Source organism: Flavobacterium movens, assembly GCF_039581425.1.
Lineage (GTDB): Bacteria > Bacteroidota > Bacteroidia > Flavobacteriales > Flavobacteriaceae > Flavobacterium > Flavobacterium luteolum.
Map to the genome: position 1 here is coordinate 230,686 of NZ_JBCPXY010000006.1, position 115,343 is coordinate 346,028.

61 protein-coding genes (2 of these 61 only partly in view) are annotated in these 115,343 nt (G+C 35.3%); 53 read left to right on the top strand and 8 right to left on the bottom strand.

Going from position 1 to position 115,343, the window contains the following annotated elements; genetic code table 11:
- The 37 genes from AAYQ05_RS13090 to nagB form a co-directional block, all read left to right on the top strand.
- Positions 1-256, top strand: partial view of an alpha-L-rhamnosidase-related protein gene (locus AAYQ05_RS13090; protein WP_343543895.1) — the 3' end only. The gene continues 1,931 nt to the left of window position 1, outside the view; the window shows 256 of its 2,187 coding nt (coding positions 1,932-2,187); its start codon lies beyond the left edge, outside the window; it ends in the stop codon at positions 254-256.
- A 254-nt stretch (positions 257-510) separates the two neighbouring features.
- A complete protein-coding gene (locus tag AAYQ05_RS13095) occupies positions 511-2,190 on the top strand; it encodes a glycoside hydrolase family protein (RefSeq protein ID WP_343543897.1) in 1,680 nt (559 codons plus the stop codon).
- A 163-nt stretch (positions 2,191-2,353) separates the two neighbouring features.
- Positions 2,354-3,475: a glycoside hydrolase family protein gene (locus AAYQ05_RS13100; protein WP_343543899.1), complete on the top strand. Its 1,122-nt coding sequence runs from the start codon at positions 2,354-2,356 to the stop codon at positions 3,473-3,475.
- Between the two features lie 130 nt (positions 3,476-3,605).
- Complete coding sequence (locus tag AAYQ05_RS13105; protein ID WP_343543901.1) at positions 3,606-6,947, top strand: glycoside hydrolase family 2 TIM barrel-domain containing protein; 3,342 nt, start codon at positions 3,606-3,608, stop codon at positions 6,945-6,947.
- A 277-nt stretch (positions 6,948-7,224) separates the two neighbouring features.
- Positions 7,225-10,614, top strand: coding sequence for a glycosyl hydrolase (locus tag AAYQ05_RS13110; protein WP_343543903.1), 3,390 nt, complete (start codon positions 7,225-7,227; stop codon positions 10,612-10,614).
- A gap of 380 nt (positions 10,615-10,994) precedes the next feature.
- A complete protein-coding gene (locus tag AAYQ05_RS13115; RefSeq protein WP_343543905.1) occupies positions 10,995-12,419 on the top strand; it encodes a sialate O-acetylesterase in 1,425 nt (474 codons plus the stop codon).
- Positions 12,420-12,594: 175 nt separating this feature from the next.
- Positions 12,595-14,922, top strand: a complete 2,328-nt coding sequence (locus AAYQ05_RS13120; RefSeq protein ID WP_343543906.1) for a DUF5703 domain-containing protein — start codon at positions 12,595-12,597, stop codon at positions 14,920-14,922.
- 15 nt (positions 14,923-14,937) lie between these two features.
- Complete coding sequence (locus AAYQ05_RS13125; RefSeq protein WP_343543907.1) at positions 14,938-17,397, top strand: pectate lyase family protein; 2,460 nt, start codon at positions 14,938-14,940, stop codon at positions 17,395-17,397.
- A gap of 122 nt (positions 17,398-17,519) precedes the next feature.
- Positions 17,520-19,544, top strand: coding sequence for an aceric acid hydrolase (locus AAYQ05_RS13130; protein WP_343543909.1), 2,025 nt, complete (start codon positions 17,520-17,522; stop codon positions 19,542-19,544).
- 214 nt (positions 19,545-19,758) lie between these two features.
- Complete coding sequence (locus AAYQ05_RS13135) at positions 19,759-20,745, top strand: pectinesterase family protein (RefSeq protein ID WP_343543911.1); 987 nt, start codon at positions 19,759-19,761, stop codon at positions 20,743-20,745.
- A 705-nt stretch (positions 20,746-21,450) separates the two neighbouring features.
- Entirely contained in the window at positions 21,451-24,819 is a 3,369-nt protein-coding gene (locus AAYQ05_RS13140) for a SusC/RagA family TonB-linked outer membrane protein (RefSeq protein WP_343543912.1), read from the top strand.
- A 16-nt stretch (positions 24,820-24,835) separates the two neighbouring features.
- On the top strand, positions 24,836-26,806 hold the full coding sequence (locus AAYQ05_RS13145; protein ID WP_343543914.1) for a RagB/SusD family nutrient uptake outer membrane protein: 1,971 nt from the start codon (positions 24,836-24,838) through the stop codon (positions 26,804-26,806).
- A gap of 103 nt (positions 26,807-26,909) precedes the next feature.
- On the top strand, positions 26,910-28,622 hold the full coding sequence (locus AAYQ05_RS13150) for a polysaccharide lyase (RefSeq protein WP_281632954.1): 1,713 nt from the start codon (positions 26,910-26,912) through the stop codon (positions 28,620-28,622).
- Between the two features lie 186 nt (positions 28,623-28,808).
- Positions 28,809-29,498, top strand: coding sequence for a DUF3826 domain-containing protein (locus tag AAYQ05_RS13155; RefSeq protein ID WP_343543916.1), 690 nt, complete (start codon positions 28,809-28,811; stop codon positions 29,496-29,498).
- A 42-nt stretch (positions 29,499-29,540) separates the two neighbouring features.
- Positions 29,541-31,247 carry a thrombospondin type 3 repeat-containing protein gene (locus tag AAYQ05_RS13160; RefSeq protein WP_343543918.1) on the top strand — a complete coding sequence of 569 codons (1,707 nt, stop codon included), beginning with the start codon at positions 29,541-29,543 and terminating at the stop codon, positions 31,245-31,247.
- Positions 31,248-31,637: 390 nt separating this feature from the next.
- Positions 31,638-34,733, top strand: a complete 3,096-nt coding sequence (locus tag AAYQ05_RS13165) for a DUF6298 domain-containing protein (RefSeq protein ID WP_343543920.1) — start codon at positions 31,638-31,640, stop codon at positions 34,731-34,733.
- A gap of 154 nt (positions 34,734-34,887) precedes the next feature.
- On the top strand, positions 34,888-36,294 hold the full coding sequence (locus tag AAYQ05_RS13170; protein ID WP_343543922.1) for a glycoside hydrolase family 140 protein: 1,407 nt from the start codon (positions 34,888-34,890) through the stop codon (positions 36,292-36,294).
- Between the two features lie 272 nt (positions 36,295-36,566).
- Complete coding sequence (locus AAYQ05_RS13175; RefSeq protein ID WP_343543924.1) at positions 36,567-38,135, top strand: glycoside hydrolase family 28 protein; 1,569 nt, start codon at positions 36,567-36,569, stop codon at positions 38,133-38,135.
- 61 nt (positions 38,136-38,196) lie between these two features.
- On the top strand, positions 38,197-39,114 hold the full coding sequence (locus AAYQ05_RS13180; RefSeq protein ID WP_343543926.1) for a glycoside hydrolase family 43 protein: 918 nt from the start codon (positions 38,197-38,199) through the stop codon (positions 39,112-39,114).
- Between the two features lie 86 nt (positions 39,115-39,200).
- Entirely contained in the window at positions 39,201-41,063 is a 1,863-nt protein-coding gene (locus AAYQ05_RS13185; protein ID WP_343543928.1) for a six-hairpin glycosidase, read from the top strand.
- A 163-nt stretch (positions 41,064-41,226) separates the two neighbouring features.
- On the top strand, positions 41,227-44,031 hold the full coding sequence (locus AAYQ05_RS13190) for a glycoside hydrolase family 78 protein (RefSeq protein ID WP_343543929.1): 2,805 nt from the start codon (positions 41,227-41,229) through the stop codon (positions 44,029-44,031).
- A 190-nt stretch (positions 44,032-44,221) separates the two neighbouring features.
- Complete coding sequence (locus AAYQ05_RS13195) at positions 44,222-45,640, top strand: acetylxylan esterase (protein ID WP_343543931.1); 1,419 nt, start codon at positions 44,222-44,224, stop codon at positions 45,638-45,640.
- Between the two features lie 148 nt (positions 45,641-45,788).
- Positions 45,789-48,239 carry a glycoside hydrolase family 95 protein gene (locus tag AAYQ05_RS13200; protein WP_343543933.1) on the top strand — a complete coding sequence of 817 codons (2,451 nt, stop codon included), beginning with the start codon at positions 45,789-45,791 and terminating at the stop codon, positions 48,237-48,239.
- 103 nt (positions 48,240-48,342) lie between these two features.
- Positions 48,343-49,911 (top strand): MGH1-like glycoside hydrolase domain-containing protein, encoded by a 1,569-nt coding sequence (locus AAYQ05_RS13205; protein ID WP_343543935.1) that lies wholly within the window; start codon positions 48,343-48,345, stop codon positions 49,909-49,911.
- A gap of 72 nt (positions 49,912-49,983) precedes the next feature.
- Positions 49,984-51,072, top strand: a complete 1,089-nt coding sequence (locus AAYQ05_RS13210; protein WP_343543937.1) for a HEAT repeat domain-containing protein — start codon at positions 49,984-49,986, stop codon at positions 51,070-51,072.
- Positions 51,073-51,258: 186 nt separating this feature from the next.
- Positions 51,259-54,009, top strand: a complete 2,751-nt coding sequence (locus AAYQ05_RS13215) for a glycoside hydrolase family 78 protein (RefSeq protein ID WP_343543938.1) — start codon at positions 51,259-51,261, stop codon at positions 54,007-54,009.
- Between the two features lie 143 nt (positions 54,010-54,152).
- Positions 54,153-55,298, top strand: coding sequence for a sialidase family protein (locus AAYQ05_RS13220; protein ID WP_343543940.1), 1,146 nt, complete (start codon positions 54,153-54,155; stop codon positions 55,296-55,298).
- A gap of 95 nt (positions 55,299-55,393) precedes the next feature.
- Positions 55,394-56,275, top strand: a complete 882-nt coding sequence (locus tag AAYQ05_RS13225) for a sugar phosphate isomerase/epimerase family protein (protein ID WP_343543942.1) — start codon at positions 55,394-55,396, stop codon at positions 56,273-56,275.
- A gap of 152 nt (positions 56,276-56,427) precedes the next feature.
- A complete protein-coding gene (locus tag AAYQ05_RS13230) occupies positions 56,428-59,157 on the top strand; it encodes an alpha-d-galacturonidase (protein WP_343543944.1) in 2,730 nt (909 codons plus the stop codon).
- 248 nt (positions 59,158-59,405) lie between these two features.
- Positions 59,406-62,933, top strand: a complete 3,528-nt coding sequence (locus AAYQ05_RS13235) for a malectin domain-containing carbohydrate-binding protein (RefSeq protein ID WP_343543946.1) — start codon at positions 59,406-59,408, stop codon at positions 62,931-62,933.
- A gap of 150 nt (positions 62,934-63,083) precedes the next feature.
- Positions 63,084-65,504, top strand: a complete 2,421-nt coding sequence (locus tag AAYQ05_RS13240; RefSeq protein WP_343543947.1) for a glycoside hydrolase family 2 TIM barrel-domain containing protein — start codon at positions 63,084-63,086, stop codon at positions 65,502-65,504.
- 272 nt (positions 65,505-65,776) lie between these two features.
- Entirely contained in the window at positions 65,777-66,334 is a 558-nt protein-coding gene (locus AAYQ05_RS13245; protein ID WP_343543949.1) for a YdeI/OmpD-associated family protein, read from the top strand.
- Between the two features lie 49 nt (positions 66,335-66,383).
- A complete protein-coding gene (locus AAYQ05_RS13250) occupies positions 66,384-67,040 on the top strand; it encodes a Pr6Pr family membrane protein (RefSeq protein ID WP_343543951.1) in 657 nt (218 codons plus the stop codon).
- A gap of 251 nt (positions 67,041-67,291) precedes the next feature.
- Positions 67,292-67,654, top strand: a complete 363-nt coding sequence (locus AAYQ05_RS13255) for a BlaI/MecI/CopY family transcriptional regulator (protein WP_202004990.1) — start codon at positions 67,292-67,294, stop codon at positions 67,652-67,654.
- Positions 67,651-69,663: a M56 family metallopeptidase gene (locus AAYQ05_RS13260; protein ID WP_343543955.1), complete on the top strand. Its 2,013-nt coding sequence runs from the start codon at positions 67,651-67,653 to the stop codon at positions 69,661-69,663. Before AAYQ05_RS13255 ends, AAYQ05_RS13260 begins: the two co-directional genes overlap by 4 nt.
- A gap of 294 nt (positions 69,664-69,957) precedes the next feature.
- Positions 69,958-72,051, top strand: a complete 2,094-nt coding sequence (locus AAYQ05_RS13265; RefSeq protein WP_343543957.1) for an alpha-L-fucosidase — start codon at positions 69,958-69,960, stop codon at positions 72,049-72,051.
- Positions 72,052-72,424: 373 nt separating this feature from the next.
- Positions 72,425-74,338 carry a glucosamine-6-phosphate deaminase gene (gene nagB, locus AAYQ05_RS13270; RefSeq protein ID WP_343543959.1) on the top strand — a complete coding sequence of 638 codons (1,914 nt, stop codon included), beginning with the start codon at positions 72,425-72,427 and terminating at the stop codon, positions 74,336-74,338.
- A 212-nt stretch (positions 74,339-74,550) separates the two neighbouring features.
- On the opposite strand, the gene AAYQ05_RS13275 is transcribed toward nagB, so the two are convergent.
- On the bottom strand, positions 74,551-75,264 hold the full coding sequence (locus AAYQ05_RS13275) for a LytR/AlgR family response regulator transcription factor (protein ID WP_343543960.1): 714 nt from the start codon (positions 75,262-75,264) through the stop codon (positions 74,551-74,553).
- A 71-nt stretch (positions 75,265-75,335) separates the two neighbouring features.
- Positions 75,336-76,394, bottom strand: a complete 1,059-nt coding sequence (locus tag AAYQ05_RS13280) for a sensor histidine kinase (protein WP_343543962.1) — start codon at positions 76,392-76,394, stop codon at positions 75,336-75,338.
- 130 nt (positions 76,395-76,524) lie between these two features.
- Between AAYQ05_RS13280 and AAYQ05_RS13285 the strand changes: the two genes are divergently transcribed.
- The 15 genes from AAYQ05_RS13285 to AAYQ05_RS13355 all read left to right on the top strand — a co-directional run bounded on the left by AAYQ05_RS13285 (position 76,525) and on the right by AAYQ05_RS13355 (position 103,586).
- On the top strand, positions 76,525-78,762 hold the full coding sequence (locus tag AAYQ05_RS13285; RefSeq protein WP_343543964.1) for a GH92 family glycosyl hydrolase: 2,238 nt from the start codon (positions 76,525-76,527) through the stop codon (positions 78,760-78,762).
- Positions 78,763-78,784: 22 nt separating this feature from the next.
- Complete coding sequence (locus tag AAYQ05_RS13290; RefSeq protein ID WP_343543965.1) at positions 78,785-80,662, top strand: sodium:solute symporter family protein; 1,878 nt, start codon at positions 78,785-78,787, stop codon at positions 80,660-80,662.
- 280 nt (positions 80,663-80,942) lie between these two features.
- Complete coding sequence (locus AAYQ05_RS13295) at positions 80,943-81,908, top strand: glycoside hydrolase family 130 protein (protein ID WP_343543967.1); 966 nt, start codon at positions 80,943-80,945, stop codon at positions 81,906-81,908.
- A gap of 7 nt (positions 81,909-81,915) precedes the next feature.
- Positions 81,916-82,983, top strand: coding sequence for a carbohydrate-binding family 9-like protein (locus AAYQ05_RS13300; protein WP_343543968.1), 1,068 nt, complete (start codon positions 81,916-81,918; stop codon positions 82,981-82,983).
- Complete coding sequence (locus AAYQ05_RS13305) at positions 82,958-84,076, top strand: putative glycoside hydrolase (protein WP_343543969.1); 1,119 nt, start codon at positions 82,958-82,960, stop codon at positions 84,074-84,076. The genes AAYQ05_RS13300 and AAYQ05_RS13305 overlap by 26 nt, the downstream gene beginning before the upstream one ends.
- Before the next feature lie 90 nt (positions 84,077-84,166).
- The gene (locus AAYQ05_RS13310; protein ID WP_343543970.1) at positions 84,167-85,189 is read left to right on the top strand and encodes an isoaspartyl peptidase/L-asparaginase family protein; all 1,023 of its coding nucleotides are present in this window, start codon (positions 84,167-84,169) and stop codon (positions 85,187-85,189) included.
- A 368-nt stretch (positions 85,190-85,557) separates the two neighbouring features.
- Positions 85,558-87,870, top strand: coding sequence for a beta-N-acetylhexosaminidase (locus AAYQ05_RS13315; protein ID WP_343543971.1), 2,313 nt, complete (start codon positions 85,558-85,560; stop codon positions 87,868-87,870).
- Between the two features lie 164 nt (positions 87,871-88,034).
- A complete protein-coding gene (locus AAYQ05_RS13320; protein ID WP_343543972.1) occupies positions 88,035-89,888 on the top strand; it encodes a glycoside hydrolase family 35 protein in 1,854 nt (617 codons plus the stop codon).
- Positions 89,889-89,924: 36 nt separating this feature from the next.
- Positions 89,925-91,409, top strand: coding sequence for an alpha-L-fucosidase (locus tag AAYQ05_RS13325; protein ID WP_343543973.1), 1,485 nt, complete (start codon positions 89,925-89,927; stop codon positions 91,407-91,409).
- A gap of 11 nt (positions 91,410-91,420) precedes the next feature.
- Positions 91,421-93,661 (top strand): GH92 family glycosyl hydrolase, encoded by a 2,241-nt coding sequence (locus AAYQ05_RS13330; protein WP_343543974.1) that lies wholly within the window; start codon positions 91,421-91,423, stop codon positions 93,659-93,661.
- 15 nt (positions 93,662-93,676) lie between these two features.
- The gene (locus tag AAYQ05_RS13335; RefSeq protein ID WP_343543975.1) at positions 93,677-96,337 is read left to right on the top strand and encodes a glycoside hydrolase family 3 protein; all 2,661 of its coding nucleotides are present in this window, start codon (positions 93,677-93,679) and stop codon (positions 96,335-96,337) included.
- 262 nt (positions 96,338-96,599) lie between these two features.
- Positions 96,600-99,686 carry a SusC/RagA family TonB-linked outer membrane protein gene (locus tag AAYQ05_RS13340; protein WP_343543976.1) on the top strand — a complete coding sequence of 1,029 codons (3,087 nt, stop codon included), beginning with the start codon at positions 96,600-96,602 and terminating at the stop codon, positions 99,684-99,686.
- Positions 99,687-99,702: 16 nt separating this feature from the next.
- Positions 99,703-101,292, top strand: a complete 1,590-nt coding sequence (locus AAYQ05_RS13345; protein ID WP_343543977.1) for a SusD/RagB family nutrient-binding outer membrane lipoprotein — start codon at positions 99,703-99,705, stop codon at positions 101,290-101,292.
- Positions 101,293-101,436: 144 nt separating this feature from the next.
- Positions 101,437-102,483, top strand: coding sequence for a sialidase family protein (locus tag AAYQ05_RS13350; protein WP_343543978.1), 1,047 nt, complete (start codon positions 101,437-101,439; stop codon positions 102,481-102,483).
- Positions 102,484-102,635: 152 nt separating this feature from the next.
- Positions 102,636-103,586 carry a M20/M25/M40 family metallo-hydrolase gene (locus AAYQ05_RS13355; RefSeq protein WP_343543979.1) on the top strand — a complete coding sequence of 317 codons (951 nt, stop codon included), beginning with the start codon at positions 102,636-102,638 and terminating at the stop codon, positions 103,584-103,586.
- A 278-nt stretch (positions 103,587-103,864) separates the two neighbouring features.
- Here AAYQ05_RS13355 and AAYQ05_RS13360 read toward each other — a convergent pair whose 3' ends face one another.
- The 6 genes from AAYQ05_RS13360 to AAYQ05_RS13385 all read right to left on the bottom strand — a co-directional run bounded on the left by AAYQ05_RS13360 (position 103,865) and on the right by AAYQ05_RS13385 (position 113,605).
- Positions 103,865-105,196: a DUF4374 domain-containing protein gene (locus AAYQ05_RS13360; RefSeq protein ID WP_343543980.1), complete on the bottom strand. Its 1,332-nt coding sequence runs from the start codon at positions 105,194-105,196 to the stop codon at positions 103,865-103,867.
- A gap of 37 nt (positions 105,197-105,233) precedes the next feature.
- Complete coding sequence (locus tag AAYQ05_RS13365; protein WP_343543981.1) at positions 105,234-107,633, bottom strand: TonB-dependent receptor; 2,400 nt, start codon at positions 107,631-107,633, stop codon at positions 105,234-105,236.
- Between the two features lie 454 nt (positions 107,634-108,087).
- On the bottom strand, positions 108,088-109,080 hold the full coding sequence (locus AAYQ05_RS13370; protein ID WP_343543982.1) for an FAD:protein FMN transferase: 993 nt from the start codon (positions 109,078-109,080) through the stop codon (positions 108,088-108,090).
- 120 nt (positions 109,081-109,200) lie between these two features.
- Positions 109,201-111,384 (bottom strand): PepSY domain-containing protein, encoded by a 2,184-nt coding sequence (locus AAYQ05_RS13375; protein ID WP_343543983.1) that lies wholly within the window; start codon positions 111,382-111,384, stop codon positions 109,201-109,203.
- Positions 111,385-111,515: 131 nt separating this feature from the next.
- The gene (locus AAYQ05_RS13380) at positions 111,516-111,998 is read right to left on the bottom strand and encodes a DUF2271 domain-containing protein (protein WP_343543984.1); all 483 of its coding nucleotides are present in this window, start codon (positions 111,996-111,998) and stop codon (positions 111,516-111,518) included.
- Between the two features lie 116 nt (positions 111,999-112,114).
- The gene (locus AAYQ05_RS13385) at positions 112,115-113,605 is read right to left on the bottom strand and encodes an ankyrin repeat domain-containing protein (RefSeq protein ID WP_343543985.1); all 1,491 of its coding nucleotides are present in this window, start codon (positions 113,603-113,605) and stop codon (positions 112,115-112,117) included.
- An 827-nt stretch (positions 113,606-114,432) separates the two neighbouring features.
- Between AAYQ05_RS13385 and AAYQ05_RS13390 the strand changes: the two genes are divergently transcribed.
- Positions 114,433-115,343: the 5' portion of a ribonucleotide-diphosphate reductase subunit beta gene (locus AAYQ05_RS13390; RefSeq protein WP_281632907.1), read on the top strand. The gene runs 64 nt beyond the window's last position; the window shows 911 of its 975 coding nt (coding positions 1-911); its start codon is at positions 114,433-114,435; the stop codon falls past the right edge of the window.

The following is a 115,343-nucleotide window of genomic DNA, read 5'->3' on the forward strand; positions in this document are numbered from 1 at the left end:
ATATGAAATTAAACCAAATTTAGGGGGGGTAAAATGGATGGAAGGAAAAGTGCCAACACCAAACGGAGAAGTTGACGTGTATTGCAGTACCAAAGAAATTAAAGTAAAAGCAGGCGAAGGAGAGGGAAAATTGATTTTTGAAAGTGCCAGCAAACCCAAAACAAACTCTGGAACGATTACAGAATTAGCAAAAAACAAATATCAATTGATTGTAAAACCGAATATGGAGTATAAAGTGAGTTATAAGGCTTTGTGAGTTATGAGTGATTAGTAATTAGTCGTTAAGTTTTAAGCGTTTAGTTTGTCATTCCGACCGAAGGGAGGAATCACACACGTAACCACAAAGATTGTCACGTTCCGTTCAGTTTGTCATTTCGACGTAAGGAGAAATCTTCGCAAGTAGCTCCGCACCGAATGTCGCCAATCTTTGTAGAGTTTCTCGCGAAGATTTCTCGTTCCTCGAAATGACAAGATTGAAGAAATTCAGAGTTAATAAAAAATAAAAAACCAATGTTTTCAAAAAACACAAAATACAACTTCAAATTAAAAACAGCATTCTTAATGCTATTAACCGTCTGCATCCAAGCCACAGCACAAAACACCGCATGGAAACCAGCATCATTTGAAATTGTAAAATCCAATTACAAAACGTTCAAAACCACGCAATACGCTCATGTATTTTCAGGAAGCAAACATAATATTGTTCGTTTAGCTCCAGAATTGCAAGGTTTAACAGGAATTGAACTTCCTCTAGATCAATATAAAAACGGAAATAATACTCCATTGCAATTAAAGTTTAAAGAGCCTGTAACGGTTTTAATTGGTGTTTTTCAGGATAAAAATGCAGAATATCTACAAGGAAATCAAATTGGAAATAATAATGAGATTCTTGAAAATGGAGTTACAATTACAGGTTTACCACCAGTAAGTGTGTATGCAATTCCGTACGGGAAAGGAACTCACACTATTTTGCCAAATCAAAAAGGATTATTTGCTGTTTTGGGAGTTTTGAGAAGCGACCAGCAGTTGAATGCGAGAAATGCTAAATTACCAGACGGAAAACTTTGGAATCCAACTTTTATTGTAGAAGGATTTTCAGATGAAAAACCGCTCTTCGAAATTATCGGCGGAGAAAATAAACCCGTTATAGATGAGGGAATGTCTGGAACAGAAGGCATTCAAGGAGGTTTTGAAGGCGGACGTGTGGTGAAAGTCGGAGATACGTATCATATGTTTCCAACCGAAAGAGCAGGTGAAAAAGGCGTTGATTACTATTACGATCGTGTAAAAACCAAAATCGGACATTGGACAAGTAAAGATGCCATTCACTGGAAAAGAGAATCTACAATTTACCAAGCAAGTGGTGTTTATGCCGTTACAGAAGACGATAATCCAATGAATGACCGTCGTGCAGCTATTTGGTCGTATATGCCTGTTTTTAATGAAAAAGCAAACAAATGGTACGGCTATTATTTGGCGTATACCGTTAGTAAAGAAATAGAACCAAATCATTCATTCGGAAGAATTTGGCGTTGTGAATCAACGGTTGATGGAATCAACGGAATTGGCGGACCTTACAAAGATATGGGAATCATCATGGAGCCCGGACTAGATTCTCAACCTTGGGAAGGGCGTCAGGGTGTGGCTTCCTTTTTCCCGTATAAAGTAGGCGATAAATACTTCGGATTTTACAGCGGTGCATATCCATTCAATTCATGGGCAGATTATCCGAAAAAATCAGGAAAGGGATGGTTTGTTGCATTAGCCGAATCTAAAAGTTTAGAAGGCCCTTGGTTGAGAATGAATAAAGGTTTGGAACCAATTAAGACCATGCATCCGTTATTCGTCGAAAACCCAATTGTAAGCCAATTACCAAACGGTCTGTACATCGCGATTTTCGACGGAGGCCCAGACGGTTGGGGACATCATTTGCCAAATATGATTGCGTATTCATTATCTGCAGACGGAATCAATTGGGCAGAAGCACATTATTTACCAATCGAAACCAAAGTCGATAAATGGTGGGATATTATGAGAACTCCACTTTGTTTAATTCCAGAAGGAAACGATGTGTACACAATCGTGTATAATGCCATCGACCTAAAAAGAAGATTTCATCCAACAGGAATGGTAAAAGTCAAACTGAATAAAGACGTTATGGAGTCTAAATTAAAAGAATTGAAGAAATAGAAGAGAGTGGGGAAGAAGAAAGATGCAAGATGCAAGATTTTAGAATATAGAGAATAGAAACTTTGCGACTCTGTGACCTTGTGAGATTGAATCGTTTGAAAACAAAAAAACTTAGTCCCGATAGCTATCGGGATAGCGCCTTAGTGGCAAAAAAAATATAAAAATGAAAATTAAATATCTAATCGTAGCCGTTTCAGCACTTGCTATAACCAGCTGTGCAACTAAATACAAGAAAAGAGAAATTACCGATAGCGTAATGCAGGAGATTTACGAGGAAATCAAAACGCCTTATAAATACGGTTTAGTGATGGTTCCTACCGACAACTCATACAAAATGGATTGTCCGAGTGTATTTAGAAAAGATGGCAAATGGTATATGACGTATTTAATTTACGACGGAAGAGGTTATGAAACCTGGTTAGCTGAAAGCGAAAATCTTTTAGATTGGAAACATCTAGGAAAAGTAATGTCATTTTCAGAAAATGAAAAACACTGGGATGTCAACCAAAAAGCAGGTTATATTTCGTTGCAAGATCCAACTTGGGGCGGAAGCTACGAATGGGAAAAATACGATGACAAATACTGGATGAGTTATTTTGGCGGAGACAGTAAAGGTTACGAAGCGGGTGTTTTATCAATCGGAATGGCATTTACCAAAGAAGCGCCGACAAAACCACACGAATTTCAGAGATTAGAAAATCCGGTTTTAACGCCAAAAGACAAAGATGCCAAATGGTGGGATAATAGTACGATGTACAAAAACAGCGTGATTCGTGATAAAGACAAAGTTACAGGACACAATTTCATCATGTATTACAATGCCCGTGGCGATAGTATCAATCCTGCAAAAGGTGCTGAGCGTATTGCTATGGCGGTTTCAAACGATATGAAAACATGGAAACGTTATGGCGATAAACCATTAATAAACCATCATAAAGGAATTTCCGGAGATGCTTATATTCAGCGTATTAATGATACTTGGGTAATGTTCTATTTCGGTGCTTTCTGGACAGGTTGGAATCAAGGTGCATTTAACCGTTTTGCCGTTTCAAATGATTTAGTAAACTGGACCGACTGGAAAGGAGATGATTTAGTAAAATCTTCTGAGCCTTACGATGATTTGTTTGCGCATAAGTCATTTGTTGTAAAACATGACGGCGTTGTCTATCATTTTTACTGTGCCGTTAACAAAGCAGAACAAAGAGGAATTGCCATTGCAACGTCTAAAGATTTAGGAAAAAGCAAATTGACTTTTGTGGCACCACCAGAGAAAAAGAAGAAATAATTATGAGTTATGAGTTATGAAATACCATAATACTTCCAACTGAAACGACTCCGTTAGGAGGCTCTCGTCGGTATAAAAAAATAGCGCATAGAAAATTTTGTCCCAGAGGGACAATTGAATCAAAATAATAATGAACAATAATATAAAACCAATGTTTACATCAAAATCAAAATACAATAATCCATTTTCCAGATTACGATTTTTGACGTATACATTTTACATTTTACTATTCACAACTTACACGCAGGCACAATCCGTAACAGGAGAACCAGCGGGAGTTCCAGAATTGCATAAAAAATACGAATTTGCTCCTTGGGAAGATCCAACAATTACAAGCATCAACAGACAGCCCTCAAGAGCAACTGCTTATTCGTATGCAAGTGTCGAAGACGCTTTAAAAGGCGACAGAACCAAAAGCCGAATCCAAATGCTAAACGGCGATTGGAATTTTAAATATGCTGTAAATCTAAAAGAAGCCTCAAAAGATTTTTATAAAAATACCGTTTCAGGTTGGGATAAAATCGAAGTGCCTTCAAACTGGGAAATGAAAGGATACGATAATCCAATTTACAAAAGTGCGGTTTATCCTTTTAGACCTATAAATCCGCCTTACATTCCTAAAGATTATAACGGAGTTGGTTCTTACCAGAGAAGTTTTACGGTTCCGGAAAACTGGAAAGATATGACCGTGACTTTGCATTTTGGAGCCGTAAGTTCAGGTTTTGAAGTTTGGCTAAACGGAGAATTTTTAGGTTATGGCGAAGACAGTTTTCTGCCATCAGAATTTGATATTACACCTTATTTGAAAGCAGGAGAAAATGTAGTTTCCGTTCGTGTAATCCGTTGGACAGATGGTTCTTATTTAGAAGATCAGGATCATTGGCGCATGAGCGGAATCCAACGTGAAGTTTTCATTATGGCCGAGCCAAAACTGCGTATTCAGGATTTCTTTGTTCAGACTAAATTAGACAAACAATATACAGATGCGATTTTTAAACTGCGTCCGAAAGTAGAGAATTTAACTGGAGCAAAAATCAAAGATTATACGATGAATGTTCAATTGTATGATGGCAATAATACGGCCATCTTCAAAGAACCGCTTCAAAGACCTGTGATCGATTTGATTAACGAAAGTTATCCTCGTTTGGATAATGTACGTTTCGGATTCTTCCAAGAAACCATCAAAAACCCAAAAAAATGGAGTTCAGAAGAGCCGAATTTGTATACGATGGTCATTTCTATAAAAGATAAAAACGGAAATGTTACCGAAGCCAAAAGCTGTAAAGTGGGTTTCCGTTCGATTGAATTCTCGAAAGAAAACGGAAAAATGCTCATCAACGGAAAAGAAACCTACGTTTATGGCGTAAACCGTCACGATCATCATCCAACAAGAGGAAAAGCCGTTACTAGAGAGGATATCAAACAAGATATTACAACGATTAAAAAGTTCAATTTCAACTTTATACGTACAAGTCATTATCCAAACGATCCTTATTTCTACGAATTATGCGATCAGTACGGAATTATGGTAATGGATGAAGCCAATCAGGAAACACACGGAATTGGCGGGAAATTAAGCAACGATCCGCTTTGGACAAATGCTTATATGGAAAGAATGATCAGAATGGTTGAAAGAGATAAAAATCATCCATCAGTTGTAATGTGGAGTTTAGGTAATGAAGGCGGAAAAGGTCCAAATCATGCTGCAATGTCGGGTTGGGTTCACGATTTCGACATTACACGTCCAGTTCATTATGAACCAGCGCAAGGAAATGCCAAATTAGACGGATATATAGATCTGCTGGATCCAGGATATCCAAAAACAATTGATCATGCTTATCGATTCGAAAATCCGCAGGATGATTCGTATGTTGATATGGTCAGCCGTTTTTATCCGGGAGTTTTCACACCGAAATTTTTAGTAGATCAAAAGAAAGATACTCGTCCGATTATTTTTGTGGAATATTCTCATGCAATGGGAAATTCAGTTGGAAATTTAAAAGAATTATGGGATGAATTCCGTTCACTTCCAAGAGTAATTGGAGGTTGTATTTGGGAATTTAAAGATCAAGGAATCTTGAAATTTGATTCGAGATCAGGCCAGCATTATTTTGCTCATGGAGGAGATTTTGGCGAAAAATACCATGATGGAAACTTCAATACAAAAGGAATTGTAGATTCTAACGGAAAACCAAAAGGATCTATTTTTGAAAACAAATGGGTGTATCAGCCAGCGATTTCAACTTTAAACGGAAATCAATTAGAAATTAAAAATCGTCAGGCAGTTAAATCTTTAGAAGGATATATTCCGGTTTTAAAAGTGTTGGAAAACGGAAACGTAATTAAAACTCAGGTTTTGAAACCGTTTAAAGTAGAAGCAGGACAATCAACAACTTTAGATATCAGTTCTTATCTTCCAAAAATGAAAGCTGATGCTGAATATATTTTAAATATAGAATTCCAGCTTTCAAAAGATGAATTATGGGCTTCAAAAGGTTACGCTGTCGCGGAAGATCAATTTCTGCTGAAAAAGAAAGAGGCTGTTTCGCTAGAATCTAAAAAAGAAACGCTGAACGTTTCTGAATCAGATTCAGATTTTAAAATCAAAGGAAAAACATTTGATATTACGATTGGAAAGACAAATGGCGCTTTGAGTTCGTATATTTTTAACGGAGAAGAACAAGTTTTTGCACCGCTATTACCAAACTTCGTAAGACCGCTTACAGATAACGATAAACGCGGATGGAAATCGCAAAAGTTGTTGAAACAATGGTACAAAGCAAAACCAAAATTGGTTAATATTAAAATTGACAAATCAGCTTCAGAAATCAAAATTACAAGCGATTATGAAGTCATAAAAGACAGTGCGAACGTAAAAGTAATTTACAATATTTTACCAAACGGATTAATAAAAGTCGATTACAGTTTAAAAGCTTCAAACAAACTGCCGAACATTCCAAAAATCGGAATGCAGATGGGAGTTCAGAGAAAATTCGATCAGATTTCATGGTACGGAAAAGGGGAACTGGAAAATTACAGCGACAGAAGTTTCGGTTCGTTTGTTGGAAAATATTCGCTTCCAATAAATGATTTTATCGAACATTATCCAAAACCGCAAGAAAACGGAAACCGATGTGATGTAAGGTGGATGGCATTAAGCACTCCGCAGAAAAACAACGGATTTTTAGTAGTTAACGATACCAAAGTTTTAAGTATGAGCGCATGGCCGTATACACAGGAAAACTTAAGTTCATCTGGTCATACATACGATTTGAAAGATCCAGGATTCTTAACTCTAAACATTGATTTAATTCAAATGGGAGTAGGAGGAAACGACAGTTGGACGATTGTAGCACAGCCATTGGAACAATACCAGATTAAATCTGGAAATTACGAGTATAGTTTTTATTTGACGCCTTTCAGCGGTTCAAAAAATCAATTGGAAAGTAGTTTGAAGAAGTTTAAATATTAGGAATTGATAATTGATAATTGATAATTGATAATTTTAAAATTAAGAACTAAAAGTTTAAGGTACAGTTTGTCATTTCGAGGGACGAGAAATCTTCGTAAGAAACTCTACAAAGGTGATCCACCATACGGAGCTACTCACGAAGATTTCTCCTTACGTCGAAATGACAAAAAAGACGAAAAAAAAGTAAAAAAATCTGCCAAATCAGCCAAATCTGCGAGAGTAAATTTTTCCCGCATATTTGACAGATAAAACAGATTGTCAAAAAAAATAAAGAATAATGTTTCAAAAAAAACTCGTCTTTTTTATTCTTCTTTTAGCGAGCATCGTCTCTGCACAAGAAGTCCATAAAAAAGAAACCTCTTTTCAGCCAACATTGGAATCCTCTAGACCTTGGGTTTATTGGTATTGGATGAAATCTGCGTATTCTAAAGCAGGAATTACAGCCGATTTAGAAGCTATGAAACAAGCTGGGATTGCAGGTGCTTATTTAATGACCATAAAAGGGCCAGCCAATCCGCCATTGATAGATCCGCCGGTTTTACAGTTGACGCCTGAATTTTGGGATATGATTCATTGGGCATTCAAAGAAGCAGATCGTTTAGGGTTAAAACTAGCTTTTCACGGAGCTGACGGATTTGCCGTTGCAGGCGGGCCATGGATTACGCCAGAAATGTCGATGCAAAAAGTAGTCTGGTCAACAACTGAAATTTTAGGTGGAAAAAAAGTGGCGCTGAAATTGCCAATCCCAACACATTACAAAGACTATTATAAAGACATTGCCACTTTTGCGATTCCGATTAAAGAATACCAAATTACTTCGCAGATGCAACTGCCAAAAGTAACAACATCAAACAATACTGATGCTTCGTTTTTGGCTGATCCTAAAAAAGATGAAAATTTCAAGTTTGCTGATGCAGGATGGATTCAATACGAATTTGCCCAGCCTTTTACCTGCAAATCTATTGTAATTGAAACCAAAGGAAGAGATTTTCAGGCACAACGTCTTATTGTAGAAGTGAGCGATGATGGAGTCAATTTTAGATTCCACGAAAGAATGATTGCACCGCGTCACGGCTGGCAGGATATGGATTTTCCAAATACACATACTATTACGCCAGTTACAGCAAAATATTTCCGATTTGTGTATGATCCAAAAGGAACAGAACCTGGCGCAGAAGATTTGGATTTTGCGAAATGGAAACAGAATCTGAAAGTGAGTAAAATAACCCTTTCGAATCAATCACTGATTAATAATTACGAAGGGAAATCAGGCGCAATCTGGCGTTTGACTCCACAAACTACTGAAAAAGAAATTCCAAATTCTGATGCATTCAAAAAATCAGAGATTATCAATATTTCCAATTTTGTTGATGTCGATGGAAACCTGAATTGGAAAGCGCCAAAAGGGAAGTGGAAAATCATCCGTATGGGACATACTTCTACAGGACATGAAAATGCAACTGGCGGAGCAGGAAAAGGACTGGAAGTTGATAAATTTAATCCAGAATTAATTCGTTTTCAGTTGGATCATTGGTTCGGAGAAGCCGTTCGCTCTGCTGGTCCTGAACTGGCTTCAAAAGTTCTGGAAATCCTCCATTTTGACAGCTGGGAATGTGGAAGTCAAAATTGGTCTTCGGTTTTTCAAGCTGAATTTAAAAGGAGACGTGGTTATGATCTTGTAGAATATCTGCCAGTTATGGCTGGAATTCCAGTAGAAAATGCCGATTTCTCAGAGAAAGTTTTATACGATATTAGAAAAACAATTGCCGATTTAGTTGCCGATAATTTCTACGGCACGATCGCTCAGATTGCTAAAGAATATAATGTTAAGCTGAGTGCAGAAAATGTAGCGCCAGTTGTAACTAGCGATGCATTGCTTCATTATAAATATGTCGATTATCCAAGTGGAGAATTTTGGCTGAAAAGCCCAACACACGACAAACCTTTTGATATGGTTGATGCCATTTCGGGCGGACATATTTACGGAAAAGATATTATTCAGGCTGAATCTTTTACGGCATTGAGAATGGATTGGGACGAACATCCTGGGAATCTAAAAACAACAGCAGACCGTAATTACGCTTTAGGAATCAACCGTTTATTCTATCATGTTTTTGTGCATAATCCGTGGACGGACAGAAAACCCGGAATGACTTTGGATGATATCGGGACTTTTTTTCAGAGAGACCAAACTTGGTGGAAACCTGGAAAAGCTTGGTTTGATTATTGCCAAAGAGTCCAGTTTCAATTACAAAAAGGTAAACCAGTAATTGATTTAGCCGTTTTTATTGGAGAAGATTTTCCTTCCCGTTCTTTTGTTCCAGATCGTTTAGTGCCGTTTATTCCGAATGTGTTTGGTGCAGCAAGACTCGAAAGCGAGAAAATTCGTTTAGAAAATGAAGGTCAGCCAACGGCAAAAATGCCAAAAGAAGTGACCTATTCTAAAAATATAACTGATTTATCACAATGGATCAATCCGCTAAATGGTTATCAATATGATTCTTTCAATGCTGATGTTTTAATTAATAGAGCGAAGGTAGTAAACGGAAAAATTTCGTTTGAGGGCGGAATTGAATATGGGGCTTTATTCTTTCCAGGAAGTCATAAAATGGCACCAAATAAGATGCTTTCTTTGGCTTCTGCTGAAAAAATCCTGCAAGTGCTAAAAGAAGGAGCAACGATTTTTGTAGATGAAAAACCGAATCTTCAGCCAGGAATTAATTCAGAAACTGATCAAAAGAAATGGCAGAATGTAATTGATGAAATCTGGAATAATGCCAATTCTTCTTCATGGAAAATCGGAAAAGGAACGGTTATTAAATTGCCGTATTTAGGAAATGATTTTGCTTCCATCGGAATTACACAAGACGTTTATTTTTCAAATTTAAACCGAGCTGATTCAGAAACATTGGCTTGGACGCATCGTAAATCGGATACTGAGGATATTTATTTTATTTCCAATCAAAAAGGAGAAAAAAGAACATTTGATGCTTCTTTCAGAATAGCTGGAAAAGTTCCCAAATGGTATAATCCTGTAACAGATCAAACCTCGGCTTTAGCCAATTGGAAGATAGAAAACGGAAGAACAATTGTTTCGATAGCTTTAGATGCCAACGAATCTGGTTTTGTGATTTTTAAAGGAGAAACGAAAGAAGTTTTAGCTCAAGGAAAATCTTCTGAATTTGAAAAAGTTCAGACTTTCGATGAAAACTGGGAATTGCAATTTGATCCTGAATTTAAAGGCCCAAAAGAAGTGGTTAAAACGAACAAACTTTTTGATTGGAGTACTTCTGAAAATGATCAAATTAAGTATTATTCAGGAACCGTAGTTTATAAAAAAGAGTTTGTCTGGAAAGGAAAAAGCACAGATAAAATCTGGCTGGATTTAGGCGAAATTGCCAATATTGCTGAAATCAAGATTAATGGAAAAGATTGCGGAACGCTTTGGACTTTCCCTTTCAAAACAGACATTTCAAGAGCTTTGCAAAAAGGAAAAAATACAATAGAAATAAAAGTTACAAATACTTGGGCAAATAGATTAATTGGTGATCAAAAATTGCCAAAAGGAGAAAGATTAACCTGGACAACAGCGCCATTTCGTTTGGAAGGCGAACCATTGTTAAAAGCGGGGTTATTTGGGCCGGTTATAATTTTACAGGAGAAATAAATGTTAGCCACAGATTAAAATGATTAAAAAAGGATTATTTAATCTGTGATAAAAGAAGAGTTAGATGAATTGCCTCCAGCTTTAGCTGGAGGTTTAGAAGAAAATAAGAATTGGGCTTTAGCCAAACTAATTATTTGGCTAAAGCCCTAAAAATGCAAATATTTTATAACCTCCAGCTAAAGCTGGTGGCAATTGAAAAAGCAAGTGACAGATTATAATGATTAACATAGATTAGATATTAGCGAGAATCCGTGAGATAATGAACAGACAAAACAATTCACGAATTATTTTTAGAATAAGAATTGTGGAAAATTCGTGAATTCGTGGCGAAAAAAAAATCTTTCTAATCCTTTTAATCTGTGGCAAAAAATAAACAAAAAATGAAAAAATCAATTATTGCATTATTAACGATTTTAGCAAGTTATCAAATCAATGCCAAAATCAAATTGCCAGCATTGTTCTCTGATAACATGATGTTACAGCAAAAATCCAATGCGCCAATTTGGGGCTGGGCAGAAAAGAACGCCAACATAGTAATCAAAACTTCGTGGGATTCTAAAACCTATAAAGTAAAAGCAGACAATTCTGGAAAATGGAAAACAGAATTAAAAACGGTTTCTTTTGGTGGGCCATACACGATTGAAGTATCGGAAGGAAACGAAAAAGTAACCATCAAAAATGTTTTGTTGGGAGAAGTCTGGCTTTGTTCAGGGCAATCGAATATGGAGATGCCATTGAAAGGATTTCAAGGACAACCCGTTAAAAACGGAAATGAAATCATAGTAAGATCAACCAATAAAAACATTCGTTTAATCACAATTCCAAGAGCAACAGTTTTGGAACCTTTACAAGATTTTGAAGGAAAATGGGAAGAAGCTTCTCCTAAATCGACGTCTAATTTTAGTGCGACGGCTTGGTATTTTGGGTCGCTTTTGCAGGAAGTTTTAAATGTTCCTGTGGGATTAATTCATGTTTCTTACGGAGGTTCGAGCATGGAAGCTTGGATGAATCAGGAAATGCTGAAAGATTTTGCAAGCGCTAAAATTCCGACTACAAAAGAAGAATTGGCAAAAGATCCAAATCGTGTTCCGACGACTTTGTTTAACGGCATGCTTTCGCCTGTAATTGGTTACGGAATTAAGGGCTGTATTTGGTACCAAGGAGAATCGAATTACGAAAGAGCTTCTGAGTATACTGCTTTAATGAAAAAAATGGTTTCAAGTTGGAGAACATTGTGGAATCAGGGAGAATTTCCTTTTTATTTCGCTCAAATTGCGCCGTTTAATTATGCTTCTTTTCATCCAAAAGATTATTTGGAAAAATACAATTCAGCTTACGTCAGAGAAGCGCAGTTTAAGGCTTCGAAGGAAATTCCGAATGCAGCAATGGCGGTTTTGATGGATGTCGGAGAAGAAAACAATATTCACCCAATGGACAAAGAAAAAGGGGGAAACCGTTTGGCTTTTCAGGCTTTGGCAAGAACGTACGGAATTGAAGGATTCGAATTCGAAAGTCCGAAATACAAATCGATGGAGATAAAAGACGGTGCTGTAACGGTCTCTTTTGATGATGTTGCAAATGGAATTACATCTTATGACAAAGAGGTTTTTGGTTTTGAAATAGCAGGAGCAGACAAAGTTTTTTATCCAGCGAAAACTGTGGTAAGAAGAAAATCTGTGGTTCTGACTTCTGATAAAGTAAAGAATCCTGTTGCAGTAAGATATTTATGGAAGGATTTCGCTAAAGCGGAATTGTTTAGCGCAGGAGGCTTGCCAGTTTCTTCGTTTAGAACAGACGAATGGTAATTTATAATGGTTAATTGTTAATTATGAATTGTAAATGATTAATGATGAGTTTAACGACTAGTTTGTCATTTCGACGAAGGAGAAATCTTCGCAAGTAGCTCCGCAATCTTTGTCGATCATGCAACGAAGATTTCTCCTTCGTCGAAATGACAAAAAAACTTTAAAAAGAGTAAAATTGAAATACATTAAATACATACTTCTCTTCACAACGCTTTGTCTTAAAGCGCAAATCCCTGCGCTTGATAATTATAATCAGGTTTGGACAACGCAGAGCCAGAATTCGTCAGAATCGATGCCTTTGGGTGGCGGTGATATTGGTATGAATGTCTGGGTAGAGAAAGGTGATTTGTATTTCTATTTTTCCCGAAGCGGAACTTTTGACGAACATAATACTTTATTGAAATTAGGACGTGTAAAAGTGACTTTAACGCCGAATCCATTCGCAGGAAAAGAAGGGTTTCTTCAGGAATTGAAATTGAAAGACGGTTATGTTTTTGTTGGGCAGAATGATACAAAAATCAAACTTTGGGTAGATGTTTTTACACCGATTATTCATGTCGATTTAGAAAGTAAAAATGCTTTGCAAATGACAGCTTCGTATGAAAGCTGGCGTTATCAAAACCGTTATCCGAAAGGAAAAGAAAATAATGCCAATTCTTATAAATGGGCGCCTCAGGGAGAACTTATTACGTATAAAGATTCTATTTCGTTTGAAAATAACGGAATCAAATTTTACCACAGAAACAGAGAAAATACTGTTTTTGATGTAGCGGTAAAACAGCAGAAAATGGAATCGGTAAAAGACCAAATGCTGAATCCGATTGCGAATCTGACTTTTGGTGGATTCATGAAAGGCGATAACTTAAAATCAGACGGAACATATCTTGGAAAATATCAAGATACCGATTTTAAAGGTTTTAAATTAACAAGTATAAAACCATCCCAAAAACATTCGTTAGAAATTTATTTAAATACCAATCAATCTGATTTTTATACTTGGGATAATGGATTGAAAAGTTTGATTTCGGCAAACAAAAACACAGCAAAACAAGCAGAAAAAAACACTCAAAAATGGTGGAATACTTTCTGGAACCGCAGTTTTATTTTTACTCAAAAAAATCAATCGACTGCGAAAGATTCGGTGTATCAAATTGGGCAGAATTATCAGTTGTTCCGATACATGCTCGGATGTAATGCGTACGGAAAATATCCGACCAAATTCAATGGCGGACTTTTTACAGTTGATCCTGTTTACACCAATAAAGATCTGAATTTTACGCCCGATTTTAGAAATTGGGGAGGAGGAACTATGACAGCTCAAAACCAGCGATTGGTTTATTTTCCGATGATAAAAAGTGGTGATTTTGATATGATGAAATCACAATTGGATTATTATTTGAGTTTGCAGAAAAATGCCGAATTAAGGAGCAAAGTTTACTGGAATCACAATGGAGCATCATTTACAGAGCAATTAGAAAACTTTGGACTTCCAAATCCAGCTGAATACGAATGGAAACGTCCCGCAGATTACGATCCGGGAATGGAATATAATGCGTGGCTGGAATATGAATGGGATACCGTTTTAGAATTCTGCCAAATGATGTTGCAGCCAAAGGAATATGCAGGAGAAGACATTCAAAAATACAATCAATTTATTATAAGCTGTCTTCGTTTTTTCGATGAACATTATCAATATTTAGCAAAGCAGAGAGGTAGAAAAGCTTTGGACGGAAACGGGAAATTAATTCTTTTTCCGGGTTCTGGTGCAGAAACGTATAAAATGGCGAATAATGCCAACAGTACAATTTCGGCATTGCAAATAATTACAGAAAGTCTTTTAAACCTTTCGGGAAGTCAATTGTCTAAAGAAGACGTTGAATATTTAAAAGCATTTCAAACTAGAATTCCGCCTTTGAATTTTGGGCAGATTGAAAATCATAAAGTTTTGCTTCCTGCCAAAACATGGGAAAGGGTTAATAATTCGGAAGTGCCACAATTATATCCTGTTTATCCTTGGGGAATTTATGGTATTGGAAAACCTGATTTGGAAACAGCGTTGAATACTTGGAAATACGATCCTGATGCTTTAAAATTTAGAAGTCATATAGGTTGGAAACAAGATAATATTTTTTCGGCTCGTTTGGGATTAACTGAAGAAGCGATGAAATACAATACACTTAAAATGGCGAATTCAGAAAGACGTTTTCCAGCTTTTTGGGGACCTGGTTTTGATTGGGTTCCAGATCATAATTGGGGCGGGTCAGGAATGATTGGCATGCAGGAAATGCTTTTGCAGGAAGCAGACGGAAAAATCTATCTTTTTCCAGCGTGGCCAAAAGATTGGAACGTTCATTTTAAATTACACGCCAAACAAAATACCACAATTGAAGCCGAACTCATGAATGGAGAATTGAAGGTTTTAAAAGTAATTCCAGAAGAAAGAAAAAAAGACATTATAAATCTGTTAGGAAAATCTGAAGCAGAGAAAACGAAATTAAACTAACTATTGCTAATTAAAATGATAAAGAAATTAATAAGTGCTGCAGTTTTGTCCATGCTTTTGACCACAAACGGACAAGCACAATCAGTTCAAAATACTGATAAACAAATTGTAAAAGTTGACTTTGATTTTTTTCAAAGAAGACTAGAAGAAGTTCACGATCCGAGTTATGATTCGTGGGTGATTAATGAAGGAAAAGAAGCTGAAAAATCATTTAATAATGTGTCATTTAAGCTAAAAGGAAACTTTACTTCAAAGTGGTATAAAGTTGGAATGAATGCTCCATTTTATAACAAATTAGGAAGTGACGGATTGGTTACGAATGAAAATCTAGAATTGAAAATTAGCGGATTGAAATCGGGAAAACATACGCTTTTGACTTTTCATAATGCTTTTGATGTGATTACAGGAAAAACTTTTTCTCCAATCAAAATCTATGTAAACGGAAAACTTCAAGAAACAGTAAATGCAAGTCAGAGAGCCAATGCTAAAATTGATGCTTCAATGGCGTATATTACTTTTAATGCAGAGAAAGGAAAAGATGTAATTGTTCGTTTTGAAATTGATCCAACTTCAAACCCTGATATTGTAAAACAGATTGTAATTAACGGTTTTGAGATTGATACGCCAAATTTAATGAATCAGGCTAGAACTCCTGAACCAAAAAATAGAGACGAACATGTTGAAGTGGGCAAAACTTTAACTCTAAAATGGGACGCTGTAAAAAATGTGGCATCGCATAAAATATATTTCGGTGAAGACAAAAATGCAGTAGAAAACGCAACAGAATCTTCAAAAGAATTTAAAGGAAAACTGACTGAGAAATCATATACGGTTTCTGATTTATATTCGGGAACAACTTATTATTGGAGAGTCGATGAAGTGGATAATAATGGCGAAGTTACATTAGGAAATGTATGGTCGTTTAAACCTGCTCAATTGGCTTTTCCAGGTGCAGAAGGTTACGGACGTTACGCTGTTGGAGGTCGTGGCGGAAAAGTAATTGAAGTGACTAATTTAAATGACGATGGCCCAGGAAGTTTACGCGATGCAATCAATCAGGAAATTGGTCCAAGAACGATTGTTTTTACTGTTTCGGGAAATATCAAACTGGCTTCTAGATTAGTAGCAAATCAACCTTATATCACTATTGCGGGACAAACGGCTCCGGGAGAAGGAATCACGATCAGCAGAGCGCCAATTGGGTTGACAGGAAATGATGGTGTAATTCGATTCTTAAAAGTGAGAATCGGAGGCGGAACTACTTTTGACGGAATGGGATTAACAGGTGCTGATTATAGTATTATTGATCACTGTTCGATCAGCTGGACAATTGATGAATCGTTTAGCTCACGTGGAGCGCATCATATTACTTTACAAAGAACTTTAATTTCTGAAGCGTTAAACATTGCGGGACATGATAAATATCCTGCAGGAAAAATGCATGGTTTTGCAGCAACAATTGGTGGAGATATTGGTAGTTTTCATCACAATTTATTGGCGCACAACCAAGGTCGTAACTGGAGTATCGGAGGCGGTTTAAACGGTGATGGTTATTACACTGGAAGACTGGATATTACAAACAATGTAGTTTACAATTGGGGAGGAAGAACAACTGACGGTGGTGCAAACGAAGTAAATTTTGTAAACAATTTTTATAAACCGGGCGCTTCAACTACCATATTTGTAGCGCTAAATGCGCAACACGAAGGTGTCGGAAAAGGAATGCAGCGTTACTATTTTAACGGAAATATTATGCCAGGCTACTTTGATGAGAAATCTCAGGATAAAGGCAGAAAATCTACTATAAGCCATAATGAGAAAGTAGATTATGAAACTTTTGTAGACAAACCATTTTTTCCTTCTTACGTAGAAACGCAATCAGCTAAAGCGGCGTATAAAAATGTACTTTCAGATGTTGGTGCCAATCAGCCGTTTTTTGATAAACACGATAATAGAATTGTAGACGAAACTTTAAAAGGAACTTTCACTTACAAAGGCAGTAAAAGCGGTTTAGGCGGTATGATTGATAACGAACAAGATGCAGGAGGATGGCCAAATTTTGCTTCAGAAACTCGTCCGACAGATTGGGATACAGATCATGATGGATTGCCAAATTGGTGGGAAAAAGCTTTTGGTTTAAACGAAAATTCAAAAGCAGGAGATTTCTCAGATGCAAATCAAGATACAGACAAAGACGGATTTACGCAGTTGGATAATTATTTAGACTGGTTGGCTCAACCTCATTATTTTGTGAATTCGGGAGAGAAAAAGACTTTAAGTGCTCCAGATTATTTTAAAGGCTATGAAAACAAACCAGTTTATACTTTTTCTGATCTTAAAAATGGAAAAGTAGTTTTAAAAGGAAAAGAAATTCAATTTACAGCTGTTGAAAAAGGATTTGCTTCTTTCGTGCTAACAGTAAAAGATGCAGAGGGAGATTCAATGAGCAGAACCATTAATTTCTTTGCAAAATAAATTATTAAACCATATAAGTGATATAAGATATTATAAGTTTAACTTAAATCTGTACTGCGAAAGTTTAAAAAGGTTAGTTTAAATGAACTTATATTGCTTATATGGTTCAAAATTATAAAAGAATGAAAAAAATATTAAATGTTTCCCTAGGATTGTTTTTTGTTAGCACCGTAATCTTTGCACAGAATAAAGGTTTGGTTGCGAATTCAGAAAGTCCTTATTCTAAATTGCAAAGCGTTGGCCTGCAAGACGTAAAATGGACAAACGGATTCTGGAAAGAACAATTTGATGTAGAAACCAAAAATACACTGCCGTATATGTGGGATTTGTATCATAACGATGAGATTTCGCATGCTTATAAAAACTTCGAGATTGCAGCTGGTTTAAGCAAAGGAACTTTTAAAGGGCCTTCGTTTCATGATGGTGATTTCTATAAAATTTTTGAAGGAATGGCAGCAACGTATGCCGTTACAAAAGATAAAAAACTCGATGCTGAAATGGATAAAGCGATTGCGCTTTTCGCGAAAGTACAGCGTAAAGACGGTTATATTCATACGCCAGTTTTAATCGATGAACGCTGGGGAACTTTAGGACCAGAAGAAGTGAAAAAACAATTGGGTTTTGAAAAATACAATATGGGACATTTGATGACTGCAGCCTGTATTCATTATCGTGCTACAGGAAAAACAAATTTCCTCAATATAGCAAAAGGTGTTGCCGATTTCTTGTATGATTTCTACAAAAAAGCTTCACCAGAATTGGCTCGAAATGCGATTTGCCCGTCTCATTATATGGGAATTGTCGAAATGTATAGAACGACTAAAAATCCGAAATATCTGGAATTAGCCAATAATCTAATCGATATTCGCGGAACAACAAATGATGGAACAGATGACAATCAGGACAGAGTGCCGTTTAGACAGCAGACTACCGCAATGGGTCACGCTGTAAGAGCAAATTATCTTTATGCGGGAGTAGCCGATTTGTATGCCGAAACGGGAGAAAAGAAGTTGTTAGACAATTTAGAATCCATTTGGGATGATGTAACGTATCGTAAAATGTACATTACGGGCGGTTGTGGTTCCTTATACGATGGAGTTTCGCCAGACGGAACTTCTTATGATCCAACAGTGGTTCAGAAAATTCATCAGGCTTACGGAAGACCTTTTCAATTGCCAAATGCAACGGCTCATACCGAAACCTGTGCTAATATTGGAAATGTGTTATGGAACTGGAGAATGCTTCAAATTACAGGAGATGCTAAATATGCTGACATCGTTGAATTAGCATTATACAATAGTGTGCTTTCGGGAATGGATTTAGAAGGAGAAAAGTTTCTTTATAATAATCCGCTGAATGTTTCTAATGATTTACCGTTTCACCAAAGATGGGGAAATGAACGAGAAGGTTATATCGCATTATCCAACTGTTGTGCACCAAACGTAACAAGAACAATTGCCGAAGTTGGAAATTACGCTTACAATATTTCGAAAGAAGGTTTGTATGTCAATTTATACGGAAGTAATCAGTTGAAAACAAAATCTTTGAATGGTGAAGAAATCGAGATCGAACAACAGACCAATTATCCTTGGGACGGAAAAATAACGTTGAAAATTGTAAAAGCTCCTAAAGATTTACAGAACTTCTTTTTAAGAATTCCAGGCTGGAGTCAGAATGCTGAAGTTTCTGTTAATAATTCGAAAATTACAGATAAGATCGATGCTGGAACCTATTTGAAATTAAACCAAAAATGGAAAAAAGGGGATGTGATTGAATTGAATCTTCCAATGCCAGTTGAGTTAATGGAAGCGAATCCGTTGGTTGAAGAAGTAAAAAATCAGATAGCTGTAAAAAGAGGGCCATTAGTTTACTGTTTAGAATCAGATCAGCTTCCTTCGAAAATAAGTGTTAATGATGTGGCTTTAAATTTGAAATCGAATTTCGCAACAAACAATTTTACCTTGAATAATAGAAACTTAGTAAGCATTGATGCTGAAGCTATTATAAATTCTAACAACTCGTGGAATAAATCTTTATACAAACCGCTTTCTTCTAAAAATGAGGATACTGTACAGGTAAAATTGATTCCGTATTTTGCGTGGGGAAATAAAGGAAAAGGTGAAATGACAGTTTGGATGTCGCATTAAGTTTTTGACAAGGATGAAACGGATTTACGTTGTAAAGACGCGGATTATAAGCGGATTTTTAAATTTGTCATAGAAGTATAAACGCAAAGTTTGTCATTTCTACGAAGGAGAAATCTTCGCAAGTAGCTCGACAAAGATTGGTGATTAAGATTGCGGGGTTCTAGTGTGATTCCTCGTTCCTCGGAATGACAAAAAACGAAATAAATAAAAAAATATGAAATACATTCTAACCTTATTTTTAATTACAACACTTTCTTTATCAGCTCAAGCGGTCGATAACAAATTAGCATTAACCGTTGCTCAAGATGGTTCTGGTGATTTTAAAACCATTCAGGAAGCGGTAAATAATGTCAAAGACAATTCAGAAATACGAGTTGTAATAACAATAAAGCCAGGAAAGTATGTTGAGAAATTAGAAATTCCTGCTTCAAAACCATTTATCACTTTAAAAGGAATTGATAGAAACAAAACCATAATTTCATTTGATGATTATTCTGGGAAACCGCTTCGCGAACCAGATCCATCGGGTAAAAAAGAATTCGGAACTTCAACTTCTTATTCTTTTTTAATTAAAGGAAATGATTGCAGATTAGAAGACCTTACTGTCGAAAACACAGCTGGAAGAGTAGGGCAGGCAGTGGCGCTTCACATAAAGAGTGATAGAGTTGTTGTGAAAAACTGTAATCTTTTAGGAAATCAGGATACGATTTATCTATCTGAAGGAAATACACGAACCTACTTTGAAAACTGTTTCATCAACGGTACAACCGATTTTATATTCGGAGCTGCAACGGCTTATTTTTATAGATGTACAATTGAAAGTTTAATCAATTCATATATCACAGCAGCTTCAACTCCGCAAGGGCAAGCTTACGGTTTTGTTTTTGCTGATTGTAAGCTTATTGCAAATGACAAATCAGTAGACAAAGTATTTTTAGGAAGACCTTGGAGACCTTACGCACAGACTGTTTTTATCAATACAGATCTTGGTTCGCACATTATTCCAGAAGGGTGGAATGCTTGGATTGATACTCGTTTTCCTGACAAAGATAAAACTGCTTATTATGCAGAATTTGGAAGTAAAGGTTCGAGTGCAAAAAATATTTCTCAGCGAGTATCATGGTCACATCAATTGAAAAAAGAAGATCTTAAAAAATACAATCGAGATTTAGTTTTAAACGGATGGGATCCGAATAAATAACGTTTTAATTTTACCCAAAATAAGTAACCTTAAACAGAACAAAATTTTAATTTAACAAAAACCCGCTGACATCAATGTTTAGTGGGTTTTTTGCTTTTTTGAGGTCAGCAAAAAATGGATAAATTATCCTTTAAGTTTCGTTGGTCAGAATTTACTTTTAAAAAATATTTTTTTTAGTAAAAATTATTCAAACTTTTTTTATGCTATCCTGTAACTATCCTGTTTATTTTTTTGTAGGTTTTTTATCGTAAAATAAATATGCTTTTAGTATTTATCTCTATCGATTTCGTTGAAAAAGCGTTTTTTATAAGCTCTTATTTATCAGGAATCAATGTAATAATTTTGAAGAATAAATACTATATGTCTATTTTTGATATAAATCTTATTGGTTTTTAATTAAAATGAGTTTGTAAATTTTCTTTTAAGCAAACATTTGTCTTAAATATTTAGGTTCGTTTATTTTTTCCGTTCGTTTTTTATTAATATTGTTTTTTTAGTCATATTTTTTTTGACATTCTGCCATTAAAACAGGATAGAGCAGGACGGTTGTAATCTATCATCGTCATATTTTTGGAATATTAAAATAAATGTGTTTTTAACATTTAATAATCTTTATTAAGATTTCTTTAAATAAAGTTTTATTATAATTAAGACATGTTTAAAACATGACTAACTAACATTAATAACCTAACCAAAAAAACATTTATGAAACAAGCACTTATAAAAAGATGTAGTTTTCTTTTGTTTACACTGATGAGTGTATTGAGTTATGCTCAAAGTAATCAAGTTACAGTAACAGGAGCTGTTACCGATAATTTATCTGGTCTTCTTCCTGGAGTAAACGTAACTGAGAAATCTACAAAGAATACAGTTACAACAGATTTTAATGGTAAGTATCAAATTAAAGTAAAACCTGGCGCTACTTTGGTGTTTTCATTTATAGGAATGAAAAAATTAGAAATTGCGATCAATGGGCGTACTGTAGTAGATGCTAAATTAGCTGAAGATTCAAACGAACTTCAAAATATAGTTGTTGTAGGTTACGGTACTCAGAAAAAAGAAAAGCTTACCGGGGCAATTGCAACGATTAATGCTGCAGATGTTCAAGATTTACCAGTTTCTAACTTATCTGATGCTTTGAAAGGATTAGTTCCTGGATTAGCTGTTATAGATGGAGGAGGACGTCCAGGTGATGCTGCTTCTTTACAGATTCGTCAAACTTTCAGCTTTTCTAAAGATGGAGGATTCAATACACCATTAATTGTTATTGATGATATGGTGCAGGTAGATCCTGTATCGGGTTTCCCTACCTTAGATGCTTTTAACCGTTTAGATCCTTCTGAGATAGAAAGTATTACCGTATTAAAAGATGCTTCGGCAGCTATTTATGGTTCTCGTGCTTCTCAAGGTGCAATCGTTGTAAAAACTAAAAGAGGTAAAGCTGGTGTTACTAAGTTTTCATACTATAGCCAGTTTGCAGTAAATGATGCTGTGAGCCATAGTAAAACTATGAGCGCTTATGAGTACGGACTTTGGTCAAATAGATTTCTATCAGTTAAAAATTTAAGCAACAATGGAGTAGGTTATTTTTCTGATGCTGAATTGGAGCAAATGAAAGGCTTAAATTATGATTGGTTAAAAGAGGCTTGGAAACCTGCAACTCAAGATAAACATACTTTGACTGTTACTGGAGGTAATGAAAAAATGACCTATTTTGCTGGTCTTAACTATTTTACTCAAGGAGCAAACTTAGGTAAGCAGGATTATCAAAAATGGAATTTCAGAACTGGTATTAATGCGAAAATTTCTAATTCATTAGATTTTTCTGCAGCAATTGCTACCAATTCTGGAGATATAGAAAAATCATTTACAAAAGCTTCGGCTAATATTAATGATAGCAGTTACGGAAGTATTGCTGGTGGAGGAGAGCAAGCAGATTACGGTTATTTGCTACATATGCCAAAATATATTCCTTGGGAAACTGTAGTGGACGGAAAAGATTACTATATGTCTCCTTTTCCTAAAACTACTAGAAACTTAGGAAGTGCAAATGCAAATACAACAATTGCAGGATGGAACTATTTTGCAACTTTAAACAATGGTTCTAAACAAGTTTCGGATGATTTCTCATACAACGTAAACATGTCTTTGAACTATAAAGTTCCTTTTGTAAAAGGACTATCTCTTAAAGGTACTTTTGCAAGAACAGAAAGCACTGGATATACAGAACAAGTTCAGTTGCCATTTGATTTAGCTAGAATTAAAAATTACGAACTTCAAGATCGTCACTTAGCTAGTGCAGCTGTTCCAACAACTGCTTCTACAGGAAATTATCAAATTGATACTAACGTTCGTAACTCTCGTGTGTACTATAACACTTCTCTTAGCCGAAATAATCAAACTAACTTTTTTGCAAATTATGCTAGAGTATTTGGTAATCATGATGTTAGTGGTATGGTTGGTATGGAGCGTACAGAGGCTGAATACAGAACAACACGTTTAGCATATGAAGGTACAGGAAAAGATTATGCTGGAACTTATCAGACAGCTGGAACAATTTCTCCAAACTCAATTAATACAAAAGGAGAATCAGGAACACTTTCTTATTTAGGTAGATTCAATTATAGCTATAAGTCTAGATATTTGTTAGAATTTCTTTTCCGTAGTGATGCTTCAACAAAATTTGCTCCTGAAAACTACTGGGGATTCTTCCCTTCTGTTCAGGCTGGATGGATTATGTCTAAAGAAGATTGGTTTACTAAAGCATTGCCAGGCATAGATTTTCTTAAGCTTCGTTATTCTATTGGTAAAACTGGTAAAGATAACGTACAGGCTTGGAGATGGATGCAGTACTATGATGTTATAGTTGATAAAGGTTCTGTGTTTGGAACTGGTGCTACTGGTGGATCTTTAGGAGGCGGTGTTACTCCAAAAGTTAATCCAAACAGAAATGTTGGTTGGGATACAACAATCAAAAATAACATTGGACTTGATGTTAATGTATTGAAAAATAGATTACAAATTAATACTGACTTTTATTATGACAGAACAACAGATATGTTAACTAACATGGCAGGTGCTGTTGGTGTGCCAATTTCAGTTGGTGGTGGTTTTGCTGAACAAAATTATGCAGCTGTTGATGCTTGGGGACTTGAGGTAAGTTTGAACTGGAGTGATAAAATCAAAGATGATTTTAGTTATAATGTTGGAGTAAACTTTGGATACTCAGATAATAAAGTAAAAAAATATCCAGACCAAGCTTTACAACATCCATCATTTAATGTAACGCAAACAGGATCTTCTACTTTCTTCCCATATTGGGGATTCAAAACTTGGGGCGGAACATCTACAGGAGACGGAATTTTACGTACAGATGAAGATATTGCAAACTACTGGGCTTATTTATCAGAAAGAGCGGCTGCGGCTGGAACAACACCAAGCTTCAATAAAATTACAACTATGGCTGGAATGGTTAAAGGTATGCTAGCTTACGAAGATGTTGGTGGAGCATTTGATCCTGCAACTGGTAAACAAGCAGGACCTGATGGAAGAATCGATAAAAATTTAGATTATCAGAAATTAGTAAATGCAAATAGAACTTATGGTTTTACTACTAATTTAGGTATGAAATATAAAGGGTTTTATGCTAGAACTCAAATTTCTACATCTTGGGGCGGATTCCGTGAACTTGATGTAGTAAAACAAGGAACTGCAACAGCACACAACATGTGGGCTCACGAAAGCTACTGGACAGATATGTACGGTCCTGATAATGTAAATGGTAAATATCCTAACTTGGCCTTATATGATGATGAGTTGGTTGGTGCTCCTTCAAACTTCTGGCAATTAAATAATTTCCGTTGTTTTGTTCGTAACTTAACTGTAGGTTATGGTTTACCAAAAGACGTTTTAAATAAATTAAATATCAGCAGTTTAGCAATTGGTGTAACTGGAAATAATCTTTGGGATTTCTATAATCCATATCCTAATCATTATCGCAATATGTATGATTCATCGTATGATACTTATCCAACTTTGAGAACTTGGTCTGTTAACTTAAGTGTATCATTCTAATAAAAAATAAGTAATTATGAAACTAAGAATAAACTCAATATTAACTCTTGTAGTATTACTTATAGTTAGTGCTTCATGTAGTGACAATTTTCTTGAGGACAAGAAAAATTTTGGACAAATTGATGATTCATTTTATCAAAGTCAAGATCGTACAAATTGGTATATAAACAATTTATATTACGACTTCTTCTATGCGTATAAATCTCCACAGGCAACTTTTGTTGGTCAATACACAGATGCATACTCTAGATTAACGGAAGAAATAGGAGGGATTACAGACCTTGTAAATCCAACAAAGACTTTAATAAATTCTGATGATGCTACAAATTATTTTGGAACCAAATTAGAAGATAAAATTAAAAATGAGCCTTACAACCGTATTAGAGACTGTAATAGTTTCTTAGAAGATGTTGATGTAAAAGGATCTACTTTAGATAAAACATTCCGTGATCGTGCAAAAGGTCAGGTATATTATTTAAGAGCAATTCAGTATTTTGATTTAATGCGTATGTACGGTGGTGTGCCTCTTGTTACTTCAACACAAGGAGCATCTTCTACAGATGAAGCAATAAAATTACCAAGAGCTTCTGTTACTGAAGTAGTAAAACAAATTGTAGCAGACTTAGATATGGCAGCTTCATTATTGCCTGGTAACTGGCCAGACGCAGGTGCAGATTATGGACGTTTTACAAAAGGAGCAGCTTTAGCACAAAAAGCAAGAGTATTGTTAACATATGCTAGCCCATTGTTTAATAAAAACTGGGATGGTTCTACAGAAAGATGGGAGGCTGCATTGCAAGCTGGTTTAGCTGCAGAAGCTCAATTGACTGCGGATGGTTATGGTTTATATGGAACCAATGCTAAACAATGGAATGATATGTTTACATTGGAAGGATTTAATAAAGAAGCAATTGTAGTTCAATTATTAGGAAACGGAGCAACACTTTCTGTTAGTAATAACAATTCATGGGAAAAAGCGATGCGTTTAGTTAGCCAAGGTGGTACTGGAGCATTTGAAGCACCAAAAGAAATGATTGACTTGTTTCCAATGTCTGATGGAAAAAGACCAACAGCTGCAAATGGGTACGATCCGTTCTTATTCTTTAAAAAACGTGATCCTAGATTTTACAGAACATTTGCTTTCTCTGGAATGAAATGGGGATATGCAGAAAATGCAAATAGTGTAGCTTGGTCTTACCGTTGGTTAGACTCTGCAGATAAAGATAAACCATATTTTAGTGATAACAATCAAGAAAATAGCCCTGCTTACGTAAGAAAAATGTCGAATGTTACGGCATCAAATGCGACTAATTTCCAATATTCTGTAACTAATATTATCGAGTATCGTTATGCGGAGTTATTATTGAATATTGCTGAATGTTATGCTGCAAAAGGCGATATTGGTAATGCAGTGAATTACATTGGAAAAGTTAGAGCTCGTGTAGGAATTCCAGCTGCTGATAACTACGGAATTGGTATTTTAGCTGATAAATATGCTGCGATTGCGGCTTGTTTATATGAGCGTAGAGTAGAATTAGCTTACGAAGGAAAACGTTTCTGGGATGTACAGCGTTGGATGCTTTATAGCGACGAAGCTCTTCCAGGAATTAACGGAGGTACAGTTTCTAAATTAGGTTTGACGCCAATTAATGGTACGCAACGTACAGGTTATTATTTACAGTATAATAAAACAGCTACTAAAACAGATCCGTTGACTAGTGCACGTGCATCAATTAGTGTAGATCCAGATGCTGCGAATTTTAATGCTCAAATAGATGCTTTAGCAACTTTTTATACTACTAATTTCACATTTACAAATTTATTGACTCCTTTGGATAACGTAAATAACGCTGCTGCTCAAATTAAGTTTAATCCAAATTATTACATAATGGGATTACAAACTAGTATTCTAACTCAGAATACTTGGTTACAGCAAACTGTTGGATGGAACGGTGGAACTGCAGGAACATTCAACTACCAAGAATAAATTTTATTATAAGAAACAGAATATTATATAAAGCTTTTCACCTGTATTCGTCAAAAGATACAGGTGATTTGTTTAAAAAGAATTACCACAACTAGAAATTAACATGAAAAATTCCGCATTATTTATCGCATCATCTCTGCTTTTTTTAGGAAGTGCAAAATGTTTTGCTCAATATCCGAAGATTAGTCCAGAAGTTCAGGCTCAGGAAAAAGCTATCAAAGAAGAAGCTCAAAGGCTTTCTGATGAAGCATGGACAAAAGCTTTAGTAGTTATTGAAGAAGAAGCAAAACATGGAAAACCTTATATTCCGTGGGCTGCAAGACCTACTGATTTACCTCAGGCAGAAATTCCTGCCTTTCCAGGTGCTGAAGGTGGTGGAATGTACACTTTTGGAGGTCGTGGCGGAAAAGTTTACACGGTAACAAGTCTAGAAGACCGTGGACCTGGAACTTTACGTGAAGCCTGTGAACAAGGAGGAGCGAGAATAATAGTGTTTAATGTTGCTGGAATTATCAGATTAAAAAGTCCGTTGATTATTCGTGCGCCTTACATTACAATTGCAGGTCAGACTGCTCCTGGTGATGGTGTTTGTATCGCTGGAGAATCAACTTGGATTGATACGCATGACGTAATTATCAGACACGTGCGTTTCCGTCGTGGAGAAACTTTCGTAGGACGTCGTGACGATGCTATTGGAGGAAATCCAGTTGGAAATATTATGATCGATCACGTTTCTGCAACTTGGGGATTAGACGAAAATATGTCAATTTACAGACACATGTACAATCCAGGGCCAGGTTACCCAGATATCAAAGTTGGAACGGTAAATATTACAATCCAAAACAGTTTATTCGGAGAAGCTCTTGATACTTACAATCACGCTTTCGGAAGTACTTTAGGAGGAGAAAACTGTTCTTTCATGAGAAATATGTGGGCAAACAATGCAGGAAGAAACCCTTCTATTGGTTGGAACGGAATTTTCAACTTCGTTAATAACGTAGTTTTCAACTGGTACAACAGATCTACAGATGGTGGAGATTATACTGCTAATTACAATATCATCAACAACTTCTATAAACCAGGACCGGTAACCGATTTAACACAGCCAATCAGCTACAGAATTTTAAAACCAGAATCAGGAAGAAGCAAATTGCCTTACATGGTTTTTGGTAGAGCTTATGTAAACGGAAACGTTGTTAATGGAAACGAAAAAGTGACTAAAGACAACTGGGATGGCGGAATTCAGTTAGAGAATAAAAAAGGGGAATTAATGACGTATGATGAAGCAAAAGAATACTTCTCTAAAATGAAAGTAGATAAAGCTTTCCCGATGCCTTGGTTCAACAAATTCATGACTGCTGAAGAGTCTTATGAATTCGTTCTTAAAAATGTTGGAGCTACTTTGCCAATTAGAGATAAAGTGGATGAAAGAATCGTAAGAACAGTAAAAACAGGAGTTCCTGAGTATGCTAAAGGACTAGAGAAAAAAACTTTCTACCAATTCGAACACAGACGTTTACCTATGGATTCTTATAAAAAAGGAATCATTACGGATGTTTCTCAAGTTGGAGGATATCCGGAATACAAAGGAAAACCTTACGTAGATACAGACAAAGACGGAATGCCAGATGCATGGGAGAAAAAATACGGTTTAAATCCGAATGATCCATCTGATGCACAAGGAGATTTAAATGGAGATGGATACTCTAATATTGAAGATTACATCAACGGTGTAAATCCTGCAATAAAAGTAGACTGGAAAGATTTGGCTAATAACAAAGAAACATTAGTTAGACCTTTATTAGATTTAAAATAAGGAACAATTTTTGAAAACATAAAATTGCTCGCAAAGTCGCTAAGGCGCAAAGATTATAAAAGTGAAGCATAAAAAACTTTGCGCCTTAGCGACTTTGCGAGATTAAAAAGTTAAGCAGATAAAAAAATATTTAACTTTTTTAACCAAGGCAAACTATGTTTTAAATCAGATAAAAAAAGAAAACTTATGGCACTAAATAAAATAAATGCTGGTTTATTATCGCTGGTTTTTGCATTTTCAACTTTAAATGCACAACAGCATTTAGATCCTGAATATGTAAAAGTTACCAACGAAAGAGCTGCAAAAATCGTTACCAAATTAGATTTGAAAAACGAAGCAAAAGAAAAAGCAGTTTCAAATATTATCGCGCAGCAATTCAGAGATTTAACTGAAATTCAAGATGGAAGAGATGCTGAAATCAAAAAAGTAAAAGAAGATACTTCTTTGGCTAAAGAAAAGCAAAACGAGAAAATTGATAAATTGAAAGCAAAGGCAGACGAATCAATTGCAAAACTGCATAAATCTTATATCAAAAAATTAGGCAAAGAATTGTCTGAAGATAAAATCACTGAAGTTAAAGACGGAATGACTTATGGTGTGCTTCCAATTACGGTTGCAGGTTACAACGATATGCTTCCGAATTTGACAGCAGAACAAAAAGACTATATCTACAAAGCTTTAGTTGAAGCTAGAGAACATGCAATGGACGCAGGTTCTTCTAAAGAAAAACATGGCTGGTTTGGTAAATACAAAGGAAGAATCAACAATTATTTATCAAAACAAGGTTACGATTTAAACAAAGAAAGTGCCGACTGGCATAAACGTATCGAAGAAAGAGAGAAGAGTAAAACAAAAGATTCTACTGCAAAAGAATAATCTCTTAAAAACTAACTACTATTAACTAGACCACACAATTCAATGCAAAATATTTTTCCCAACCGTACTTTAAAAAGAACATTTATGGCGTTGTCATTTTGTTCACTTGTGTCATCGGCTTATGCCCAATATCCTGTAATTCCAAAAGACGTTCAAGCTAAGGCAGATGCCCTTTTAGAAGCTGACGAAAAGAGATTAAGCGAAATCTGGAATGCCAACTTGCATATCATAAAAGAAGAAGCAAAACAAGGAAAACCATATTTGCCTTGGGCTTCTTATCCAAAAGATTTTGTTCAAGCAGATATTCCTGCTTTTCCAGGTGCTGAAGGAGGCGGAGCCTATACGCAAGGTGGACGTGGAGGAAAAATATTCGTAGTGACGAGTTTAGAAGATAGTGGAAAAGGAACTTTTCGCGAAGCTTGTGAAGCTGTTGGAGCAAGAACAATTGTTTTTAATGTTTCGGGAATTATCCATTTAAAAAGCAGAATCAGCATGCGTGCACCTTACGTGACAATTGCTGGACAAACTGCTCCTGGCGACGGAATTTGTATTGCAGGAGAAACTTTAGAAATTGACACACACGATGTTATAATTAGACACATGCGTTTTAGACGTGGTGCAACAGAAGTGACAAGAAGAGATGATGCGCTGGGAGGAAATGTAATCGGAAATACTATAATTGACCACTGTTCTGTAAGCTGGGGATTAGATGAAAACATTTCTTTATACAGACATCAATTTGCACCTAACGCAAAGTCGAAATTGGAGAAATTGCCTGCTTGTAATATCACGATTCAGAACACTATTTCAGCAGAAGGTTTAGATACTTATAATCATGCTTTTGGAAGTACAATTGGCGGATTAAATAGTACTTTTATGCGCAACTTATGGGCCGACAACATTTCAAGAAATGCTTCTATCGGAATGTATGGAGACTTTAATTTTGTGAATAACGTAGTATTTAATTGGTGGAATCGTACTCTGGACGGAGGTGATTATCGTTCGATGTTAAATATCATCAATAACTATTTCAAACCAGGTCCAATAACACCTGCAAACGAACCTATTGCACATAGAATTGTAAAACCAGAATCTGGATATATTGAACCTAAACAATACGGAAGAGCTTACGTTTCAGGAAACTTTATTGTTGGTTCTCCTGAAGTTACGGCAGACAACTGGAATGGAGGAGTACAATTGGAAAATCTTCCAGAAGCGGAAACGGCAGCATTTTTAGCAGCAATAAAACAGCCAAAACCTTTTTCTATGCCAAAATTCAATATCATGTCGGCAGAAGAAGCTTATGATTTTGTTTTGACGAATGTTGGAGCAACAATTCCGAAAAGAGATGCAGTTGATGAAAGAGTGATCAAACAAGTTCGTACAGGAAAAATCGAAGTAAAAGACGGTTTAGAAAATTCAATCGGAAAAGAGTATATCAAAAGAAGATTACCGGCTGACTCTTATAAAAAAGGAATTATAACGCATCCTGATCAAGTTGGCGGATATCCAACTTACAAAGGGAAAGCCTATAAAGATTCAGATAATGACGGAATTCCAGATGCTTGGGAAAAGAAATATGGTTTAAATCCAAATGATGCTTCAGACGCTAATAAAGATGCAAATGGAGACGGTTATACCAACATCGAGAAATATTTTAACGGAATCGATCCAAACACTAAAATTGATTGGACGAAAACGGAAAATAATACGGATACTTTAGCGAAATTAAAGTCTTTATTACAATAATGATTTTAATCAGTTAAATATTCTAAACAACAACCTGACAGGTTTTCAAAACTTGTCAGGTTTAATTACACAAAGAATATCCATCTAGTTTGTCATTTCGACGAAGGAGGCTCGAGCGATAGCGAACAGGCGAAGCAAATCTTCGCAAGAAACTCCAAAAAGTATATCAATCTTTGTCGATTTAGCAACGAAGATTTATTTCATCCGTTTGCTATCGCTCGGGTCTCCTTCGTCGAGATGACAAGATTGGAGAAAATAGGATTTTATAAATTTATTGTTCCTTAAAAGGTTAATTTTAAGAATCTAAACTCTGAAATTTAAATTAAGAAAAAAGTGAATTTCCATCAATCAAAAAATATAGTTTCTTCTTTTAAAAACACATTTTCTTTAATGTGTATTACTCTGTTTATTAGCGGAAACATCACAGCCCAAAACAATTTCCCAGACATTGTAAAAACCAAAGAAGGAAAACTTTCTTTTACAACAGATAATCAAGGAAATCAAATCCCAGATTTTTCTTTTGCAGGATATAAAAACTCTGAAGTTGCCATTCCGAATTTGGAAAACAAGATTTTTGTTTCTCAACAAGAAGAAGATGCAACACAGAAAATCCAAAATGCAATTGATTATGTAAGCGCATTAAAACCTGATAAATCAGGATTTCGTGGAGCCGTTTTGTTAGACAAAGGAACTTTCAAAATTAGTGGAACATTATACATTAGAAAATCGGGAGTTGTTTTAAGAGGAAGTGGCAATACCGAAAACGGAACCGTACTTTTAGGAACTGGTTTAGAAAGAGAAGCTTTAATTAGAATTTTAGGTGTAAACGATAAAGTGTATAAAGATTCATTTGAATTTGCAAACGCTTACACGCCACTTGGAACGCAAAAAATTCAATTAAAAAATACATCAAAATTAAAAGTTGGAGACGAAATCGAAATCAGTAAACCTTTAACGGATAACTTCATTAAAGAAGTAAACATGCAAGATTTCGGTGGAGAAACTTCTTGGATTGGATGGAAAAAAGGGGATTGGGCGACAACTTGGAATCGTGTCGTAACCAAAATCAACGGAAACGAAGTGACTGTAAATGCTCCAATCACAATGTCTTTAGATGATGTTTTCGGAACTTCAAAAGTAACTGTTTATTCATGGCAAGGAAGAACTGAAAATAACGGAATTGAAAATATCTTAATAAAATCAAACTACAATCCTTCAAATTTAAAAGACGAAGAACACCGTTGGCAGGCTATTAGCATTGAAAGCGCTAGAAATGCTTGGGTAAAACAAGTTAATTTTAAGCACTTTGCAGGTGGAGTCGTTACGGTTTTAAAAACAAGTCAGCAAATTACAGTTGAAGATTGTATTGCAACAGAACCAATTTCAGAAATTGCTTCATTCAGAAGGCATACTTTTTATACCGAAGGGCAGCAGACTCTATTTCAGCGTTGTTACTCCGAATTTGGATATCATGATTTTGCTGTGGGTGGCTTTGGAACAACTGGACCAAACGCTTTCGTACAATGCGAATCACATTTGCCATTCGAAAACAGTGGCGCAATCGGAAGCTGGGCCACAGGAGTTTTATTTGACATTGCGAATATCGACGGAAAAGCATTAAGCTATAATAACAGAGAACAAGGCGGAAGAGGCGCCGGATGGACAGCAGCCAATTCTGTAATCTGGGAGTCATCGGCATCAAAAGTAGAATGTTACAGTCCGCCAACAGCACAAAACTGGGCTTTTGGAGTTTGGGGACAATTTGGTGGAAATGGACACTGGAAAAATGTAAACGAACATATCAGTCCAAGAAGTTTATTCTATACGCAGTTAGAAGCTAGATTAGGAAAACTTCCAGTTCAGCCATTTATCTATGATTTAGGTTCTGAAGCTTCTTCAAGTCCGAGTGTAGAAGTCGCTGCAGAATTGACTAAAAACTCTGCTACAACGGCAAAAAGTTTACAGGAATTGATTGCAGAAGCTTCAAAAGGAAATCCGATTAATACAGACAGTAAAGGTTTAAAAAATGCAAACGATTTAAAAGTTGCTCCAAATAAAACAGAAAAATCGACTTCAAAAGTAATCACAGAAAATGGCTGGTTAACTTTTGAAGGAAAAGTAATTGCAGGAAAACAAACCAACGTTGATTGGTGGAGAGGAAATTTAACAGATGATTTTGTAAACAAATCATTACCTCACATAACGCGTTTTGTTCCAGGAAGAACAGGAAAAGGATTGACGGATCAAGTGCAGGAAACGGTTGATTATTTGACTAAAAATAATATCGTTGCCTTAGAGCATCATTACGGTTTATGGTACGAAAGAAGAATGGACGATCACGAACGCGTACGCCGATTTGATGACGATGTTTGGCCTCCGTTTTACGAACAGCCTTTCGCAAGAAGCGGACAAGATTTTGCTTGGGATCATCTGAGTAAATACGATTTAACAAAATTTAATGATTGGTATTGGAGCCGTTTAGCGCAGTTTGCAACGCTTGCAGAACCAAATGGACAAATATTAATCAATCAGCAATATTTTCAGCACAATATTTTAGAAGCCGGAGCGCATTGGGCAAGTTCACCTTGGCGTTCTGCTAACAATATCAACAGCACAGGATTTCCTGAGCCACCGCCTTACGCAGGAGACAAACGTATATTTATGGCGGAGCAGTTTTATGACATTACAAATGCTCAAAGAAGAAAATTACACGAAGGTTTCATTAGAAAATCATTCGAAAACTTTCAGGAAAATAGTAACGTAATTCAGTTAACAAGTGCTGAATATACAGGTCCGTTACATTTTATGGAATTCTGGTTAGACCAAGCCCAAAAGTGGAAAGACGAAACGGGCAAAAAAGGTTTAATTGGTTTAAGTGCTACAAAAGATGTTCAAGATGCTATTTTAAATGATGCTAAAAGAAATAAAATTGTAGATGTAATTGATATTCGCTATTGGTATTATAAAGAAGACGGCTCGGCTTATGCACCGCAAGGAGGTGTAAACTTAGCACCAAGACAGCATGCGAGAAAACTAAAAACTGGAAAAGAAACGGATAATCAGGTATATCGCGCTGTTCGTGAATATCGAGAAAAATATCCTGAAAAAGTCATTTTATATTCAACAGACGGTTCTTCAAGATTTGGATGGCCAGCTTTAATGGCGGGAGCCTCATTGCCAAATATTCCGAAAATCGAATTGCCTCAGTTTTATGCCGCTTTAAGCGAAATGAAATTAGTTGAAGGAAATACTTTTTCAGACAATCTCTGGAAGTTGGAAAACAAAGGAAAAAGCTATCTTTTCTATTTGAAAAACGACCAAGATATCACAATTGATTTATCAAATGAAAAAGGAACATTTGAAGTATTTGCAATAAATGCTACAACAGGAAATACAACAAAAAAAGCTAACATTAGCGGAGGAAAACAAGTCATAATTCCACAAGCTGAAATAAAAGAAAAAGTGCTTTTTGTAGTGAAAAAATAGTTAGCCACAGATTTCACAGATTAAAAGGATTAAAATAAAATCTGCCTAATCTGTGAAATCTGTGAGAAAAAATATAAAGACAAAGCTTGGAAAATCCATTAAATCAGTGAAATCTGTGGCAAAAAAATAAAACACAATTCAAAAACAAACCAAAATGAATCTGAAAATTAAATCTTTATACGCTCTTTGTATAAGCTTTATGTTGACAGCGCAAAGCGGATTTTCGCAATCAGCCAAAACAAAAGCATCTCTGCCTCAAATCAAAGTATCTAAAAATCAGCATTATTTTGTTACTGAAAACGAAAAACCATTTTTCTGGCTTGGCGACACAGGGTGGCTAGCATTCGGAAAACTGGACAGAGCAGGAATTGAGAAATATTTTAAAGACAGAAAAGACAAAGGATTCAATGTTGTTCAGGTAATGGTTTTGCACAACATAAATGCAGTTAACGTGTATGGCGATGCAGCTTTGATAAACGAAGACGTTTCCAAGCCCTTGATTACAGCAGGAAATGATTTCAAAGATGCAAAGCAATACGATTATTGGGATCATGTAGATTACACCTTAGACGTGGCTCAGAAAAACGGAATTTATGTAGCGATGGTTCCAGTTTGGGGAACAAACGTTTCAAAAGGAAATAAAGTAAGCAAAGAACAGGCTACTGAATATGCTAAGTTCTTAGCTAATAGATATAAAAACAGAACCAACGTAATTTGGTTAAACGGTGGAGATACTCACGGAAATGAATTCCAAGATATCTGGAACGCCATTGGAAACACTTTAAAAACTAACAATCCAAATCAGTTAGTTACTTTCCACCCATTTGGAAGAACTGATTCTTCAGAGAATTTCCACAATGAAAAATGGTTAGATTTCAATATGTTCCAATCAGGACACAGAAGATACGATCAGGATTCTATAAAAACGAATTTCAAAGAAGACAATTACAAATTTGTGCTAAGAGATTTTCAATTAAAACCAACAAAACCAACACTTGACGGAGAACCATCTTACGAAGGAATTCCACACGGTTTGCACGATACATTACAGCCAAAATGGACCGCAAGCGACGTTCGTCGTTATGGATATTGGTCAGTACTTTCAGGTGGTGCAGGTTATACGTACGGACATAACGCTGTAATGCAAATGTTCAGAAAAGGCGATAAACCAGCTTACGGAAACAAAGAATTATGGACATCAGCCATTAATGCGCCTGGAGCAAAGCAAATGGTTTATATTAAGAAATTAATGGAAGAAGTGCCATTTTTAGAAGGAGTTCCAGATGTTTCTTTAGTTGTAAATCAAGGAGAAAAATACGATTATATTCCAGCGATAAGAGGCGAAAAATATGCTTTACTGTACACTTACAATGGAAGAATAATAGAAGTAAAACTAGGAAAAATTTCAGGTGATAAATTCGAAGCGACTTGGTACAATCCGAGAAATGGCAAGAAAACGAAAATCGGAACATTTGATAATAAAGGAACTCAAAATTTTCAGCCAGAAGGTAAAAAAGAAGATGGTAATGACTGGGTTTTGATTTTGAAATCTACTAAGTGATTAGTGAAAAGTAAAAAGTAATTAGTGAAATGCAATTCGTGAATATGGAATCACGAATTACCCACAATCTTGTCATTTCGACGAAGGAGAAATCTCCGTTAGTAGCTCAGCATAGTTGAGCAACTTTGAAGAGTTTCTTGTGAAGATTTATTTCATCCGTTCGCTATCGCTCGGGTCTCCTTCGTCGAAATGACAAAAAATGAGAGTAAAAATCTGTACTAATCATTTTATCACGATAGCTATTGGGAGTGGCAAAAGAAAAAAACACAACTATGAAAAAAATACTTATAGTACTCTGCTTCATAACTGGATTGAACACCGTTTTCGCTAACGACGGCTGGTTAAACATCCTAAACGAAGGCGGAAACAACAAAGGAATAAAATGTACTCAAGCCATTCAGAATGCCATTGAAAAAGCATCTAAAAACGGTGGAGGAACTATCTTTTTCCCTGCTGGAGAATACTTAACTGGAGCACTAACATTAAGAAGCAACATCACGATTCATTTAGATTCTGGAGCGCTTTTAAAGTTCTCAGAGAACTTCGATGATTTTCTTCCGTATGTAGAAATGCGTTACGAAGGAATTGTTATGAAAAGTTTCCAACCCTTATTTTATGCAAAAGATGTAGAAAATATCACCATCACAGGAAGAGGAGTAATCGACGGACAAGGAAAAGCATGGTGGAATGAAGTGTATAGAATTGAAACGGCAAAAGAACCATTGCCTCCAACCAAATACCAAACCATGTGGGAAGAGCAAAATAAAGGCCTTTACACAGAACCGTATTATAAGAGAACAGTTGATAAAAAGTTTTTCAGACCATCTTTTTTCCAAGCTTACAACTGCAAAAATATTTTAATCGAAGGCGTAACCTTTAAAAATTCACCATTTTGGACAATTAATCCAGAATTCTGTGATAATGTAACCGTTACCGGAATTTCGATTTTTAATCCGCATTCGCCAAATACGGACGGAATCAATCCTTCTTCGTGTACGAATGTTCATATTTCAAACTGTCATATCAGCGTTGGTGATGATTGTATCACGATTAAATCAGGAAGAGATGGCGACGGACGTAAATATGGAAAAGCAACAGAAAATGTAACCATCACAAACTGCACGATGTTAAGCGGTCACGGTGGAGTGGTTATTGGAAGTGAAATGTCGGGTGGAATCAAAAAAATCACAATATCAAACTGTGTTTTTGATGGGACAGATCGCGGAATCCGTATCAAATCAGCACGTGGAAGAGGTGGTGTTGTAGAAGATATTCGCGTCGATAATATCGTAATGAAAAACATCAAAGAAGAAGCAATTGTATTAAGCCTTTTCTACGACAAAGGAACGCAAGTTGAACCTGTAACCGAGAAAACGCCGATTTTCAGAAACATTCACATGAGCAATATTACGGCTTCAAACGTAAACAAAGCCGGACAGATTCTGGGAATTACAGAAATGCCAATTCAAAACATCACTTTCTCTAACATCAATATGGACGGAAAAGAAGGTTTTACCGTAAGTACAGCAACAGATGTTGAATTTCATGATGTGAAAGTAAACGCCACAATTGGTTCTTCTTTCAAAATATCAGATTCAAAAAATATTATTTTAGACAATGTTGGATCTTCAACACCAATAAAAGGAGTTCCGGTTATCAAATTAGATAATGTTTCAAATGCGTTGATCAACAATAATTTTCCATTCAATCCAACCGATATTTTTATCGAAGCCGATGGAAAAGACTCTAAAAATATTTTCTTGAAAAACAATGTTTTAAACAACGTTACAACGAAAATCAAAAAAGGAGCTTCTTTAGATAAAAAAGCAATTACAGAATAAAAACTGGTGAGCCAACTTTGTCAAAGTTTGAAACTTTGACAAAGTTTAAAGACAACGCAACATGAAAAAAATATTCATCATACTAACCCTTTCGCTTTTTGCGATTAGTTATTCGCAGAAAAAGAAAGATTTATATCTTTTTACATCGTTTAGAGAACCCGCAACAGAAGGTTTATATTTGGCATACAGCGAAGACGGTTACAACTGGAAAGGATTAGAAGGATCGTTTTTAAAACCCGAAATTGGAGCCAGTAAAATCATGCGTGACCCCTCAATCACAAAAGGAGCAGACGGAACGTATCACATGGTTTGGACAACCGACTGGAAAGGCGGAAATGGTTTTGGTTATGCAAGTTCAAAAGATTTGATTCATTGGTCAGAACAGCAATACATTCCCGTAATGAAAAATGAGCCAGAAGTCGTAAATGTTTGGGCTCCAGAAATTTTTTATGATGATGTAAAAAGAGAATACATCATTATTTGGGCATCGACAATTCCGTTTAGATATCCAAAAGGAGTGGAAGAAGAGAAAAACAACCACAGAATGTATTATGTAACGACAAAAAATTTCAAAACGTTTTCGGATACAAAACTATATTACGATCCAGGTTTTAGCGTAATAGACTGTGTGATTGTCAAAAAAAGCAAAAAAGATTATGTTTTGGTTTTGAAAGACAATACAAGACCCATGCGAAATATAAAAGTAGCTTTTGGGAAATCGCCTTTAGGGCCGTTTGAAAAACCTTCAAAACCTTTAACCGAATATTTATCTGAAGGTCCGACAGTAGTGAAGGTGGATAAAAACTGGTTGTTGTATTATGACAATTACGGTTCGAAAAATTATAAAGCGTTAAGCACAACAGATTTTGTTCATTTTGAAGATGTATCCTCCAAAATAAGCCTTCCCGAAGGTCATAAACACGGAACGATTACAACAATCTCTGAAGACGTTTTAAAAGGATTAATTGATAGAAAATAAAAGATAATGCCACAGATTTCACAGATCAAGCATATAAAAAATAATCTTTTTTAATCCGTGTAATCTGTGACAAAAAAATAAATAAAATGATTACTTTCCAAAACATAAAAACCAACATCATTACAGCCACAATCCTTTTGGCATGTACCGCTGTAAATGCGCAGAACGATACTGTGCGTTATGTTGGGAAAACACTTTCAAACATCGATTATCATCACGGACAGTTAAGTCCAGCGGTTGGAGTTCACGCTACGCAAATTATGCGTGCAAGCCGCGAACATCCTGAAAAAGCAGATGGTTTTGGATGGACATACAACCACCAGCCAATGATGGCGTATTGGAATAATACATTTTATTTGCATTATTTAAGCGATCCATCGGGAGAACACATTCCGCCAAGCCAAACTTTATTAATGACTTCTAAAAATGGTGTAACGTGGACAAAACCAGAAGTTATTTTTCCAATTTACCGAATTCCTGACGGATGGAAAAAAGAAGGCGTTGAAGGCGTTGCCAAAAATTTGGATGCAATTATGCACCAAAGAATGGGCTTTTATACATCAAAAGACAACCGACTTTTTGCTTTAGCGTATTATGGAATCGCAATGGATGAAAAAGATGATCCAAACGACGGAAAAGGAATTGGACGTGTGATTCGTGAAATCAAGAAAGACGGAAGTTTTGGCGAAATTTATTTCATCAGATATAATAAAACTTGGGACAAATCGAAATCGAAATTCCCATTTTATACCGCATCAAAAGATAAAGGTTTGAAAAAGGCTTGCGAAGAAATCTTATCAGAACCATTGGTTTTACAGCAATGGGTGGAAGAAGCCGATCGTGACGATGAATTGATTCCGTTACAGAAACCTTATAAAGCGTTTAGCTATTATCATTTGCCAAACGGAAACGTAGTGGGGTTATGGAAACACGCTTTAACTTCCATCAGCAGAAATGGCGGAAAATCTTGGGATTATATGCCATTGCGTGCTCCGGGATTTGTAAATAGCAATGCTAAAATCTGGGGACAAAAAACGTCAGACAATCGTTATGCGACGCTTTATAACCCGTCAGAATATCGTTGGCCATTGGCAATTTCTACAAGTGACGATGGATTGAATTACAAAGATTTATTATTGGTTCACGGAGAAGTAAGTCCGATGCGTTACGGCGGAAACTACAAATCAGCAGGTCCTCAATATGTTCGCGGAATTACAGAGAAAAATGGAACTCCGCCAGACGGAAAAATCTGGGTGGGTTATAGCATGAACAAAGAAGATATTTGGGTGGCATCGATTCCAGTTCCGGTTACTTCGGTGGTTACTGAAAATGTAAATGATGTTTTTAATAATCTTCCTGACGGACAAGAACTAAAACTATGGAATACATATGATCTTTCATGGGCATCAACAAAAATCGAAAAGAAAGCTGATGGCAAAAAATGGCTGACTTTAAGAGATCAGGATTATTTTGACTATTCACGTGCTGAAAGAGTTATTCCTTTTGCTTCAAAAATGGAAGCTGTTTTCACAGTAAAACCAGAGCAAAATAATCACGGATTATTGCAGATTGAATTTCAAAATAAACAAGGTTTACCATCGGTAAGATTGATTTTTGATTCGGATGGAGAATTAAAGGTAAAAAATGGTGCGCGTTTGAGTTCGGTTACAAAATACGAAGCAAACAAAGCATATACAATAACAGTTAAATTAGATGCTAAAAACCGTCAATACACTATAAAAGTAAACGATGGAAAAGAATCAACAAAGATATTTTATGCGCCAACAGACGGTTTCGAGCGAATTATGTTCCGCACAGGAGAGCAAAGACATTCGCCAGATCCAGATACAGCGCCAGATACAGACGATTACGACGACCTGCCTCAAACGGGAAAATTAATCCCAGAAGCAGTATTTAATGTCGAATCGTTGATTACTAGAAAGTTGTAAAGAAAAAATAGCCGCAACCCGAGCGATAGCATAAGGGCGAAGCAATTCACAAATTATTTTTATAATCAATACGTCGTTTTTGTGATTAATTAATCGAATTAAACTTTCGGAAAAAATTAGAGAAATAAAACGCAAAGAATAATTAGAGAAAATTCGTGAATTCGTGGCGAAAAAAATACCATATAAAGTGAAGTTTTTTAAAGACATATTATTAGTTGTTACTTTTTTAATCACGTTCATTTCAAATGGACAAATTCTACCTGTACGTTTAACAACGGAAATGGCCGAAAATCCATTAGCAGTAGTTCAGAATCAGCCGAAATTGAGCTGGCAATTGGTTTCAAAAGAATCCGATGCCTCACAAGTTGCTTATTTGATTTTAGTAGCTTCTTCGGAAGAAAAACTAAAAATGGATGATGGGGATGTTTGGAACAGTGGAAGAGTTAATACCGATAAAAACCTGCATATCGTTTATAATGGAAAACCATTAAAAAGCGAAACCAAATATTTCTGGAAAGTTAAAGTTTGGAATCAGGCTGGAAAAGTTTCAAAATGGAGCAAAACAACTACTTTTAGAACAGCTTCATTAGAATCAGATTTAAATCCAATTTGGATTGGAGCCATTACCAAAGCCGACAGCCATTTACCAGAAGGAAGAAACTACCACACAGCCACTTTCAATAGAGAAAAAAAGAACTCGTTTATCAATGCATCCGATTCGCTGGCACGCAGAAGTATCATGCTTCGCAAACCTTTCGAAATAGAAAAAGCAGTCAAAGAAGCAGTTGTTTACATTTCAGGTTTAGGACATTACGAATTGACTATCAATGGGAAAAAAGTAGGAAACAGCCAGTTTGCACCTTTGTGGACAGATTATGATAAAACGGTTAACTACAATGTTTATGAATTAAGTGCAAAAGAATTTCAAAAAGGCGATAACGTAATTGGTGTTTTGTTAGGAAACGGAATGTACAATACGCTTGCTGAAAGATATACCAAATTCTTCGTAAGTTTTGGTCCACCGACTTTATTCTTTAAAATGAAAATCAAGTATAGTGACGGTTCAGAAGAAATCATAAAATCAGATAGATCTTGGAAATACAGTAAAAGTCCGATTACCTATAACAGTATTTTTGGAGGAGAAGATTACAATGCCAATTTAGAACAAAAAGGTTGGGATCGTAAAGGTTTCAAAGATAGAGATTGGAAAAAAGTTGTCATTCAGGAAGCACCAAAAGGAGTTCTTAGACCACAGACTGCTCCGCCGGTTACCATTCAGAAACAATACGAAGTTAAGACTGTAAAAGAGCTGAAACCTAATTTCTATGTTTTTGATATGGGGCAGAATCTTTCGGGATTTCCAACCATCAAAGTAAAAGGAAAAAGAGGGCAATCGATTCGTGTTTGGGTCGCTGAAGGTTTAAATGAAGAAGGCACAATAGCGCAGGGAAGATCTGGAAAGCCATATTATTACGATTACACTTTAAAAGGAGACGGAATAGAAGAATGGACGCCAAAATTCAGTTTCTACGGTTATCAATATGTTCAAATTGAAAATATTAATTATAAAGAAGATAAAAATGCATCGTTTCCAACTTTGCTTGATTTAAAATCGAATTTCATTTACAATTCGGCAGGAGAAGCAGGAAGTTTCGTTTGTTCAAATGAGATTTTCAACAAAACACACGAACTGATAAATAACTCGATAAAAAGTAATTTCCAAAGTGTTTTTACCGATTGTCCGCAACGCGAAAAATTAGGTTGGTTGGAAGAAATTCAGCTGAATGGTCCAGGTTTAATGTTCAATTATAATCTTCAGACTTTCCTTCCTGCAACGATGCAGAATATTTCTGATTCACAAAGAGAAAACGGTTTAATTCCGACAATCGTTCCTGAATATGTAATTTTTGGAGGTGATTTTACCGATTCTCCAGAATGGGGCGTTACAGGCGTAATTTTACCTTGGATGTATTATGAATATTATGGTGATGCTTCATTATTAGAAAAATATTTTCCTGTAATGAAAAACTATGTGGATTATCTGGGAACAAAAGCAACAAACCATATCGTTTCACACGGATTAGGTGATTGGTACGATTACGGAACACACCCAGCTGGATATTCTAAAAATAGTCCGATTGCGCTTTCGGCGACTTCTCATTATTATTACGGAGCTTATTTAGTAGCCAAAGCATCAAAATTATTAGGAAAAACGGAAGATTTTGAGAAATACAATGCATTAGCTTCAGAGATTAAAACAGCTTTCAACAAAGAGTTTTTCAACGAAGAAACTAAACAGTACGGAACCAATAGTCAGTTTAGCAACGCTGTTCCGGTTTTTATGGATATTGTGGAGCCGCAGTATAAAGAAGCTGTAATGCAGAATTTGCTAGCAGATATCAAAGAAAAAGGCGATCGTTTGACAACGGGAGATGTTGGAAATCGTTATTTATTCCAGACTTTGGCGAGAAACGGAGAAAACGAAACCATGTACAGAATGCACAATCATTATGACGCGCCGGGTTATGGTTTTCAGATTAAATTTGGCTTGACCACTTTAACGGAGCAATGGGATCCTAGAAAAGGAAATTCTTGGAATCATTTTATGTTAGGACAAATTGAAGAGTGGTTTTACCAAAGTTTAGCCGGAATTATGTCCGATCCTGAAAAACCAGGATTCAAACATTTCTTTATTCAGCCAGAAGTGGTTGGCGATATGACTTTCGCGAAAGCGGACTATCAATCGGTTTATGGAAAAATTGCTTCTTCTTGGGAAAAGAAAGATGGCAAATTTATTCTGACAGTTCAGATTCCAGTGAATACAACAGCGACAGTAAAATTACCAGTTGCTAAAAATTCAGAAATAAAAATGGATGGTAAAAGGGTTAGAGCAGGTTTTGATGAAAAAGCTCAGAAGCCAGTTTTGGAATTAGGATCTGGAATTTATACAATAGAATGTCAATTGTAATTATGAGTTATGAATTGTAACTAAACTCGAAAAAATAGAAAAAATCAATTGCCTCCAGCTTTAGCTGGAGGTTTAAAATAAAGCAACTCACAAGGCTTTAGCCAAATAATTAAGTTCGGCTAAAGCCAATTAAAAAAATCAATTTGTTTTCCTCCAGCTGAAGCAGGAGGCAAATCAAAAAAATGTAATAATGAAAAAAATAAAATACATCTTCTTACTTTCCATTTTTGCTTTGACATTTGCCAATGCGCAAAGCACTTCTGATACCAATTTTAGAAAACCTGTATCCGAAACACTTAAAAAGATCGAAACTCTTTTTAATGTCACGATCAACGACGACAGAGGTTTATTAAAAGGAAAAGAACTGGATTATGCCGATTGGAGAATTGAACCTGGAAATTTGCCACTTTCGCTAACGAACATTTTAGCGCCGTTTGAATTGATGTATTTCAAACAACCTGATGGAACCTACATTATACGCAAGTATGAAAACCATAAAGTTTCGGTAGATAAAGGAAAAGAACGTTTGTTTTACTTAGAAAGCCTTTACTCGACCAAAGAAGAATGGGAGAAACGCAAAACGGAGTTAAAAGCTTGTATGATTGAATCATTTGGTTTGGATAAGGCGCCCCCTACACCGAAGTCTAAACCACTTTTAACTCCAAAAAGAATTTACAAAGATTACAGTGTCGAGAATATTGCATTAGAAATTTTGCCTGGTGTTTATGCGACAGGATCGATTTACAAACCGTATCCGTTAAATAAAAAAGCAGCTGTTATTTTAACTCCTGACGGGCATTTTGGCGACGGAAGATATAGAAAAGACGAGCAATATCGTTGTGCTATGATGGCAAAAATGGGAGCAATAGTGGTTGGTTACGATTTGTTTGCTTGGGGAGAATCGTTACTACAATTTCCAGAAGAAACGCATAGAAATAGCATTGCATCTACAGTTCAGGTTTTAACTGGAATTCGTTTCTTGGATTACTTAGCAACGGTTAAGAATGCTGATATGACAAGAGTTGGTGTTACAGGTGGTTCCGGCGGAGGATCTCACACGATGTTTTTAGCAGCAATTGATGATAGAGTTAAAGTTTCAGCTCCAGTTGTAATGGTTTCGTCTCACTTCTCAGGCGGTTGTCCTTGTGAAAGCGGACGAGGAATTCACTTGTGTGGAAACGGAACTAATAACGCTGAGATTTCTGCAATGATGGCTCCAAAACCGCAATTGATTGTTTCTGACGGAAAAGACTGGACATTGGCAGTTCCGGAATTAGAATTTCCTTTTATCCAAAGAACTTATGAATTGTATGGAAAGAAAGATTTAGTAGAAAACGCTCATTTTGCAAAAGAAGGTCACGATTTCGGAATCTCGAAACGTATGGCTTTGTATCCGTTTATGGCAAAATATTTAAACTTAGATTTGAATAAAGTAAAGAACGACAAAGGTGAAATCGATGAATCAACTTGTGTAATTGAACCAAAAGAGAAGTTGTTGGTTTTTGGAGATAAAGGAGAAAAACTGCCGAAAAATGCTTTAAAAGACATCAACAAATTATATGAAATGTTCGGAGAAAAAAATCTGAAAGTTTACGAGGTTAAGAAATAGCCACGAATTCACGAATTATTTTTTATAAGCGATATGTATTTTTTGTATCAAATTGTTCGAATTAAGATTTTCGGTAAAAATTAGAGAAATAAAGCGCAAAGAATAATTAGGGAAAATTCGTGAATTCGGGGCGAAAAAAAAATATACTATGAAGTTAAAATTTAAAATAACGGCAATCTGTTTTGGAATTTTTTCCTTGACTGCAACAGCTCAAAACGACCTAAAATTATGGTACGATAAACCAGCTGCAATATGGAATGAAGCTTTACCTTTAGGCAACGGACGTTTGGGGGCAATGGTTTTTGGAGATCCAGCAGTGGAACGTTTGCAGTTGAACGAAGAAACCATTTGGGCAGGTTCTCCAAATAGCAATGCTCATAATAAATCGATAAAAGCACTTCCAATTGTTCGTCAGTTAATTTTTGACGGAAAATTTGATGAAGCGCAGGATTTGGCAACGCAGGAAATTATGTCGCAAACGAATGACGGAATGCCATATCAAACTTTTGGGAGCGTTTATATTTCATTCAACGGACATCAAAAATATACCGATTATTACCGTGATTTAAACATTAGCAATGCTACGGCAAAAGTAAAATACAAAGTAAACGGTATTGAATTTACAAGAGAAATTCTAACCGCGTTTTCAGATCAGGTTATTGTAGTAAAACTTACTGCGAGTCAGCCGGGACAGATTACTTGTAATGTTTTTATGAACAGTCCAATTGATAAAACGGTTGCTTCGACAGAAGGAAATCAGATTATACTTTCGGGAGTTGGAACTAATTTTGAAGGCGTAAAAGGAAAAGTTAAGTTTCAAGGCCGATTAACGGCTAAAAACAAAGGCGGTGAAATCGATGCCAGCAACGGTGTTTTAAGTATCAACAAAGCCAATGAAGTAACTTTATACATTTCGATTGCTACGAACTTTAAAAACTATCAGGATATTTCGGGCGATGAAATTGCGAAAAGTAAAGACTATTTAGCGAAAGCGGAAACAAAAGATTTTGAAACTATAAAGAAAGCGCACGTTGATTATTACCAAAAATTCTTCAACAGAGTTGCTTTAAATTTAGGTTCAAATGATTTGATTAAGAAACCAACAAACGAAAGAATCAGGGATTTTTCGAAACAGTTCGATCCCCAATTAGCTAGTTTGTATTTCCAATTCGGACGTTATCTTTTAATTTCAAGTTCACAGCCAGGCGGACAGCCAGCTAATCTACAAGGAATTTGGAATGATATGGTCACTCCGCCTTGGGATAGTAAATACACGACAAACATCAATGCCGAAATGAATTACTGGCCTGCACAAGTAACTAATTTGCAAGAAATGCACGAACCATTTGTACAAATGGCAAAAGAGTTAAGCGTTACAGGTGCAGAGACAGCCAAAATGATGTATAATGCAAATGGTTGGGTTTTACACCATAATACTGATATTTGGCGTGTAACTGCTCCGGTAGATTCAGCTGCTTCGGGAATGTGGCCGACTGGCGGTGCTTGGGTTTGTCAGGATTTATGGGAAAGATATTTATATACTGGTGATAAAAAGTATTTAGCAGAAATTTATCCAATTATGAAAGGTGCTGCGGATTTCTTTTTAGATTTTATGGTTATCGATCCAAATACAAAATATTTAGTAGTTGTCCCGTCAAGTTCGCCTGAAAACACACACGCAGGCGGAACAGGAAAAGCAACAATTGCGTCAGGAACTACAATGGATAATCAGTTGGTTTTTGATTTGTTTACTCATGTAATTGAAGCTTCAGTTTTAGTTTCTCCAGATGCTGCTTATGTGAAAAAAGTAAGTGATGCTTTGGCAAAAATGCCTCCAATGAAAGTGGGTAAACACAGTCAGTTGCAGGAATGGCAGGACGATTGGGATAATCCAAAAGACAATCACAGACACGTTTCGCATTTGTATGGATTGTATCCAAGTAATCAGATTTCACCAATTAAAACACCGGAATTGTTTGAAGCGGCTAAACAATCTTTGATTTATAGAACAGATGAATCTACAGGCTGGTCAATGGGTTGGAAAGTGAATTTATGGGCGAGATTATTAGACGGAAATCATGCTTATAAATTGATTCAAGATCAATTGCATTTGGTAACAGCAGATCAGAGAAAAGGCGGAGGAACTTATCCGAATATGTTAGATGCACATCAGCCTTTTCAAATTGACGGAAATTTTGGATGTACAGCCGGTTTCGCCGAAATGTTAATGCAGAGTCAGGAAGATGTGATTCATTTACTGCCTGCTTTACCAACTGTATGGAAAGATGGAAGTATAAAAGGGTTAGTGGCAAGAGGTGGATTTGTAATCGATATGACATGGAAAAACAATAAAGTTTCGGAGTTAAAAATCTATTCGAAAATTGGAGGAAACTGCCGATTAAAAGTTGAGAATACGTTGAAAGGTTCTTCGCTAAAAAAAGCAAAAGGAAAAAATCCTAATCCGTTGTTTTATGATGTAGAAGTGAAGAAACCGATTATTTCTAATGAAGCAAAATTGCCTAAAGTACAATTGCCAACCTACAATATTTACGATGTGAATATGAAAGCAGGACAGACGTATACTTTTTCGGGGAATTAAAAATTATTTTAAAACCATATAAGTACTATAAGAAAATATAAAGTAAAACTTAATTGAACTTATATTACTTATATGGTTTAACTTTAAAAAGATAGAATTTTAAATGTTGACAAATTTCAAACATAAAATAATAACACTTTCAATAGTAATTGCTTGTATAAACAGCAGTTGCAAATCGACTGCGGAACATTCTCAAAAAGGAAAATCGGTTATTTTAAAAGAAAAAAACTTTAAGCATTATGTTGATTATTTCAACACGATGGAAGATGAGAATTTAAAATTCGCAATTCCGAATGACAGTGCGTGGGCGTGGATGGAAAAGAATATTCCGTTGTTTGAATGTCCGCAGCAGAATTTTGAGGAAATCTATTATTTCAGATGGTGGAGCGTTCGTAAGCATATCAAAAATACTCCACAAGGATTTGCAATTACAGAGTTTTTAGTTGATCGTTCGTATGCCGATAAATACAATATGATCAGTTGTGCTTTGGGACACCATATCAACGAATTTAGATGGGTTCATGATCCGAAATATATTGAGCAGGATGTGAAAATTTGGTACCGAGGAAATGATGGAAAACCAATGAACAAATTGTATAAATTTAGCAGTTGGACAGCCGATGCCTTGTACAATCGTTATTTGGTAAATAAGGATGAAAAATTCTTATTTGATTTGTACCCAGACATGGTTACAGATTATGCAGTTTGGGAAAAAGACCGCCTGCGTAAAGATGGATTATTTTGGCAGCATGATGTGAAAGATGGAATGGAAGAATCTTTAAGTGGAGGACGAAAAGTGCAAAATGCAAGACCAACAATTAATAGTTATATGTACGGGAACGCTGTAGCGATTTCTAAAATGGCTGAATTGAAAGGAGATAAGGAAACAGAAAACAAATTCAAAGCGAAAGCTGACGTTTTGCAGCAATTAGTAGAAACGAAATTGTGGAACAAGAAAAGTGAGTTTTTTGAAACCTTAGCAGAAAAAGATACTTTGGCACAAGTTCGAGAAGCCATCGGGTTTATTCCGTGGTATTTTAATCTTCCGGAGCAAAACAAAGGTTTTGAAAAAGCTTGGGAACAGATTAAGGATGAAAAAGGATTTTCGGCTCCATTCGGTTTAACAACAGCAGAAAGAAGAAGTCCGCGTTTTAGAACACACGGAACAGGAACCTGCGAATGGGATGGGGCAATTTGGCCTTTTGCAAGTTCACAGACTTTAACGGCTTTAGCGAATGTATTGAATAATTACAATCAGAATTTTGTAGCCAAACCTGATTATTTCAAACAGATGGAATTGTATGTTCAGTCGCAATATTACAGAGGGAAGCCTTATCTTGGCGAGTATTTGGATGAAACAACGGGTTATTGGTTAATGGGCGACAGAGAAAGAAGTCGTTACTACAATCACTCCACTTTCAATGATTTGGTGATTACAGGATTGGTTGGTTTACGCCCGAGAGCAGATGAAAAGATTGAAGTAAATCCGTTGATTCCACAGGAAAAATGGGATTGGTTTTGTTTGGATAATGTTTTGTATCACGGCAATATTATTACCATTCTTTGGGATAAAACAGGAGAAAAATATAAAAAAGGAAAAGGTTTTAGAATCTTTAAAAACGGAAAAGAAATTGCGGTTTCTGAGAAATTGGAGCGTGTGATTTCAAATTAGTTATAAACCCGACAGGTTTTAAAACCTTTCGGGTTTGATACGCTGATAAGTTGATTTAGTTAAGAATAAAATTTGAAGAAAACAGTATTAAACTATTCAATCAAAGGTGGTGTATTTCATATTATATGGAATATGGTATTTGTGGTTTTAGGTATTTACTTTTTATCACTTATAAATGTTGAAAAGATTACACTTAAATTTAGCAATTTAGTATTGCCAATTGTAGCTGTTTTGTTTATCATCGTTTATGGGAAAAAAGCGGTAATGACGCTCTTTAATTTTCATAAAAAAATAATATTCTCACAAGAAGGATTAGAACTTGATGAGATTTTTTATGAATGGAAAGATATTGTATTTCCAAGAGTTATTGCCAGAACAGAACACACAGCAAAGTACAATTTGTCATATAAGGAACTCTACCTTACATTTGTTTATAAGCAGAAAACGATCGAAATAAAAATAGATGATTACGATGTATCTGAGAATGAAATTAAGGAACTTCTGAAAAAATATACTCCAAAGTTTACACCAAGCACTATGAGCGAAAATAAAATAGTTTACCAACCCATACATGATTTTGACCAGATCATCACTTTAGAGCAATATTACGATCTTGAACATGAGGATTCAGAAGAAGCGATTAAAGACATTCAAAAATTGGCGGTAAAAGATCTAGAGCCAGTAAAGCGTTTTTGTGAAAACAATCTTTATACACAGCCCGATAAAGTTAGATTTGTCTACTATGCATTGAGTGAGGATGAAGATCTTGATAAATGGGCAGATTTTCTTTCAGATGAATTCAGAAGGGTTTACCAAATAGGATTAGAGCAAAATAATGTTAAGGAACTTTCTTCTGTTATTAATGAGATTATAGTCGAAACAATAGATTCTTATGGTGCGGAAAGAGTGAGAGAAATATTACTTAAAGGTTTAGATCATAAGAATTTTGAAACTCGTTTAAGCGCTTTGGAATTTCTTCCTGATTGGATTAATGAACAGGTTTTAAAGGCTAATCCAACCATTGTATCGAAGCTGAGACAAAAGCTGAAAGACCCAGAGTGGAAAATACGCTGGGAAACAAGTAAGTTGTTAGAACGGAATAAAATAGTTTTTGAGAGTTTAAGCGCATTGGATAAATTAAGACGATTTATAAATCCTTAACAATCTAGTTGTGAGCTTCGGAGAAGCTAAATATTTATAGCGAAATAAAGATCCAAATGATAAAAAGCTCCAGCGGAGCGATATCTATAGAAAATTATGTCACCCCACTGGGGCTTATCGAACTAACTATTATAAAATCTATAAATATATTGTCCCTCAGGGACTTGACTTTATTTAAACAATACCATGAAAAAGTTTTTTTTACATCTTACCTTAATCATTTCACTTTTCACGATTTCGGCGAAAGCCCAAAATAAAATCATTGTGAGTGATTTAAAATGCGAAATGCTGACCAATCCTGAAGGAATTGACGTTTTACAGCCAAGATTGAGCTGGAAAATAAAAGCAGGCATAAATGATGTAAAACAAACTCATTATCAAATTTTGGCGTCTTCGTCTTTAGAAAAATTAAATGCCGGAAATGCAGATTTATGGGACAGCGGAAAGGTACAAAGCGACGAATCTGTAAATGTAATTTATAACGGAAAAAAGCTAAAAGACAGACAAGATGTTTATTGGAAAGTACTTGTTTTTACCAACAAAGGCGAAGTTCAATCAAAAGAAACAGCACATTTCAGCATCGGAATTTTAACTTATGCTGACTGGAAATCAACACGATGGATTGGGTATGAGAAAACTTCTTCAGGAGATAGTATTTCGCAGTATTCGAGATTATCAGCGAGATATTTAAGAAAAGAAATCGACTTGAAGAAGAAAGTCAAAAGTGCCAAAGTTTATATCATGGGAATGGGCTTGTACGAGTTATACATTAACGGAAATAAAATTGGAGATCAGGTTTTAGCTCCCGTTCCTACGGATTATACGAAGAACGTGAAATACAATGTTTTTGATGTGACTTCGCAATTGCAGGAAGGAAAAAATGCGTTAGGAACCATTTTAGGAAACGGACGTTTTTTTACGATGCGTCAAGATTATAAGCCCTATAAAATCAAAACTTTTGGTTATCCGAAAATGGCTTTGCAGTTGTTTGTAGAATATACAGATGGAAGTAAAGATGTGATTAGAACCGATGATACTTGGAAAATTACAACCGATGGACCAATCTTATCTAACAACGAATACGACGGAGAAGAATATGATGCCCGCAAAGAAATGAAAGGCTGGAATACCATTAATTTTAATGATAAAAAATGGCTTTCGGCAGAATATGTTCAAGAACCAGGCGGATTCTACGAAGGACAGATGTCGGCGAATATGAAGGTGAAACGTGAAGTAAAACCGATTTCGATCAAACAGACATCAAAAGGAACTTATATCTTAGATATGGGGCAAAATATGGTGGGCTGGTTGCAATTGAAAGTAAAAGGAAACGCTGGAGACAAAATCATCATGAAATTTGCTGAATCTTTACAGCCAGATGGTTCGTTATATATTGCGAATTTACGTGATGCCAAAACAACTGATATTTATACTTTAAAAGGCGAAGGTGAAGAAATTTGGGAACCTCGTTTTATTTTTCACGGATTTCGATTTGTGGAGATTTCAGGTTTCAAAACAAAACCGACTTTAGAAAATTTTGTTGGAAAGGTCGTTTACGATGATATTGCCACAACAGGAACTTTCGATTCTTCAAACCCAACTATGAATCAGATTTTTAAGAATGCTTGGTGGGGAATCAGCGGGAATTATAAAGGAATGCCGATCGATTGTCCGCAACGAAATGAGCGTCAGCCTTGGTTAGGAGACAGAACAACGGGGGCTTACGGTGAAAGTTTCTTATTTGATAATCAGACTTTATATGCGAAATGGTTAGATGATATTAAAAATTCACAAACTATTGATGGCGGACTTCCTGATGTTGCACCAGCTTTCTGGCGTTACTATGGCGATAATGTAACTTGGCCGGGAACGTATATTACAGTTGCCGATATGCTGTATCAGCAGTTTGGCGATAAGAAAGTTGTTGAAAAACAATATCCGTCTATGAAAAAATGGATGGATTACATGGAAGAAAATTATTTGGTTGATGATATCATGACCAAAGACAAATACGGCGACTGGTGCGTTCCACCAGAATCTTTGGAATTAATTCGTTCCAAAGATCCTTCTCGTTTAACGGATGGCGAATTGATTTCGAGTGCTTTTTATTATCAGCTTTTAAACATCATGAAGAAATTTGCGGTAATCGCAAATGCTGAAAATGATATTAAACATTATGATGAATTAGCTTCAAGAATTAAAAAAGCATTCAACGCTAAATATTTTAATGTAGCCAAAAATAATTATGCCAATAATACCGTAACAGCCAATTTACTGCCTTTGACTTTCGGAATGGTTCCAGAAGAATTGCAGCAAAAAGTTTTCGAAAATCTTGTACACGAAGTGGAAGTGACTAAAAACGGTCATGTAAGCACGGGAGTTATCGGAACACAGTTTTTGATGCGAACATTAACCAATTTTGGTCGTGGCGATTTGGCTTTCAAATTGGCTTCAAACAAAACCTATCCAAGCTGGGGTTATATGGTCGAAAATGGCGCAACAACCATTTGGGAGCTTTGGAACGGAAATACTGCCGATCCTGCAATGAATTCGCAAAATCATGTTATGCTTTTAGGTGACTTACTGATTTGGTATTACGAAAATATGGCGGGAATCAAGAGCAATCCTGAAACTCCGGGTTTCAAACAAATTATCATGAAACCAGATTTTAATGCTGGATTGACTTATGTAAATGCTTCATACGAATCAATTTATGGAACAATTAAAAGTGACTGGAAAAAAGATAAAAAAACTTTGGTTTGGAATATTACTGTTCCCGCAAATACGTCGGCGGTAGTTTATCTTCCATCAAATAATATTGAAGCTATTTCAATCAATAAACAAAAGCTGGATAAGACTTCTTATATTCATTCAATAGAAAAAAATCAAATAGTAGTGACACTTTCGTCAGGTAATTATGCGATAAACGTTAAATAATTTACATTTTTAATAATTCGGGACAGTACAGGATACATTGTTAATTTTTTAGTGTTATTTTTACACTTAATAAATATTTTTACCTAAAAAAATGTTAGGTATGTATTTATAGTCAGAAAAAATAATTCATAATTTAATTAAGAATGAAGTTAGCAAAATTAGCATTTGTCTTGTTTGGACTTTTCCTTTTAGGAAGTTGTAAATCTGCTTTAGAGAAAAAGACTTGGAAAGAAGGTATTTTAGTAGATGAATTTATTTATGATAAAGCACCTTATCCGTCTTGCCACGCTGTTACAATTGTTGAAGCTACAAATGGTGATTTAGTTGCCTCATGGTTTGGTGGAACTCACGAAAGACACCCAGATGTTTGCATTTATGTGGCCATTAAACCAAAAGGAAGTGATAAATGGGGAGAAGGTGTAAAAGTTGCCGATGGTGTGATGAAAGAAGGGCCGAGATTACCAACTTGGAACCCAGTTTTATATCAAATTCCGGGAGGCGATTTAATGTTATTCTACAAAATAGGACCAAAACCATCTGAATGGTGGGGCGTAATCAGAACTTCATCTGATGGTGGAAAAACGTGGTCTCAGGCTCAAAAAATGCCAGACGGTTTCTTAGGGCCAATCAAAAACAAACCAGTTTTATTAAGCAACGGAACTTTATTATGTCCGTCAAGCATTGAAGGCGACGGTTGGAGACTTCGTATGGAATCTACTCCAGATTTCGGAAAAACTTGGGTAATGGGAGATACGCTTCCAAGAGGAAAACAAAAAATAAATGCAATTCAGCCAAGTATTTTGTTTCATAAAGACGGAAGTATTCAGGCTATTGGAAGAACTAGAAACAGAGCGATTTTCAGTACATTCTCAAAAGATAACGGAAAAACTTGGTCGGATGTTGAGCTAATCGGACTTCCAAATAACAACTCAGGAACTGATGCTGTAACTTTAAAAGACGGCAGACATTTGTTAGTTTACAATCACGTTCTTCCTCCAGGAAAAGAAGCAAAAGGACCAAGAACACCTTTGAATGTTTCGGTTTCTAAAGACGGAATTAATTGGAATGCTGCTTTAGTTTTAGAAGATTCAAAAATCAGTCAATATTCTTATCCTTCAATTATTCAAAGTTCAGACGGAATGGTGCATATTGTTTACACTTGGAGAAGAGAAAAACTGAAATATGTAAAAATCGATCCAAGTAAATTGGTTGCACTTCCAATTAAAAACGGAATCTGGCCAGGCGACGAAGGAAAAGTAGTTACAGCAGTAAAAGCGGAAGAAGAGTAAAGAAAAAGTTCGCCACTAATTCCACGAATTTTCACGAATTTTTTTAATACTAATTCGTGAAAATTCGTGCAATTCGTGGCAAAAAAAATATAACCATGAAATCTAAAAGAAATTTATTTATTGCAATGCTAGTTGTTATGTCAACGACATTCAACAGCTGCGCAACGGCTCAGTCTTCCAAAAAACAAAAATATAAAGTGGCGGTTTGTGACTGGATGATTCTGAAAAGACAAAAATTAGGCGCTTTTGGTTTAGCAGCTGAAATAAAAGCTGATGGAATAGAGCTCGATATGGGAGGTTTAGGAAATAGACCAACTTTCGACAGTAAATTAGGAGATCCACTAGAAAGACAAAAATTCTTAGATAAATCGAAAGAAACTGGAGTTGGAATAAGCTCAATTGCGATGTCTGGATTTTATGCGCAGTCTTTTGCGACAAGAGAAATCACACCAATGATTACAGATTGCATTGAGGCTATGAAGAATATGAAGGTAAAAGTAGCTTATCTTCCGTTAGGAACTCAAACTGATTTGGTTAAAAATCCAGAATTACGTCCAGAAGTGATCAAAAGACTGCAATGGGCAGGAAAAGAAGTAGGGAAAATAGGCGGTGTAATTGCGATTGAAACCTCTTTAGACGCGACAGAGGAGAAAAAACTTTTAGATGAAGTTGGTTCAAAATATATTAAAAGCTCTTTCAATTTTGCGAATGCTTTAGATAATAAAAGAGATATTTCTTCAGAATTGAAAATATTAGGAAAGAAATATGTAGCACAAATTCACGCTTCCAACACCGATCAGTTTTGGTTAGAAAATGATAAAGCGATTGACATGCCAAAAATCAAACAAACTTTGGACGAAATGAAATGGAGCGGATGGCTAATTGTAGAGCGTTCTCGCGACGTCACACAAGTGCATAATGTAAAAGCAAATTACGGAGCAAATGTGGCTTATTTGAAGAAGATTTTCCAGAATTAAACAATAAACAGTGATCAATATGTAATCGTTAAACAACACAATTTTTCACTATAAATCTGCCGAATTTGCTAAATCTGCGAGAGATATTTTTCACGGAGATCGGGCAGATTTAGCAGATTATTTTTAGAATGAATACCCAAAAACAGCATACCATGAAATATTTACAATTACTTTTTTTATGTCTTTACGTCTCTTTCGCGACAGCGCAGAACATCACAGTAGTTAGTGATCCGAGTTCGCCAAGAGCAAAATTTGGAGCAGAGAAATTATCAGAAACACTTTCAGCAAAAGGATTCAGTGTAACTTCTTCTGATAAATTCAAAAAATCAAAAGATAAAGTAATTGTAGTTGGAGAAAAAGGAACCGATTTCTGGAAGAAAAACGCTAAAAGCGCTAAAATCGACGATAGCAAATTAACTAAGAAAGAAGGTTTCCAGATTCGTACTCAAAATAATGTAATTTATATTGAAGGAACAGATGCAAGCGGAGCTTTGTATGGTGCTTTAGAATTAACAGATAAAATTAAAGCTTCAGGAAAACTTCCTTCAGAAATCAATATTGACGACAGTCCAGAAATGGTTTTGAGAGGCGCTTGCATCGGAATGCAGAAGCCTGTTTATCTTCCAGGTCGTGATGTTTATGAATATCCGTATACGCCAGAAACTTTTCCTTGGTTTTATGATAAAGCTTTATGGGTGAAATACTTAGATATGCTGGTAGAAAATCGTATGAACTCTTTGTATTTATGGAACGGACACCCTTTTGCATCTTTAGTAAAATTAAAAGATTATCCGTTTGCAGTTGAAGTCAGCGATGAAGATTTCAAAAAGAATGAGGAAATCTATAAATTCTTAACGGTTGAAGCCAATAAACGTGGAATCTGGGTAATTCAGATGTTTTATAATATTATTGTCTCTAAGCCTTTTGCAGAGCATTACAACATTAAAACTCAAGATCGTTCAAGACCTATTACGCCTTTATTGTCTGATTATACTAGAAAATCTATCGCAGCATTCATTGAAAAATATCCAAATGTTGGATTAATGGTTTGTTTGGGAGAAGCAATCAATACAGTTGATGATGATGTAGAATGGTTTACCAAAACTATTATTCCAGGTGTTCGTGATGGTTTACAGGCATTAGGAAAAACAGAAGAACCGCCAATTATTCTTCGTTCTCACGATACAGACGGGCCTTTGGTAATGGAAAAATCACTTCCGCTATACAAAAACCTTTATACAGAAAGTAAATATACAGGAGAATCTTTAACGACTTATACGCCGGGCGGACCATGGGGAGAAACGCACAAACAGTTGAGTGCTCTGAAATCAATTCATATCGAAAATGTTCATATATTGGCTAATTTAGAACCTTTTAGATATGGTTCGCCAGATTTTATTCAGAAAACTGTAAAAGCGATGCATAGTGTTCATGGCGCAAATGCACTGCATTTATATCCGCAGGCATCTTATTGGGATTGGCCTTACTCGGCAGATAAAACAAAATCAGGAGAACGTTTATTAGAAATGGATCGTGACTGGATTTGGTACAAAGCTTGGGCAAGATATGCTTGGGACAGCAAAAGAGATCGAAACGAAGAAATTAAATTTTGGGATAATGATTTAGCTGCGAAATTCGGAACTAGTCCGGAAGCTGCAAATAACATTTTAAAAGCTTACGAAGAAACAGGTGAAATTGCTCCAAAAACATTAAGACGTTTCGGAATTACAGAAGGTAACCGTCAAACTTTATTGTTAGGAATGTTCGAAAGTCAGTTGGTCAATCCGTCAAAATGGAGAGTTTATCCAGGATTCCACGAATCATGCGGACCAGCGGGCGAATTGCTTTTAGAATATGCTAAAAAAGAATGGAACAAAGAACCACATTCTGGTGAACTTCCAACACAGATTATTGCTGAAATTACAGAACACGGAAGATTGGCTGTTGAAGCAATAGATAAAGCAGAAGCAAGTGTAACCAAAGATAAAGAAGAATTTGAACGTCTTAAAAATGATATGCATGCTTATAAGGCTTTCGCCGATTTCTTTTCAGAAAAAGTAAAAGCAGCTTTATTGGTTTTAAGATACAGTTATTCGAATGATATTACCGATTTAGACAAAGCTTTGCCTCATTTAGAAAAGAGCATTGAATATTATGAGTTATTGGTAAAACTGACAAAAGATACGTATTACTATGCCAACAGTATGCAGACTGCTCAACGCCGAATCCCGATTGGAGGAGATGATGGAAACAATAAAACTTGGGCAGAATTGTTACCGCATTACGAACGTGAATTGGCTAATTTTAAAAGAAATCTAGAGAAGCTAAAATCTTCAAAAGATGGTAAAATAGAAACCAAAGAAGGAAAACCTTGGAAACCAGCAGAAGTAACTTTTATAGATGAAAAACCAGGAACTTATCTAGTTAAAGTAGGCACAAAAGTGTACGGAACAGATATTTCTGAATTGACTAAAATTGCTCCAGAACTTCAAAACCTAAGAGGATTCTCATTTGTAGAAAACGATCAAAACGAAAAAGGAACACATTTGAAGTTTAGAAATACAAAAGCGGTTAAATTAGTGGTGGGTTATTTCAATTCAGATCAGAAGAGATTTTTATTGCCGCCAAGTTTAGAGACAGATGCAGCAGGAAATGCGCACGGTCAAGCCGAAGTGATTTTGGCAAGTGCAATGAATTTAAAAGATTTACCTCGTGTAAATATTCATACGTATACTTTCCAGCCGGGCGAGAATAAATTAGATCTAGGAAAAGGAAAAGTACTGATTTTAGGTTTCATCGACGCAGATCAAACCATAACACCACGCGATGTTGGATATATTGATGCAGGAGAAAAAGCAGCTATTGACTGGTTGTTTTATTAAGAATAATTTGGGCGTGTCCCTTCGGGTGGGGCTTTCGGCTATATCTTTTATTCCGCTTCGCTTCATAAAAGGATACCGCCTCAATCCCTCACGCGAATAAACGTAAAGTTAAACATGACGGGTTTTTAAAACCCGTCATGTTTGCTCGAAGTAAACGTGATTAGACCTAACAGGTTTTTAAAACCTGTTAGGTCTGTTATCAAGATAACTTAAAACAACCTTATAATCACTTATATGGTTTTGAAAATATGAATAGAATAGTTTTTTTTATTTTTTGTTTTTTTTCAAGTCTTTGCTTTGTTTGGAGTCAGAGCAAAGATTCGGGGAAGTTTCGTAAAGAAATTTCGCTGAATTCGTCTTGGGAAACCATAATATTGGATAATCTTCCGCTGAAAGAAGAAGATTTTGTAGAAAATCCAAAAACTGATTCCAATTGGCAGCAGGTTAGTGTGCCTCACAATTGGGATCAGTATTATGGTTTCAGAAGAACAAAACATGGAAATTTACATGGTACCGCTTGGTACAAAAAAACGCTTAAACTTGATAAAAAAGACAGTCCAAAACAGCATTTTCTTTATTTTGAAGGTGTAAGTTCTTATGCAACGGTTTGGATAAATGGTAAAATAGTAGGCGAACACAAAGGCGGAAGAACTACTTTCACCTTAGATATTACAAAAGCGGTTTCTTTCGATAAAGAAAATATCATTTTAGTAAAAGCAGCGCATCCCTCTTTTATTGCAGATCTTCCTTGGGTTTGCGGAGGCTGTTCGGGTGAATGGGGATTTTCTGAAGGTTCTCAGCCAATGGGAATTTTTAGACCAGTTTCTTTGGTAATTACAAACAATGTTAGAATTCAGCCGTTTGGTGTTCATATCTGGAACGATAAATCGGTTTCTAAACAAAAAGCGATTCTTCATACGATTACAGAAATTAAGAATTACAGCACTTCACAACGAAACTTAACTATCGAAAATATCCTTCTGGATGCGTCAGGAAAGAAAGTTGTTGTCAATAAAAGCGATAGCAAAATCAATTCGGGAGAAACAAAGGAAATAGCACTGACACTTCCTGAGATTCAGAATCCGAAATTATGGTCGCCATCCAATCCGTATTTGTATAAATTGGTTACTTCAGTTTACGAAAACGGAAAAATAATCGATCAGTTAACAACGCCTTACGGAATTCGCTGGGTAAGTTGGCCGGTTAGTCGTGACGGAAAAGACAATCGTTTTTTTATTAATGATGAACCAGTCTTTATAAACGGCGTTTGCGAATACGAACATTTGATTGGAAAAAGTCATTCGTTTTCAGACGAAATGATTCATTCCAGAATCGAACAGATAAAAGCAGGCGGATTTAACGCTTTTAGAGAAGCGCATCAGCCTCATAATTTATTATATCAAAAAGAATTAGACGAAAACGGAATCCTGTTTTGGAGCCAGTTTTCGGCACATATTTGGTATGATACTCCAGAATTTAAAGAAAACTTCAAAACTCTTTTACGAGAATGGATTAAGGAACGCAGAAACAGTCCGTCGGTTGTTATGTGGGGATTGCAGAACGAAAGTACTATTCCGAAGGAATTTGCAGAAGAATGCACGCAGATTATTCGTGAAATGGATCCGTTATCGGCCTCACAAAGAATCGTAACAACTTGTAACGGTGGAGAAGGAACAGATTGGAATGTCGTTCAAAACTGGTCAGGAACTTATGGCGGAGATCCGTTAAAATACCATCTGGAAATGACAACTCAGCTTCTAAACGGAGAATACGGCGCATGGCGTTCAGCCGATTTGCATACAGAAGGTGAGTTTGACCAAAAAGGAACTTTAAGCGAAAACCGTTTTTCTCAGTTAATGGAAATTAAAGTTAGAGAAGCCGAATCGGTAAAAGATAAAATTGCGGGACAGTTTAACTGGCTTTTTGCTTCGCATGAAAATCCGGGACGAGTACAGAACGGAGAAGGTTTTAGAGACATTGACAAAGTTGGCCCAGTAAATTACAAAGGACTTTTTACCATTTGGGGCGAACCTTTGGATGCATTTTACATGTACCGCGCCAATTATGTTTCAAACAAAACCAATCCGATGGTGTATATCGTTTCGCATACTTGGCCAAGCCGCTGGGAAAAACCTGGAATCAAAAACGGAATCGATATTTATTCGAATTGTGATGAAGTAGAATTGTTTAACGATGTGAATAAAGCTTCTTTAGGAAAACTAAAAAATCCAGGAATAGGACAGCATTTTCAATTTAATAATGTCAATATTCAGTACAATGTCTTATATGCTGTTGGTTATGTAAATGGGAAAGCAGTTGCTAAAGATTATATCGTTTTAAATAACTTCCCAAAGGGACCAAGTTTTGATGATTTAACATCTGATAAAACCGATATTACAAAGGCCCAAAAAGGTTTTAATTATGTTTACAGGGTAAATTGCGGAGGTTCTGAATTGACAGATTCTGCTGGAAATACTTGGTTTACCGATACACATAAAAATGGACAAAACAGTTGGGGTTCATTATCATGGACAGATAATTTTGAAAAATTGCCTGATTTTTTTGCCAGTCAAAGAAAAACTTTTGACCCAATAAACGGAACAAAAGATCCTGAATTATTTCAAAGTTTTAGATACGGAGTTGATAAATTGCGTTACGAATTTCCAGTTCCAGATGGCGAATATTTAATAGAATTATATTTCACAGAACCTTGGTACGGAACAGGTGGTGGAATGGATTGCAAAGGCTGGCGTTTGTTTGACGTTGCAATAAACAATAATATCGTTTTAAATGATTTTGATATTTGGGCAGAAGCGGGACATGATAATGCGTTGAAAAAGACATTTAAAGTAAAAAGCACAAACGGAAAAATTGTGATTTCGTTCCCAAATGTAAAAGCATCACAGGCGATTATTTCTGCCATTGCGATTGCAACAAAAGAAATTCATGCAAGACCTGCGGAGGAATCTTCAAAAAACATTCAGAATCTGGTTTTAGATTCTTATGATAAAACTAACAGAGTAGGTTCATGGCTGGATATTAATTCAAAACAATATTCAGATTCTGATGTTGTTTTTACCGAATTGCCCTCTGAGGTTTTTGGAGCAGATTATTTACAGTTTTCAGCTAATTCTAAAAACAAAGGTTCATTTACTGCTAAAGAAGATTCAGAATTATATCTTTTTATAGATAAGAAAAATTTGAATTTAGAGCAATTTTCGAAATATAAAAAAATAGAAGAAAAAGCTAAAAATAGCAGTCAAACTGAGTTTGAAGTTTTCACAAAAAAAATAAAGAAAGACGAGAAAGTTATTTTTGATAATTCTGAAACCATTTCGACAATTGCCGTCGTTCCAACTTATGATATGGGCGAAAAAGACGATTCGAGACCTGTTGTGATGATAGAAGCCGAAAAGACAAAAATAACGGGAACTGGAATAGAAAAAGGAAATTTCAAAAAAGCGGATTATATTGAGTTCACAAAAAAGACAAACAATAGCATTGAGTTTGAAGTAAAACCAGGAGTTGCTGGAATTTACTTAATGCGTTTTCGTTTTATGAATAGAAATGAAACGCCATTAAAAGTCAAATTCAAAATGGAAGATGCCTACGGAATTTTAATGCGAAATGATACGATTGAGTTTTTCCCTTCACCAGAAAAATGGAAGATTTTAAATACGACTTCTGGTGGTTATATTAATGCAGGAACGTATAAAATTACGTTGGAAGGTGATGATTTGAAGGGATTAATGTTGGATAATTTCGAATTTCAATAAATGGTAGTTTGCCACGAAGGCACAAAGACGCCAAGGTTTTATTGTAGAGACGCACAGCAGTGCGTCTAACACACAGTATGGCCAATTGGAGCGTAGACGCACTGCAGTGCGTCTCTACAGAAAAATACGATTAGAATAAAAAACATATTCATGATTACACATAAAAACATATTTCAAAAAATTACAATTGCCTTATTGTTTTCGGTATCAGTTTTTGCACAAAAACAAGCCAGAATTGTCGAAGATTTCAACAAAAATTGGATCTTCAAATTAGGAGATTATCCAGAAGCAGTTAATGCCAATTATAATGCATCAGATTGGAGAGCACTTCAATTGCCACATGATTGGAGTATTGAAGGAGCTTTTGATAAAGATGCTAAAACCAAGCAAGCACAAGGATTTTTGCCCGCTGGAAAAGGGTGGTATCGTAAAGTCTTTACTATTCCGGCGAGCTGGAAAAGCAAAACTATTTCAATTGAGTTTGATGGTGTTTTTAAGAATAGTGAAGTTTTTATAAATGGGAAATCATTAGGGATTCGTCCAAATGGTTATATCTCTTTTAGTTATGATTTGTCTCCTTATTTAAATTATGGACAGACCAATACTATCGCCGTTAAAGTCGATAACGATGCTCAGCCAAACTCAAGATGGTATACAGGTTCTGGAATTTATAGAAATGTGAGATTGGTAACAACTGAAAAATTACACGTTGGTAAGTGGGGAACTTTTGTAACTACACCTGAAGTTTCAACAGTGAAATCAACAGTGCATTTGGAAGTTACAATTGATAATGATTTTGATACTGCCAGAGAATTTACATTGGTTACTTCTATTTTAGATGTCAATAATAAAGAAGTGGCGAATAAGATTTCTGTAGAGAAAATTGGGGCTAAAACATTTGAAACGAAGGTGCATAATCTTGAAGTTTTAAAGCCACAATTATGGAATATTGAAAACCCGTATTTGTATAAAGTAATCACAAAAGTTTACGAGAAATCTGTACTAGTAGATAATTATGAAACGCCACTTGGATTTAGATTTTTCAATTTCGATTCAGAAAAAGGATTTTCTTTAAATGGTGTTCCAACAAAAATTTATGGCGTTTGTCTGCATCACGATAATGGTGCTTTGGGTGCGGTTGAAAATATTCATGCCGTTAGAAGAAAACTGACTTTGATGAAAGAAATGGGAGCCAACGCTATCAGAATGTCTCATAATCCGCATTCGTTGGAAATGATGCAATTGTGTGACGAAATGGGATTTATCGTTCAGGATGAAGCTTTTGACGTTTGGAAAAAGAAAAAAGTAACCAACGATTACCACAAAGATTGGGATGCTTGGCACAAACAAGATTTAGAAGATTTTATTAAAAGAGATCGTAATCATCCATCTGTAATGATGTGGAGTATTGGTAATGAAATTAGAGAACAGTTTGATTCGACTGGAATTGCGATTACAAGAGAATTGGCTAAGATTGTTAAATCTTTAGATGCAACTCGCCCTGTAACTTCGGCTTTGACAGAGAATGTAATTGAGAAAAACTTTATTTATCAGTCAGGAGCTTTGGATCTTTTGGGATTTAATTACAAACATGAAGAGTATAAAGATTTTCCAACTAAATTTAAAGGACAGAAAATATTGGCCTCTGAAAGTGTTTCGGCTTTAGAAACGCGCGGTCATTATGATTTTCCTGATGGAATTAAAGCATGGCCAACAAAATACGGCGCTGCGTTTGACGGAAATGCAGATTGGACGGTTTCGGCTTACGATCAGGTAAAATCGTATTGGGGAGCTACGCACGAAGAAAACTGGAAAACAATTAAAAGTCAGGATTTCATGGCGGGAACTTTTATCTGGACAGGTTTTGATTATATCGGAGAACCAGACCCGTATCCATTTCCTGCAAGAAGTTCATATTTCGGGATTGTAGATTTAGCTGGACTTCCAAAAGATGTGTATTATATGTATCAAAGCGAATGGTCGAATAAAACGGTTCTGCATATTTTACCGCATTGGAACTGGAAAAAAGACCAAGAAGTCGAAGTTTGGGCCTATTATAATAATGCTGATGAAGTAGAATTATTCTTAAACGGAAAGTCGTTAGGAAAAAAATCAAAACAAAATGATGATCTTCATATCTCTTGGCGCGTAAAATTCGAACCTGGAACATTAAAAGCTGTTTCTAGAAAGAACGGAAAAGTAGTTTTAGAGAAAGAAATCCGCACAGCAGGAGAAGCTTCAAAATTAGACTTGCAAGCTGATAAAACTGCAATTAAAAACGATACTTACGATTTGGTTTACGTGACAGTTTCTATGACGGATAAAGATGGAAATTTAGTGCCAAACGCAATGGATTTAGTCAATTTTGAAGTAACTGGCGGAGGGAAATTAGTTGGAGTCGATAATGGTTATCAGGCTAATTTAGATTCTTTTAAAGCCAATTCTTGTAAGTTGTTTAATGGAAAATGTATTGCGATTATTCAGTCGAATGGAAAGAAAGAGAATATTAAGTTGAAGGCGACGGCAGGAAATGGAATTTCGGTTTCATCGATTAAGATAAGCGTTAATTAATTTTGTATGTCGCTCCGCTGGAGCTTTGATTCTCTAATCGTTGATTGTTTCTACAAATATTAAGCTTCTCCGAAGCTTTATTTTAGATAATTATTCGATTTCAATATTAGCTCTGGAAGAGCGAAATATTTATAGAAAAATGATTCTCTCATAAGAGAAAGCTCCAGAGGAGCGAAATAATATAAACAATAAGAATCCGCTTCAAACTAGAAGCGGATTTTTTCTTTTAAGCATTTGAAATATTGATATATTTATAAAATAATTTAAAAGAAATGACACGAATCTTCTTCCCAAATCAATCAGAATTTAGAAAATGGCTTGAGAAAAATCATCAGACAGAAAAAGAGCTTTTGGTTGGTTTTTACAAAGTTACAAGTAAAAAGCCTTCTATGAGTTGGTCAGAATCTGTAGATCAGGCGCTTTGTTTTGGCTGGATTGATGGCGTTAGAAAATCTATTGATGCGGAAAGCTATACAATTCGTTTTACTCCAAGAAAGCCTTCTAGTATTTGGAGTGCGATTAATATTCAAAAGATAGAAGATCTTACAAAAGCGGGTTTAATGGCCGATGCTGGTTTGAAAGCGTTTAGTTGTAGAACCGAAAATAAGTCTAAGATTTATTCGCACGAAAAAGAGCCAGTTCCGTTGTTAGATGTTTACGAGAAACAGTTTAAAAACAATGAAACTGCTTGGGAATTTTTTGAGAAGCAAGCTCCTTCTTATAAAAAAGTGATGATTCATTGGATTATGAGCGCCAAGCAAGAAAAAACACAGCTTTCAAGACTAGAAAAAACGATTACAGAGAGTGAAAAACAGAAAAGAGTATTGTAGCTATTTTGAATAAAATGTTTTACTTTAGTAATCTGACTTTTAGTGAAATATGGAAAAAGAAAATACCACAAAAATAAAAGGGGAGATTTTGCTAGGTATTATTTTTGCCCTAGAATTATACGCCTTGCCTGTACAGTTTTATTTGCTATTAAAAAATCCTGAATTCACTTTTTTTAGTGCAGCAGTTCGTTTTTTTAGTTTTTTTACCATTACAACAAATACGATCGTTTTTCTTTGCACTGCTTTGTTGCTATTTGGTGGCAAAAGCAGGGCAAATGCTTTCTTTAAAAAGTGCACTACTATTACAGCCATTACAGTTTATATATTGATTGTCGGAATTGTTTTTAACTTACTTCTTCGTCCAACTCTCCATTTAGAAGGACATCATCTTATTGTAAGCGAAATTTTTCATACGGTCGTTCCCATTTTATTTTTGGTTTTCTTGTTGTTTTTTGTAAGTCCAGAAAAGATCTCTTTTAAAGTTATTTCGTCTTGGCTGATTTATCCAATTATCTACATCATTTATACTTTATTTCACGGAATTGCAACCGAATTTTATCCGTATCCTTTTATAGACGCAACTAAATTAGGTTTTCAAACGGCAATTATAAACGGATTTTTCGTTTTAATCTCTTTTGTGGTTTTGTCTTTGATTTTGATTTTAATTTCAAAAATTAGAACTAAGAAGATTAGCTTGGAAGACTAAAATAAAATATTCAATCTTCTCGTCAGGAATTAACAAAAAAGGGACTTTCTTCTTTCCTTCTTTCTCCTGAAATTTTTCTATAAACTTCACTTTTAGGTTATAATTAATTGTTTCTTAAGTTGTTAAATATAAAAATTCATTGCCTGAATATTCCGTAATTACTGGCCTGACTAATTAATTAGTATAAATATTAATCAATTAGTTTTGATACTAATTAATTAGTAGTTATATTTGTCAAAAGAATTTCCACTATGATAAAATTAGCCAAACGAGAAGAACAGATTATGCAGGTTTTTTGGGATTTAAACAAAGCCTTCATCAGAGACATTATTCCATTGTTGCCAGATCCGAAACCACATTATAATAGTGTTGCGACGATTGTCAAAATATTAGAAGAAAAAGGGTTTCTAAATCGAGAAACAATAGGGAATATGCATTGCTTTTTTCCGGTAATTCAAAGAGAAGAATATCAGCAATTTGCATTGAAAGATGTTGTAAGCCAGTATTTTGATAATTCGTATCCACGAATGCTTGCCTTTTTTGCTAAAGAGCAAAAATTAACCGAAAAAGAATTGGACGAAATCGTAAACATGATAAAAAAAGATTCTAAATGATACCTTATATTCTATACACAGCGCTTATTCTTTTTGCTTGTCTTATGTTTTATAAGCTGCTTTTGCAGAAAGAGACTTTTTATAACTTGAATAGATTTGTTTTGCTTGCGTGCATGCTAGTAGCTTTTACTTTGCCGTTGCTCCCGATTCCGCAACAATTCTCTCTTCAAAAACAGAAAGCAACTGCAGCTATTCCTTCCATAAAAAAAACAGTTGCAAAAGAATCAACTGCTGAGCTAAAACCACTTCCTGTAAATGAAGTTTTAGTAAATGAAACAAAGCAACAGTTTAATATGGCTTTGGTCCTGCAGTGGATAGTGTATTTGTATTGGTTTGGTGTCATTGTTTTTGCGCTTAATTTTTTGATGCAAGCTGTTATATTATTTTACAGAGCGTACACATCAGAGATTATTAGGGATGGAAAATTTAGGATTGTCGAAATAACAGGCGATAAAGCACCTTGTTCTTTTGCTAATAATATTTTTATAAATCCTGAAAAATACGAATGGGAAACGTACAATCAGATTTTGCTGCATGAAAAAATTCACATTGAGCAAAAACATACTATTGATCTTTTGCTTGCGGAAATCGTACTTGTTTTTCAGTGGTTTAATCCTTTTGCTTGGCAATGGCGAAAAGCATTGGAAAGTAATCTTGAATTTTTGACCGATAACGAAATGCTACAACAAGGTAGCGTAGAAAAAGAAAGTTATCAATTTAGCCTGCTTAAAGTAGCGGCGCCACAATTTCCTTTGAGTCTTACAACTAACTATAATCAATCATTACTCAAAAAACGAATCATTATGATGAATTCAAAAAAATCAAACGTAAACACAACATGGAAATATTTTTTCCTGTTACCATTATTGGTATTGTTTGCCTGCCTTTTTAATCAACCGGCAGCGCAAAGTCAGACGCTAACTTCGAATCTAAAAAACGAAGAAACTAAAGCGAATGCAAACACTCAAAAGGGTGATCAAACTGAAGGAAACTGGTTTGCCACAATCAAAGGTAATAAAGTAGAAATGGAATTTAAAAACGACGAGAATAGCCATTCTACTCATACTTATGATATTAGCGAGTTTAGCGGATTATCAAAAGATAAACAAGGAACATTTTCTCTAACGCGTGAAGCGGGAACAATGAACTTTACCGGAAAATTTGAAGGAAATAGCGGAATGGGAACGTATAAGTTTGTTGGCAATAAAAATTTCGCCAAAGAAATGGCTGCACAAGGAATTACATTGGCAGATGATACAGATCTTATGGTTTTCTTTGCTGTAAATATAAAAACGTCGTATGTAAAAATGCTGCATAAAAAAGGGTATAAAAATGTAGACAAAGACCAAGTAATTCCGTTGGCGGCTTTAAACGTAAGTGAAGATTACATCGATTCTATTAAAGATGCTGGAATTGGAAATATAGATATTGAAACGCTGATTCCTTTTAAATCCTTAAACATTGATAAAGCTTTTATTGAAGATATTATTAAATCGGGTTATAAAAATGTTTCGCCAGAAAATTTGATCACTTTAAAATCTCAAAATATTGACGGAAAGTATATTAATGATTACCGTTCTTCGGCAAAAACAAAAAAGAATGAAAATGGAGAAGAAGATGAGGACAATATGATTGCTTTCAAAACTTTAAACATAGATAAAGCTTATATTGATTCTTTTAAGAAAATAGGTTATAATGATCTTTCAAATGACGACTTAATTGCTTTAAAAGCTTTAAATGTAACTCCAGAATATGTTAGCCAATTCGAAAAAGTAGGTTATAAAAACATTTCGTCTGAAAATCTTACGGCTTTAAAATCACAAAATATCACTGCAGATTTAATTAAGGAATATAAGGATCTGGGTTTTTCAGATCTAGATTTAGATGATATTGTGGGGGCAAAAGCGGTTGGTGCAACGCCAACTTTCATTAAAGCTATGAGAGAAAAAGGACATAACTTTAAAGGTATTGAAAAGTATATAGCTTTAAAAGCAGTCGTTGGCAACTAAGCTAATATTGCTTTTGGTAGTTAAAGCAATACATTTTCTCTGTAAATAAAATATTCAAGTTGTAAGACTACAATCAAAATATACTAATAAAGCCCAAATCTACAGATTTGGGCTTTATTTTTTAGCAACTTCAAAAAACAGTTATTTTAAAAATAGTATACTCAAACGAATTATTTAAATAAAATCATTTTATACCAAAATGCTGTAAAAAATGTTGTTGGTCGAAATTCTATTCGAAAGATTTCAATTTATACTACATTTATGCTTTATAGTCTATTTTAAAGCAAATCAGTAATGAAAAAAATATTTCTTTCCTTATGTCTTTTGGGTATAATTTCTAGTGCTTCAAGTCAGGAATTGATGAATGCTCCAAAGCCTTTTGGACCACTTCCGACACAGAAACAAATCGATTGGCAGGAAATGGAATTTTATGCTTTTGTGCACTTTTCATTAAATACTTTTACGAATAAAGAATGGGGTTATGGAGACGAATCTCCGGAACTTTTTAACCCATCGCAGTTAGACGTTCGCCAATGGGCGCGCGTGGTAAAAGAGGCTGGAATGAAAGGCATTATTCTCGTTGCTAAACATCATGACGGATTCTGTTTATGGCCATCGGCTTATACAGAACGTTCTGTAAAGAATTCACCTTGGGAAAACGGAAAGGGAGATTTGGTAAAAGAACTGGCTGCAGCCTGTAAAGAATACGATTTAAAATTAGGATTATATCTTTCGCCTTGGGACAGAAACCATCCGCAATACGGTAAACCTGAATATATCACGTATTTCAGAAATCAGTTAAAAGAATTATTGACCAATTATGGAGATGTTTTCGAAATGTGGTTTGATGGTGCAAATGGCGGTGATGGTTATTATGGCGGTGCAAACGAAACTAGAAAAATCAATTCTTTGACTTATTATAATTGGGATGAAACTTATAAGTTAATCTACGATATCGCGCCGAAAACGCTAGTTTGGGGAGTTGGACCATCTGAAGCAAGATGGATTGGAAATGAAGAAGGACGTGCAGGAAAAACCAATTGGTCGTTACTACGCCAGAAAGATGAATTGGCTGGGAAAGTACATTACTCTGAGTTTATGTCTGGACATGAAGACGGAGAAAAATGGGTTCCTGGCGAAGCTGATGTTTCCATTAGACCAGGATGGTTTTATCATTCAGTTGAAGACGATAAAGTGCGTTCGCTTGATGAAATGGTCGATATTTATTATGAATCGATTGGACGAAATGCGACTTTATTATTAAATCTTCCTGTTGATACACGTGGTTTGGTTCATGAAAATGACGAAGCAAGATTGAAAGAATTGGTTGCCACTATAAAAGCCGATTTCCAAAAAGAATTATTAGCAGAAACTCAGGTTCAAGCTTCAAACATTCGTGCAAACGATTTTAATTTTGGTCCGCAGAATGTAATCGACGGAAATAAAAATACCTATTGGGCAACAGATGATAAAGTAAAACAAGCTACAGTTGAATTTACGTTTAAAAAGCCAACAGCAATCAATAGAATTTTACTTCAAGAATATATTAAACTAGGACAGCGCATAAAAGCATTTTCTATTGAAGTAAAAGTTGATGGACAATGGAAAACAATCGCCAATGAAACTACTATTGGTTACAAGAGAATCCTGCGTTTAGACCGTGTTACGGCTTCTGCACTTAGAGTGAATATTCTGGATGCAAAAGCTGGATTTGTAATTAGTGCAATTGAGGCTTACAATGCGCCAACTTTTGTAAAAGAACCTCAAATTCTTCGCGATAAAAATGGTTTGGTTACGATTAAATCAGAAGAAGGAAATGCTGTTTATTACACTTTAGATGGAAAGACGCCTACTGAAAAAAGCACTTTATACAAAGCACCATTCGTACATAATAAAGAAGTAGAAATTAAAGCAATTTCAAGAAACGCTAAAGAGAAAATCAATAGCGCTATTAAGATGGCAAAATACGGTGTTTCTAAAGAGAAATGGAAAGTAATTTCGGCTTCGAGCGGTGACAGCAAATCGGTTGAAAGAATTATTGACGGCGATGCTAATACAGAATGGAGTTTTGGAAATGATGAAAACAAACTGCCACAAAGTGTTGTTATTGATATGGGAGAATTGATCAGCATTAAAGGTTTTACCTATACGCCACAGCAGGTTGGCAACAATTTAAATTTGATATCAAATTATGAATTGTATACAAGTGTAGATAGTTTTTATTGGGACAAACAATCAGAAGGAGAATTTTCGAATGTTAAACACAATCCGATCGAGCAGGTTAAAAATTTTGCTGCAGTAAAAGCAAGATTTTTGAAATTTGTCGCCACAGCTGCTGTCGGGAAAACGCAAACAGTTTCGATAGCTGAAATTGGAGTTGTGGAATAAAAGTCCTTTTTTGGGAAAACAAAGTTGTTTTAAAAAGAGTTGATATTGGAATATTTATAAGATTATATTCTACATTAAAACCCCGGAGGGGTGAAATATTTATAGATTACCATAAAGGAAATGAAGAAAGCTCCAGCGGAGCGACATATAATACGATTGTAGAAAAATATGTCGCTCCGCTGGAGCTTTAATTTTGTAATCGTAGATTATTTCTATAAATATTAAGCTTCTCCGAAGCATATAAAAAAGGAGTTGCTTTTTTGAAACTGTCCTATTTTGTCTTTTGCCGAAGCTTAGCCGTTATTAGTCGAATTTTTAGTACGAGCGGATAATATAATTCTACTTTTATCTTAGTAATTAAATGGCAAGGCAAATGATTAAAGAAGATATAGGTTTTAGAGAAGCAGGAAAATTTGAAGAAACACGTTTTGAGAAAATTCATAATGTTATTTTCGAGTCCTCGCAAGAAGCTTCTATATTGGTCGCTCGTGAAATTGCTAATTTAATTCAGAGAAAAAGCGAGTTAAACGAACATTGTGTTTTAGGTTTGGCTACAGGTTCTTCGCCAATTAAGGTTTACGAAGAATTGGTGAGAATGCATAGAGAAGAAGGTCTGAGTTTTGAGAACGTTGTGACTTTCAATTTAGATGAGTATTATCCGATGGATAAAAATGATATTCAGAGTTATTATCATTTTATGCACGAACATTTATTCAATCATGTCAATATTCATCCAGAAAATATTAATATTCCAGACGGGCAGGTTAGCGCAGAGGAATTGCAGCAATACTGTATTGATTACGAGATGAAAATTATCTCTTACGGAGGATTAGATTTTCAGCTTTTAGGAATTGGAAGGACGGGACATATTGGGTTTAATGAACCTGGTTCGCACGTAAATTCAGGAACTAGAAGCATTACACTTGATCATATCACTCGTGTCGATGCGGCTTCTTCTTTTTTAGGAATTGATAATGTTCCTAGAAAAGCCATTACAATGGGAATTGGAACCGTTAGAAATGCAAAAAGAATTGTTTTGCTTGGTTGGGGAATCAGTAAAGCAGGAATTATAAAAAAGACTATCGAAGGAGAAGTTTCTTCGCAAGTGCCAGCTACGTATTTACAAGAGCATAACAACACAACATTTGTTCTAGATACAGAAGCTTCATTTGAATTAACAAGGGTTAAAACGCCTTGGCTGGTTAAATCTTGTATTTGGACAGATGAATTAAAATTAAAAGCGGTGGCTTGGTTGAGTGAGTTAACCAAGAAGCCTTTCCTTAAACTGACGGATAAAGATTATAACGACAACGGAATGTCGAGTCTTTTGACGGAGGAAGGAACTGCATACGATTTGAACATTAAAATGTTTAATAAAATGCAGCAAACCATCACGGGATGGCCGGGCGGAAAACCCAATGCTAATGATACGTACAGACCGGAGCGTTCCACGCCGGAAAAGAAAAGAATTATCATTTTCAGCCCGCATCCAGATGATGATGTGATTTCGATGGGGGGAACTTTTGACCGTTTGATAGAGCAGGGACATGAAGTTCATGTGGCGTACCAAACATCAGGAAATATTGCGGTTTCTAATGAAGAAGCACTGAAGTTTGCTGAGATTTCGAAAGCATTGCACCCAGATTCTAGAATGTCTGATAAAATAATTGACTTTCTTCAGAATAGATCAGGAAATGAGATTGATGCGCCTGAGGTTAGAAAATTAAAGGGATTAATTAGAAGAAGTGAATCTTTTGGTGCCACGCGTTATTTAGGTTTGCCAGATACTAATGTGCATTTTTTAGATCTTCCGTTTTATGAAACTGGAACAGTAAAAAAGAATAATCTTTCGGATGCAGATATCGACATTATGTGTGATATTATTGAAAGAATAAAACCGCATCAAATTTATGCCGCAGGAGATTTGGCAGATCCGCACGGAACTCATAAAGTGTGTTTAGATAGTTTGTTTGAAGCTTTAAAAATTCTAAAACACAATAGTTTTATGAACGATTGCTGGGTTTGGCTTTACAGAGGCGCTTGGCATGAATGGGAATCGTACCAAATTGACATGGCAGTACCAATGAGTCCCGATCAGGTTTTAAAGAAACGACATGCTATTTTTTATCACCAGTCTCAAAAAGACGGCGTAATGTTTCAAGGTGATGACAGCAGGGAGTTTTGGGTGCGAGTTGAAGATAGAAACAGATTGACTGCAGAAAAATACCACAGCTTAGGATTAGCAGATTATTCGGCTATTGAGGCGTTTAAACGTTATCATTTCTAAGTGCTTTTGCAGCAATAAAGATAATAGACTATTTCATGGTTTATTTTGGTTAGTTACCTATAATTGAGAGAAAATGCGGTCGTGGTTGGCCGCATTTTCATTTTTTATATGGTCTGGTGAAATGTGATCTGTAAAATGTGAAATGTGAGTTGACAAATGAGCATAAAAAAAGTTAGATATTTTACATCTAACTTATTACTTATAACTTTTTACTAAATAGAAGAGCTCAAAATTTTCTGTTTTACTTCATCAATATAAGATCTTCCAATCACATATCGAAGTCCTTCAATTTCGATGCTGTTTCCTTCTACGGCATCAATTTTATCAATTGCAATTGTGTATGATCTGTGGATTCTGATGAAATCTCTTTCTGGCAATAATCCTGTAAAATCTGATAAAGTGCTGTGAATGATAAACTTTCCAGAAGTAGTGCTTATTTTTAAATAATCTTTTAAACTTTCGATAACCAAAATCTCATTCAAGAAAATCTTCTTCATTTTTTTCTTGTCGATTTTAACGAAGATAAAAGGGTTTTCTTTATTGTTTTCCTGCGGAACTTTACTGGTATTGTTAAGTCTTTTGTTAATCTTGTTGACTGCTTTCATTAATCTTGGAAATTCAATTGGTTTTACCAGATAATCCAAAACATCAAGTTCGTAGGTTTCGATTGCAAATTGGTCGTAAGCACTCGTAATAATCAATAAAGGCGGGTTTTCTAAACTTTTAATAAAATTAATACCGTCTAAAACAGGCATATTTATATCTAGAAAAATTACATCAATGGTATTGTTTTTTAAGAAATTTAATCCTTCAATAGAATTACTAAAAGTGTTTACTAATTCTAAATCCTCAATCTGTTCAATATAATTTTTAATAACGTTTATTGCCAATGGCTCATCATCGATAATTAAACACTTTATTTTCATTTGTAAATATTATTTAGGCCGATATTTGGTTTTTTGTAGGTATAGTTTTCTAAACCGATAAAAGCTAGGGCTTAAGTGACTTTTATAACTAGTTTAACGACAAAAATATTCTTTTTATTTTTAAATGAAAGCTTATAGTCATTTTTATTATATCCCAGTTCAAGTCTTTTTTTGACATTTTCTATACCTATACCACTTGCCTTGTTAAAATTATCTTTATGTACGGTAATTTCGGGCATAGGGTTTGAAATTGTGAAATATAAATAATCGCCTTTTACTTTAAATCTGATATCAATGAGAACATTTCCAGTATTTTTGTTAACGCCATGCTTGAATGCATTTTCGACGAAAGTCAAAAGTAAGACGGGAGAAATTTCTTTATCATGTATATCTCCCGAAATAGACATATCAACTTCTAAACGTTCTCCGTTTCTAATTCTTTCCAAATCCAAATAATTCTGAATGCAAAGAATTTCATTCTCTAAAGACTGTTTCTTTTCTTTTGTTTCATAAAGCATATAACGCATTAATTCTGAAAGTTTTAAAACGATTTTCGGAGTCTTGTTGGACTTTTCTACAGAAAGCGAATAAATGTTATTTAAAGTATTAAAGAAAAAGTGCGGTGAAATCTGAGATTTTAAAAACAGCAGTTCTGTTTCCAATTGCGATTTTTCTAGATCGGTTACACGTCTTTGTTCCTGTAATAAATCGAGCGTGATTTTAATTGCTGTAACAAACGTCATTACATACAATTCGCCCATCATCATATCAATCGTATAGTTTAATGTAAGGGTATTAATGGTCTGCGGACCTTCTGGCCAAACGTTATGAGTGATTAATAAATAAGTTAAGTTGAATTTTAAAACCACCATGATAAAAATCGCCGACAATACAGTTACTATATATAGGAAATATTTTTTTTTATAAACGAAATGTGGCATTAAAACCAAAATATTCAGATAACATAATGCCATGTGAATTGGAAATCCGAGTAAAGTGGTTTTCAGAGAGTAGAGGTAATCGTTAAAATAACTTCCCCATCGGAATGTATTGAACACAAAATAGGTCAGCCAGAAGTAAACATGGTAGCGCACAGGTAAGCTGTAAGATTTGCTTGAGTTGAAAATCATATCGAGAGTATAAAATGTCGTTTGTTACTATTTTTTGATGTTTAGAGCTGTTTAAATGTCGTCCGTCTAAAAATATTTTGGTAAAAGTTGAATTTATCTAAATTTAAAGTTAAATTAATATTGTTTTGATATGAGGAAAATTACTCTGCTCTCTTTAACGGTAATTTTTATTGCAAGTTGCAAAATAAAAGTAGATAAAAACAAAGATCCAAAAAGTTTTGCAACAAATTATGTAGATCCTTTTATTGGTACTGGCGGTCACGGGCATACGTATCCTGGCGCGACAGTTCCGTTTGGGATGCTGCAAGTGAGTCCAGATAATGGAATTTCTAGCTGGGACTGGTGTTCTGGTTACCATTATTCTGACTCCATAGTTTCGGGTTTTAGTCACTTACACTTAAGCGGAACAGGAATCGGTGATTTGGCAGATATTTTATTTATGCCGACAAACAAGAAATTAGACTTAACCGCCAAAGCCGCTTCACGCGATTTCCTTCCGTATAAATCAAAATATAATCATGTTAACGAAAAAGCAACACCGGGTTCTTACCAAGTTTTTCTTGAGGATCCTAAGATCAATGTAGAATTAACGTCTACGCAAAGAACCGCATACCATAAGTATACCTATAATAATAACGATACACAATCTGTTGTTGTTGATTTAGGTTTCGCTATTAACTGGGACAAAGCGGTAAAAACGTCTATCAAAATTGAAGATGCCAACACTATTAGCGGATACCGTTACAGTACAGGCTGGGCAAAAAATCAGAGAGTGTTTTTTGTAGCGAAGTTTTCTAAACCTATTACGGAATCTATCATTACTGCTGATAAAAAAGTAGTTTCAGGTTCCAATGCTGAAGGCGAAAATACGGCTTTACAATTGTTCTTTGATTCTAAAAACTCTAAAGAATTGGGTATAAAAGTGGCGCTATCTTCTGTTAGTGTTGAAAACGCAAAAGATAATTTAGATAAAGATCAGGAATTTGAAAAAGTAAAAGCTTCAGCATCTTCAGATTGGAACAAAGCTTTAAGCAAAATTACGGTAGAAACTCCAGTTGATTCTCTTAAAACTATTTTCTATACGGCTTTATATCATGCTCAAGTTGCGCCAGTGACTTACAGCGATAAAAACGGTCAGTTTAGAAGAGAAGACGATAAAATTATTACTGCTAAAGATTATACGGTATATTCTACTTTATCACTTTGGGATACTTTTAGAGCAGAGAATCCATTGTTGACAATATTAGAACCAACAAAAGTTTCCGATTTAGTTAATTCAATGTTAGCGTATTACGAAACTAAAAAGATTCTTCCGGTTTGGACTTTATATGCAAATGAAACCAATACCATGACAGGATATCATTCGATTCCAGTTATTGTTGATGCTTATCTAAAAGGTATTAAAGGTTTTGATGCCGAAAAAGCTTTTGAAGCAATGAAAGCGACAATGATGCAAGACGAACGCGGATTGAATTTCTACAAAAAATACGGTTACATTCCGTACAATTTATTAGATGAATCGGTTACCATTACTTTAGAATATGCTTACGACGACTGGTGTGTAGCGCAAATGGCAAAAGCATTAGGAAAAACAGCTGATTATGAGTTTTTCTCTAAACGTTCAAAAGCTTACGAATATTTGTTTGATTCGAAATCTGGTTTTATGAGAGGAAAATCGCAAGATGGGAAATCTTGGAATGAGCCTTTCGATCCAAAACACTCCAACCACAGAGAACATACTGATTATACTGAAGGAAATGCTTGGCAGCACAGCTGGTTTGTGCCTCATAATGTAGATGAATTCATTAAGCTTCACGGAGGAAATGCCACTTTCACAAAACGTTTAGAACAATTATTCACAGAGAGTTCTGAGATTACAGGAAATAATGTTTCAGCAGATATTTCTGGTTTGATCGGACAATATGCACACGGAAATGAGCCAAGCCATCATATTGCTTATATGTTTAATCATGCCAAACAGCCTTGGAGAACACAATATTGGGTGCGTCATATTTTGGATACGCAATACAATACCACAGCAAATGGTTTGAGCGGAAACGAAGACTGCGGTCAAATGTCGGCTTGGTATGTATTTAGTTCAATGGGATTATATCCAATGAATCCAGCCTCGGGAGAATATGAAATTGGAAGTCCGATTTTTGAGAAATCAACTTTAAATCTTCCAAACGGAAAAACTTTTGTTATTGAAGCAGAAAATGTTTCAGACAAAAATTTCTATATCCAATCGGCTACTTTAAACGGAAAAACATTTAATAAAACAGCCATTTCTCACCAAGAAATGCTAAAAGGCGGTGTACTTCATTTTGTAATGGGAGCACAGCCAAACCAAAACTGGGGTCTAAACTAACTAATTCAAAATAAATAATTTAATGAACATTATAGACGTATCAATCATTTTAATCTATATCGTACTTTCGGTCGGTATCGGAATCTGGATTTCAAGAAAAGCATCAAAAGGACTTGATGATTATTTCCTTGGCGGAAAATCAATCAAATGGTATTTTTTAGGATTGAGCAATGGCTCCGGAATGTTTGATGTTTCAGGAACTTCTTGGATGATTGGAGTTTTGTTTTTATATGGAGTAAAAAGCTTCATGTTTATGTGGCTTTGGCCAATATGGAATCAGATTTTCGTTATGATGTTCCTCGCAGTCTGGATTAGAAGATCAAAAGTAATGACGGGATCTGAATGGATTTTAACTCGTTTTGGAAGCGACAAAGCAGGAAAAGCATCGCATATTATTGTAGCTATTTTTGCTATTATTTCTACAATTGGTTTCATTGCTTATTTCTTTGTTGGAATCGGAAAATTTGTAACCATCATTCTTCCTTGGGATTTAACAGTTCACATGAATGGTTCTGTTTTCTTGACTTCAGAACAAGCTTATGCTTTGTTAATCATTTTCTTAACTACAATTTACACGGTTAAAGGCGGAATGTTTTCTGTAGTTGCGACAGAAGTAGTACAATATATTATTATGATTGTTGCTGGAGTTTTAATCGCTGGTTATGCATTTATCAATTATACAGATATTCAGATCAATTCGGTTATTACACCAGAATGGAAAAATGTTTTCTTCGGATGGGAATTTGAAACACAATGGAGCGATAAATTTGAAACTTTCAACAGATTAATTGATACTGAAGGATACAAAATGTTCGGAGCTTTTATCGGAATGACACTTTTCAAAGGTTTCTTCGCGAGTGTTGCAGGGCCAACTCCAAGCTATGATTTACAACGTGTTCTTTCTACAAAATCGGTAAAAGAAGCAGCTTACATGAGTGGTTTTACCAACTTGATTTTATTCATTCCTAGATATTTATTAATCACAGGAATTGTAGTAATTGCTTTGGTGAATTTAGCACCAGAATTAAATGCAAATGTAAATTTAACAGGTGCAGATTTAGAGCTATTAATGCCAAAAGTGGTGAATCTTTATATCCCAGTTGGAATTAAAGGAATTCTTCTAGCAGGATTATTAGCTGCTTTTATGTCTGGATTCTCTGCTTTCGTAAATGCAGGACCAGCTTATATCGTAAATGATATTTATAAAAAATACTTCAAGCCAGTTGCTTCAAATAAACATTATATCAAAGTAAGTCAGATTTCTTCTTTCTTAGTTGTTGGTCTTGGAGTTTTCATGGGATTCTTTGCAGATTCGATTAACTCATTAACACTTTGGATTACAAGTGCTCTTTACGGAGGTTACGTGGCAGCTAACTTCTTAAAATGGATTTGGTGGCGTTTTAACGGATGGGGTTATTTCTGGGGAATGGTCGGCGGATTAATAGCAGCTTCTCTTCAATTCATTTTAGATCAAAACAAAGGAAATTTAGCAGCGGGAACATTTTTGCATGATCTTTCGCAAGTGCCATCGATTTACTTATTTCCATTAATTTTTGGAATGTCAATTTTAGGCTGTCTTTTAGGAACTTATTTAAGCAAACCAACAGATATGGAGGTCCTAAAATCTTTCTACAGCAATGTAAGACCTTGGGGATTCTGGACTCCGGTTTACAAACAATTAAAAGCGGAAGATCAGTCTTTCAAAAAAAATAATGATTTCTATTTAGATATGATGAATTGTGTGATTGGTATTGTTTGGCAATCAAGCATGATTTTGCTTCCAATTTATTTCATCATTAGAGATTATCCAAAAGCTGGAGTTGCTTTGGTAGTTTTCTTAGTGACGACTACGGTGTTGAAGTTTACTTGGCTGGATCGAGTTAGAAAGATTGAAGAGTAGAGATTTTGTAGAGGCAAGATTAAAGAAGCGAGATTTTAAAAATTTAAACACATAGAAACATAGATTTTTTTGACTTTAAAAAGAGTGTAGAAAGAAACTAGTTTCTCACACATAGCTTTGAACATAGCCCGTAGTTTCAACTACGGGAACGTAAGATTGGCCTTGCTGCTATGTTTATTTAAACAAGTGAAACGCCTTTTGTAGACAAAGAAAAACTATGTCTCTATGTGTTTAAAAAAGAATAAAAAACAAAAAAACTAATAAATAAAAAAAACAAAAAATGAGTACTATTCCTTGGCAAGACAGACCCGAAAACAGTAAAGATGTAATGTGGAGATATTCTGAGAATCCAATTATCGATAGATATTCGATTCCTTCATCAAACAGTATATTCAATAGTGCAGTTGTACCTTTTGGAGACGGATATGCTGGGGTTTTCAGATGTGATAATAAAGCAGTTCAGATGAATATTTTTGCTGGTTTCAGTAAAGATGGTATCAATTGGGACATTAACCATGAACCAATTGAGATGAAATCTGGAAATACAGAAATGATCGAATCTGCTTATAAATATGATCCTCGTGTGGTTTGGATCGAAGACCGTTACTGGATTACGTGGTGCAACGGTTACAACGGACCAACAATTGGTATTGGTTACACTTTCGATTTTAAAGAATTTTTCCAATGTGAAAACGCCTTTTTACCATTCAACAGAAACGGAGTTTTATTTCCACAAAAAATTAACGGAAAATACGCGATGTTAAGCCGTCCAAGTGATAACGGACACACGCCATTTGGTGATATCTGGATTAGCTATAGCCCAGATATGAAATATTGGGGAGAACATAGATTGGTTATGAAACCAAGTCCGTTTGAGCAAAGCGCTTGGCAATGTACAAAAGTGGGCGCAGGACCAATTCCGATTTTAACTGACGAAGGTTGGTTAATGATTTACCACGGAGTGATCAATACTTGCAACGGTTTTCGTTATGCAATGGGGTCAGCACTTTTAGATGTTGATTCGCCAGATCAAGTAAAATACAGAACGCAACCTTATTTATTAGGACCAGCAGAGACTTATGAAATGGTTGGAGATGTTCCAAACGTAGTTTTCCCTTGTGCTGCTTTACACGATATTGAAGAAGATAAATTGGCAGTTTATTATGGTGCAGCAGATACTCATGTAGCAATTGCTTTCGGAAAATTAAGTGAAGTAATTCAGTTTACAAAAGATAATAGTTTATAATATAAAGATGCATAGTAGAGGTAAATTATTGTCCCTAGCCGTTTTTTTTGTTGGATTGATGAGTTATGCGCAATCTGAAAAACCGGTTACGCCGAAAAGTTATATTGCGTATAAAACTTCAAATGAAATTGTTATTGACGGAGACGGAGCAGACAAAGCTTGGGAAAAAGCGTCTTGGACAACTCCTTTTGTCGACATAGAAGGTGTTGAAAAGCCAAAATACAATACTCAAGTCAAAATGTTATGGGACGATAATTACTACTATATTCTCGCTAAAATAGAAGAACCTCACGTTTGGGCAAATTTAAGACAGCGCGATACTATTATTTTTTACAATAATGATTTTGAGGTTTTTATTGATCCCGATAATGATACTCATAATTATTATGAATTGGAGATAAATGCATTAAACACAGCTTGGGATTTATTTATCAATAAACCCTACCGTGAAAAAAATACTGTTCTAAATGACTGGAATATCGACGGATTAAAATCGGCTGTAAAGATTGACGGAACTTTAAATAATACTTCAGATGTAGATAAAGGCTGGACATTAGAAATTGCCATTCCGTGGTCGGTTTATAAAACATCTTATTTTGATAATATTGTGCCAAAAGATAAATTTTGGAAAGTCAATTTCTCTCGAGTGAATTGGCAACACTCAATTGTTGACGGAAAATATGAACGCAAAAAAGATTCAGAAGGAAAGTTTCTCCCAGAATACAATTGGGTTTGGTCGCCTATGGGAGTCATCAATATGCATGAGCCCGAAAAATGGGCTTATGTATACTTTTCTTCAAAGGAAACCGACGATAAATTTACAATTCCACAGGAAGAAAAAGTAAAATGGGAACTGTATACCTTGTACCGTGCTCAAAAGAGATATTTCGATAAAAATAAATCTTGGGCAAAATCACTCCAAAGTATCAGCTCAAAAAATATAATTGTTGATGGAAAAGTTTTAAAACCAGTTTTAGAAAATCATTCGTCAGGATTTAATATCTTGGTAAAGAGTCCTTTTTCAAACAAAACCTTAATAATTAAAGAAGATGGAAAAATTATTACGAACGAATAAGCTGCAAAAACTATCAAAAGTTTTAGTATTAGCGCTTTCGCTGAGTTTATTCTCTTGCGGACAAAAAGAAAATAAAGATCAAGAAAACGGAAAATTCACTTTTGGTGTTTGGACCACTGCTGACGCTAAAAAATCGGATGCCGATTATTCGAAAGAATTTAAAAAATACAAAGACGGAGGAATTGATGAAGTTTTAATTAACACGCAAACCGATCCGAAACTATTAGCAAGATTAGTTCCGCTTGCAAAAAAAGAAGGACTAAAAGTGCATGCTTGGATTATGGCAATGAATCGTCCAAATGATTCAGTTGCTCTACAGCATCCAGATTGGTATCAAGTAAGCAAAGAAGGAAAATCTTGTTTTGATAACCGTCCGTATGTAGATTATTACCAATGGCTTTGCCCAACTAAAGAAGAATCTAGAAATCACGTTTTAGGTTTAGTTGAAGGTTTGGCAAAAGTAGAAGGAATTGAAAGTGTACATTTAGATTATATTCGTTTCCCAGATATTTTCTTGCCAATTAGTTTGTTACCTAAATACAACTTAGTTCAAGACGTAGAATTACCACAATTCGATTTCTGTTATTGTGATGCCTGCGTAAGCAAATTCGAAAAAGAACATCACAAAAATCCAAAAAATAGCCACAACACTTCAATTGATATGGAGTGGAAAAATTTTAGATTAAATGCAGTAAAAGCGGTGGTTGACGATGCGTATAAAATCGCTCATAAACACAATAAAAAATTGACAGCAGCAGTATTTCCTTATCCAGAAATGGCAGATCACATGGTGCGTCAGCGTTGGGACAAATGGAATATTGACGAAGTATATCCAATGATTTATCATAGTTTTTATGATGAAGAAATTGACTGGGTAGGTTATGCAACCAAACAAGGTGTAGCCGATTTAGAAGGAAAACAGACGAAAATAAATACAGGAATTTATATTCCTGGATTAAAATCGGATGCAGAATTGAAAGAAGCAATTTTGCTGGCAAAGAAAAATGGTGCAACTGGAGTTTCATTTTTTGACGGAAATGCTTTATCAGAAAGTAATTTAAAGACGATTGCAGCCGTAAAATCGGTCATGTAGTAGATTTTACTGGGATTAAAAAAGATTACTGATTAATTTAGCAACGTTAAGAACATTTTGTTTCTGAAAGTTGAATTTAAACCAAAAGACATGTCAAATAGAAGAGATTTTATTAAGAAAACCACTCTAGGCACTTTAGCCATAAGTTCTGTTTTGGGCGTAAGCGGATTTGCTGCCAATCATGAAAATGAACCAGAAGCTGAATCAAAAGAAAAAAAACAGACCAAACCAATCATCATCTCGACATGGAATCATGGTTTGCCTGCTAATAAAGAATCTTGGAAGAATTTAAAAGAAGGAAAATCGGCTTTGGATGCTATCGAAGCTGGAATGAAAATACCTGAAGCCGATCCAACTGTTCGTAGTGTTGGTTATGGAGGATATCCAGATCGCGAAGGAAAAGTTACCCTTGATGCCTGTATCATGGATCACAACAGTAATTGCGGTTCTGTTTGTTTTTTACAGGGAATAATGCATCCAATTTCTGTTGCAAAAAGAGTATTGCAAAATACGCCTCACGTCATGTTAGCTGGGCAAGGTGCATTGCAGTTTGCTTTGTCTGAAGGTTTTAAAGAAGAAAATTTATTGACTCCAGAATCTGAAAAAGACTGGAAAAAATGGCTGGAAGATTCCAAATACAAACCGGTCATTAATATAGAAAATCACGATACCATAAGTATGCTAATGTTAGACCAAGATGGCAACCTTTCTGGCGGATGTACCACGAGCGGTGCAGCTTGGAAAATGCACGGACGCGTCGGTGACTCCCCAATAATCGGCGCGGGTCTTTTCTTGGACAATGAGGTAGGAGCTGCAGCGGCAACTGGCTTGGGTGAAGCGGTTATTAGAACTGCAGGTAGCGCAATGGTGGTTGAATTAATGCGTCAGGGAAAATCGCCTTATGATGCTTGTAAAGAAATTACAGAGCGTATTTACAACAAACATAAAAACCACAAAGACATGGAATATCTTCAAGTTGGTTTTATTGCCTTGAATAAAAACGGTGAATACGCAGGTTATAGTCTAAGATCCGGATTTAATTACGCCGTTTCTGATGATGTAAAAGGGCATCGAATGGAAGACGCGAAGTTTAAAATGTCTTGGGATAAATAATTATCACGTTTAGAACTTTGTCAAAGTTTCAAACTTTGACAAAGTTTAATGACACAGTTTTGTCATCCTGAGGAACGAAGGATCACACTCGGGATTCGACAAAGAATATACGCAATATTTGTCATTTCGACGAAGGAGAAATCTCCGCAAGAAACTCTACAAAGATGGGCGAGTTACTATGAGGAGCTACTAACGAAGATTTCTCCTTACGTCGAAATGACAAACTGAAGTCAAAAACTTCAAAACATAAAAATGAAACCAGTTTCTATGTGTATTCATTCAAAGTGAAACACCTTTTTTAAGCTTAAAAAAAACTATGTCTCAATGTGTTTAAAAAAATAACCGCAAAGAGAAACCAAAAAATAAAGATGAAAAAAGTACTATTCTTATTAATCGTAATTATTTCAATTTTCTCGGCTAACGCGCAGAAAGTTTACACGGAAAGTGATATTCGTATCATTCCGAAACCGACTCAGACTCTTATTAAAACAGGTGTTTTTGAATTTACAAAAGACACGAAGTTTGTCGTAAACGGTGATTTCCAGAAAGATGCTGCAAATGCTTTGGCTTCTAAATTTGGTACTGCCGCAGGATGGAAACCAGAAGTGACTACAAAAGCTCCTGCGAGTAATTATGTTTTATTAAAAACAGATCCGAACTTAAAGAATGAAGCTTACGTTTTAGATGTAAATCCAACTAATATTGTTATTTCTGCAAAAGGGAATAACGGTTTTTTATACGCCTTAGAAAGCATCAGACAATTACTTCCTGAGGCGATTGAAAGTCAGTTTGCGATTACTTCTGCAAAATGGCAGATTCCAAGTTTGACTATTAATGATGAACCTCGTTTTAAATGGAGAGGTTTAATGCTGGATTTTTCACGTCATTTCTTTGATAAAAATTATGTTTTAGCGACAATCGACCGTTTGGCAGCGCATAAAATGAATGTTCTGCACATGCATTTAGTGGACGATCAGGGTTGGAGAATTGAAATCAAAAAATATCCAAAACTGACCGAAGTTGGTGCTTGGAGAGTAGATCAGGAAAATGTTTCTTGGAATGCCAGATTAACTACAAATCCTGACGAAAAAGGAACTTACGGCGGATTCTTTACACAAGATGAATTAAAAGAAATTGTAAAATATGCAGCTACAAAAGGAGTTGAAGTAATTCCAGAAATCGAAATGCCGGCACACGTAAGCAGTGCAATTGCGGCTTATCCAGAATTGGCTTGTTTTAACCAGAGAATTGGTGTTCCGTCAGGTGGAGTTTGGCCTTTAACGGATATTTATTGTGCTGGAAAAGAAACTACGTTCGATTTTTTGCAAAATGTAATTGATGAAGTAATTGCCATTTTTCCTTCAAAATACATTCACATTGGTGGAGACGAAGCGACTAAAACCAATTGGGCAAAATGTCCGCATTGCCAAAAAAGAATCAAAGATGAACATTTGAAAAACGTAAACGAATTACAAAGCTACTTTGTAAAACGTATGGAAAAATACATCAATTCAAAAGGTAAAAAAGTTATCGGTTGGGACGAAATTTTAGAAGGCGGTTTGGCTCCAGATGCTACAGTAATGAGCTGGAGAGGAACAAAAGGCGGAATCGAAGCGGCAGATCAAGGTCACGATGTAATTATGACGCCAGAAACACCTTGTTATTTCAACTTTTATCAAGGACCGCAAAACGAAGAGCCTTTGGCTTTTGATGCTTATAATCCGTTAAGTGAAGTATATAAATTTGACCCTGTCGTTTCTACCATGACGCCACAGGAATCAGCGCATGTTTTGGGCGGGCAAGCTAATTTATGGGCAGAGCATATAGCTGGTCCAAAAGATTCTGAATATATGATTTTTCCAAGATTAGCGGCTTTATCAGAGACTTTATGGAGTCCGAAAGAGAAGCGCAATTGGAACGATTTTACCTCGAGATTGTTCTCAATGTTTAAACGTTACGATTATCAGGGATTAAATTATGCGAAAAGCGCTTATTTGGTAACCGCTTCTTCTACAGCAGATTTAGCCAATAAACAAGTGAAAGTGGAATTGAAAAATGAGTTTCCTAATCCAGACATTAGATATGTTTTAGGAAACCAAAGTATTGATCATCATGCTATAAAATATACTACGCCAATTGAAATTGCAGCAACTACTGTTTTAAAAGCTTCTTTATTTCAAGATGAAAAACCAGTTGGAAAAACATTTACAGATACTATTGTTTTCCATAAAGGATTCGCGAAAAAAGTAAAATACTTAACGCCTTTTAATGAAAATTATAAAGGAGATGCCAATACAATGGTTAATGTAATAAGAGGAAGCAAAAATTTTCATGACGGACAATGGCAAGCTTGGCTGGTTAATGATATGGAATTGGTAATTGATCTTGAAAAAGTAGAAAGTATTGAGCAAGTATCAGTTGGAGCTTTAGAAAGTCAAGGTGCTGGAGTTAATTTCCCAATTCAAGTGAAAGTATTGATTTCTACAGACGGAATTAAATATACGCAAGTTGGAAAAATAATGCGTCCATATGCAGCAAATCCAGTTCCTGAATTGAAAGATTTCAAAATCAATTTCCAAAAACAAAATGCACGTTTTGTAAAAGTAATCGGTGGCAACTTAAAGAAAAGTCCAAAAGGAGAAAGCTCTTGGTTGTTTGTGGATGAGATTTTGGTGAATTAAATATTTTTAAACACATAGAAACATAGATTTTTTTGACTTTGAAAAGAGTTTAGAAAGAAACTAGTTTCTAACACATAGTTTAACGTGAAATGCTTGTGACAGCTTTGTCAAAGTTTCAAACTTTGACAAAGCTTTAAAGTCATAAATGTATAATCTGAAAAAAAATGAATAAGATATTATTTAAGCTCGGAGTATTATTGATTTGCTTGATGCCGTTTTTTACAAAGGCTCAAACAAAAGGATTTTCTATATCTAATGGAGAATTTCAAAAAGATGGAAAAACTATAAAAATACATTCGGGAGAAATGCACTATGAGCGTATTCCTAAAGAGTATTGGAGACATCGATTGCAAATGATTAAAGCGATGGGATTGAATACCGTGGCAACTTATGTGTTTTGGAATTATCACGAAATAGAACCAGGTGTATGGGATTTTAAAACAGGAAATAGAGATTTGGCAGAGTTTTTACGCATTGCTAAAAGTGAAGGATTATATGTGATTCTCAGACCAGGTCCTTATGCATGTGGTGAATGGGAGTTTGGCGGATATCCTTGGTGGCTGCAAAATAATCCAGATTTAGTAATTCGTACCAATAACAAAGCATTTTTAGAAGCTTGTAAAACGTATCTAGAACATTTATATGCAGTCGTAAAAGGAAATTTTGCTAATCAGGGAGGCCCAATTATTATGGTTCAGGCTGAAAATGAATTTGGTTCTTATGTTTCTCAAAGAACCGATATTAGTGCTGAAGATCATAAAGCATACAAAACTGCAATTTACAATATACTTAAAGAAACGGGTTTTCCAGAGCCTTTTTTTACTTCTGATGGTTCTTGGTTATTTGAAGGCGGCATGGTGGAAGGCGTATTGCCAACTGCAAATGGAGAATCAAACATAGAAAATTTAAAGAAACAAGTTGATAAATACCATAACGGGCAAGGACCTTATATGGTAGCAGAGTTTTATTCTGGTTGGTTGGATCATTGGGCAGAACCATTTATTAAAGTTGGATCTGAGGAGATTGCAAGTCAGACCCAAAAGTACCTTGATGCAGGTGTTTCTTTTAATTATTATATGGTGCATGGCGGTACTAATTTTGGATTTACCTCTGGAGCAAATTACAATGAAGAGAGTGATATTCAGCCAGATATTACAAGCTATGATTATGATGCGCCTATTAGCGAAGCAGGTTGGGCAACACCAAAATATATGGCTATTCGTGAAGTAATGCAAAAGTATTCTAAAACAAAATTAGCACCGATTCCAGAGAAAATACCAGTTGCAAAATATCCAAATCAGCTTGTCAAATCAAGTATGGATGTTTTAAGTTGGATCAAAAAAGAAAAAGCGGTCGTAAATGATCAGCCTTTAACATTTGAAAAGTTAGGTCAGGGAAATGGATATGTTTTATATCGTAAACGATTTACGCAGCCAATTTCTTCTGGCAAATTGAAAATTGAGGGATTAAGAGACTTTGCTACAGTTTATGTAAATGGAGTTAAGGTAGGTGAATTGAATAGAGTTTTCAAAAATTACGAACTGACCGTTTCTATTCCGTTTAACGGTATTTTAGAAATTCTGGTTGAAAATATGGGACGTATTAATTACGGAGCCGAAATAGTACATAATACTAAAGGAATTATTTCTCCAGTATTCATTAATGAATATGAAATTAGTGGTGGTTGGGAAATGTATAAAATGCCAATGAGTGAAGTGCCAGCTATTAAAAATGAGACGATAAAATCGGGACGCCCAGTTTTATATGAAGCTACAGTAAACATCGATAAACCAGCCGATACTTTTCTTGATATGTCTGCTTGGGGAAAAGGAATTGTATTTGTTAACGGACACAATCTTGGACGCTATTGGAAAGTAGGACCGCAACAAACACTTTATGTACCTGGCTGTTGGTTGAAAGCGGGTGAGAATAAGTTTGTTGTATTGGAGCAACTTAATGAAATTAACCAAACAGAATTAACTTTTACAGATCAGCCGATACTTGATAAACTAAACTAAAAAACAAAGAATAATAAATTATAAATTAGATTAAAGATGAAAAAAGGAATATTCATAATCGCCCTTTTATTTTCAGCTCAGATATTCGCTCAGGCGATTTATGAAGATGAAAGATACGTACCAGAAACTGATCCGTTAGTTCTAAAGAACTTAGACGAGTGGCAAGGCAAGAAATTTGGTCTGCTAATGCACTGGGGAACTTACAGCCAGTGGGGTATTGTAGAATCTTGGTCTATTTGTCCAGAAGATTATGGATGGTGTGAACGTAAAAAAGGAAGCAATCCATCTAATTATAATGATTATATAAAAGATTACGAAGGATTAAGAAAGACGTTTAATCCTGTAAAATTCGACCCTGCAAAATGGGCAAAAGCGGCTAAATATGCTGGAATGAAATACATGGTTTTTACCACCAAACACCATGACGGATTCAATATGTACGATACTAAATATTCTGATTACAAAATCACGAGTAAAGATGTTCCTTTTCATACCAACCCTAAAGCAGACGTTTTAAAAGAGATTTTCAATTCTTTTAGAGGTGAAGGGATTTCAACTGGAGCTTATTTCTCTAAACCAGACTGGCATAACGAAAACTATTGGGATCCATATTTTCCTCCTTTCGACAGAAACGTAAACTACGATCCTTCTTTATATCCAGAAAAATGGCAAAAGTATGTTGATTTCACTCACAATCAAATCTTAGAAATTCTTTCTAACTACGGAAAAGTAGATATCTTATGGTTAGATGGAGGATGGGTTAGAAAAAGAGATCAAGTGAACATCAAAGAAAACTACGACGAGAAATTTACAGAAAACGAATCTAAAAACGGTTTCATTAAACATAGAGTTGTTGACCAAGATCCAAAAATGGATGAGTTAGTGATTAAAGCGCGTCAAAAACAACCAGGTTTAATTGTGGTAGATAGAGCAGTTCACGGTAAAAACCAAAACTACTTAACACCAGAAGGACGTGTTCCTGAAAAAACATTGCCTTATCCTTGGGAATCTTGTATTCCAGCTGGTGGCGGATGGTCTTATTCTCCAGGTGCAACTTACATGACTGGAAGACAAGGAATTCATTTGTTAATTGATATTGTAGCTAAAGGCGGAAACTTATTATTAAACGTTGCTCCAAGTCCAGAAGGAGAATGGGATAAAGGTGCTTACGATTTATTGCAAGCTTATGGTGATTGGATGAAAGTAAACAGCACAGCGATTTACAATACAAAACCAATTGAGCCTTACAAAGAAGAAAACATTTGTTTCACACAAAATAAAGCAGGTAATGTATTTGCATTTTATTTAGCTAAAGAAGGAGAAGACAAAATTCCTGCTGAAGTTACAGTAAAAGCTATTAGTCCTAAGAAAGGAACTAAGATTACGATGTTAGGTTCTAAAACTTCTTTAAAATGGACAAAAGAAGGAAACGGATTTAAAGTAATTATTCCAGAAAGCTTAAGAAACAATCTTCCTGCAAAAGAAGCGTGGACTTTAAAAATTGAAGCGATCAACAGATAAAAATGAAACCTATGGTTTTAAATACAAACAAATTTCAAACAGCATGTATTTTTTGCATGCTGTTTTTTAGCATTACGATTTTTGCGCAGGAACCTGCTGATTTCGTGAATCCGTTTATTGGGACTTCCAATTATGGTGCGGCTTTTCCAGGACCAATTGCTCCGCGCGGAATGGCAAGTATCAGTCCGTTTAACGTGGCTGGAGTAAAGAATACTCCAATGGAAAAAGACAGCCAGTGGCTTTCGAATCCGTATGTGAATGAGAATACTTTTTTGACAGGTTTTAGTCAGGTGAATTTAAGTGGTGTCGGCTGTCCAGAATTGGGTGTTATTTTATTGATGCCAACAACTGGAAATGTAGAAATCGATCATTTAAAATACGGTTCAACTTATTCTAATGAAGTTGCCAAAGCAGCTTATTACAGCGTAAACATCGACAAATACAAAGTAAAAGGCGAATTTACCACTTCAAAGCGAGTGGGAGTAAGCCGATTCACTTTCCCGAAAGGGCAATCTAATATTTTATTAAATCTTGGTTTAGGTTTAACAAATGAAGAAGGCGCGATGATAAAAGTGGTTTCTTCTACAGAAATTGAAGGAATGCGTTCGGTTGGTTCGTTTTGTTATAACAGTCCAGAAGATGCTTATCCGGTTTATTTTGTGGCTCAATTTTCTAAACCTGCCCATAAATTTGGAGTTTGGAAAAAAACTGCAAAATACAACGGCGTTGAAGCGCAATGGATGGGTTACAACGGAAAAGCGAGAATAATGGAAAATACCATTAAAACCGTAGTAGGTGATAGTATTGGAAGTTATTTTACGTATAAATTCGATAAACAAGAAACGGTTGAAGTGAAGATTGGAATTTCGTACGTAAGTATCGAAAATGCCCGTGAAAACTTAGCAAAAGAAGTTGGTAACAGATCTTTTGATGCAATTTACAAAGAAACCTACAACGAATGGAACGAAGAATTGTCTAAAATTTTGGTTGAAGGCGGTACAAAAGATGACAATACGATTTTCTACACAGCTTTGTATCACACTTTAATTCACCCAAATACTTTAAATGATATTAACGGACAATATCCCGTAATCAAAAGAAGTAAAATTGCTAAAACCGATGACACCCGTTATACCGTATTTTCTTTATGGGATACGTACCGAAATGTACATCCATTGATGTCTTTGGTTTATCCAAAACAGCAATCTGATATGGTAAAAAGTATGTTGACTATGTTTGATGAAAACGGCTGGTTACCCAAATGGGAACTGAATTCGACTGAAACTTTTACCATGGTTGGAGACCCTGCAAGTATTGTAATTACAGATAGTTACATGAGGGGAGTTCGTGATTATGATGTTAATAAAGCCTATTATGCGATGTTGAAAGGCGCAGATAATATTGAAAATAATCCGCTTCGTCCTGGATTGAAAGATTATATCAAAAAAGGATATTTAACAACCGACAATAAAGGCCCAGTTTCTACAACTCAGGAATACAATATTTCAGATTATTCTATTTCGCTTATGGCCAACGAATTCGGTGACAAAGACAATGTAAAACGTTTTAAAGAACGTTCATTATCTTACAGAAAATTATTCGATAAAAACTTAAATCTGCTTCGTCCAAGAACTCCTGACGGAAAATGGTACGAACCATTTGATCCAAATTCAGGAGCTAATTTTGAAGAAAATGTTGGTTTTATAGAAGGAAATGCTTGGCAGTATGCTTTTATGGTTCCTCACGACATTATCGGATTAAAGAAATTAATGGGGGGTGATATACCATTTTCGGCACAATTGCAGAAAATATTCGACACCAAACAATTTGATATGGCAAACGAACCAGATATCGCCAATCCGTATTTGTTTAATTATGTGAAAGGCGAAGAATATAAATCTCAGGATATGGTAAAGAAATTGGTTCGCGAATATTTCAAAAATGAACCAAAAGGATTACCAGGGAATGATGATACAGGAACTATGTCGGCTTGGTTAGTGTATTCGATGATGGGAATTTATCCAATATCGCCTGGAGATCCAATTTACACCATTACAACGCCAATGTTTCATAGAGTGACGATCAAATTAGATCCAAGATATTATAAAAAGGAAAGCATCGTAATTGAAAGACAAGAAAATAATGGCGGAAAAATCAATTCGATTGAGCTAAACGGAAAATCACTTAATACTTTCTTTATTTCACATGATGATTTTGTGAATGGCACAAAGCTTAAGGTGATTCAAAACTAAACACACAACACAACTATGTTACAATTAAGAATGAGAAAAACGGCCATTATTTTTGTAATGGCTGTTGGTTTTTTAAACCAGATCCACGCCCAGAAAAAGTATCCGTATCAGGATGCAAAGTTACCAGTAGAAGAAAGAGTTCAAGATTTGCTAAGCCGCATGACGCTTGAAGAAAAAGTGCGTCAGATGGATATGTACAGAGGAGATTTTTTTAAAGAGAAAGAAGATTTTGCTAAATCTAAATCGGCAGAAAAAATCGGGAAATTAGGAATTGGAGCAATTCATGATTTGTATCCGCGTTCGGCGAAAATGATCAATGATTTGCAGACGAATGTAATTAAAGGAAACCGTTGGGGAATTCCAGCTTTGATTATGTGTGAAATGCTTCACGGATATTTAGACGAAGGAAGTACTGCTTTCCCAATGAATATTGGTCTCGGTGCAACTTGGGATGTGGCTACAATGGATAAAGTGGGTAAAGTAATTGGTATGGAAGCCAGAGCTCATGGAGTTCATTTTGGTTTTGGACCCAACTTAGATTTAGGACGCGAGCCAAGATGGGGACGTGTTGCTGAAACTTTTGGTGAAGATGCTTTCCTGAATAGCGAAATTGGTTTGGCTTTTATTAAAGGAATGCAGGGAGATGATTTAAAATCGGATCGTTCTATTATTGCAGAGCCAAAACACTTTGCAGTTCACGGTATTCCACAGGCAGGAGGAAATTCTTCACCAATTTTGGTTGGAGAACGTTCTGCAAGAGAAGACCACTTACCATCTTTTGAAAAAGCATTTAGAAAAGGCGGTGCGTTAGGAACAATGTGCGCGTATTCAGAGTTAGATGGAATTCCTTGTGCAGCCAATCACTGGTTATTGACAGATGTTTTAAGAAAAGAATGGGGTTTTAAAGGCCTTGTAGTTTCAGATTTAGGAGCTATTAAATACATTCAAACCACTCACAAAGTGGCTGATTCTCCAAAAGATGCTATTAGAGAAGCGGTTTCGGCAGGTGTTGATATGCAGTTTTATGATTTTTCGAACGAATTCTGGCAAAATACAGTCATTGAATTAGTTAATGAAAAAAAATTGACAATAGAAAACATTGACCGTGCGGCGGGAGCAGTTTTGCGTTTGAAATTTTTATTAGGATTATTTGAAAATCCGTACACAGATAAAAATCTGATTAAAGAGCGTTTTCATACAAAAGAAAATCAAGCTGTTGCTTTAGAAGCGGCTCAGAAATCAATGGTTTTATTGAAAAATGAAAACAATATTTTGCCTTTAAGCAAAAACTTGAAAAATATTGCGGTTATCGGACCAAATGCAAATGCTTCAAGATTGGGAGGTTATGCTCCAAAAAACAGTGTTGGTATGACAGTTTACGAAGGAGTTAAGGAATTGGTTGGAAAAACGGCAAATGTAGTTTATGAAGAAGGAGTTCCTTTAATCGTAAAAGGACAAATTATTCCATCTAAATATTTATTTACTCCAGACGAATCTCAAAATGGGTTAAAAGGAGAATATTTCAATAACAGAAATCTAGAAGGAACTCCTGCATTGACTCGTATCGACAGTCAGTTAGAATTTGACTGGCCTTGGGCACCTGGTGATGGTGTGAATGTGGATGATTTTTCTATCAGATGGACAGGATTCTTAAAATCAGATCAGGCACTTGACGGTTGGTTAGGTTTAAGTTCTGATGATGGAATTAGAATGTACATTGATGATCAATTGGTAATTGACAATTGGACAAAGGGAGCTACAAGTATGGTTACAACTCCAAAAAATATCGAAAAAGGTAAAAAGTACAAAGTCCGCATTGAAATGTGGGAAGGAGGCTGGGGTGCTAGAGCTCATTTCCGTTGGAATTTAGAAAAAGTAAACTTACAGCCAGCAATCGAAGCGGCTAAAAAAGCAGATGTTGCGATTGTGGTTTTAGGGGAATCTAACGAATTGGTAGAAGAAAACAGAGATGTTGCTTCTTTAGACTTATTTGGAATCCAACAGCAATTGATTGAAGAGATTCAAAAAACGGGAACTCCAGTAGTTTGTGTTTTATTAAACGGTCGTCCGCTTTCTACCAACTGGATTGCTGAAAATATTCCGGCAGTTTTAGAAGGATGGTTTCCAGGTGAATTAGGAGGTAGAGCGGTTGCTGATGTTTTATTTGGAGATTATAATCCAGGTGGAAGACTGCCAATTACGGTTCCAAAATCGGTTGGGCAGTTACCAATATATTATAATCAAAAACCATCTGCGATTCATAAATATGTAGCAGAAAGCGAGCATCCGTTATATTCATTCGGTTACGGATTAAGTTATACGAAGTTTGAATATTCTAATTTAAAACTGAATACTACTGAAATTAAACCAAACGGAGAAGTAAAAGTTTCTGTAGATGTTAAAAACGTCGGAGACAGAGATGGAGATGAAGTGGTTCAATTGTATATAAATGATGTTTACAGCAGTACAACAACTCCTGAAAAAACGTTAAAAGGATTCAAAAGATTAAATATCAAAAAAGGCGAAACTACAACTGTTGAGTTTACACTTACACCAGATGAGCTATCTCTTTGGAACAGAGAAATGAAGCGCGTTGTAGAGCCTGGTGATTTTGAAGTTATGGTCGGTGGAAATTCGACCGATTTACTTAAAACTAAATTCAAGGTTTTGAACTAAAAACCCAAAAATGCCGAAGATTTTTCGGCGTTTTTACTTTAAAAAAATGAATACAATTATAAATGACCAAATTCTATTCAATAATAGAATTTGGTCTTTTAATTTAAGGCAGAGTAAGATTACAAATGAAAACGTTTTCTTTCAATAAAACGCTTAAGATTTACCTACACCTTTTCAAAATTGTCATTTGTCGAAATTATATTTTGTTAACAGAATGTATTCTTAAGTTTAACATGTTATTAACTCTAAAAAAACAACTAATATGATTAAAAACGTACTAAAATTACTGTTTGTCATATGCCTTTTCGGGTTTCAAGCCCTAGAAGCGCAGACAACAGTAAAAGGAACGATAACAGATGCTCAAAGCGGGATTCCGATTCCTGGAGCAAATATTATTGTTAAAGGAACTAAAACAAGTGCTTCAACAGATTTTGATGGTAAGTACAGCATTAGTGTTCCAAATCAATCAGCAGTTTTAGTTTTTACTTATGTAGGATCTGCTACAAAAGAAGTTGCTGTGGGATCGCAATCTACAATTAATGTAACTCTTGGCCCAGATACGCAGCAGTTAGGAGAAGTAGTGGTTACCGCTCTTGGTATTAAAAGAGAGAAAAAAGCCATTACCTATTCTGCACAAAACGTTTCTGTAGATGAGTTATCTGAAGCAAGATCATTAAACGTTGCCAACTCACTTTCTGGTAAAGTTGCAGGTCTTAACTTCTCTACTACTTCAAATGGTGTTGGTTCTTCTTCTAGAATTACTTTAAGAGGTAACAGATCGCTTAACGGAAACAACCAGCCTCTTTATGTAGTAGATGGTGTGCCAATTTCTAACGGAACAACAAATACAAATCCTGATATTGATACAGGAGGAACTACACAACCTGATGGTATTTCTAACATTAACCCAGAAGACATTGCTTCGATGACTGTTTTGAAAGGTCCATCTGCAGCAGCTCTTTATGGTTCCAGAGCATCAAATGGTGTAATCGTAATTACAACTAAATCGGGTAAAGCTGGAAAAACTTCGGTTTCGTTATCGTCTAACTTTATGGCTTCTTCTGCTTATAATTTGATGAACTTGCAAAACGAATACGGTCAAGGAACAAATGGAAACTATGTTTCTAACTCAAGCTCAAGCTGGGGTGCGCCTTTAGACGGACGTCAGGTATCTGCTTGGCAGTTGGTTCGTAATCCAAATTATGCGGGACCAGCTACACAAAGCTATTCTCCACAGAAAAACAACGTTATTGATTTCTACAAAACAGGTTATAATTTGGCAAACACTTTGACAGTTACTGCTGGTAACGAAAAAGCGCAAGGTTATTTCTCTTATACTAACACACGTGCTGAAGGTATTGTGGGCGGAAACCAAATGGACAGACACAATCTTAACTTAAGATTGACAAGCAAGATTACAGATAAATTAACTTTAGATGCTAAAACAAACTACATCGTTCAAGATATCGATAACTTATTGAGAACAGGTGAGGAGTCTATTGGAACATCTGCTTATTTATTGCCTCGTAGTATTGCTTATAACGATTATAAAGATTTCGAATATTTTGACGCAGCCGGACAAAGACAAGTAAACTATTTCCTTGACGAAACTGGAGCTCCTGGAGGAAACCCATTCTGGTCTGCTTTAAGAGATGATGCTCGTACAGATAAAAGAAATAGATTTATTGGTTTAGCGTCTCTTAAATATGAGTTTACAAAAACGTTAAGCTTACAAGGTAGAGCTGGTTTAGACCAAATGACAAACAAAAACGTAAGAAACAGATATGCAACTGCGGCTTTCAACAGTAACATGGGTTCTTATAGCGAATCTTATGAAACAGTAAGCGAATTAAACATTGATGCTTTACTTTCTTACAATGAAAAATTCGGAGATTTCTCTGTTGGTCTTAATGCAGGAGCGAGTTCATTACAGCAAAATAGTTCAGCTTTAAATTCTGGCGGTGTTTTAAGTAAAAGAAACTTCTTCGCGTTATCAAACGTTCAAACGGTTCAATCTACGTCTACAGCTTCAGAAAAAAGAATTAATTCTGTTTACGGATTTGGTCAAATTGGTTTCAGAAACTATTTATTCTTAGACTTAACAGCTAGAAATGACTGGTCTTCTACTTTGCCTCAAGATTATTTCTATCCATCTTTCGGACTTTCTGCTGTAATTTCAGATATGGTTACATTACCTGAAGTAATAAGCTTTGCTAAATTAAGAGCTTCTTATGCACAAGTGGGTAATGATACAGATCCTTATCAAACACAGCAAAGATTCTCTTACATTGGTGGAAACGGTGGTATGTTATACGGACAAAGCACAAAAGCAAATCCAAACTTAAAACCAGAGATTTCTTCTTCTACAGAGTTTGGTGCCGATGTTAGATTCTTCAACAATCGTTTAGGCTTAGATTTCACATATTTCAATACCTTGACTAATAATCAAATTTTCTACATCAATACACCAGAACCTTCTGGATATTCTAGAGCGATCGTAAATGGTGGAGATATTGAAAATAAAGGTATCGAGCTTACGCTTACTGCAACTCCAATTCAGACAGAAAACTTTACTTGGGATATTACAGCAAACTACGCTTCTTATAAGTCAAAAGTAAAATCTATCTTTGAAGGAAGAGATGAATTAGTTCTTGGAGAAGGGCGTTTAGTGAGAAGTAAAGTGGTTGTTGGAGGTGAATATGGTGATTTATACATTAAAGGTTTCCAAAGAGATCCAAACGGAAATATCATTGTAAATAGTGCAGGTATTCCATTAGCTACAAATGGTTTTGATGTTCGTGCAGGTAACTTTAACCCAGATTGGACTGCAGGTTTCAAAAACAACTTTAAATACAAAGATTTCTCTTTAAGCTTCTTGGTTGACTTTAGAATTGGTGGTGAAGTTATTTCATACACTCAAGCTAGACAAGCTGGTTTAGGGGTTAGCGATATTACTTTAGCAGGAAGAAATGGCGGAATTATTGTGGATGGTGTTGTAGCTAACGGAAACGGAACTTACTCTCCAAACACAACAAGCATCAATGCTGAACAATACTGGACAGCTATCGGACAGAGAACTCCAATTGCAGAGCCATTTATTTATGATGCTACAAACATCAGATTAAGAGAGCTTGTTTTTGGTTACTCAATGCCAAAACGTTTATTAGGTAACTCTGGATTTACAAGCATCGATTTCTCATTAGTAGGTAGAAATTTATTCTTCTTCTTAAACAAAGCTAAATACTTTGATCCAGAAGCGGGCGCAGGTACAGGTAACTTACAAGGTATAGAATCTTTCAACATTCCATCAACGAGAGATTATGGAGTGAATGTTAAATTCGGATTTTAATTAAAAAAGAGATATCATGAAATATAGTTTTAAAATAAAAACATTAGGAGTTGCATTAATGGCAGTTTCGATTTTATCAAGCTGTACTGGCGATTTTGATGAAATAAACAAAGATCCTAATTCGTTGACTGAAGATCAGTTAGATGCTACATTGGCAGGTCCTGCATTTGCATCTGCATTGTACGCAGGTATCCACAATGGTTCTTATTCATCACCAAGTGGTATAGATGATCAAGGTACGTGGGGTATTGCTACAGGTATTTTATCTTCAACTTTTATCCACTATTTAAACTGTGGATATGGAACGGAAAGAAATGCTTTCGTAAATGGATACGAAGGAAGAGGATGGACAAGATTTTACACTGTAGCGGCTCCAGCTTTATCAAATGCTTTTAAAGCATCTCAAGGAAACGCAGAAGCTACAGCTGTTCTTAAAATCTGGAAAGTTTTTATGTACAACCAAATGGTTGATGCTTACGGACCAATTCCTTATACTGAAGCTGGTAACGGAAAAGATAAAGTTTCTTACGATAGCGTAGAATTTATTTATGCAGATTTCTTTAAATTATTAGACGAAGCAAATGCAACATTAACTTCTACTTCTGCAACTTCAGTTGCTTCTCTTGCCCCAAATGATAGAGTTTATGCAGGAAGTGTTGACAAATGGAGAATCTTTGGAAACAGTATGAGATTGCGTTTAGCCTTAAGAATTTCTGATAAAGATCCTGCAAATGCAAAAACTCAGGCTGAAGCTGCCGTTGCTGCCGGAGTAATGCAAACAAACGATCAAAGTGCATTCTTTAAAGCAAGTAACATTACGCCAAACAATTTAAATATGATTGTAAACAGCTGGGGTTATGTAATGACATCTTCTATGGAAAGTATATTAGTTGGTTACAACGATCCACGTTTAGCTAAATGGTTTGCACCAATTGCTTCAGGAGTGTATAGAGGAAATCCAGTTGGAGGTTTAGAAGATCAATTCGGAACTACTGAATTCTCTAAATTCAACAATAATGTTTTAGGAAATGGTCCTAATAATACACTTAGTGAAACTAAAAACATTGAAATCTTCATGGCTTCTGAAAACTATTTAAGTAGAGCAGAAGGAGCTTTAAATGGATGGAATATGGGAGCAGATGCTAAAACTTTGTATGAAACAGGTATTAGATTATCGCTTGCGCAATGGGGAATTACAGAAGTAGCTGACGTTAACGCTTACATTGCAGGAACATCATTGCCAACATTGCCAAACATTCTGACCGTATATCCAACTTTAGATTTACAAGATATTCCAGTTAAATTGCCAGTGGCATGGTCTGCATCTACTGCTGACCAAAGAACGCAGATTGCAGTTCAGAAATACTTAGCAATTTTCCCAGAATCTTGGGAAGCTTGGGCAGATTTAAGAAGAAGCGATGCTAAAGTAATCTATCCAGTTTTAAATACTGATAATCCAGATGCTGGAGTTGGAAAATCTTTGATGAAAAGAATTATTTACACTACAAACGAGTACTCATCAAACAAAGCGGCTGTAGAAGATGGAGTTTCTAAATTAGGAGGTCCAGACTCTGGTGGAACAAGACTTTGGTGGGACACAAAATAATTAATTTGGTAAAGTAATAGATCGATCGATTTGTTACTTGAGCAGAAGGAGAGGTAACTCTCCTTTTGTTTTTATAGATAAGTAAGTGAATTTCTGCCCCAACTTTAATTCATAACATACAATATTAATTTTCATCAAAATAAAATGATTTTAAAGACAAAATATACTGTTGCAGCGCTATTGGCTTTATTTCTTTTTTCGAATGAAATAAAAGCACAGATAAAAGCAGTAAATATCGAAAGCAGTTATATTGCCGATCCGCCTGTTACTACAAACAGTCACGCCTCAACGTTGGTTGAATACAAGCCAAACGAAATTTTAGCTGCTTGGTTTGGCGGAAAATATGAAGGTGCAAAAGATGTCGGAATTTATATTTCGGCTTACAAAGACAAAAAATGGTCTGCGCCAAAAGAATTGATTCAGCCATTGATTAAAAACGGTGATACACTGCCATGTTGGAATCCGGTTTTGTTTAAAAGCAAAAGCCAGAACTTATATTTGTTTTATAAAATTGGAAAAAATCCGAGAGAATGGTTTGGCGCTATGATGGTTTCAAAAGATAACGGAACAACATGGGGAGAACCAAAGTATCTTCCAGATGGAATTTTAGGTCCAATTCGAAATAAACCAATCGAAACGACTCAAGGCGTAATTTTATGCGGAAGCAGTACAGAAAGTGTAAGTACCGATGAATGGCGTGTGCATGTTGAAGAATATACAGAAGCTACAGATTCTTGGAAGAAAATAGCGGTAGAAAACAATCAGAACTTTGATATTATTCAGCCAACATTTTTAATTCATAGCAAGAGTGATATTCAGATGCTGTCTCGAAGCAAACACAATAAAGTGGTTTCGAGCTGGTCTGGAGATAATGGTAAAAGCTGGATTAGAACCAACACCATAAATGTCATTAATTCAAATTCTGGAATTGATGCCTTAACAATCAATAAAAATCTGTTTTTACTGGTAAATAATCCGCTTCCAATTGGAAAAGACTGGTTTAACGGACGAAATATTCTAGATGTTGAATATTCTAAAGATGGTTTAAAATGGACGAAATTATTCGATCTTGAAAAACAGGAAAAAGGAGAATTTAGTTATCCAGCCATAATTCAAACTACAGATAAAAGAATACACGTTTTGTATACTTATGATCGAAAATATATTAAACATACCTCTTTTGATTTATAAGATAATAGTACGCTGATAAAACGGATTCACTTCGTGAAAACGCTGATTTTTACGGATTTTTTCATTCCATTTTTTGTAAAATATCTGTGTTCATCCGCGTCTTTGCAAAGCAAATCCGTGTCATCCGCGTTCCATTCTATAGACAACAAATTATGAAAAAACTCTCTATTGCAATTCTTTTCTTTTGCTACACTTTCGTGAATGCACAAATGGCTAAGACCTTTTACAAACATGACAAATATCTTTCATCAGATAAATTGGAAGGGCGTTTTGTGGGAACTAAAGGAAATAATGATGCGGCTGCGTATATCAAAAAATATTTTAAGAAATATGGTTTACAGCAATTCAATGATAGTTATTATCAGCCTTTCAAAGTGTTTGTCAAAGAAGGAATCAATAAAATGAAATCGGATAGTATGGCAACGCAAAACGTTGTGGGCTACATTGAAGGTTCTGATCCTAATTTGAAAAGAGAATACATCGTAATCGGTGCGCATTACGATCACTGGGGTTGGGGCGGACAAGGTTCTGGAAGTAAAAAGAAAGAAGCTTTTGCCATTCATAATGGAGCAGATGATAATGCGTCTGGAGTTTCGGCTTTGCTTTGCATCTTAGAAGAAATTTCAAAACAAAAAGTAAACCCTAAACGAAGCATCATCTTTATTTCGTTTAGCGGAGAAGAAGAAGGATTACTCGGTTCAAAGTATTTTGTCAATCATCTTCCAGTTCCAAAAGAAGCAGTTAAAGTAATGCTTAATATGGATATGGTCGGAAGATTGAACGATAAAAAAGAACTTTATATGGGAGGCGCAGGAACTTTTCCAAATGGAGTAGAATTAATGAAAAAGCTGCAAGAAAATAGCGGATTAAATCCTGTTATTCATGCTGGTGATGTAGGCGGTTCAGATCATGTTTCATTTTATAAAGAATCCATTTCGGCCGTTGGTTTCCATACAGGCGGACATCCGCAATACCACACGCCAGACGATGATATTGAGCTGATTAATTCAGATGGAGGCGCATTAGTTTCAAAATATATTTTTAATGCACTTGTAGAAATAGCCAATTACGAAGAAGCTTTGGTTTTCATTAAACAGAACTAAACAAAGCACTATTCCATACAATAAATTAAGTCGACTAGTGAAATTAATGCCTGTTCAATTTTACAAAATGAGTTAAGTTAATTAGTTTTTGTTTGTTAGAAAAGACGGTGTCTATTAAGTGGTATAGACGCCGTCTTTTATTTAAAATCTAATTGATTGCTTCAAAATTCTAATCATAAAAAAAACATTCCGCTTACTATAAATAGAAGCGGAATGTTCGATTAAAAAAAAACTCAAGTGATGAATTTTTCACAGACCGTTTTCACAGCCGTATATTTTTAGAATACACCAATATAGTGGTTTCCAGGTTTGTTCAATAATTTGGCACCTTTAGTAACTTTTCCAGAAGGAATATCAATTACATAAATGTTACCGTCTTTTCCAACTGGAGTAACAGCAATGTAGAAGCTGTTTCCATCAACAACAAAACCTTGGTATTGTCCAAAATCTAAGTCAGCATCATAATCAATACCTTCAACTTTTTGTGCTGTTCTAGCATTCAAATCAAGTCTTGCTACATATCCTTGATTCGTACCTTCAAAAGTATAAACTGCATAAGCAATTCCGTTTCCTACATATCTCCACGCATCAATATAGCTTCCTTTTACTCCTAAAGCAGTATCTAAACTAAAGACATAATTGTCATCGTATTGATTGTTCTGATTGATTTTTAAAATATAAGAGCCTTTTTGAGTATCTCTTTGTGTTGCCTGATAAATGTTTCCGTCAGTAGCCACAAAACTGTTAAAACTTCTGTATCCGCTAGTATCACCAAAAGCAACTTTTGAAGTAATTACCACTGGATTTTCTAAAGAAGGATAATCAACCACAACAGATTTTGAACCTAAACGAGTAAATGAACTTTCGTTTTCTTTTGGGTTAGTTATGTCTGTTTTACGCATCCAAGTTCCAATGATCAATTTGTTGCCCGCTTTGTTTAAAGTTGGAGCATCCAAACGGAAAATGTGGTGTCCTTGTGCTTCTTCTTCAGCAGTTAACGGAATGTCATATTGTTTGTAAGCAGAGATTAAAGTTTGTTTCATGTCTAGAGACAAAACAGTCGCTTTTCCTCTTGTATTTTTATATGATTTGTCTTCGTTTACACTAACAATTGGAGTAGCAATGTTTACTGCAATACCTGTTTTATCTCCATCAAAAAGTTTTACCCATCTTGGAGAAGTACCCGCATATTGAGAGATATTTACTTTAGCATCAGATTGTGCAAAATTGTTTCCTCCGTTTACTTTGTACGTCATAAATTCTCCACCATTTGCACCAGTATACGTGATGTTGAAAAGCGTGGTTCCGTCGACAGAAGATTGTAAACGTGCCGTTCTGCTAGATTGAACCGGTACACCTTGATCGTAAACATTTACAGAAAAATTAGGATCTATAGCATTCGCTTTACTAATAGCGTACACTTTTGTGCCACCATTTCCATCTCCTGGATCTGTCTGCATTACTGCACCAGCTACTGTAATCCAGCGTCCGTCTGTTTCTGGGTTTACAGGTTCAGTATTTTTGTTATCGTCGCTGCTGCAAGCCGTTGTCAATGCAAATGCACCAATTAGCAAGCTAGATGTAAATAATTTAAATGTGTTTTTTTTCATTTTTATTGCATTTAAAAATTAGTTATTTATTGAATGATTAAAATTTATTTAAGGTATAGTTGAGTTTTACATAAAAGGCTCTTCCTGGCTTTTGGGCTGCGAAATTGTCATAAACCTGTTCGTCAAAAACATTTCTTGCATCAAAACTAACTGTGATCTGCTTGTTCGGAAAAACATAACTCAAACCTAAATCTTGCGGAAATTGTGCTGTAGTTCTGTCGGTTTCTAACCATGAAGTATAAAATGGCGCAACATAACCGCAGTAGTAATATAAATTAAGCTCTGATTTGCTCTGAATTACATTTCTAAAATTGTATTGAAGATTTCCATTTAAATTAAAGAAAGGCTCATTTGGAAGCTGTTTATTATAGTTCGGAAGAATGTTTCCGTTTTTATCATATTTATCTTTAAACAGCGAATTGAATTTTGAAAGATTCATACCCGCAAAAAAACGATTGTTGAAAGAGTATTGAAAAGAAGCTTCAAAACCTACAGATTGCGCTTTTCCTAAGTTTACGAAAGGTGAAGCTTGAATCGCTTCGTTTACACGATCACTAATCTGACGTACAATTTTATCTTCGGTATTTCTCCAGAAAGCGTTTCCTGAAACGGTAAATTTGTGATGATTAATTTCGTATGGACCAAAACGCAAACCGGCATTAAAATTATTGCTCTGTTCAGGTTTTAGACCAGAATTGCTGATGATGTTTTCTCCAGGATTACCAAATATTTCATTTTCAGAAGGAAGTCTGATTGCTTTTTCAGCAGAAGCCATAACCATAACTTTTGGCAGAATAGAGTAGGAAGTGGCCATTCCGTACCCGGTATAATTGGTTTTTTTAGAGGTAATGACTTCTTTTACTACATTTTGGCCGTTTTGAGTTACAACCTGAGGATCTCTCTGTTCATTTTTCAGATTATAATTTTTTACAAAAAGATTCGCTCTCAATCGAGATTGAAACGCCGTCATTTCATAAGCAAATGAAGAAATGGTTTTAGCTAAATCTCTAGTAATTATAAAGTTTCTAGTAATTTCTGGCTGCATTTCATCATAATCATTTCGATCAAGAATATAAGTCATAACATTCACTAAAACCTTGTGATTTTCAGTAATCGTATAACTTAAACCTGCACGAGTATTAAAAATATCCGATCTCATATGATTGATGGTTGGCGCGCCTTGTTGTGCTCCAGTATTGGTTAAAATAGGCTGGCCATAGAGACCCAACGCTTTTTCACCATTCCAGTTGTAGTTCCATTTTACGGTATCGTTGATCACATCGTTTCTGTGACTGTAAACCGAAATAAGAGAAAAATCAAGGTTTTTAATTAGGAAGTCTTTTTTGCTATAATTCAAGCTAAATACATTGGCAGCCGATTCACTAAAACGTCCTTTATAAGGTTTAGTCATGTATTGCCCGTGCTGAATCTGATTAAAATCTTGCGAACCATTGTAGCTGATAAGTAGATTATCTGCCCAATCGACATTGGTAAAACCAGCTTCTAATCGTCCCCCAAAAGAACGGTACATACTCTCAAATCTCTTCGCACGAATGTATTCGTAACGTCCGTTTGGAGCAATATTGTAAACCCATTTTCCCCAAACTTCATAATCATTATCCGAGTAATTCTGAAATGCATTTGCTTTTACTGTAAATCCGTTTTTATCTCGGTAAGAAGCATTCACATTCGATTGTACGGTATTGAATGATCCGTAAGAAACAGAAGCATTTAGACTGTTTTTTGCTCCTTTCTTTAAAACCACATTGATTGCGCCTCCAAGTGAATCATCGGCTAAATAAGCGGGAACAACTCCTTTGAAAACCTCAATTCTTTCAATTAATGCAGGTGGAATACTATTTAAACTGAAAGAAGCGCCGTAAGTCTGAATAGGAACTCCGTCAATAAAAATTCGAATCGCATTTCCAGACATTCCGTTGATGTTGTACGTTACAGCAGAACCCAAACCTCCATTTTGTCTGATTCTTACTCCGCCAGAACGGTCTAATAAATCGTTGGTTTGCAGATTTCTTTTTGCAGCTTCTTGCGTTTCAATGACATTTACCGCAAATCCTTTTTCTATAATGTCTTTTTTGAATGTTTTCTTTTCAATTTTGACTTCTTTAAGCGCTTTCGGATCTGTTATTTTTTCTAATGCGATATTGATTTGATGTGATGGACGATTTACGGATATGTTTACTTTTTTTGGTTTTGCTTCCATTGAAGAAATTTCCAAATCGTAACTTCCGTAAGCCAAGCCTTTTATTTCAAATTGACCATCATTGTCAACGACAACAAATTTTTTAGTTCCCGTTATTTGAACTGATGCTCCAAAAGCGGTTTCATTATTGGCAAAATAGACTTTTCCTGTAATTTTTCCGGTTTGAGACCACCCAGAAAAAGTCATCATAAAAAAGAGAGCGTAAAGAATTCTCATGTAAGTTTACTATTTATAGGACTGCAAACTTATATGATAATTTAAATTTAATCTAAATAAAGCAATTAGAAGATTATTAGAATTTGGAGAAGTATTCTAATGTTATTTTAATGTTGTCTTTTGGAGTTATGAATTAAGAGTTATGAATTATGAGTTTCCAATTGATAATTAATAATTGATAATTCGGTTGTCTTCGTGAGCAATCCCGAAGTTTCGGAAGAAGGGTTTTCGTAAAGTGTTTTTATTAGTAATGCAAATGAAATAATCTCGCAATCCCGATAGTTATCGGGAGCAAGGCCTCAAAGCTTATTTATGAGTTGCCTCTAGCTTTAGCTGGAGGTTATTTTGAAAGGAAATGAAAAAGGCTTTAGCCAAAATAAGTTTGGCTAAAGCCTTCTTATGTAGATAAATTTATACCTCCAGCTAAAGCTGAAGTCAACTCAAAACTCATAACTCATAACTTATAAGAGAAGTTCTTAGACTTAATAATTTTCCCTTTATCCGTAATCATCACACAACTGTAATCTGGGAATTTTTGCAATAAAAGCAAACCTTCTTTCTGACCTAAAACCATCATAGAAGTACTTAATCCGTTAGCGGTTTCAGCGTTTGGACCAAAGACTGTTACACTGCACAAACCAGTGGCAGGATAACCCGTTGCAGGATTTATAATATGTGAATAACGTTTTCCATTAAAAACTACAAATTTTTCGTAACTGCCCGAAGTTGTTACAGCACCGTCTATTAAAGGAACAGCTGCCAAAATCTTTTCTGGTTTAAACGGATTTGTGATTCCGATTTTCCAATCTTTTCCATTAGGTTGTTTTCCCCAAGTGCTCATATCTCCAGAACCATTTATAATTCCGGCCTGAACGTCTTTTGCAATCATCATCGCACGGCATTTGTCGGTTGCATAACCTTCACCTAAAGCGCCGAATCCAATTTTCATTCCTTTTAATTTTAAGAAAATAGTCGATTCTGTGCTGTCTAGAATAATGTTTTTATAGCCGACTTTTTCTACCGATTTTTTTATGGCTTCCGCCGAAGGCATTTCCGTCATTGAGCCGTCAAATTTCCAGATTCTGTCCATTGCCGCAAAGCTAATATCAAAACCGCCATTTGTAATTTCAGAAAGTTTGATGGCTCTTTTAGTCAATTCAAAAACTTCACGGTCCACTTTTACAGGTTTTATTCCAGCATTCTGATTGACTTCAGAAACTTGAGAAGTGGGTTTCCAATCGGATATTAAATATTCAATTCGTGTAATTTCGGCAATAACTTCATCTATATTTTTTTCTGCCGAAAGAGAATCTTTGTCTACAATAGAAATATCAAAACGTCCGCCCATCAAAAGCGTCGTTCTTTTTCGTAATACTTGAGAATGTGTAGATACACAGCAAATAATTACAAAAAACAATGAAATTTTATATGATAATAATTTATGCATGAAAATGTATTAAAAAGTCAAAAGTCGAAAGTCAAAAGTCGAAAGTCAAAAGTCGAAAGTCAAAAGTCAAAAGTTGAAAATTAGAAATCAACAATCTAAAATCTAAAATCTAAAATTACTCTAATAACAATCCGTCAAAAATTGTTTGTTGGCTTTATATTCAGAAAGCGTTTTTAATCCTTTTGCCAAACACATTTCACTCAAAATAGCTTCAACATCTTTCTGCATGGCAAGTGAACCACAAATCATAATAACACCGCCTTTGTTTAATAAATTCACAAAGAAAATAGAATCTCTTTTAATCAAATCCATAACATAAATATGCTCTGCTTCACGAGATAGCGCCACATGAAAATTATCCAGATGTTCTTTTTGAATCATTATGCCTGCGAACTTTTTATACGCCATTAATGTTGGTGTTTCCATTCTGAATCCGCTGTACAAATGAAGTTCTTGTTTTGCTTTATTCTGTTCGATCATTCCTAAGAAAGGAGCAATTCCTGTTCCGTTAGAAATAAAAGCTACTTTTGGAGCTTTTTTCGGAAGATGAAAAGCAGGATTTTTTACAATTTGCGCTTTTATGACATTTCCTGGTTCCAACGAATTTAAGAAACCAGAACCTAATCCGTTTGGATGCAATTTTACAACCAATTGAATATTTCCAGAATGATTCCCAATAGAGTAGAGGCGTTCTCTAGAATCGTTGGCAGGATAAATTGCCAATAAATCGCCAGAACTGAATTTAACTCTTGCACTTGCTCTTAAAGTCAGAATGAAAGTATGTTCGGTATCAGAAATTGGAGTTTTGTCTAAAACCATTAATTTCTGTAAACCTTTTGGAATATGATTATATAGCGATGGAGTTGTTGCTAGCGGAATTCCCGTTTTTTCGCTCCATAATTTCACCCATTCTACAAATTCAACAGCTGATTTATCATTGACAGTTTTCAAATCTAAATAACGATCTGCCCACTTTTGTTTTCCTAAAAGCTGATCTATTTCAATTGCAAATTGGCAAAAGTCAGGATAAGATTTAGAACCAAAACCAACCACAGAGAAATTAATGTTCTGATCTTGATTTTGTTTTTCTATTAATGATTTAAATTGAGTTCCGTTAGAAGGTGCATCTCCCAAACCATGAGTTGATGTGAAAACAACAATATGTTCAGCCTTTGGATAAGAAGTAAATTTATTCAGTTCGCTTACAAAGACTTTTTGTCCATTCTCAATTAATTGCTTCTGAATCGCATTGGCAAATCGGAAAGTGCTTCCGTTTTCGGAACCTATTAAAAAGATAAAAGTACTTTCGCTTGCTTTAAATTTATTCCTAATTCGGCTAGATCTTCTTTTCAAAGTAATCGCAAAACCAGAATAAATAAAGAATAGAATATTGATACACGCAATTGCTAAGATTACAGCCCAGATTCCGTTAATTCTTCCCGTATGAAGATCTAGACTTAATGCGGCAAATTGCGCCGTCATTGGAGAAAGTTTTTCAGAAATTATAGCACCTGTAACCTGATTGACTTCAATCTCGCGGTCTTTTGTTTCAATGATATAATATTCTTCGGGATCATCTGTAAAAGGGAATTCGATTTTTTTTACTTCAGACAATAAAGTGGTATTGAAAACCGAAGCTGTTTTGGCGTTTTCTGAAAGTGCTATTTTTAGAGGTTTTGCTTTTTCTTCACCCATAAAAAAGTTGAATCTTTCGAGCGATAAATAGGTCCCTGTAAGTGCAATAATCAAAATAGGAATAAGAGCTAATCTTCCTAAAAGAACATGGTAATATTGAGCAAAATATTCTTTGATTATTTTAGAAAAGAAATTTCGTATGCCACGCTGTCTTTTTAGAACCAGCACAAAGCCAGAAATGGCAATTAATAACAAACAAAAAGAAATGACGCCCACAAAAAAACGTCCTGCTTCGTGAAGAAATAGCGAACGGTGAAAACTTGTAATCCAATTTATGAATTCGGATTTTTTTGCAGGAGTTCCTAATGCTTTTCCTGTTTTTGGATCAATGTATGCCTTAACATCATTTCCATCCGCATCAATAGCCTGAAGCGTTACAAACTGATTGTAATCGACACTTAATTCGGTAATTTCTGGGTACGCTTTCTTTAGAACAGGAAGAGTTTCGCCTAAAGTTATTTCATTAAAATTTTCAGCTTTGTACGGAAGTGTTTTTTCCTGAACCGCATCGACTGCCAGAATAATTCCGGTTACCGAAGCTAAAAGCAAAAAAATAGAAGAAAACAAGGCCAAAGCCAAGTGTGCGTAACGCCAGAAAGAAAGAGTCATTGAGTGTATTCTATTATAAAACGTTTAAAGCTTTGTCAAAGTTTAAAACAATGACAAAGCTCAGATTTTAATTCTAAGCACAAAAATAAAATTTGTACTCATTATAATGTTAAAAAATAATGTGCTTAAGATTATATTTTGTTTAACCTTACATATTTGATGTAACCTTTACCGTCTGTTTTATCGGCCATAGCTTCTGTTGTAAGCGGAATTTCAAGATCGCTCACATAATATTTCTGATCTTCAACAGCCGACTCAAAACGAAGTTTATATCCTTTATTGATTTTAGAATTTTCGATTTCGATTGTAGTTACACTGCGGTCTCCACCAGTTACAGAAGCTCCTGTTTTAGCACTGATATCATCATTTTTCTGAGTATGGAACTTGTTCCATTCTTTTAATGATTTGTACCATTTTTTATCATCGCCCATTACATAAAGCGTTTTTTCATACTCACCAGCCGAATTAACAAGAGAAACAACGATATAAGCACCTTCTCCCATATAGTTGTTCATTTGAAGCATGATTTTATACTTGCTCGATTGTGCCTGAGATTGGAAAGAAACTAAAAAGATAAAAGCGCTTGTAAGAGCAATTTTTAATATTGATTTCATGAAATTAAGTTATGAATTATGAATTATAATTTTTGAGTTATGAATTTTGCGTTTTGAATTATAGTTTAGATTTTCCACTCATAATTCATAACTCAAAACTCATACATTATTGAAAGTTATTTTAAAAACTCAACTGAGATATTATTTTTTGTAAGCAGTTCATTTTCTTTTGCTAAAGCATAAGCAGTTTCGTCAAATTCTGTGCTGATGTCTTTTTTAGCACCAGCTGAAACTAGATATTTCAAGATGGCATCATCTTTAGAAGTCATTGCCGCTCTGTGTAAAGCTGTTAAACCGTCTTTGTTTTTAGCGTTGATGTCTACTTTTAAATCAGTAATTTTTTTAAGAAGAGAAACATCATTTTTAGTGATCGCTAAATGATATAAAGTGTTTCCATCTTTTTGAGGAGCTGCAAGGTTTAAACCTTTTTCCTGAAGTAATTTTGCTTTTGCATCAAAAGGATCTGTTGCCGCTTTCTCTCTTCCTGCTGGACGATAAGATTGTACCAAATAAACACCTAAATTGTTTCCGTCTTTATCTTTCACATTCACATCGGCACCTTTTGCTAAAAGTAAATTTACAGCTTCTGGAGTTCCATTTTTTACAGCAAATGTCAAAGCAGATTCTCCTTTTAGATTTTGTGCGTTTACGTTTCTAGCTTTTGGAAGAAAAAGTTCCAAAGCCGCTGCATCTCTTGCCGCAGCTGCAGCCATTAATGGTGTATTTCCTTCTTTATCTGCTTTATTAACATCAACACCTTTTGCTAAGAAATATTGAATAATTTCTGTCTGATTTGGTTTTCCTGCCAAGAAATGCAATACATTTTGTCCCGCTTTGTTTTGAACAGTTGCTTTAATTTTTACTTCTTCAACCAAATATTTGTAAGTTTCAAGAGTATTTGCCTCTCTTCTGCTTCCTTGTGCGGCAAATAAAAGTGCATCATCTGTTGGTTTAATTCCTTTTTCTAGAAGTTTCTTTAAAAGCGGAATATTTCCTGATCTTGCTGCATATGTAAAAGCAGTATTTCCATCATTATCCACATCTTTTAAAGACATTCCTTTAGTCGAAAAATATTCGGCAGCTTTTAAATCTTTATCAGAAGCAATAGCTAAAAGTAAAAGGTTTGCCCCATTAGCATATTTTTTTGTTGGATTAAGACCTGCTTTAAAGAAAGCATCGTACATTGCTGGAGCTGACTGTCCGTTTGAAGCAGCAAAATCTGCAGGAGCAGTTCCGTGGCTGTCTTCATAATTTACATCAGAACCTTTAGAAATTAAATATTGTACTAATTCTGTATTTCCTCTATAAGCTGCCCAGTGCAGATAGATACGATTATCGTGAGTTAATTTTGTAACTGAATTTCCAGGCTGTTCTACCAAAAATTTGATAGTTGCAAAAGGCGCATCATTATTAATAGCGAAAGTAGTAACGTCAAATGCATTGGCATTAGCTTCAGCTGGATTATTTCCTTTAGAGATTTCTGATTGAACCGTTTCTACAGTTGGTGAAGTTTTCCAGAAAGCGGCATCTAGCAGAGAGTTTTTTTGTTGGGCACTTACAAATAAAGTAGCAGCAAATGCAAAAGAAACAAAAAGGTTCTTTTTCATATTTCGATAATTTATGGTTATAGAATTGTTCAAGATTGATTTAATTTTCGGAAATATTTTTAATCTATTTAGAATAAATAAAAATAAAAGCAAATGTAAAAATTAATATTCTTAAAGCAAGAATAATTTGCTGTAAAAAGGCATTTCGGCTTTAGTTTTTCTAAAAATTAAGGATTGCTTAAGTAAATTTTAATTTTGTTTTAATCTGGTTCGTTTTTGAACCATAAATAAAAGCGTCTTTTCTTAGAGAAAAAAGTGCTCTTTTTAAGAAGGGATTATCGTTTTTTCCTCTTTTTTGATGTAACTACTTTTGGAAATGAGATTTTAGTAGATTCTTCAGCCTTATTTCGTTGTTTTCTGTGAATTTCAAAACTTTTTTATAATATGTAGATATTAAATTACTGTAATAATGATTGTTATGTTTTTGCGGTTCAAAGTATTATTTAGAATAATTATTAATAACTAGCGTTTTTTCCAAGCAAAATTCTTCTTCAAATTTCTGTTTTCAAAATACGAATGTTGATAACTGTTTTTATTACTGTCTTCAAAAAGACCATTTTTTGATGTTGATAACTTGATATTAATTTTAGGGAAAATGCTAGTTCATTGCAAATTACAGAACATTATTTTCATGTTGATAAAATTTGAGTCATACCGAATTTTTGAAGTTTTAAAACTGTTGATAATTGGATGGATTTTTAACATCTAAAATGGGACAAAAGAATAACTGTAGGTTAAATTTGTAATTATAGAAATCACGCTAATCCCTCCCCAATTTAAGCGCTCATATTTCTGTCTCTAAAATAGTCACTTAAAACTCTATATATATGTCAATTTTTGATAAAAGAATCAATTACAAACCTTTTGAGTATCCTGAGGTTCTGCAATTTACCGAAGCGATCAATAAAGCGTACTGGGTACACACCGAAGTAGACTTTACTGCCGATACACAAGATTTTCATGCACATTTAAATCTGGCAGAAAAAACAGCAATTAAAAATAGTTTGTTGGCAATTGCACAGATTGAGGTAGCTGTAAAAAGTTTTTGGGGTAATATATATGAGCATTTTCCGAAACCAGAATTCAACGGTTTGGGAACTACTTTTGCGGAATGTGAATTTAGACATTCAGAAGCATATTCTCGTTTGCTGGAAGTTTTAGGATATAATGATGAGTTTGAAAAGCTGTTAGATGTCCCTGTAATACGCAGACGTGTAGATTATCTTTCGAATGTACTGAAAGATACCAAATCTCAGGATAACAGAAAGTATATGGTTTCACTGATTTTGTTCAGTATCCTGATTGAGAATGTATCTTTATTTAGTCAGTTTGCCATTTTGCTGTCTTTTACAAGATTCAAAGGTTATATGAAAAATGTGAGCAATATTATTGCTTGGACTTCGATCGACGAACAAATTCACGCTAATGGCGGAATCTATATCATTAATAAAATTCGTGAAGAGTTTCCAGAATATTTTGATGCAGAAACTTTAGAGTTAATTAGAGAAACAGTAAAAGAATCTATTAGTGTTGAAGCTGCTATTTTGGACTGGATTTTTGAGGATGGAGCGATAGAAACCATAAATAAAGAAGATTTAGTAAACTTCATGAAATTTAGAATTGACGAGAGCTTAAAACAAATCAATATTGAAACTATTTTTAATGTGGCTCCAGAAGAATATTCAAAAATGACTTGGTTTGAAGAAGAGGTTTTTGCAAACAGTTTAGACGATTTCTT

Excerpts from the sequence above, each read along its gene's own strand:
- AAYQ05_RS13095 (WP_343543897.1), top strand. The coding sequence starts at position 511 with ATGTTTTCAAAAAACACAAAATACAACTTCAAATTAAAAACAGCATTC.
- AAYQ05_RS13100 (WP_343543899.1), top strand. The coding sequence starts at position 2,354 with ATGAAAATTAAATATCTAATCGTAGCCGTTTCAGCACTTGCTATAACC.
- AAYQ05_RS13105 (WP_343543901.1), top strand. The coding sequence starts at position 3,606 with ATGAACAATAATATAAAACCAATGTTTACATCAAAATCAAAATACAAT.
- AAYQ05_RS13110 (WP_343543903.1), top strand. The coding sequence starts at position 7,225 with ATGTTTCAAAAAAAACTCGTCTTTTTTATTCTTCTTTTAGCGAGCATC.
- AAYQ05_RS13115 (WP_343543905.1), top strand. The coding sequence starts at position 10,995 with ATGAAAAAATCAATTATTGCATTATTAACGATTTTAGCAAGTTATCAA.
- AAYQ05_RS13125 (WP_343543907.1), top strand. The coding sequence starts at position 14,938 with ATGATAAAGAAATTAATAAGTGCTGCAGTTTTGTCCATGCTTTTGACC.
- AAYQ05_RS13130 (WP_343543909.1), top strand. The coding sequence starts at position 17,520 with ATGAAAAAAATATTAAATGTTTCCCTAGGATTGTTTTTTGTTAGCACC.
- AAYQ05_RS13135 (WP_343543911.1), top strand. The coding sequence starts at position 19,759 with ATGAAATACATTCTAACCTTATTTTTAATTACAACACTTTCTTTATCA.
- AAYQ05_RS13140 (WP_343543912.1), top strand. The coding sequence starts at position 21,451 with ATGAAACAAGCACTTATAAAAAGATGTAGTTTTCTTTTGTTTACACTG.
- AAYQ05_RS13145 (WP_343543914.1), top strand. The coding sequence starts at position 24,836 with ATGAAACTAAGAATAAACTCAATATTAACTCTTGTAGTATTACTTATA.
- AAYQ05_RS13150 (WP_281632954.1), top strand. The coding sequence starts at position 26,910 with ATGAAAAATTCCGCATTATTTATCGCATCATCTCTGCTTTTTTTAGGA.
- AAYQ05_RS13155 (WP_343543916.1), top strand. The coding sequence starts at position 28,809 with ATGGCACTAAATAAAATAAATGCTGGTTTATTATCGCTGGTTTTTGCA.
- AAYQ05_RS13160 (WP_343543918.1), top strand. The coding sequence starts at position 29,541 with ATGCAAAATATTTTTCCCAACCGTACTTTAAAAAGAACATTTATGGCG.
- AAYQ05_RS13165 (WP_343543920.1), top strand. The coding sequence starts at position 31,638 with ATGTGTATTACTCTGTTTATTAGCGGAAACATCACAGCCCAAAACAAT.
- AAYQ05_RS13170 (WP_343543922.1), top strand. The coding sequence starts at position 34,888 with ATGAATCTGAAAATTAAATCTTTATACGCTCTTTGTATAAGCTTTATG.
- AAYQ05_RS13175 (WP_343543924.1), top strand. The coding sequence starts at position 36,567 with ATGAAAAAAATACTTATAGTACTCTGCTTCATAACTGGATTGAACACC.
- AAYQ05_RS13180 (WP_343543926.1), top strand. The coding sequence starts at position 38,197 with ATGAAAAAAATATTCATCATACTAACCCTTTCGCTTTTTGCGATTAGT.
- AAYQ05_RS13185 (WP_343543928.1), top strand. The coding sequence starts at position 39,201 with ATGATTACTTTCCAAAACATAAAAACCAACATCATTACAGCCACAATC.
- AAYQ05_RS13195 (WP_343543931.1), top strand. The coding sequence starts at position 44,222 with ATGAAAAAAATAAAATACATCTTCTTACTTTCCATTTTTGCTTTGACA.
- AAYQ05_RS13200 (WP_343543933.1), top strand. The coding sequence starts at position 45,789 with ATGAAGTTAAAATTTAAAATAACGGCAATCTGTTTTGGAATTTTTTCC.
- AAYQ05_RS13205 (WP_343543935.1), top strand. The coding sequence starts at position 48,343 with ATGTTGACAAATTTCAAACATAAAATAATAACACTTTCAATAGTAATT.
- AAYQ05_RS13215 (WP_343543938.1), top strand. The coding sequence starts at position 51,259 with ATGAAAAAGTTTTTTTTACATCTTACCTTAATCATTTCACTTTTCACG.
- AAYQ05_RS13220 (WP_343543940.1), top strand. The coding sequence starts at position 54,153 with ATGAAGTTAGCAAAATTAGCATTTGTCTTGTTTGGACTTTTCCTTTTA.
- AAYQ05_RS13225 (WP_343543942.1), top strand. The coding sequence starts at position 55,394 with ATGAAATCTAAAAGAAATTTATTTATTGCAATGCTAGTTGTTATGTCA.
- AAYQ05_RS13230 (WP_343543944.1), top strand. The coding sequence starts at position 56,428 with ATGAAATATTTACAATTACTTTTTTTATGTCTTTACGTCTCTTTCGCG.
- AAYQ05_RS13235 (WP_343543946.1), top strand. The coding sequence starts at position 59,406 with ATGAATAGAATAGTTTTTTTTATTTTTTGTTTTTTTTCAAGTCTTTGC.
- AAYQ05_RS13240 (WP_343543947.1), top strand. The coding sequence starts at position 63,084 with ATGATTACACATAAAAACATATTTCAAAAAATTACAATTGCCTTATTG.
- AAYQ05_RS13245 (WP_343543949.1), top strand. The coding sequence starts at position 65,777 with ATGACACGAATCTTCTTCCCAAATCAATCAGAATTTAGAAAATGGCTT.
- AAYQ05_RS13250 (WP_343543951.1), top strand. The coding sequence starts at position 66,384 with ATGGAAAAAGAAAATACCACAAAAATAAAAGGGGAGATTTTGCTAGGT.
- AAYQ05_RS13255 (WP_202004990.1), top strand. The coding sequence starts at position 67,292 with ATGATAAAATTAGCCAAACGAGAAGAACAGATTATGCAGGTTTTTTGG.
- AAYQ05_RS13260 (WP_343543955.1), top strand. The coding sequence starts at position 67,651 with ATGATACCTTATATTCTATACACAGCGCTTATTCTTTTTGCTTGTCTT.
- AAYQ05_RS13265 (WP_343543957.1), top strand. The coding sequence starts at position 69,958 with ATGAAAAAAATATTTCTTTCCTTATGTCTTTTGGGTATAATTTCTAGT.
- nagB (WP_343543959.1), top strand. The coding sequence starts at position 72,425 with ATGATTAAAGAAGATATAGGTTTTAGAGAAGCAGGAAAATTTGAAGAA.
- AAYQ05_RS13275 (WP_343543960.1), bottom strand. The coding sequence starts at position 75,264 with ATGAAAATAAAGTGTTTAATTATCGATGATGAGCCATTGGCAATAAAC.
- AAYQ05_RS13280 (WP_343543962.1), bottom strand. The coding sequence starts at position 76,394 with ATGATTTTCAACTCAAGCAAATCTTACAGCTTACCTGTGCGCTACCAT.
- AAYQ05_RS13285 (WP_343543964.1), top strand. The coding sequence starts at position 76,525 with ATGAGGAAAATTACTCTGCTCTCTTTAACGGTAATTTTTATTGCAAGT.
- AAYQ05_RS13290 (WP_343543965.1), top strand. The coding sequence starts at position 78,785 with ATGAACATTATAGACGTATCAATCATTTTAATCTATATCGTACTTTCG.
- AAYQ05_RS13295 (WP_343543967.1), top strand. The coding sequence starts at position 80,943 with ATGAGTACTATTCCTTGGCAAGACAGACCCGAAAACAGTAAAGATGTA.
- AAYQ05_RS13300 (WP_343543968.1), top strand. The coding sequence starts at position 81,916 with ATGCATAGTAGAGGTAAATTATTGTCCCTAGCCGTTTTTTTTGTTGGA.
- AAYQ05_RS13305 (WP_343543969.1), top strand. The coding sequence starts at position 82,958 with ATGGAAAAATTATTACGAACGAATAAGCTGCAAAAACTATCAAAAGTT.
- AAYQ05_RS13310 (WP_343543970.1), top strand. The coding sequence starts at position 84,167 with ATGTCAAATAGAAGAGATTTTATTAAGAAAACCACTCTAGGCACTTTA.
- AAYQ05_RS13315 (WP_343543971.1), top strand. The coding sequence starts at position 85,558 with ATGAAAAAAGTACTATTCTTATTAATCGTAATTATTTCAATTTTCTCG.
- AAYQ05_RS13320 (WP_343543972.1), top strand. The coding sequence starts at position 88,035 with ATGAATAAGATATTATTTAAGCTCGGAGTATTATTGATTTGCTTGATG.
- AAYQ05_RS13325 (WP_343543973.1), top strand. The coding sequence starts at position 89,925 with ATGAAAAAAGGAATATTCATAATCGCCCTTTTATTTTCAGCTCAGATA.
- AAYQ05_RS13330 (WP_343543974.1), top strand. The coding sequence starts at position 91,421 with ATGGTTTTAAATACAAACAAATTTCAAACAGCATGTATTTTTTGCATG.
- AAYQ05_RS13335 (WP_343543975.1), top strand. The coding sequence starts at position 93,677 with ATGTTACAATTAAGAATGAGAAAAACGGCCATTATTTTTGTAATGGCT.
- AAYQ05_RS13340 (WP_343543976.1), top strand. The coding sequence starts at position 96,600 with ATGATTAAAAACGTACTAAAATTACTGTTTGTCATATGCCTTTTCGGG.
- AAYQ05_RS13345 (WP_343543977.1), top strand. The coding sequence starts at position 99,703 with ATGAAATATAGTTTTAAAATAAAAACATTAGGAGTTGCATTAATGGCA.
- AAYQ05_RS13350 (WP_343543978.1), top strand. The coding sequence starts at position 101,437 with ATGATTTTAAAGACAAAATATACTGTTGCAGCGCTATTGGCTTTATTT.
- AAYQ05_RS13355 (WP_343543979.1), top strand. The coding sequence starts at position 102,636 with ATGAAAAAACTCTCTATTGCAATTCTTTTCTTTTGCTACACTTTCGTG.
- AAYQ05_RS13360 (WP_343543980.1), bottom strand. The coding sequence starts at position 105,196 with ATGAAAAAAAACACATTTAAATTATTTACATCTAGCTTGCTAATTGGT.
- AAYQ05_RS13365 (WP_343543981.1), bottom strand. The coding sequence starts at position 107,633 with ATGAGAATTCTTTACGCTCTCTTTTTTATGATGACTTTTTCTGGGTGG.
- AAYQ05_RS13370 (WP_343543982.1), bottom strand. The coding sequence starts at position 109,080 with ATGCATAAATTATTATCATATAAAATTTCATTGTTTTTTGTAATTATT.
- AAYQ05_RS13375 (WP_343543983.1), bottom strand. The coding sequence starts at position 111,384 with ATGACTCTTTCTTTCTGGCGTTACGCACACTTGGCTTTGGCCTTGTTT.
- AAYQ05_RS13380 (WP_343543984.1), bottom strand. The coding sequence starts at position 111,998 with ATGAAATCAATATTAAAAATTGCTCTTACAAGCGCTTTTATCTTTTTA.
- AAYQ05_RS13385 (WP_343543985.1), bottom strand. The coding sequence starts at position 113,605 with ATGAAAAAGAACCTTTTTGTTTCTTTTGCATTTGCTGCTACTTTATTT.